Here is a 115,343-nt window from a genome sequence, read left to right on the forward strand (position 1 = left end):
GCAAACTGTCTAGCCAGCTCTGGTAAAACGGTCAAAATAATTGCAGCAAAAATAACCCCGATTTGAGAACCCATACCACCTAAAACCACGATAGCAAGAATCATAGCCGATTCCATAAATGTGAATGCTTCTGGATTCACTAAACCCTGACGAGCAGCAAAAAATGCACCCGCAAAACCTGCACACATCGCACCCAATGTGAATGCCGATAACTTAATTTTAGTAGGATTTAAACCTAATGATTTGCATGCAATTTCATCTTCTCGCAATGCTTCCCAAGCCCTACCAACAGGCATCCTAAGCAAGCGATTAGATAATAAAAGAGTAAGAATCGCTAATATCAAAGCTAGCAAATATAAATAAATTACAGAGTCCATAGAATCAAACTTCCACCCCATTAATTGATGGAATGTCTCTTGACCTTCAGGAGCTCTTCTTTGCATTGGATAGCCAAAAACTGTAGGCTTTGGAATGCTCGATATGCCGTCGGGACCCCTTGTGATACTCACTAAATTAATAAGCAGAAGACGAATAATTTCTCCAAAACCAAGAGTCACAATCGCAAGGTAATCACCCCTCAGACGCAACACAGGAAATCCTAACAGAAATCCAAATCCAGCTGCAAATAAGCCTGCAAGTGGCAATGCCTGCCAAAACGACCAATCAAAATAATAAAACAATAATGCGTAGGTATACGCTCCAACCGCATAAAATCCAACAAATCCTAAATCGAGTAAGCCAGCAAATCCAACAACAATATTTAGACCTAAACCAAGCATTACATAAATAAGCACTAAAGTGGCAATATCTACTGAAACTCGATTTCCGAAAAATGGCCAAACAAACAATGCTACTAAAATCAATAACAGTATGGTATTCATCTGAATTGCTTTTAGATTTAGGTTTATAGGCTTCCCATACTTCCCTTTGAGATTTACTTTTTTAAGCAATGGAGTCACAAATAGCTGCACTAAAAAGACGATTACGCAGCCCCACAAAGCGAGCTTGAAATCAGGATCAATAGCTATAACACCATTTTCTCGCGTAAGTTTAAGACCTAGAATAGGCACCGCAAGTAAAGCCGTTAATATCGCGGATAACACCGCATTTTTCAAAGCATGCGTCATACTTTTTCTACCTCCGGCTTACCTAATAAACCACTTGGTTTAAATAAAAGTATTAATACAAGCAGCCCGAAAGCAACAATATCTTTATATTCAGATGCTATATATGCCGCAGCCATAGTTTCTGTAACGCCAATAATAAGTCCGCCCAAAATAGCCCCAGGCACGCTTCCAATTCCCCCAAGAACAGCAGCTGTAAATGCTTTAATACCCGCAATAAATCCTATGAATGGATTAAGTTTACCTATTGTGATGGCAATGAGCACGCCTCCAACCGCAGCAAGTACCGCCCCCAAAATAAAGATTACAGATATCACTTTGTTTGTATCGATACCAAGCATATTAGCCATCTGTATATCTTGTGAACAAGCCCTAGATGCTCTCCCCATACGAGATTTTTTAATAAACAGTGTAAGGGCTACCATCAAAACAAATACAACCGCAATGATAAGAATTCTTGCGTAAGAGATGACAATCGTAAAATCATTTGAAAATGTGAACTCAAAAGCCCCTGGCAGTATATTTGGAACTGCAACGTCTTTTGCTCCCTGACCTAAGGCTACCCAGTTTTGCAAAAAGATAGACATAGCAATTGCTGAGATTAATGAAATTAGTCTAGGACTGTTTCTTAGAGGACGGTATGCCACCCTCTCCACAGCATAGCCGTAAACACCTGTCACAAGAACAGATACGACAAGCATACACGCAATTAAAACGGGAACAGGAATAGAACCATCTACCCCGAGCACAGCTAAAGTAATTAGACCAACATAAGCACCAATCATATAGATTTCGCCGTGTGCAAAGTTAATCATACCTATAATGCCATAGACCATCGTATATCCGATGGCAATAAGTGCGTAAATCGCCCCTAATGACAATCCATTAAAGAGTTGTTGAAAAAATTGAGGTAAAAAATCAGCCATTATTAATTATTTTCTTTTGATAATTGCTCAGATCTATTTCGAGCAGCTTTCATCGCTTCTTTTACGATTTCTTTAAAATTATGTTTTTCAAATACATCCAAGGCCGCCCTTGTTGTGCCTCCTTTAGATGTGACATTTTCTCTAAGCTTAGATACAGGAGTATCAGAATTAGATGCTAGTAAACCTGCACCTACAACAGTTTTTATGGCAAGTTCCTCAGAAGTATTTCTATCCAAACCTAGCTCAACACCACCTTCTACAAGAGCCTCAATAAAATAGAAAATGTAAGCTGGGCCACTTCCTGATAGGGCTCCTACAGAATCCATTAAAGACTCATCTTGTAATTCAATTGTTAAGCCAGTAGTCCTAAGAATAGACTTAATCATTGAATACTCTTGTTCTGACACACTCTTTGGTGCAAATATACCAGTCGCCCCCATACCTAAAGAAGTTGGCGTGTTCGGCATACATCTAACAATTTTTTTATGCCCTGAAAGCCAACTAGAAATTACTTCCGTTGATAACCCTGCTGCAACACTTAAAATAAGAGTATCCTCACGTATATATTTAGCAATGCTCTCGCATAACTCTCTCATATTCTGAGGCTTTACAGCCAAAATCCATAACTTAGTATTTGATAGATTTTCCTGTACATTTAATAAACCTGAAGCCCCAAGTGAGGCCCAAATTTCTAATTTATCTTTATTTTTATCGAAAACATCTACAATAAGCTGAGGCAAATCTCCAGATTTAATGCCTCTATTAATTCCGTTCATTATGGCAGAAGCCATATTTCCGCCACCTAGAAAAGCAATATCGCTCATAGACTTTCCAATAAAAAGCCCCCATTTTAATCAAATTCTTATCAAAATGTTTCTATTTTGAAAAAATTGGATTTATGGGGACCGAAGTAACTATTTAACTGAGGTTTTAGAGCCGTCTTTTTTCCATTGAACTACATCAAAATCAAAAGACTTAAGGTCTCCAGATTCCTGCCATGATAGATCACCAACTACAGTTTTAACAGAGTTTGCGTGCAACCAGTCTGCAACTTTTTCTGGATCCTCGCTCTTAGTAGCTTCAATAGCTGCAACTAAAGCTTGGGTTGCTGCATATGAAAGCAATTGGAATGCACCACCAGCGTCACGTTTTTTCTCATTGAAATATTTAACAATTTCTTCGTTACCTGGAAGAGTCGTATAGTTTGGCGGGAAAGTCATGTATAGACCGTCTACAGCATCTCCTGCGATAGCAACGATTTCAGGATTCCCTGAACCTTCAGGTCCCATAAATTGAGCGTCAAACCCTTGCTCTTTAGATTGTCTTAATAACAAACCTAACTCAGGATAATAACCACCAAAATAAACAAAATCTACACCTGCAGATTTGAATTTAGTGATCAAAGCTGAATAGTCAGTATCACCTGCGTTAATAGATTCATCAAAAGCAACTTGCATACCAAGTTTTTCTAATTCGTTTTTAACTGAAGTAGTAACACCTTTACCGTATGCTTGTTTATCATTAACTAAAGCAATTTTCTTAGGATTTTTAGATTTAATGAATTTTGCAGCTGGTGGACCTTGTTGATCGTCACGACCAATAGCTCTAAAGAAGAAATGATAGTCTTTTCCGTCTGTAATTGATGGAGAAGTACCAGATGGAGTAATTGCAACTACACCCTCTTCGTCTAGAATAGGAGCCGCACCATTAATAGGGCCTGAGCAAGTAGGACCAACTACAAATTTAATGTCTTGGTTAACAATAGAGTTTGCTGCGATTGGACCTTGTTTAGGTTCACAACCGTCATCTACTACTACAAACTCAATAGTTTTTCCGCCTAAAACACCACCTTTAGAATTAATGATTTCGGCAGCTGTAATAGCACCTTCCTTAACCATATCTCCATATTGAGTGTTAGGGCCTGTAGTAGGAGTAACAAGACCAAATTTAATAGAGTCAGCTAATGCAGTTGCTGATAATACTTGCAAACCTAATGCAAGTGCTAAAAGAGAACGTTTCATAAAAACTCCAATAATGGGTAATGGATTTAGGATAATCCAATAGTCTCTAGGATAAAAGAACTAATTTATAGGGGAAAATACTAAATTGTAAGCATAATTTGTAACTAGATGTTACCGATTTTCGTTTTTCCCTTTATTTTTGGGATTTTTAAGCAAATAAAATTGTAAATTTTTAGTAAAAGAGCGTTTTGAGTATGTTGTTTTTAGACAAATAAAACGCCCCAAACCACGTATAAATTGGTTTGGGGCATATGTAACAAAATATTTATTATTTGTTGAATCGAGTAGCAACAGCCTTCCAATCAACGATTTCCCAGAAACCTTTTAAGTAATTAGGACGAGAATTGCGATGATCGATATAGTATGCGTGCTCCCATACATCACAGGTTAGTAATGGAGTACCTGAATCCTCAGAAATTGGGTTTTTAGCATTGCTAGTATTAACGATATCTAGTGAACCATCCTTAGCTTTAACAAGCCAAGTCCATCCAGAACCGAAATTACCCGTAGCATTCTTATTGAATTCCTCTTTAAAGGATTCAAATGAACCCCATTTTTTGTTGATAGCTTCAGCCAATTCACCTTCAGGTTCTTTTTGACCGTCAGGAGAAAAGCCAAACCAATAGAAAGTATGATTCCACACTTGAGCAGCATTATTAAATACGCCACCTTCAGCCTTTTTTATGATTTCTTCTAAAGTTGAATCTGCAAATTCAGTACCTTCGATTTGTTTATTCAAATTGTCTACATAAGTTTTATGGTGTTTACCATAATGGTACTCAATAGTTTCAGCTGAAATATGTGGGCTAAGTGCATCTTTTGCATATGGCAATTCTGGTAGTTTATGTTCCATAATAATCTCCTTTTTGGAATACTCACTTCATTTTAATTCATATTCCCTTCAATTATTTTTCGAAATAGCTTCAGCTTGTAACTCAGAGTCCACAAATTCGATTTTTATTAAATCTCCTATCCCCACCTCATGGGCAGACTTTATTAATTTGCCTTCAGAATCATAGACAATTGAAAACCCTCTGCTGAGTACCCCTTTTGGATTGTATGCCTTTAAATTTGAAATTAATTGGGTGGCAATGTTCCTGCAAACCATCAATTTTTTTTCAAACTCAGAATTTAAATTTGTAAACACACTTTTTAATCTACTCATATGAATAGACCTATGTTTATCATGTAGTAACTGTAGCTGACTAACAAGGCCATTTAATTTATCATTGTTCTGTGCATAAATTGAAGATGGGAATATTAACCCTGAAACAGCTAAAGCCAATCTTTTTGAAAAATCTCTTGCTTTTGTTTGTATTTCAAAATTCAAATCTTTTTGCAGGTCCTTTAATTGCGTTCTTTTTTGACTTTCAATTTTAGAGACACGCTCTATAAGTGACTGTTTTAGAGACAGAAGATTGTGAGTTTGAATTTTTAGATAAATTTCTGGGGATACTAATTTTGCAGTAAGAATATCTAATTTTTGATACCGGTTATTAATTTGATTTTCCTTAAACTTATGTAAAGTATTAATTAAAGTACCAATATCATTAAGATATTGCATGGTCGACTGGCTAACAATTTCTGCAGCAGCCGTAGGGGTTGGTGCTCTATGATTAGCCACTAAATCTGAAATCGTGAAATCTACTTCGTGGCCAACGCCAGAGATAATAAATGTTTTTAATTCGGAAATAGTGCGTGCTAATTTTTCATCATTAAATGCCCATAAATCTTCAATACTTCCACCACCACGAACAAGCAAAATAGCTTCATGATTTTCTTGATCAGCCCTCAATAAAGCTGAAATCAATTTTTCTGGGGCCATCTCACCCTGCACTAAGCTTGGATAAATCGTTATATTTATATGGGGAGTTCTTCTCTTAAGAGTCGTTAATACATCGTGTAGGGCTGCTGCACCAAGAGATGATACAACTCCTACTGATCTAACAAATGGCAATGGCAGAGGTCTATCTTGTTTTTTATTAAAAACACCCTCAGAGTCAAGTTTTCTTTTTAAAGCCTCAAATTGTTCATACAACGAGCCCCTACCGTGTTCAGTTATTTTGCTAACTACAAGTTGCAAATCTCCCCTTGGGAAATAGATATTTGCCTCAGCATTGATTGAAACTTCAAGCCCATCTTTTGGGACAAAGTTAACGCCTCGTTTATGGAAATGGAACATTACGCATTTAACCAAAGCATCTGATTTATCCTTTAAGGAAAAATATGCATGGCCTGAAGAATAAACTTTAAATCCAGATAATTCTCCGACCACTAAAATATCCTTAAAATTATTTTTAAGAGATAAATTTAATTTATTAAGAAATTCGGATACCGTGATGGGCTCAAGCTGTTGGTTTTCAGGCATAATTGTTTCAAAATCCTCATTATATGGAGAAAAATACTGAAATTTACTATAGAAAATCTAAAAAATTTTAATATTTATCCCAAATCAAATTTTTCGTAAACTCTAAAGGAAACTTCTATAAGTTAGGTCAAATTTGTATAATATGACTTTAAGAAACACTCATAACATATTGATTTTTAATCAAAATTTTTATTACAAGCAAATTGCACACTTTTTAATCATGACCACCTAGAGACCTACAAATACGTCATTAAGATGAGTTATCCACAGGATTTTCCACAAAAATTTTGGATAACTACATTTAGTAACAATTTGTTCCTTCCTTGTTTCAATTTCTAGTCATTAATATAAAATATTTCCTAAAGTATATAAATTTTCTCTACGATATGGGTGCAAATTTTCGCCTTAAGGTTGAATCTTTTCTGTTAAAAAACTGGCAGGACAAAACATTTTTTTATTATGTTCTCCTTCCCTTTTCCTATGTTTATAAATTTATAGCTAAAAGTAAAAAGATTACCCAAACACCCCATCAAAGTAAGATTCCAGTTATTGTAGTAGGAAATATTTTTATTGGTGGAACAGGAAAAAGTCCGATAACAAAAAGCATTGCCACCTACTTAAAGAACAAAGGTTTAAAAGTAGGAATTATAAGTAGAGGTTATGGGATTGATATCGACCCAAAAATCCCAAGATATGCATCACCTGAGAGCGAAATCCAAAATCTTAATCTTTTTATTGGAGATGAGCCAAGTGAGCTCGCCTCGGTTGCTCCAATTGCCGTAGGTCCTGATCGCAATGCTGATATAGACAAATTACTAAATGAGAACCCAGATATCGACATAATAATTTCGGACGATGGGCTGCAAAACACTTCTCTATTTAGAGATTTAGAAATTATTGTTTTTGATGATCGGGGGGTGGGAAACGGTCAAGTACTTCCATCAGGTCCTCTTAGAGAACCAATAGAGAGAATTAAAAAAGCAGATTTTGTTGTTATAAATAGTGATAAACCTATTCAGATTCCTTATGCATTGCCATCTCAAATAGTTAACAGTAGGATGCTTATTTTGGATATAGAAAATTTGCGATATGGGGATACTTTTAATCCCGATATTGCTGATAGTCTTGAAAATCCAAAAATAGCTATGGCAGGTATAGGTAATCCTCAAAAATTCTTTAATACTCTAAAATACGCGGGGATAAAGATTGATAAATTTATTCCTCTAAATGATCATTTTTCTTATGATATAAACTATCTAGACGACTTAGAAAAAGCTGTTTATTTTGTTACTTCTAAAGACGCTTCCAAAATTAGGCCTTTAATTAAAGATAAAAATCTTAAGGCTATGATTTATTGCGTTCACGTGGAACCTGAATTTGAACCAGCTGATTTTTTAGAAAGACTCTATAGTAAAGTTATTGAACTTAAGGATAAGAAATGAAATTTGAAAATCTCGTTTGCCCAGTCACAAAAACTCCACTTAAATACGATGAAAAAAGACAGGTATTGATTTCAGAAGAAGCTAAATTAGAATACCCTATTCGCGATGGAATTCCAGTATTGCTTCAAAATGAAGCTACCCCTATTAAGGAAGCTCAAGAGTAATAATGTTTCATATAATCATTCCCGCAAGACTTCAGTCTACACGTCTTCCACGTAAAATGCTGCTAGACCTAGGCGGTATCCCTATGATTGTTCGAACTGCTCAAAGGGCTATGCTTTCAAATCCTAGCTCTCTCACAGTTGCGACCGATAGCGAAGAAATTTTTAATATTTGTCAGTCATACAAAATTAATTGCCTAATGACTAGAGAGAGCCATAGTTCTGGATCGGAGCGATTATCTGAGGCGGTAGAAAAATTAGGTTTTAGCGATTGTGAAGTTGTGGTGAATGTTCAAGGAGATGAACCTTTTATTGATCCTGAAATTATCTCTAGTCTTGCGGATATATTAACCGAAAGCACTCATTGCTCCATAGCAACTTGCGGTGCACCTTTTAGTGATGGTTATGATTTTATAGACCCAAATAACGTTAAAGTTATCTTCAATAAAAACTTTGAGGCACTATATTTTTCAAGAGCCCCTATTCCATGGAATCGCTCAAAATGGGTGGATGTAGCATCTGTCACACCAGATATATCTTCTTGTGCGTTACATCACATAGGCATATACGCCTATAAAGTAAGTTATCTGAAAGAATTTAAAACATTGGAGCCAAGCGAATTAGAAACTGTAGAATCGCTTGAACAATTGAGAGCTTTGTACCATGGGCATAAAATCAAAGTGCTTGAATGGCGGAAACATTGCCACAAAGGAATTGATACTCAAGAAGACCTTGAAAAGGCTCGACAAATAATTTGTAATTTATAATAATTCTCTTAAATTTAAATCAAGGTAGCATATGCGTCTAATACTTCTTGGACCGCCTGGAGCTGGAAAAGGCACTCAGGCCAACTTTATCAAAAATAAATACAATATCCCTCAAATCTCTACAGGAGATATGCTGAGAGCAGCCGTTAAAGCGGGTTCAGAGCTTGGTCTAAAAGTTAAATCTATTATGGAATCTGGTGGGCTTGTATCGGACGATATCATTATCAATCTAGTAAAAGAGCGTCTTACAGAAGATGATTGCAAAAAGGGTTATTTATTTGACGGCTTTCCACGCACTATTCCACAAGCCGAAGCTCTTAAAGAAGCTGGAGTTGACCTTGATTACATTATCGAGATTGATGTACCTCAAGATGAGATTATTGATCGCATGAGTGGTAGAAGAGTTCACCCAGCTAGTGGTCGTTCTTATCATATTAAATTTAATCCTCCAAAAGTTGCGGGAAAAGATGATGAAACTGGAGAGGATTTAATTCAACGGGACGACGATAAAGAAGAAACCGTGCGTAAAAGACTGCAAGTTTACGAAGATCAAACAAGACCACTTGTAGACTACTATTCAAAATGGGCTGAATCTGGTGATCCTAAAGCACCAAAATATATAAAAATCAATGGTGTCGGAGATGTTGACTCAATTTCACAATTGATCGTAGACTCTCTATGAGTTTGCTCAAATCCGCTGTCACAATCTCAGGATTAACTTTCTTATCTCGAATTACTGGTCTAATTAGAGATATTCTTATTGCACGAACCTTTGGTGCATCTGGTTTAACAGATGCCTTTTGGGTTGCTTTTCGCATACCTAACTTATTGAGGCGTTTATTTGCTGAAGGGGCGTTTTCTCAAGCTTTTGTACCAATCCTAGGTGAACAAAGGGCGAAATCTGATCATGGTACGGTTAAAGGGCTTATCGATAATGTAGCGATTATTTTGTTTTTAGCTCTTATCGTAACAAGCATTGTGGGCATAATAGGTGCACCCATAGTTGTCTATTTAATCGCAAGTGGATTTCACGATGACCCCGTATTAATGAATGATGCGGTTTGGATGACACGAATCATGTTTCCATACATTGTTTGCATGTCACTTATTGCCCTAGCCTCTGGTGTTCTTAATACATGGAAGAAATTCGCAATTCCAGCTTTCACACCCGTATTACTTAATTTAAGCATGATTTTCTCATGCTTTTTCTTAATTCAATATTTCACGCCTCCCATCTATGCTTTGGCTGTAGGTGTGATGATTGGCGGTGTTGCACAGCTTTCAGTTCAGATGCTTGCTCTTGCGAAAATTGGCCTTTTTCCCGATATTAGAAAAAGTGCACGCAAGGCATGGAAAGATCCAAACGTACGCAGAATAATTCGTCTAATGGGGCCTGCGATTTTGGGTGTGTCTGTTGCTCAGATATCAATATTAATAAACACGAATATTGCTTCTTGGCTAACCCCAGGGAGTGTCTCTTGGTTATCGTTTGCAGACCGAATTATGGAATTTCCGACAGCTTTGCTTGGCGTTGCTCTTGGAACAGTACTATTACCGAGCTTAAGCGAAAGCATTGCCAAAGACGATAAGGAAAATTATGTCAGGCTCCTTAACTGGGGGTTGAAACTTACATTCTTGTTAGGCATTCCATGCATTGTTGGCATGTTTCTTCTTGGTGAAGGTCTTATTTCTACTATGTTTAACTATGGGGCTTTCGGATTTGATGATGTCCGCATGACTAAATTTGCTGTTACTGCTTACGCCGTCGGTTTGCTAGGAATACTTTGCGTGAAAATATTAGCTCCTGGCTATTATGCTCAACAAAATATAAAAACGCCCGTAAAAGTGGCTGTAGTTGTGCTTATAGCTACGCAAATATTTAATTTGTTTTTCGTCCCTATTTTTGACCATGCTGGTTTAGCCCTCTCTATAGGTCTTGGTGCAATATGCAATTCAACTTTGCTATATATTGGACTACGTCGTCGGTTTCCTATTCATGTCAAGGGGATTTGGCCTAGATTTTTCTTGCGCGTCACACCTGCAGTTATTCTTTTATCCTTATGGCTTTGGTTTGCTGATACCAATGTTGACTGGACCATGCAATCTATTGAGGGATGGAATTACTATATAGCTCTAAAACTTAATACTCTATTTGGATTAGATCTGGATTTTAGAAGCAATGCTCACATATTAGGTAGAGCTATTGTTCTTGGATTTATCATACTAGTAAGTATGGTGATATATTTTGTAGCTCTCTACTCATGTGGGTTTAAAATCAAAAATCTTAATAAAAACAACGCTTAACTGTTGCTTATTGAGCAAATTTACTTGAATTGCTTTTTCAAACTTATTAAAATAATAGTCTTTTATTAGAAATTTTAAGATAAGGTTAAGGATAAATCTTTATATGGCAAATACAAGTCAAGCTCGTAAGCGCGCACGTCAAGCAGTTGCTTTAAATAAGCATAACTCTAGTCTTCGTTCATTACTTCGCACATCTATCAAACGAGTGCGTCAAGCTATCGAAGCGGGCGATAAGGAAAAAGCTAACGAGGCTTTAAGCAGTGCTACAAGCGTAATAGACCGTGTAGCGGATAAAAAAATCATTCATAAAAACAAAGCTGCTCGTCACAAAAGCCGCCTTTCAGCTGCTATTAAAGCTCTAAATTAATTCTTATCTTTTATAAGATTTTGATGCCATAAAAAAGCACTACTTAAAGTAGTGCTTTTTCTGTATATGTCTATTCAGTAGGTCTATCTTTTAAATCGCAGGAATTATCCATAAGTTCCGTCTGAAGATTATTATCTGCAGCAAAATCATTTACGAACTTCCACCCCTTAGGCTCAAGGGTTTTAAGTCTAGTATCTACAATAACGCACTTATTTCCGTTGATTATATTAGGCACAACATAAGGTGAATAACATAAGTGACCGCCTCTAAAACCTTTAGGCTTGAAATGAGCCATAACCCCTGCTAATCTTTCAGCCCAGTCACTTGGTCTGAACTTTTGACCACTCTTTGTTAAACCATAAATTATTAAATGTTGCATCTTAAAGTATAGTTGCGATGATGTAGCGAATATTTTAACTTATACTAAACAAAATAAAATCATTAGCTATAATTTAAAATTAGTTTCAAAAATTTACCCATGAACCAGATTAGCAAACCCATTGCCAAAAGGCATTTTCTTCAATTAAAAGATTTTACAACTGAAGAAATTTTATACATTTTAGACAGAGCCATAATTCTTAAAAAGAAATTCAAAAATTACGAACCTCACACTCCCTTACTTGATCGTACTCTTGCAATGGTGTTTGAAAAAGCTAGCACAAGAACGCGAGTTTCATTTGAAGCTGGTATGTATCAAATGGGTGGTTTTGTAATTAATCTTACCTCTAGTGACTCTCAACTTGGTCGCTCGGAACCTATTGAAGATACGGCTAGGGTTGTATCGCGAATGGTCGATATAGTTATGATTAGAACTTTCGAGCAGACTCGATTAGAAAATTTTGCTGAACATTCTCGTGTTCCTGTTATTAATGGCTTAACTAACGAATATCATCCATGTCAAATTCTCGCTGATTTACTTACTTTTATTGAGTATCGTGGCCCTATTCAAGGCAAAACAGTTACATGGATTGGGGACGAAAACAATATGTCCTACACATGGATTCAAGCCGCTGAATTACTTGATTTCACACTTCATTTCAGTGCTCCAAAGGATTACCAATTAAAACCTGAACGAATTGCAGGTGTTTCTGATAAACACCTAAAGGTTTTCGATGATCCTATGGAAGCTGCACATAACTCTGATTTAATTACTACCGATGTTTGGACTAGTATGGGTTATGAAGAGGAAAATGCTAAACGCAAAACTGCTTTTGAAAAATGGCAAGTCAACGAGGAAATGATGAAAGTAGCTAATAGTGATGCGTTGTTTATGCATTGCCTCCCAGCACATCGTGGAGAGGAAGTAACGGCTGGAGTTATCGATGGACCTCAAAGTGTAGTTTGGGATGAGGCTGAGAACCGCATGCACGTTCAAAAGGCGGTTATGGAATTTTTATTAACAGGTAAGCAATAAAAAATGAGTGATATTAAAAAAGTTGTACTCGCCTATTCAGGTGGCTTGGATACTTCAGTAATTTTGAAGTGGCTGCAGGATACATATAATTGTGAAGTTATCACCTTCACAGCCGATATAGGGCAAGGTGAAGAGCTTGAGCCAGCTAGAGCAAAAGCACTTAAATTTGGTATTAAACCAGAGCATATTTTTATCGATGATCTTAAAGAGGAATTCGTACGTGATTTCGTTTTTCCAATGTTTAGAGCGAATACTGTATATGAAGGGGAATATCTTTTAGGAACCTCGATTGCACGCCCTCTCATTGCCAAAAGGCAAATAGAAATCGCAAAAGAAGTTTCAGCTGATGCAGTATCTCACGGAGCTACAGGTAAAGGAAATGACCAAGTGCGATTTGAACTAGGGTATTACGCACTTAATCCAGAGATTAAGGTTATCGCTCCATGGCGTGAATGGGATTTGCTTTCACGCGAAAAATTACTAGCTTATGCGGAGAAAGCTGGTATTGAAATTGATATGAAGCACAAACAAGGTGGGGCACCATATTCTATGGACGCAAATCTACTTCATATAAGCTACGAGGGTCGTCATTTAGAGAATCCCGAAGCAGAAGCAGAGGCGTCTATGTGGCGTTGGACTGTGTCTCCAGAGGAAGCTCCTGATGAAGCTGAATACCTTGACTTAGAATATAAAAACGGTGATATCGTGGCTTTAAATGGTAAACAAATGTCTCCAGCTGCTGTACTAACAGAGCTTAATCGTCTAGGGTCTAAACATGGTATCGGTCGACTAGATTTAGTAGAAAATCGTTATGTAGGTATGAAATCTAGGGGTTGTTATGAAACCCCAGGCGGAACAATTATGCTAAAAGCTCATAGAGCAATTGAATCCATTACTTTAGATCGGGAAGTGGCACATCTTAAAGATGACCTAATGCCACGATATGCAAGCATGATATATAACGGTTACTGGTGGTCTCCTGAACGCAAAGCTCTTCAGGTATTAATAGACCATACACAGAAAAACGTAAATGGTGTAGTAAGGCTTAAGTTATATAAGGGAAATGTAATAGTAGTATCGCGTGATTCATCAACTGATAGCTTATTCGATAAAACAATTGCTACTTTCGATGATGACGGTGGAGCCTATAATCAAGCTGATGCTGAAGGATTTATTAAGCTTAATGCATTAAGAATGCGTATCGGAGCCAAAGTAAAAAGATAATCATTTGTCTAAATTAGCTAAAAAAGAAAAAGCCCACTATATAAGTGGGCTTTTTACTAATCATCTATAGGAGGTTATGAGTAGATGAAACTTTTAACTGTATCTTGGTGGGTGCTACAGGGGTCGAACCTGTGACCTACGCCTTGTAAGGGCGCCGCTCTACCAACTGAGCTAAGCACCCAAGATATCTAAAAGATAAGAAATTATTATATTTAGTTTTTATTTCAATCTCAAGATTTTCAATATAATTTTTTTTATTTCGTAGTGATTTTCAAACAACTACCAACCACCACCAAGTGCCTTATAGAGACGAAGCAAGTTTTCAGCCTCTGCTAAAGAGGATTGTAAAACCTTTTCTTTAAATTGATTGGCCTCAATTTTTGATTGCAATACAGCATCCAAAGTTTTATTTCCAAGCTTATACATTTGATTTAACTGATAAGTTTTCCTGTTTTGAGTGCCAACGGATGCCGCCAAGAAATTGTTTTGCTCTTTAAGTGCAAATTGTGCTTGATAAACTGAATCCACCTCATTAAGAGCCTCTAAGACTTTCTTGTCGTACTCAAGCACAGCTTGCTTAAGCTTGGCGTCCTTAGCTTCTATATTGCGTTCAATGCGGCCATTTGTAAATATAGGCAATGAAACACCAACACTAATCAATCCACCTAATGCCGAAGGATTAGCTAAATAATCTGAATTAATTTCAATCCTACCATTATGTCCCAGAAAGCGAATACTCACTCTAGGATATAAATCAGCTTTTGCACTAGCAACTTGTGCGGCCCTAGCTTTGATATTAAGCAATGCCGCCCTCAAATCTGGACGTCGCTCTAAAACATTCAAAGGGTACTGTCCAGATGGTGGTGTTGGAATATTATTAAATATATTGCGTTTAGAATCCGCAATTGCAAAACCTTGAGGTTTCTTTCCCAATAAAACAGCTATAGCCCTTAAATGCCTATCCCTTTGAGCTGGCAATGTTTTCGTTTGTCCTCTAAATGCTTGAATTTTAGAATCTAAATCAGTAAGTAACTCTATTCCTACATGACCAACATCGAATCTCCCTTTTAGATAGCGACGCATCTCCCTCATGCTCGCAAGAATTTGATTCGAAATCACAATTCTTCTTTGGTAGTATCTGTAGTAAATGTAATTAAGAGCAATATCACTACTGGTTAATAAATAGGCCCCATGCACTCCTTCTTCTTGAGCATATGCCCCATATTCAGCAGCTTGGGCATCACTCGCTTTAGCTCCAAAAAAGTCAGGCTCCCAAGATGCGGCAGCTCCCACAAAACCAATCGTGCCTGAAGTATCAAAATTTTCTGAAGCAGGTATATGATATTTTGTTAAAGTTGGCTCAAGAGGGTTTGCGAGAGTTGTTGATTGAATACCACCATTAGCCATTAATCCAAAAGTGGGTCCCCTATTTGCCTCAGCTAAATTTGCTGTCGCCCTTGATTCTAATAATTTCGCACGTGCGATGGCAATATCATAATTCGATCTCAATCCCTCTTCTATTAAACTTGTAAGAATAGGGTCATTCCACGATAACCACCACTTTTCTAAATCCACTATAGCAGTAGCTTTTTTTGTCTGCTCAAATTCATGGCCTATCAAATCCACATTCGATTCAGGTATATCAACCTTAATCGGTGCACATGCTGCTATAACGCACAAAAAGAGTATTGATAATTTTCTTGAAATTTTAAGCATATAGATTAACCCTGCCTAGCAAGCATAGAGCGAAATTTAGATAAAGCAAAAATAAAAAATGAAGTTCCCATAATTGTAAGAATAACAATCTGCGGCCACACAATATCAATTCCAGCATCTCTAAAAAGTACGGCTTGAGAAAAAATACTAAATTGCGTAACTGGAGATAAATGTGATACTTTTTGAATTATAGGCGACATACTCTCAAGAGGTGTCTCAAGACCTGATAACAATCTACTTACAATATAAATTGGTATACAAAGCAAACCAAATTGTGGCAATGTTGGAGCCAATGTCGATAGCCATAATGCTAGAGAGGCCATCGTATACACATATACAATAAGTCCAACAAAAAATAGTGGCACACTTCCATTAATAGGAACCTCCAGAAGTAAATGCACCACAAAAAACATAGATAACATAGCGGCAATCATAATCATACCGCCATTAGTGATAATCTTAGATAAAGCAATTTCACTAGCTTTTACAGGCATCACAAGCAAATGTTCTATTGTTCCGTGCTCCCTTTCCCTAATAATAGCCGCTCCCACCAGAATCATAACTAGTAAAGTAACATTACCTAAAACTTGTGTTACACCGATAAACCAAACTGTATCCTGATTCTGATTGAAAAGCGTGTGGATTACAGGTTCAAAAAACGGATTCATAACAGAGGTGTCTACGTTTAAAAAATCCAAAATTTCATTTGTAATAATTCTTTGAACATATACCCCACCTAAGCCTGCAACTGTAGCAGCCGTAGCATCAATCAAAACCTGGATTTGAGGTTTACTTCCAGCTAAAAGATCCTTTTGGAAATTAGGAGGAATATCAACTACGAATACAAACTTGCCTTGGTCCATAAGTGCATCCCTTTCGGAATATGATATGACCTTGGACTGCTTAAATTGCGGTGCTAAAAAGGCGTCTCGAATTTTAAAAGATAAACTAGAATGATCATTATCTATGATGGCAATGGATGCGTTTTTAACTTCTGTAGTTACTCCCTTAGATACAGAGTAAACCGCCACAGTAAACACTACTATAACCAGTCCAACTAGTGGTATGTCGCTAATAACACTCTTTATCTCTTTAAGTATTAAATACCATATATTTTTAAATGACATCTATTTCTCCTGCTTTTTGAGAAACAGACTAGCTACTGTTAAATAAACAGTGGTGAATCCCATCAGAGCTAGATACGGTAATATGAAATGGGAAAAACTTAATCCTTTTGTAAATGCACCAATACTGATAAGTTGATACCATGAGGTCGGGAATGCACGTGCCACTATAGCTGCTGCGCCCGTTAAATTAGAAACTGGAAATAAAAGTCCCGAATAGTTTAAAGATGGGATTAGACCTAATATCGCAGTAGCAAATATAGCTGCAACTTGAGATGACATAAAGCAAGATACCAAAAGACCAAATGAAGTAGAAGCAAAAATCATAAGTAGAGCACCCAATGCCATAGCAAATAGATTACCTCTAATTGGAACTCCTAAAACAAAATAAGCAAGTGCTACCATCACAAAAAAACTTACAAATGAAACGGTGACATAAGGCAATTGCTTTCCTATTAAGAATTCAAGTTTGCTTGCAGGCGATCCGTATAGATTCATGATTGAGCCAATTTCTTTCTCACGCACAACACCTAATGCTGTCATAACTGCAGGAACCATCATAAGGGCCATCATAATCATGCCAGGTGTAATGGAATAGATACTCTTAAAGTCCTGGTTGTAAACATATCGAGGCTCAATATTAAATGGCAATGAAAGATCAATGGGCAGGGTCGATAATCGCTCCTGTACATAATCATTGAGAATGCCTTCAATATATCCACGAATATTACTAGCAAAAAATGGAACGGCCCCGTCAATAACAAAGTTAATCTCTGGCCGCTCCCCTCTTAAGAGCTGCTGCCCAAATCCTTCTGATATATTAATAACCAGTCGTGCCTTCCCTGCCTTAATAACTTCCTGAACTTGCGATATATTGGAAATTTCAGGGATATTTATGAAATATGGTGAACCTTCAAAACGCTCCACTAATGCCCTACTCTCTGTAGTTCTATCCTGATCAAGAACAGAAAATTTAATATCATGAATATCAAAAGAGATACCAAGCGAAGCTCCTACCATCAAGAAAATCGGACCAAAGACCGCAAAGAATAGTCGAATCTTATCGCGTAATAACTCCTTTCCTTCGCGTATTGCAAATGTTTGGATTAATGAAAAGGCTCCATAAGGATTAAATGATTTTTTTGGCTTTTCGGGAGCGGCAATCATCTCAAAATCTTCTGAATGAGCAACTGAATCCTTTTCGTTTGAAGCCTGAGCCTCAATCAAATATTGAATAAATGCTTGCTCAAGATTCTCCGCACCCTTAGAATCAATAAGCTCTTGAGGAGTACCCATAGCAAGCACCTCGCCTTGATTCATAAGCGATATCCTGTCGCATCTTTCAGCTTCATTCATAAAATGGGTAGATACGAAAATAGTCATCTGCTTATCACGAGACAGATGTATAAGTTGCTCCCAAAACATATCTCTTGCGGCAGGATCCACTCCCGACGTAGGTTCATCCAATATAAGCACATCAGGTGAATGTAATATAGCGGCCGCCAATTGTAATCTCTGTCTAATACCTAAAGGCAAATCTGATGGTTTTGTATTAGCTACTTCACTAAGCTGATAGTCACGCAATGCCTGCTCGATGGCTTTTTTACCCTCTTTTGAACCCATCTCATATAATCTTGCATGTAAAAGTAAATTTTCGTGTACAGTTAACTCTTCATATAAAGAGAAGGATTGAGACATATATCCCACCCTTTTACGTGTAGAAATATCATTGGGATCAATTTCATGACCCAACAGATAAGCCGTACCGCTTGTAGGCTCCACTAATCCCGTGAGCATCTTCATCGTTGTGGATTTCCCGCATCCATTAGCCCCTAAGAAGCCAAATATCTCTCCCTTGTGAATTTCAAAATCTACATCATTTACAGCAGTGAAATTTCCAAATTTTTTGGTTAAATCCTTCGCCTCCATCACTAAAGGCTCTTTTAAATCAATCTGAAGAGGTGATTTTTGAATACGGTCTGGATTAGTTTGTTTTTCTGGTGGCAATAAACTTATATACTTCTCTTCTAAAGTACTGTAACCCCCATCAGCTAATACATCTGCAGTTTTTTCTGCTACAAGTACTTGTCCATCGTCCATGGCCACCAAATATTCAAATTGTTCTGCTTCATCAATGTAAGCCGTAGATACTAATACGGTCATATCTCCTGAGTTAGATCGAATATTCTCAACCAATTCCCAGAATTGCTGCCTCGATAGAGGATCAACTCCAGTAGTTGGCTCATCTAAAACAAGCAATTTTGGAGAATGCACAAGTGCACAACATAAACTTAACTTTTGCTTCATCCCACCAGATAGCTTACCTGCTGGTCTATCTGAAAAAGATGCAAGGTTAGTAGCCTGCATAAGTTGCACAATTCTTTGATGTTTGTATTTTCCTCGCAAGCCATACAATCTTGCATGAAAATCTATGTTTTCATAAATGGATAGGGTTGGATAAAGATTATGCCCAAGACCTTGTGGCATAAAAGCTATATCGTGTGAAAGCTCGTCTCGTACAGAACCTTTTGATATATCACGACCTAAAACTTGCACGCTTCCATTTTGGATTTTCTTAACGCCTACTATTAGACTCAGTAATGTAGATTTACCTACTCCATCAGGTCCAATCAAACCAATTGTGCAGTTTGATGGTAAATCAAGGTCTATGCCTCGCAGTGCCTTAGTTTTCCCGTAATTATGGACTAAGTTTCTAATCGAGACAGAAAATTCCATTAGTCTCGTCCTTAGTTATTTTGTAGAGGAGGATTTTTTAATTCTAGTTCTGCAGGCCAATTTGATGAGTCAACAAAGTTAAAGTAAGCAACACCAGTAAGACCGCCTTTTAAATATTTTTCCTGTTCTACTGCAAGCTCAGCAGGAATCTGAAGCTTAACTTTATACATTAATTTATCACGTTCACTTTTGGTCTCTACATACTTAGGAGTAAATTGAGCTTTTGGTGAAATATAAGTAATTGTTGCTGGAAACACAGCATCTACCCCATCTAAAACAATTCTTGCTTCTGAATTTAATTTTAAGTTGGCAACGTCTTGTGTAGGGAGAAATACATTCATATATATATCAGTCGGATCCAACAAAGATACCACTTTGCTACCAGCTCCAATAACATTTCCCTGTTGAACGATTACAAATTCAACTCTTCCATCAATAGGAGCACGCACTACCATATCATCGTCAGCTGATTTAACGGCATTAACTTGAGCTTGAGCTTGATCAACTCCAGCCTCAGCCTCTGCCAAACCTGCTGATGCTGCATCAACTGCAGCTTTTGCTGTTTCGTAATCTAATTTTCTACGGGATAGTTCAACTTGAGAAATAAGTCTTTGGTTATAGAGTTTTTGAGCATTTGAATACTCTAATTCTGCAACTTTTAATTGTTGAGTTCTGGCATCAATCTCCGATTTAACCCTCTCAGTAGCAACTTTCGCTCTATTTTGAGCGGCTTCAGTAGCCGCAAGTTGGGATTTAGATTGCTCAGAAGATAAAGAGACTAGAATTTGATTTTTCTTAACATCTTCGCCTTCAATAACATGAATCTGTTGAACTCTACCAGGATACAAACTAGCCAAATCCATACGATCCATTACTAGTCGACCATTGGTAGATACAATCCCCTCTGGCAATGATTTCTTTTCTTTAGTGAAATACCAATATGCACCGCCAGCTACAGCAGCCAGAACAATAATAACAACGATTATCTTTTTCATAGCCAAATATTATAAAAACAAAAAAGCCTGTTACAACAGGCTTTTTTACAAAATGAAACAAATGGAATTGAAATTAATTATTTTCCACCGTTAACGATTTCTTTAAGAGCTTTACCTGGAACAAATTTAGGTACTTTAGCTTTTTTGATTTGAATAACTTCTTTAGTGCGTGGATTGCGTCCTTTACGAGCGGCCCTAACATTAACGCGGAAAGTGCCAAAACCTACCAAAGTAACTGGTTGACCTTTCTTCAATGAAGCTTTGATAGCCTCGATAGTAGCATCAAGAGCACGACCAGCAGCCGCTTTAGATAAATCAGTCTTATCTGCAATTTTTTCGATTAATTCGGTTTTATTCATTTGGACCCCTATGTGTACTAAAGAAAAAATTATAAGTGTTTACTTACAAAACGAACCTAAATAATATTAGGATTAAAGTCAATGAGCTTCTACTGCTTGCTCTATGTCTTTTATTATATCCAATAATAACTCAATTCCAACTGAAAAGCGCAAAGTATTATGGCTTATATTCATGTTATTGAGGGTTTCTTGAGACATTTCATAGAAAATTGTCTGGGCTACGGGTATACAAAGGGTACGATTGTCCCCTAAATGCGATGCCAAAATAATGGTTTTAAAATTATTCAACACCGCTTTCATATCAAGATTTTCTGATAATTCAGCAGAAATGAGGAATCCGTAGGCATTGCCACCGGTAAGAGAGCTTGCAAGTTCATGCTGTGCATGAGATTTAAGCCCAGGGTATTTGACATTTTTAAAATATGGACTCTGCTCTAAATATTTAGCCAAACCCAATGCATTCTCGTAGGCACGCCTAACACGCAGCTCCACTGTCTCTAAGCCTACAGAAATTTTATGAGCTGAATCAGCAGAAAGGGTCGCCCCCATATCGCGCAAATACTTTTTCTTAATCTGCGTAATGGCCCATTTTTTACTATCGTCTTTACGATATCGCTCATGAATATTAGGGTAATTCGACCAATCATATAAACCTGTATCCGTAATTGATCCGCCTAAGGCATTTGCGTGACCGCCCATCGATTTTGACAATGAATGCATTACAAGGGAGGCTTTCACATCGCTCCCCTTTAACACAACAGGCGTTAGCATGGTGTTATCTAGAAAAAATATAAGCCCGTGCTTTTCGCAAAAATCGCCTATTCCTTTTAAATCGCTCACCTGCGTCATAGGGTTGGCAATGGATTCGGAAAAAACCAATTTTGTATTTGGCCTAAGTGCTGCCTCAAGATCATCAACTCTAGTAGTATCTACAAAAGTCACTTCCACACCAAAACGCATTAATGTGCTAAAGAAACTATTTGTATTTCCAAAGATATAATGCGAGCAAATAAAGTGGTCACCAGCTTTTAGCAAGGTTAGAAATACACCTGCAATAGCCGCCATGCCAGAAGAGCAACAAACTGTACCCACTCCCTCTTCCATTGCATTAATCTTTGTCTCTAAAGCCGTAGTTGTAGGGGTCCCTTGCCTAGAATAGGCATATCCTGGATTACTTTGAAATGTAGCGATTAAGTCCTCAACCTTATCAAAAGCATAATGAAGGGTCGCATGAATTGGATATTGAACAGGACGGGTATCGATTTCTAATTTTCTGTCCGAATGTAAAACATTGGTTATAAGAGAGTTTTCATTATTCATTTTATTGAGACCTTTGACGCAAAGTTTCATATAAACACACAGCACTCGCAACGCTTACATTTAGACTCTCTATTGAGCCCATCATTGGAATGCTTACAAGTTGATCGCATGTTTCTGAAGTTAGGCGACGCATACCATCGCCTTCAGCCCCCATAACCCAAGCAGTGGGTAATTTTGCATCTATGTCGTAAATACTTGAGTCAGCCGCATCAGATGTACCTATAAGCCATACTCCTCTCTCTTTTAATGATCGCATTGTTCTTGCTAAATTCGTAACCATGATATATGGCACCGTTTCCGCCGCGCCACATGCGACCCTTTGAACTGTAGCATTAAGACCTACCGACTTATCCTTAGGGGCAATAACCGCATGTACACCCACTGCATCGGCTGTTCTTAGGCATGCACCTAAATTGTGCGGATCCGTTACCCCATCCAAAATAAGCAAAAAAGCGGGTTCAGTGATTACATCCAAAACATCGTCCACGTTAACAGAAAGCTGTTGAGTAGTGGCAATTGCAACTACCCCTTGATGTCTGGTCCCTTTAGCCAAGGAGTCGAGCCTTTGAATATCCACGCCATAAATTTTTAGATTGCACTGCCTTGCTTTATCGAGCAAAGACTGCATGCGTGCATCCCTTCTGCTTGAATCAAAATATATTTCTTTTACCGAGTCGGGGGCATGTTTTATGCGGGCATTAACCGCATGGAAGCCCGCTAGTAATTGAGTATTTGACATTATTTCCTTCTTTTACGCGAGGATTTTTTTGTATTAGATTTTTTGAACTCATCTCTTTGTTCTCGTTTCTGCTTTGCACGTCTTTGATGAGCTGTCATGCCCTTTAATTCTTGAGGCTTAGTTTTTGCGGCCTTTTTTCTATAACTTTTTGAGGTGGCAATGGCCTCGTCCATCGCCGCTAATTCTTTTTGAACATTCGAATAAGTCATCCCTTTCACGGGTAGGAAATCAATTTTACGTGCTTCTAAATTAACGCTTGCAACCTGCACATGCAAAGAATCTCCAAGCTTATATCTTTTACCAGTCCTCTCACCGATTAATTCTTGAGTAGCCTCATTGTAGTGAAAGAAATCCGCCCCTAACTCTGAAATATGGATTAATCCATCTACATAGAGAGTATCGAGGGTTACGAATAATCCAAATGGTGTAACAGAGGAGACTTTTCCACTGAAAATTTCACCCGTACGTTCGCGTATAAACCAGCATTTAAGCCATGATTCAACATCTTTTGAGGCTTCATCAGCTCTGCGTTCCATAGCAGACATCTGAATTCCTAGTCTCTCCCATACACCATGTTCATAAACCTTTTGAGGCTCCCCCTTAACTCTCTCATATCCCTCAATACTCGGGCTATATTTTTTCCCCGATAAAATTCCCTTAATAACTCTATGCACAAGCAAATCTGGATAGCGTCTAATAGGAGAGGTAAAGTGTGTGTACGCCTCATATGCTAAGCCAAAGTGCCCTACATTATCTGGACTATATATAGCTTGTTGCATAGAACGTAAAGCTAGGGTTTGAATAATTTGAAAGTCTGGTCTCGCTTTCGCCGATTCAATCATCTTCGCATAATCTTTTGAATGAGGCTCTGCACCACCTTCTAGAGTCAATCCAATATTTCTTAAGTAGCTTCTTAGAGATTCTAATTTTTCGGTCGTAGGTCCTTCATGAATACGGAATAGACCTTGATTCTTTTTTGAGAGAATAAAATCAGCGGCACAAGTATTTGCTGCAAGCATACACTCTTCAATTAATTTATGAGCATTATTTCTAATAAACGGTACGATTTGCTCAATCTTACCCATATCATTACTAATTATCTTAGTTTCAACCGTATCAAAATCAATTGCTCCACGAGCTTGACGTTTAGAATGAAGCAATTGGAATAATTGATATAAATCCATCACATTTGGACGAATATCTTTAAATTTTTGAGATGATGGACCAGCCTCATTTTGAATCATATCCCAGACTTGAGTGTATGTCGTGCGAGCGTGCGAATGTATTACGGCACTATAAAATTGATATGCAGAGACTTCACCTGCCTTGACTCCTGTTTCGGGTATGACCATATCACAAACCAAAACTAAACGGTCGACTTCAGGATTTAACGAACAAAGACCATTAGAGAGCACCTCAGGGAGCATTGGAATCACACGTCGAGGAAAATATACTGAAGTGCCTCTTTCCTGAGCGTCCGAATCTAAAGCATCTTCAGGCTTCACGTAGTGTGAAACGTCTGCAATAGCAACAAGAAGACGCCAAGCCAATCTTTTGCGTTTTTCAGATCCTATATTTACTAATTCTGCATATACCGCATCGTCATAATCACGTGCATCCTCTCCATCGATTGTGATGAAAGGCACATCACGTAAATCAACTCTATTTTTATAATCAGATGCCCTTAATTCCTTTGGAAATGTTTTCGCTAATTTCTGCGTCGCTTCTGAGAATACCGCTGGAACATCAAATTTACGTATAGCAATCTCAATTTCCATGCCTGGGTCATCAATATCACCTAAAACCTCTATCACCTTTCCAATCGGTTGAGAGTATCTGGTTGGTTGTCGCACTATTTCAGTAACCACTACATTTCCGTGACGAGCTGACAATATATCTGCACTAGGAATAATAATGTCATGTTTAATTCTTTTATCTTCTGGAACAACAACCCACTGCCCTTGTTCTTTTAAAAGACGTCCAACTAATTTTTCCGTACCCCTTTCAAGAATCTCAAAAATAGCACCTTCAGGACGACCACGGTTATCTCCAACAACTCGAACAGTAACTTTATCGCCATGCAGAACCTTAAGCATCTCTCGCTCAGGAAGATAAATATCCTCGTTGCAGTCATCTGGAATCAGAAATCCATAACCATCTCTATGTCCTTGTACGGTTCCAGTAATAAGATCATCTAAATTATCGTTTATTTTGTAACCCTGTCTAACTGATACAAGTTGAGTATCTCTGAGCATAGCCGATAGACGCTTTGCTAAGCCTTGAATGGCAGAATCACGAGTTAGTTTAAAGTGACGTGAAAGAGCATCTAAGCCAATTTGTTTTTTATGCTCGCGCATAAATTTTAAGATTTCTTCGCGGCTAGGAACATCGGGGTCATATTCAATGCCAGTTTCTAGGGCGAGATTATTTGGAATGTCCAATGGGGCATTTTTTTTATTTTTGTTTGACACCATTTACGACTCCTAAATTTACAGTGAGTTTATTTTAACTAGAAAGTTTTTTAATTATTTTTCATATTAGAAAAATTGTTCATATAGATAACGTGCCACCATTAAAAAGCACATGACCACTACCATAGGCCTAATCCACGATGCACCTTTTTTAATAACCACAAGAGATCCTAAGTAAGCTCCGATAATTTGACCTATTGACATTACTATGGCAATGCTCCAGATAGCATATCCACCTAGGACAAATACCAACATCGAAGCTACATTACTAGCGAAATTTAAAGCCTTAGCCGAGCCAGTAGCTTGAATAATATTTTTTCCTCGCAACAAAATATAAGAAAGGGAGAAAAAAGAACCAGTCCCAGGGCCAAAAGCGCCATCGTAAAAACCGATACCAGGCACTACTGTGCTGTTAAATAAACCTTTAGACATACGCGGTTCAGAATCCACACTCCCTATAGAAGGAGTGAGCAAATAATAAAATCCTATTCCTAAGAGCACAATTGGAATTACTATACTTAGAGCCTTATCATTAAGAAATTGAATGGCAATGGCCCCGAGAACAGCCCCTGTCAATGACGCCATAAATGGTATCCGCATCTCTTTAAAATTAATTATCCCCTTTCTAAGCATCGTGAAAGTGGCTGTCGATGAACCTGCTACACCCTGAATTTTATTTACTGCAAATACTGAAAGCGGAGGAATATTTGAGAGCATAAGAACTGGAATTGTTATTAATCCACCTCCCCCAGCTATAGAATCAATAAAGCCAGCAACAAGCCCCACAGCCAACAGCAACAACAAGTGCAATAAACTAAAATCGAGTTCCATAATCCCTATAAATTAAAAGGTTAGCGTTATTATTCCTACAAAAAGGTATATGATATTTTATTTTTATACTTAGTATGCTTGAGTATTATCAAAACATAAAATTCATTCATGAACATGCAGCTTATCTTAGCATTTCACTGTTCATATTCAGAATAGTTATTTCCTATATAAAGCCTCATTTACTTCAACAAGCATGGGCTAAATATTTGCCGCACCTAATCGACTCGGTCCTATTTATCTGTGCCTTGATGTTAGTTTCAATTTATGGACTAAATCACTGGTTTATCATTTGTAAAATTCTTCTTTTAGTTCTCTATGTTTTGCTTGGACACAAAGCACTTAAAAAGTCTAGATCTTCAAAACAAAAAACAGCCTATTCAATAGCGGCTGTTTCTGTATTTGTATGGATAATTGGTATGGCTAAATACAAATCTCCGCTTGGATGGGCTTTAATCTTTTAAGTTAAATAAGCTTACACATCATCTTATGAGGAATATTTGCATCGTAAAAAATTTAAGCATTTTCTACTAATTCAAAACCTGATTTTTCATAGAAACCTATTGCTTGTAGTTGAGCCGCTAGGCAAACTTTTTTATATCCTGCATCTTTAGCGGCATCGGAAATAAAATTTAAAACCATTGCTCCCACGCCCTTTCCTCGATACTCTTTTAAAACAGCCATACGACCTATATGCCCATCAGGGGTTAGTCTTGCGGTTGCAACTGGTTGTTCATGGTCATTAAAAGCAACAATATGAATACAGTCTTTATCTAATTCATCGAGTTCTAATTCTTCAGGAACATTTTGTTCCTCGATAAAAACAATGCTTCTTACAGGTATGGCAAAGGATTTTAGTAAATCCCAGGGACCAATCTGAAGACTTAATCCATTTGATTCAATTCTTTTAAGTTCCAATACCCTTCTCCAAGAAGCTCAAGTAAATGTGTGTGATGCTGAACAAGTGTTGAACGGTGACCCACACTGATAATCTTAGAATCAGACATTTGTTCCCTCAGCATTTTATACATGTTAAATTCTAGGCCCTCATCCATTGCGGATGTAGCTTCATCTAAGAAAATAACTTTAGGTTGATTGATTAAAATTCTGGCTAAGGCAATGCGTTGTTGCTCTCCTAAAGATAATGTATGAGACCAATTCCCTTCTTCTTGTAGCCTTCCCCTTAAATGTGGCAATGCCACCATATCCAAAATCCTCTCTATTTCATCACTCTTATAATCACTTACAGGATTTGGATAATAAAGGGTATCAATCAAAGCACCCTCGGGCAAGTATGTTTTTTGAGATAAAAACATAACATTATCCTTAGGGACTGTAATCACACCGTTACTATATGGCCATAAGCCTGAGATGCATCTAAACAAAGTAGTTTTACCTGCGCCTGAAGCTCCCTGAATTAACAGAGCTTGACCATTTTGTAATTCAAAGTTTAGATCTTCAACTAATAATTTTTGGGAAGGCGTAAATATATCTACACCCTTTAATAGCAACTTTTCACCGTCATGATTTAGATTAGGTTGAGGTAATTTTTCTGCATTAAATATATTGTTATAAAACCCTGTGAGACGATCAAGAACTGCTTTAAATGCAGCAAAATTATCGTAGATTTCACGAAAGAATGATAATGAGCCACTTAGGGTTGAAAACGCCTGGGCTGTTTGAACCATATCACCTAATTGAATTTTTCCAGCAAAAAAACGCGGTGCTTGGATAATAAATGGAATAACCACCGAAGCTTGAGAAACTACTAAATTAAAACCTTGAAATTTAAGATTTCTAAAAATGATGTCCCAGAAATTCTTGATAACTTCCTTAAACCTTTTTTGTAATTTTTTAAGTTCAAGTTTCTCACCTGCGTAAAATGCAATGCTTTCTGCATATTCACGAATACGTACTAATGAATAACGATAGTTCGCATTTACTTTTTCACTAATAAAATTTAAGCGAATTAATGGATGTCCAATCTTAAATGCGACTACTGTGGTGATCAATATGTAGATATAAATAATAAACACCATAGCCCGAGGAATAGTGAAACTTGAGAATTCAATAGGTCCTGACAGATTCCACAAAATAACCGTATAGGCGATGATAGAAACTACAGAACTCAATAAACCTAATGTCAAATCAAGGGCATAAGTAACAAATGATTGTATGTCTAATTGAATCCTTTGATCGGGGTTGTCTATGGGTTCTGAAAGATAAAAACTTCTTAGATAGCTTCTATTTCCCAACCATTTAGAAAGTAAATCATCATTAAGGTTTTCTCTCCATCGAATTCTGAATTTATTTGATAAATAATAAGCTATTAAGGCTCTAATAACATGTATAGTTGCCAAGATTGAAAAAACCCCCCATCTGCAACCAGAAAGTAGTTTCGTCTACTTTTTGAAGGGCATCATACATGTTCTTATACCAATAGGAAAATAAAACTCCTAAACGGACTCCCAACATGTCCACAAATAAAATAATAGCGAACCCAATGAGGGGATAGTATTTATATTTATAGCTAGTTAGTCTTGGGTCAAGGAATTTTCTAGCTAAAAACCAGAACTGATTTCCCCAAATAGTAGTTTTAACTATAATGAACCCAACCAAAGCAAGAAAGATTAGGCAGAATAAATAATACCCTGCTACCCATTGCAGGCTATCTAATAGCTCTTTTGACCAATTCATCGTTTGAAATTAAGAGAAATAAGGCTCAATATTTGTTATTTGTTTTTTTGCGAATTAGTATTATATAAAGTATTAAGATTTATGAAACGTTTTTGAAGTCAAAACATAATAAAACTGTAAGGATATTTGATGCCCAATTTGCGCAATCTCGCCTTAGAAGCATTAGAAGAAAATAACATAGATCGTAAATGTGAGCTTACTCGGGCTATATGCGGGGACATTGCCACCTTAGATGTGCAAGAGGTTTTAACACCTTCTTCAAACCTTCCAGGTAGACCTGATAAGCCTGTGCTAATTGACCCTAAAGAAGTTGCTCATAGAACAGCGGGGTCATTGGCAGGACGAGCTAGCCTTCTTCACTCCATAGCACATATCGAGTTTAATGCAATTAATTTAGCCCTTGATATTGTATGGCGTTTTCCCGATATGCCAAAAGAGTTTTATTCTGACTGGCTTCAAGTGGCTCGAGAAGAGGTTTATCACTTTGGACTTGTTCGTGATCATTTGCGGACCTTAGATTGTGATTACGGAGATATTCCTGCTCATAGTGGCTTATGGGATATCTGTGAGAAAACTGCGGATAATTTAAAAGCAAGACTTGCTCTAGTTCCTGTGACTTTGGAGGCACGTGGACTAGATGTTAATCCAGCAATGCAGGATAAGTTGCGTCAAGCGGGAGATATGCGGGCCGTTGAGATTTTAGGAATTATTCTAAGAGATGAAATTGGTCACGTGAAGTTTGGTACTAAGTGGTTTAACTATGTTTGCGATTCTGAAGGAGTCGATCCGCTTAGAACATATCAAGAATTGCTAGAGAACTATGGAATGAAAAAACCTAAGGGACCATTTAATCTTGATGGTAGAAAAAATGCGGGTTTCTCTGATGAAGCCCTGAATTGGTTGAAAAATTTGGAGTAACTATGCTGCCTATATTTATTGGTGTAATTGTATTTTTAGCGGCCATTCTCGCCTTATATTTAGGTGAAGGGTTATTCTCAAGGATAGTCGATTTATTAGATTATCTCTTTGGTGGTTTGTACGATTTTATCGTGTACTACTACAGGGCTCTTTATAATTTTATTATTGATAATCCTTGGAAACTGGTCATTGCGGCTATTATTGCAGTGATAGCTACTATATGGATTGTCAAAAGACAGTCAACCGTCAATTCGAATGACCCTAGGTCTCAAGTAAGCAATGTAAACCGTAAGCGCATGGCCATCATTCTTGCGTTATTAATTGGTTGGCTTGGGGCTCACAGATTCTATCTTAGACAGGTAGGTTATGGGGTACTGTATTTAATTCTTTCCTTAATATTTGCACCTTTAGTAGTGCTTATCGGAATATTTGATGCTATTAGGTTTGCCTTTATGTCCGATACTGAATTTAATATTAAATACCCCAGTGCCTCTTAATATTGATTTTAGTTTTTAGCTTTCGAAACTGGTTTCGCATCCTCTTGTTGGGTGACGAAACCAACCTTAGCAATACCAGAATTCTTAGCCTTGCTTAGTGCTTTTGCTACGAATTCATATGGCACCGATTTATCAGCCGCAATAGCTAAAACCACATCAGAATTTTCCTTGTGAGCAGCAACTAATTTAGATTCTAAATCATCTTCAGAATCTAAAAGCTCTGATCCTAATGCATAATTCCCATCTTTGTCGATTGATAGCCTCAACGGCTCCTTAGGCTGCACATCAGAATTAGAGGATACTACTGGCAACTGAAGTGGAATTGAGTGCGTAAGCACTGGCATAGTTATCATAAATACAATAAGTAGAACAAGCATAACGTCCACTAGGGGCGTAACGTTTATGTCTGCTAATGGAGCTGAATCGTCCCCATCTCCTGAACCCATAGATCCGAATGCCATATTAAAGCTCCTGATTTATTACTTGTTGATTAGATGCATGCACATTATTTTGTTGGCAATAAATCTGTGCCCTAGAAATTATTTGCGGATAAAAATCATGAGCAAATGCGTCTAAGTCTTGGTGTAGTGTTTTATTTGAACGTACCAAAGCGTTGTAGACTAGTACCGCAGGTATTGCCACAAAAAGACCAGCAGCAGTCGCAACCAATGCTTCACCAATAGGGCCTGCAACCGCAGCAATACTCATCTGCCCTTCTTTACTTATATTTATAAGAGCGTGATAAATACCCCAAACTGTACCAAATAAGCCTATAAATGGAGCTGTTGCACCGATAGATGCCAAGGCTGTGAGACCACCTTCAAATCCGCGCATTGTTTGCTTAATACTATTGCGCAGACCACGTCCTACAAATTCATCTAATGAAATTTCACGGCCCAAGAAATTTCCATCTGAACTTGTATGTTTTTTCATGGCAATGATTCCATCCTCAGCAACCCTAGAAACTGAAGAGGAATCTTTATTCACGAATGATTCAACTTCATTCATATCCCGTGAAGACCAAATTTTAGAGAGAGCCTTTTTGTTTTTTCCTTTCACGACAAGTAGCTTTATAGCTCTCACTATGATCACTGTCCACGTGATTATGCTCATAAGAATCAAAATTAGGAAAACCGCTATCAGTACTGGGTCTCCTTGTTTGAAAACTAATGTTAAATCCATAATTTCTTCCTCTGATATTTATCTTTTATTTAGCTTAAAGTTAATTGAAAACGTGTATGTATACGGAATTGCCCTTCCGCCTTGTTTTGCAGGTGAGAATCTATATTTCTCAACCGCTTTCTTAGCAGAATTGTCTAGACGTGAGTAACCACTACTTTTAACGACCTGCACATTAGATGCACGGCCATCTGCAGTCACTTGTACCCTCAATCCGACGGAACCTTCTTCTCCTCGCATTTTTGATGCTTGAGGATAAGGAGGTTTTGGATTATTTAAATGCCCGCCAATATGAGTTGCAGGTGTAATAGACCCAGCAGTATTTCCGCCCTCTTTATTTGCATTACCTACTCCTGATCCCTTACCATTATCTGAAAGACCTTTGGCTTCAGAACCAGTGTTTTCAGATGGACCTGTAGTTTTTCTAAGGGTGCTTACGGGCTCCTTAGGATTTGGTTGTGGCTTAGGCTTTGGTTTTGGTTTTGGCTTAGGCTTTGGCTTCGGTTTCGGCTTAGGCTCTGGTTTTGGTTCAGGCTTAGGCTCAGGCTTAGGCTCAGGTTTTGGAGGGACCACTACATCTGGCTTAAGCTCTTCCTTAATAGGCTTTGGTTCAGGTTCTGGCAATGGAGGTATCTCCATTGGTTCAGGAATAGGTACTGGCTCAGGTTCAGGTTCAGGTTCTGGCTCAGGTTCAGGCAATGGCGGTATTTCTGCCGGTTCAGGTATAGGCTCAGGCTCAGGAGGCACCATACTTCCAGTAACTTCAGGTAATTCAGCAGGCTCACCACCTGCCGAAGTTCCTTCCATAGACAAACCTGATAAGTCTACATAGGCTAGACTATCTATACTTAATTCCAATTTAGGAGGGTTTACTTTCAAAAATCCTGAAAATCCAAGTATATGGGATACTGTAACAAAGGCAAATACAGCCCCTGTCAGAAAATTGTCTTTGTTCTGCTTTTTCATTAATATAATTATTCTAAATCGTTAATGATAATAATTCGCATTAACGTTTGAGATTCTATCAGAAAATTCTTAATGTGCAAATAAAATCTTTTTTATTGCCCAAATAATAGGCTTTTATTGTTAAATTTTTATCGTTTGAGTGTTTTTGAAAATGTAAAAAAAAGTAGGAATTTTGATGAATTCCTACTTAATTTTTAAGGTTTATTACTAAATTATTTAATCTCTTTAATAATATCTTGGATAGACCTTCTTGTTTTAGGTTTTTTAGAAAGCTGATTATAGTCATCATCACTTCTATATCCTAATGCAACTGCAACTACTGGTATATACTCACTTTCACCCTGATATTTGTATAGTACCTTAGCCCAATTTTCATGCTCAATTCCTTCCATAGGCGTAGAATCAATACCTAATGAGGCAATTGCTGGGAGAATATATCCAAGAGCAATATAAACCTGTGCCATCATCCAAATTTGAAGCATTTGATCACCCTTAGGCTTAGCCCTCTTTTCATAATACTCAATATGATTTGGTGCTAAGTAATTTGGCATGTTTTTCTCAAGCGACTCTACAGATTTATAAACTGACATTAAAAGGATATGACTGCAATCTGTAACCCTTGCATCATTGTGAAAAGAATAAGGTGCTAGCTCTTTTTTAAGTTCTTGATTAGAAATAAAAGTAAACTGCCACGGTTGACTATTAATAGATGACGGTGCGAGTCTCAATATCTCTTTAAGTGTATCGATATCAGTATCAGAAACCTTTTTAGTAGGGTCATAGACTTTTGTTGTGTATCTTGATTGAGCTAATTCTAAATAATTCATGTGAAACCTCTAAAACAAAATTTAATTATAGTAAACGTATATGAATTTAAAATTTTCTTTTTAGTTTTCTGTAATCGCTGGGATATATCGGGTCTTTTTCACTTCATATTCCAATCCCCTTTTCTTTGGCAATGCTCTCCGCCTCCACCAAATGTGGATCTTTATTAAATTTCCTAAATACCCAGGCATATCCAGATTGAACCATTACTAAATTAATATATTTCATATCGGAGTAAATATGTCCTAGAACTCTGCCAAACTTATCAAAATTTTCGTACTTAATTTGAACATCTTTTTTAAAGATCAGATCTGAGAGTTTCTCTTTTGATTTTGTCCCATATGGCTGACTTTTTTCAGGTGCATCTATGCCTTCTAATCTTACCTTATATCTATTTTTCTCTTTAGTAAGGCATGTAAATGTATCCCCATCGGCAACTCCAACAACTTTACAATTAATTAACTTTGCGTCGGCAATCTGTAAGCAAAAGAAATAAAGGAATATAAATAAAATATTTTTCATATGCGTCTCCATTGCCAAAGTTTCTATTAAAAAAACATCAAAATCAAGTTATGGTGGACAAAAATAGCATAAAAAAAAGGTGGGCCAAACCCACCTCTTAGCTAATTAGAAAAAATTTACCAAGTGTATCCAGCACCAACGCCTACACTGACATCTCCGCGACCATTGCCAGAGACATTTCCTTTCAGTACCCATTTTCCACTATCAGAAATAGTAGAAAATCCAAGCGCCACAGCTGAATGTCCCTTATGAGACCCCCCCCCAATAGCAACCATATTCTGGCCTGGAGCGTAAGCTTGAGGAAGACTTGCAACAGCTACTGCATTTGCTGTGCCCGCATTCATTTCACCTCTGATTTCGTCAATATCCTTTTTGAGATCTTGTATCTCTCTTGTATTAGAAGCAATTAGGCCACTAAAGCCATCGACTTTTTGATTTAGATTGCTAATTGCATCTGTATTAGTTTGGATATTTGCAGTGTTATTATCTATTTTTTGTGTTATGGCAGTAAGGTCAACTCCACCACCAGTTTTGATTGCAGCAATATCATCTATATTTTTTTGAATTGCAGCTTCTTGTGCTGTAATTTTGGTATTTACGTCAGCTATGTTCTGACCATGAATAGCGATTTGTTTACTGTTGTTAGTAATGCGAGTTTCATGGGCATCTAAGGCAACCTTATTTGCTTCAGCGGATTTTTTATTTTTTTCTATTTGTTCTTTATTGGAAGCAATGTTAGTTATATTTTGATCAACTTTAGTATTGGTATTTGCTATATCATCTTTGTTTTGTGTAATTTGATTTTGTAAATTCGTATTGCTCTCGGTTTGTTTATTCTTAAGTTCTTCAATCTCATTTTTGTTAGCCTGAATACCGCCTTCTGCTGTAGTCAAACGAGTATCCATACCTTCAACTTTATTAGTTAATGTGTTGACCTTACCGTCTAATTGGGTGACTTTATTATTAGTTTCAGTTATTTTTGTATTTACATCAGCTAATCCACTTGTAACAGTTTGATTAAGGTTTGTTAGGTTTGTTTCAGCAGCACCTACTCTATCAGTCAGATTTGCGATATCATTTTCGTTTTTATTTGCTTTAGTTTCAACGACACCAATCTTTTGAGTTAGCTCTGTTTTAGTGGATTCTATTTTTTCTGTGTTAGCCTCCACTTTTGGTTTAAGAGTGGCTAAATCAGTTTTATTTTGATTCACTGTATTTGTTAAATTTGTTATTGCTGATGTGTTTCCCTGAACCTTCGTAGTAAGATCTCCTATATTGGTCTCATTCGCCGTAACCCTATTTCCTATTGCAGTGATATTGTTAGCATTAGTTGCTATATTAGCTGCGTTTTGTGTAATGTTAGCTGTATTATTGTTTATAGCCTCAGTTTGAGCATTAACTACTGATACAACAGTTTTGAGCTGTGCTACGTTAACTGCGTCTGAATTCTCTTTACCAGCTGCTAAATTAGTTATTTGTCGAGTTCCATTTTGATTACCTATAGACAGTTCACCATATTGACCCTTAACTGTTTCTTGTACGTCTTTATAACTGCCCAAATAAACTGAGCTAGGTTCAACTTTTGCACGACTTGTAAGGGAGTAAGCACCCAGGGCAACAGCTGATGTTATATTAGCTTGGTGATTTGAAGCACTATACCCAATTGCAACAGATTTATCTCCCATTGTATAACCTTCATGGCCTATTTTTACATTGTACTGTCCTGACGCAACCGCAATAGTATCACCTATAAGTATGCTATTACTACTTAATATAGTATTAGAGCGGCCAATAACAAGATTTGAATCTCCATAATTGGTAATATTTGAACCGATTAAAAATGAATTGCCTCCGGAGTTTGTTATGTGTGAGCCAAATGATAAAGTGTTAGCTGCATTAATCGTATTATTCCTTCCTAGAACTACAGAATTCTCAGCAGCATTATTTAATGTATTTTTATAGCCATAGACATAAGATGAATTAGCAAAAATATTGTTTTCTCTTCCTGTAGCATAGGAGTAAGTTACAGAACCATCAATTTGGTTTAAAAAACCAAAAGCGTATGAATTACTACCAAAAATTATATTTTGCTCACCAAATGCACCTGTATTATTTGCTGTTACCTGGTTACCTAAACCAAAGACCGATAAATAATTTCCATTTAGCTGATTGTAAAACCCAAGACCATATGACAAATCACCATTTACTTTGTTTAAATGTCCAAGAGAAACACTGTGATTACCATTAGAAACATTTCCGTCTCCTATGGCTATAGTTCCTTCCCTAAGTGCTTCATTTTGAAAGCCAATAGCGATAGACTTATTTTCAGTTGATTTATTTAATGTACCAATAGCTAATGAATTATCCTTGGTTGCTTTATTTTTAGAACCAATTGCAACTGCAGCTGAACCCGAAGCATCATTATTTGCTCCATCAGAATCAATAGCCACACCTGCTGAAGCTGTATTAAAAGCTACTAACAAAGACAAATAAACTGCGGCAACCACACCTCGAACAATAAAACCATTGGACGAAAACACTTTTGAACTCCCAAACCAACCAATCAAAATTAACAATTTTATACAACGCTTTTAAAATTTATGACATCTAGTAACATCTAATTAGTTTTTGTAATTTAATTGTATCATTTGTTACTTTTAAGCAACAAAAAAGCCCTCTGAGGTGATACCTTAGAGGGCTTTGAGTATAAGGAGGGTTGTTATTATTTTTTTATAAGGGGTATATGAATAAAAGAGCCTGACAATGACCTACTTTCACAGGTGTCCACCCACTATCATCGGCGCTAAGGTGTTTCACTGTCCTGTTCGGGATGGGAAGGAGTGGGGCCACCTTGCTATTGTCGTCAAGCTACAAACTGGTTATGGCTTTTTTTATCTTTAGCCATTTGGAAGAAGCACTACAAGGTGGGGTTGAGAGTCTTAGATTGCTATTATGTTTTTCTCTCTATATATTCTAATTTAAGCGACCCATAACACTGATAAAGTTATAGGATCAAGCCTCTCGGGCAATTAGTACTGGTTAGCTACATGCATTACTGCACTTTCACACCCAGCCTATCAACGTTCTAGTCTCGAACGACCCTTAAAAGGAGCTTTACGCTCAGGGATACCTTATCTTCAGACGAGTTTCCCGCTTAGATGCCTTCAGCGGTTATCTCTTCCGTACGTAGCTACTCGGCAATGCCATTGGCATGACAACCGATACACCAGCGGTACGTCCACTCCGGTCCTCTCGTACTAGGAGCAGCCTCCGTCAAGTATCCAACGCCCACGGCAGATAGGGACCAAACTGTCTCACGACGTTTTAAACCCAGCTCACGTACCTCTTTAAATGGCGAACAGCCATACCCTTGGGACCGGCTACAGCCCCAGGATGAGATGAGCCGACATCGAGGTGCCAAACACCGCCGTCGATATGAACTCTTGGGCGGTATCAGCCTGTTATCCCCAGAGTACCTTTTATCCGTTGAGCGATGGCCCTTCCATTCAGAACCACCGGATCACTTTGTCCTGCTTTCGCACCTGTTCGACTTGTCTGTCTCACAGTCAAGCACGCTTTTGCCAATGCACTATCAGCACGATTTCCGACCGTACCTAGCGTACCTTCGAACTCCTCCGTTACACTTTGGGAGGAGACCGCCCCAGTCAAACTGCCCACCATACACTGTCCCCAACCCAGATCATGGGCCAAGGTTAGAACCACAAACAAACCAGGGTGGTATTTCAAGGACGGCTCCAAAAGTACTAGCGTACCTCCTTCTTCGCCTCCCACCTATCCTACACAGGCCGGTTCACGATCCAATGTAAAGCTACAGTAAAGGTTCATGGGGTCTTTCCGTCTAGCCGCGGGGAGATTGCATCATCACAAACACTTCAACTTCGCTGAGTCTCAGGAGGAGACAGTGTGGCCATCGTTACGCCATTCGTGCAGGTCGGAACTTACCCGACAAGGAATTTCGCTACCTTAGGACCGTTATAGTTACGGCCGCCGTTTACTGGGGCTTCGATCAATAGCTCTCACCACATCAATTAACCTTCCAGCACCGGGCAGGCGTCACACCCTATACTTCCACTTTCGTGTTTGCAGAGTGCTATGTTTTTAATAAACAGTCGCAGCCACCTATTCTCTGCGGCCTCTTCTGGCTACTCACCATACAAAGGCATACCTTCTCCCGAAGTTACGGTATCAATTTGCCGAGTTCCTTCTCCTGAGTTCTCTCAAGCGCCTTGGAATATTCATCCCGTCCACCTGTGTCGGTTTGCGGTACGGTCAACTTGTAATTTAACGCTTAGAGGCTTTTCCTGGAACCACTTCCTGTGACTTCAAAGACCTTAAGTCTTCTGCGAATCATAGCCTTGAATCCTTTGACCGGATTTGCCTAATCAACTTCTTGGCTACAATACCGAGCATATCCAACAGCCCGTACACATTCCGCAATCCGTCCCCCCTTCACATCACAAGCCGGTGTAGGAATATTAACCCACTTCCCATCAGCTACGCATCTCTGCCTCACCTTAGGGGCCGACTAACCCTGCGCCGATGAACGTTGCGCAGGAATCCTTGGACTTACGGCGAGGGAGCTTTTCACTCCCTTTATCGCTACTCATGTCAGCATTCGCACTTCTGATACCTCCAGCAAACCTCTCGATTCACCTTCTCTGGCTTACAGAACGCTCTCCTACCACGCATCCGCTCTTTCAAATCTTCTGAAAATTCAATTAAGGTTAATCTTACCTTTATTCCTTTTTTTCAAAAAACTTAAAAGAGCGGATGCATCCGCAGCTTCGGTAACTGGCTTAGCCCCGTTACATCTTCCGCGCAGGACGACTCGATCAGTGAGCTATTACGCTTTCTTTAAAGGGTGGCTGCTTCTAAGCCAACCTCCTGACTGTCTATGCCTTCCCACTTCGTTTCCCACTTAGCCAATTTTAGGGACCTTAGCTGGCGGTCTGGGTTGTTTCCCTCTTGAGTCTGGACGTTAGCACCCAGTGCTCTGTCTCCCATGATCGAACTTGTCAGTATTCGGAGTTTGCCATGGTTTGGTAAGTCGCCATGACCCCCTAGCCATAACAGTGCTCTACCCCCAACAGTTATTCATGAGGCACTACCTAAATAGTTTTCGGAGAGAACCAGCTATTTCCAGATTTGTTTAGCCTTTCACCCCTATCCACAGCTCATCCCCTAATTTTTCAACATTAGTGGGTTGGGTCCTCCAGTACCTGTTACGGCACCTTCAACCTGGCCATGGATAGATCATCTGGTTTCGGGTCTACACCCAGCGACTATAGACGCCCTATTCGGACTCGCTTTCGCTACGCCTACCCTATTCGGTTAAGCTTGCCACTGAATGTAAGTCGCTGACCCATTATACAAAAGGTACGCCGTCACCCCAGACTTAAAGACCCTACTAAATTTGTAAATTACATCGCTTGCTATTTACTTTGGAATATCTTTAGTGATGCCTTAAGGCATTCCTCACTTCTTTTAGTTTCCTTATCAAATATATCGATTCTATTTACTTTGGAATATCTTTAGTGATGCCTTAAGGCATCACAAAGAACCCCTAAATTGCAGGACCCTTAAGTCTAGGGCTCCGACTGTTTGTATGCACACGGTTTCAGGTTCTATTTCACTCCCCTCCCGGGGTTCTTTTCGCCTTTCCCTCACGGTACTGGTTCACTATCGGTCGATCACGAGTATTTAGCCTTGGAGGATGGTCCCCCCATCTTCGAACAGGATTACACGTGTCCCGCCCTACTTGTTGCAACGCCTAGTACCATAACTATAGTTTCGTCTACAGGACTATCACCCTCTACGGTCTCACTTCCCAGTAAGTTCGACTACTACAATTACTATCTCGTTGCGGCTCATCCAATTTCGTTCGCCACTACTTTCAGAATCTCGGTTGATTTCTTCTCCTCGAGTTACTTAGATGTTTCAGTTCACTCGGTTCGCCTCCTCACCCTATGTATTCAGATAAGGATACCTCCTAAAAAGAGGTGGGTTTCCCCATTCGGATATCTGCGGATCAATGCTCATTTGCCAACTCCCCGCAGCTTTTCGCAAGCTATTACGTCCTTCTTCGCCTGTGATCGCCAAGGCATCCACCATGTGCACTTAGTCACTTGATCCTATAACTTCATCAGTGTCTATCTCTCATCATATATCTCTATATGATAACTAACACTAACACTTCAGTCATAAGTCTCTTATAACCATATCACTTATTGAAAAAAAAGCCCTTTTAAAACTTTTTTTTCATTTTTTTTGAGTATCGCGTTAATTTTCTTTTCTAGCCGCTCATCTTAGAATATTCTTGATTTCTATTTTGAGAACTTATAAAAAAACTTACAGCTTTCGCATTCAAATTTCTTTTTGTGTGTTTTTTTAATTTTGCAATCACAACCCATAAAAAATTTAGACAGCTATGTAAGCACTACCTTATATCTGTGACTCCTTAAAATCACTCTCTATAGGCTTATACGTACTCACACAACCATTCTTTTGTTGTTTTACTTGTTGTGCTTCTTCCAAATTGTTAAAGAACAGCCTAAAGTAATCTCTCTTTCTTGTTATTTATTGCTTTTTAAAAAAAGATACTTTATTAATTCACTCTTTCTTTCTTTTTAAAAAAGAGCTATTAATAAAATACCCTAAAATCCATTCTCAGAGGCTTAGGCTTAAAAATTAAACCACTTAAAGAATACCGCTTCAAATCATGGGTGGTGGAGGATGACGGGATCGAACCGACGGCCTCCTGCGTGCAAAGCAGGCGCTCTCCCAACTGAGCTAATCCCCCACATTCTTTTTTTCATACTCTCTCTTTCTTTCTTTATAGAGCATCTCTATGGTGGGTCAAGCTGGAATCGAACCAGCGACCCCCGCCTTATCAAGACGGTGCTCTAACCGACTGAGCTACTGACCCATAAATGAACTGTTCAACAGCCGATAAGCGTGGATACTTAAAAATATGCCAAATTTTTGGTTCTCTTTTTCTCTTAAAGGAGGTGATCCAGCCACAGCTTCCGCTACGGCTACCTTGTTACGACTTCACCCCAGTCATGAATCCTACCGTGGTAATCGCCCCCCTTGCGGTTAGACTAACTACTTCTGGTAAAACCCACTCCCATGGTGTGACGGGCGGTGTGTACAAGACCCGGGAACGTATTCACCGCGACATGCTGATCCGCGATTACTAGCGATTCCGACTTCATGCAGGCGAGTTGCAGCCTGCAATCCGGACTACGACCAGGTTTGTGAGATTAGCTCCACCTCGCGGCTTCGCATCCCTCTGTCCTGACCATTGTATGACGTGTGAAGCCCTACCCATAAGGGCCATGAGGACTTGACGTCATCCCCACCTTCCTCCGGTTTATCACCGGCAGTCTCATTAGAGTGCCCTTTTACGTAGCAACTAATGACAAGGGTTGCGCTCGTTGCGGGACTTAACCCAACATCTCACGACACGAGCTGACGACAGCCATGCAGCACCTGTGTTTCGGTTCTCTTGCGAGCACTCCTAAATCTCTTCAGGATTCCAAACATGTCAAGGGTAGGTAAGGTTTTTCGCGTTGCATCGAATTAATCCACATCATCCACCGCTTGTGCGGGTCCCCGTCAATTCCTTTGAGTTTTAATCTTGCGACCGTACTCCCCAGGCGGTCAACTTCACGCGTTGGCTTCGCTACCAAAACCATTTAAGGTCCCAACAGCTAGTTGACATCGTTTAGGGCGTGGACTACCAGGGTATCTAATCCTGTTTGCTCCCCACGCTTTCGTGCATGAGCGTCAGTATTATCCCAGGGGGCTGCCTTCGCCATCGGTATTCCTCCACATCTCTACGCATTTCACTGCTACACGTGGAATTCTACCCCCCTCTAACATACTCTAGCTCGGCAGTTAAAAATGCAGTTCCAAGGTTGAGCCCTGGGATTTCACATCTCTCTTTCCGAACCGCCTGCGCACGCTTTACGCCCAGTAATTCCGATTAACGCTCGCACCCTACGTATTACCGCGGCTGCTGGCACGTAGTTTGCCGGTGCTTATTCTTCAGGTACCGTCAGCATCCTAGGGTATTATCCTAAAACTTTTCTTCCCTGACAAAAGTGCTTTACAACCCGAAGGCCTTCAATCGCACACGCGGAATGGCTGGATCAGGGTTGCCCCCATTGTCCAAAATTCCCCACTGCTGCCTCCCGTAGGAGTCTGGGCCGTGTCTCAGTCCCAGTGTGGCTGGTCGTCCTCTCAAACCAGCTACGGATCGATGCCTTGGTAGGCCTTTACCCCACCAACTAACTAATCCGATATCGGCCGCTCCAATAGTAAAAGGTCATCGCTGATCCCCCTCTTTCCCCCTCAGGGCGTATGCGGTATTAGCTACGCTTTCGCGTAGTTATCCCCCGCTACTGGGCACGTTCCGATACTTTACTCACCCGTTCGCCACTCGCCATCAGGAAAGCAAGCTTCCCTATGCTGCCGTTCGACTTGCATGTGTAAGGCATTCCGCTAGCGTTCAATCTGAGCCAGGATCAAACTCTTCAGTTCAATTCCTGCTATATTTATATCGCTTACTTTTATTGCTTAAAACTTCAAAAAAAAGAATTAACTTCTCAATTAAGACTTCACCTATAAACCACTCTCTTTTTATTATTGGTCATAAGAAAAAATCTCTCTTGCTCTTATCTACTCTCTTTTTCTCTTCACATTTATAAGCGTAAGACTTGATGTATTAAAACCTAACATTTAACAAAATCAAGTACCCACACTTATCGGCTGTATTAATTTTTAAAGAACATTTTTCCACTTACAGAATTAAAGATAAATAAATATCTCTCTCTGTAAAACTGAAAGATTGCCATTATTGCAAAAATCTTACTACCTTGTCAATAAAAAATTAAAAGCCAGATTTTTGCCCCTAAATAAAGCCCATTTTTGTAGCTTTTTTTATACGAAATTGTTTTAGGCTATTAAGGATAAAAATTCTTTTCGCAAATCAGAATTAGTCAAAAAACAACCACGCATCACACTATTAGTCATCTTGCTATCTGAATCCTTAACCCCACGCCATTTCATGCAATAGTGATCAGCCTTCATAATCACCGCAATCCCCTTCGGATTTAATTTCTGCTCTAGAATTGCGGCTAATTGCATGATAGCTTCTTCTTGTATTTGCGGTCTATGCATTACCCAATGAGCTATTCGTGCATATTTCGATAGCCCAATCAAATTTGAATCTTTATGCGGCATAACTCCAATCCAACATTGTCCCATGATTGGGCAAAAATGGTGTGAGCACGCACTCCTTATAGTGATTGGGCCAACCACAATTAGCTCATTTACACTTTCGATATTAGGAAACTCTGTCACAGCTGGCATTGGCTCATAGCGACCTGCAAATATCTCACGCACATACATTTTTGCGACGCGTTTTGCTGTCTCGTTAGTATTATGGTCAGATTCAGTATCTATAACAAGGCTCTCAAGTACTGCTTTGAATTTCGACTCTACTTCGTCTTGTAATTGAGCTATTTCGTCCTCGTTTATAAATTCAGAAATATTATCGTTAGCATGAAAACGCTTGCCCGCCGTTTGAATTCGCTCGCGTATAACATCTGATATGTATTTTGTGTTTTGGCTCATTGCATGCCCTTATGCGTATAATTGAATAATTGTACGATATGAATATTTATTCTCGAATGAGTGAGCAGATTTTTATAAATACTAGTGACTTTGAGACTCGCGTTGCCATTGTGGATCAAGGTGTGCTTCAAGAATTGCATATAGAGCGTGACAGTCAGAAAGGAGTAGTTGGCAATGTTTACGTAGGCAAAATCACTCGTATTCTCCCGAACCTTCAGAGTGCATTCGTTAATATTGGCTTAGACAGAAACGCATTTATGCATGTGGGCGATTTGCAGGAGACTAGGATTGCGCGGCAGAACTCGGAGGCATTGCCAAAGATAGAAAAGCTATTTTTCGAAGGGCAAACTCTATTAGTCCAAGTCATAAAGGACCCAATCAAAGACAAGGGTGCAAGGCTAAGTAATCAGATTAATATTGCGGGCCGTATTATGGTGTATATGCCTTATAACAAGCATATTGGCATATCGCAGCGAATTGAAGAAGAGTCTGAACGTGAGCGACTAAAAGAATGGGTACAAAATTTGCGACCGCCTGAAGATAAGGGCGGGTACATAATTCGAACATTTGCTGAAACGTGTACTGAAGCGGATCTCAAGCGAGACATGTATTATTTGCATCTGCAATGGGAAGCTATACAAAATCAAGCGAAAAACGCTAAAGCCCCAAAGCTTGTGTATGAAGAGTTAAGCCTTAAGCACCGCGTAATGAGAGATTTTGCGAACGATGATACTGAAAGCATAGAGATAGATTCAAAGACTCAATTCAATGAGCTAGTAGAATGGTGCTCTCTATATACACCAGCCGTTACAAACAAATTAAGTCCCTATACTGCAAGCCGCCCAATATTCGATTTAAATAACATTGAGGAAGATATCGAAATAGCCCTATCTCAAAGAGTCGAACTGCCCTCTGGCGGATATTTGATATTTGACTCTACCGAAGCACTTACATCAATAGATGTGAATACTGGCAGTTTCCTAGGGTCACGAAATTTCAACGACACTATCTTAAAAACCAATCTAGAAGCGTCTCTTGAGATTGCAAGACAGCTGCGCTTGAGAAACATTGGTGGCATTATCATAATAGACTTTATCGATATGTCGGACGAATCACATAAAGAGCAAGTGCTTTGCTCTTTAAAAAATGCATTGGCACGGGATCGTGTACGTACTACGGTAAATGATTTTTCTAGTTTCGGCTTAGTTGAGATGACGCGTAAGCGTGCTCACAGCTCACTCTCGTCCATGCTTATGGAACCTTGCCCTACATGCGAAGGTCGTGGATCTGTTAAGACCGCAAAAACTATTGTCTACCAAATTATGCGAGAGATTCAAAGAGAAGCTAAGCTTTTTGATCCAAAGGAATTTCGTCTCATTCTATCTCCATCGGTTTTGGACCTATTCTTAGATGAAGAATCGCATTATTTCACAGCCTTAAGCGATGCCATCGGCAAGCCGATTTCTCTTGAGGTCGATGATTTATACAATCAAGAGGATTACGATATTATTCTTTGCTAGTGAGTTTTGCGTGCGATGCAAGATTCGAGTACATACCGCCGCTTTGCATTAATTTTTCATGCGTTCCAGATTCTATAACACGCCCATTATCCATAACATAGATTACATCCGCATTTTTGATTGTCGATAATCGATGTGCGATAACAAATGTTGTGCGGCCCTGCATAAGCGAATCAAGCGATTCTTGAACAAGTTTTTCAGATTCATTATCTAGTGCGGAGGTTGCTTCATCAAGTAGAAGCAGTGGCACATTTTTAAGTAATGCTCTTGCGATGGCAATGCGCTGGCGTTGGCCCCCAGATATCCATGCACCATTCTCTCCTACCATAGTCTGTAAGCCCTCAGGCAGGCTTTTCACAAATCCATCTAAATTCGCTGCCTTCACAACTTTTTCGATTTCATCCGTGCTAGCCCCTGAATTACTTCCGTAGGCAATATTCTCTGCCAATGTTCCATCAAACAAAAACACATTCTGACCAACAAGAGCCATCTGATTACGCAGGCTAACTAAATCGTAATCTTGTAGTTCAACCCCATCTATAAGTACCGAACCCGATGTAGGTTCTATAAAACGAGGAATTAAATTCATAAGAGTAGTTTTACCCGCCCCAGAACGTCCTACAAAAGCCACCGTCTGACCTGCTTTCACTTTAAAGCTTATACCATCGAGTGCATTCGATTGCGTGTCTGGAAAACTAAAACAAACATTGCGAAATTCAATTTCAGAATTAGGCCCGAACTTAAGATCACGAAAACCCCGCGAGACTTCTTTTGGCGAATCTATAAGCTTAAATACGCTCTCAGTAGCCATCATCATGCGTTGAGCTTTTGCTGTGATATGAGTAAGTCTTTTTATAGGATCAAAAACTTGCGCTAGTGCAGTTATGTAGGCAATGAATGTGCCTACAGTCAGGCTGCCGTCTTTGCTCTGATTTAATGCAAGAGCAATAACAAAGGCTACCGATATCGATAAAATCCATTGAGTTAACGGAGACATTGCCACCTCGGCGGTAGCAATTTTCATAGCCTGATGCCTTAGGCTTGAATTAACACGATCAAATCGCTCATTCTCCGAGCGCACTCCATTAAAAAGCTTTATTACTCGCGAGCCATCAATTCCTTCGCGTATGATTTGCGTAAGCACGGCATTTACATCGATATTTTGTCGATTAATTTTGCGAAGTCGGCGGGCGAAAAAACGACCAACCAATATCGAAGGAGGAAATACCACAATAATAATAAGCGTCAACTGCCATGATAAAAACAAAAGCAAAAACAAGATTCCGACAATAACCGAAATCTCTTTTACGACTGTTGTAATGACTTCCGTAGCATTTTGCGTCACCTGCGTGGCATCGACCGTAAATCGATTTAAAAGACGGCCCGAGTCGCCTTTATTAAATTCTGTATCAGGCAACAAAACCAAGCTTGCAAACATATCCTTTCGCAAAGTAAACAATACTTTATTTGCGACATAGGCCATAAGGTAACCACCACCAAAATTAGCTACACCGCGGATTAGCATAAGAATTACGACAGCAACAGGAATCAGGATTATGTAATCATCTTCATGACCCAAGAACCCCTCATCTAAAAGCGGCTTCATAAGATATGCCATAACTGGCTGAGTGCCTGAGCCAATAAGCATCAGAATAAGCCCCGATATCCAATAACCCCAATATCTGCCGACTCTTTTATAAAGTCGCACCCATAGAGTTCTATCCACGGCTTGGGATCCATCTTTTATATCGTTTTTATTCTTAAAAAATGCCAAGAGCCTTCTCGCAAATATAAAATATCACCTTATTATATTCTTAGCTGTGGAAATATGAAGGCATTGCCACCTGAAGTGATTTATGTACGTCTACCGAATTGGGTAGGCGATGTTTGTATGTGTCTGCCTGGTCTTGATCTTGTATTAAAGACTGGCTGCGAAATAGTCGTATGTGCAAGACCGTGGGCACGAGACCTTCTTAAGGGATATGCACTTGCAGATTTTATCGAATACGATGGTAAATGGCAGTTCGAATCCAAAAAAATACACGAACATAAAAAACAGTTTAAGCATAAAGTAGTTTACGGCCTTATCTATCCGCGATCGATAAGCAGTGCATTGGCATTTACGCTTGCAGGGATTAAGAGTGCGGGCTACACAGGCGATGCACGCGGCCTTCTATTGAAATGGAAATTTCACCCTAATCCAAGCCATGTTCATTTTGTAGAAAAATGGTATTTCCTCACTCTTGAAACTCTAAAAAAATGGGGATTTTCAATAGAGTCAGAAACGCCGCCAAACCAGCTTCAATACACAATCCCAGCTGATTCACTCTCACGTGCTCTTAAAGTTTTGGGCTCACAACAATCGTCTCAAAAAACCATTCTTATCGCCCCGACCGCTGTCGGAAAAATCGATGGTGCATCTAAAGTTTGGCCGCACTACGACGCTCTCACAAAAGCATTGCAGAATCGTGGATTTAGAGTCGTGATGTGTCCTCCGATTTCCGAAAAAAATGAAGCCGAATCTAAGGCCCCCACTGCAGAAATCCTAGACCCACTCTCGCTTTCAGAATATGTAGCTCTCACATCGATTGTGGATGGCGTAATAGCAAACGACTCTGGAGCATCGCATCTTGCTAGTTTGGGTGCACGCAATCAAATCGCACTTTTTGGAGTGACCGACCCTGCTGTTGGAGGGCCTCGTAGCGCAAATGCTGTTAAATTGGGTTCCTTGGGGAAATGGCCATCGTTAGATGATGTGCTTTCTGCCGTTGATAAGTGGCAATAATCCCGCCCTCATCAAAATTAATAAACAACTCTGTGCTTGAGTTTTGCGTAATCCATTTTTTCAATTAGCTTTTCATCAAGACGCACATTCCAATCTGAACCCAACTTAAAGGCACATGAATACTCCTTTTCCTGGGTGTAGATCACATGAACACTTACCCCGGGTAGATTATTTTCAGGGGCTCCTCTAAACGGAGCCAATATTTTTTTAAATTCATCAAAAGCAAAACCGTTTTTCACTTCTATCTCTATTTGTCGAGCCCAATTTTCGCGTGCAGTTTGATAATCAAATATGGCTTCTGCCGTATATCTCATACGATTTACAAAAGAATTAAATTTTGCATTTGCCTGAATGACCAGAAGGGAATCCTTTTTGATTCGCGATTTGAAATTTTCATAGATATGAGGTGGGCACAAAATCTCTATGCTTCCAGATCCATCATCAATCGTTAGGAAAAACAGACGATTATCTCCCCTATCTGATTTTTTACTAATCGTAGATCTAATATCGGTAAGCACTCCTGCAATAGTTACTTGACCTTGGGTGTTTTCTAAATTCTTAATAGGGGTTTTGATAAATTTTCTAACCTCTGACTTCCAGATACCAAATAAATCACTACTAAAGTAAAAGCCTATGGATTCTTTCTCCGCTTCTAGCACTTCTGCTAGTGTCCATTCTTTTATGCCCTTTGGTTCAGGAACTTCAATGGCCGCATCATCACTGTCTCCAAATAAATTTCCTTGATTTTTGTTTTCCTCTTCCTGATTTGCTGCTTGAAAACAATTATCAATCATAGCTATGAGCAAAGCACGATTAGCATGTAGAACATCCATTGCCCCTGCCTTGATAAGAGCCTCTATAGCCCGTCTTGAGACAATATTTCTATCTACGCGACGTATTAAATCTGCGAAATCTTTAAAAGCCCCACCCTCTTCACGAGCTCTTACAATTTCTTCTACAACATTTTGACCGACCCCCTTAATCGCACCTAACCCATATCCAATTGTTTTTGGTGGCAATCCTTTCGCCGACTCTTCATCTCGCACTGGCTCAAATCTATAGTTTGATGTATTGATATTAGGTGCTAAAAGTTTTAGGCCATTTAATAAACAATCCTCCCAGAATATCTCTACCTTATCGGTATCGTTCATATCCGAGGTCATGGTTGCTGCCATAAATTCAGCAGGATGATAAGTTTTAAGCCATGCCGTCTGATAAGCAATTAAGGCATATGCTACCGAGTGCGATTTATTAAAACCGTAACTAGCAAACATCTCCATTAAATCAAATAGCCTTGTTGCAAGCTCAGCTTTGTAACCACGCTCTAATGCACCGTTTACGAAAATCTCTCTTTGTCTAGCCATCTCATCATGCTTTTTCTTACCCATGGCACGACGCAAAATATCCGCACCTCCAAGAGAATATCCACCAATTATTTGTGAAATCAGCATCACCTGTTCTTGATAGACAATTACTCCATATGTTGGTTTAAGAACAGACTCAAGATCCTTATGGAAATAATCAACTGTGGCCCTTCCATGCTTGCGGTCAACGAAATCATCGACCATACCAGAGTCAAGAGGCCCTGGCCTAAACAAAGCAAGAACCGCAACTATATCCTCAAATGTGCTCGGCTTAAGCTTCATAAGCAAATTTTTCATGCCATCCGACTCAAGCTGGAAGACGGCGGTTGTATTTCCATCGGAGAGAAGTTTATAAGTCGCTTTATCATCAAGCGGTAGTCGCTCAATATCAAAATCTTTCTGTGCCTCGTTATACTCCTTAACATATCGCACAGCCCAATCTAAAATCGTCAGATTTCGCAGCCCAAGAAAGTCAAACTTAACTAAACCAACATCTTCAATATCGCCCTTATCGTATTGAGAAACGGCCGATGAGCTGCCAGGTAATTTGTAAAGTGGCGTAAAATCCGTCAATTTACTGGGGGCAATGAGCACGCCTCCAGCATGGGTCCCTGTATTACGCGTCAATCCCTCTATTTTCAATGAGTGGTCGATAATCATTTTGATATCGCTTCCCGTTTTTTCAGAATCGTTATACATATTCTGAATTTCAGGAATCTCATCAAGAGCTCTTTGTAATGTGTATGGGTCGGCTGGCACATGTGGAATTAATTTTGAGAGCTGATCGCAAACCGCATATGGCACTTGTAAAACACGACCAACATCTCGAACAACGGCTTTAGCTCCTAATGTACCAAAAGTGACGATTTGACTTACGGCATCAAGACCATATTTCTCTTTAACGTAGTCAATGACTTTTTCTCGATTATCCTGACAGAAGTCAACATCAAAATCGGGCATGGACACCCTTTCAGGATTTAAAAACCGCTCGAAAAGTAAATCGTATTGCAAAGGGTCAAGTCCCGTAATTCCAAGCGAATATGCAACCAATGAGCCAGCACCAGAGCCCCTTCCAGGCCCAACGGGTACTCCATTATTTTTACCCCAGTTAATAAAATCTTGAACAATAAGGAAATATCCCTCAAAGCCCATAGAAATAATCACATCTATTTCTTTTGAAAGACGTTCTTGATAAATAGGTGCTTTTTCGCGTCGATCATTTTCATCTGGATATAGAAACTGAAGCCTCTTTGCAAGCCCTTCTTGAGCTAGGAGTACAAAATGCTCCTTAACCGTGACTTCAGGTGGAGTTGGAAAAATTGGAAGCTGAGGCTTTCCAAGCTGTAAAGTCACATTACATCGCTTTGCAATTTCAATAGTGTTGTGAATTGCAGAAGGCACATCCGCAAACAATTCACACATCTGTTGAGAAGTGTAAAAATACTGTTGAGGCGTAAAGCGATGCGGCCTTTTCGGGTCATTTAAAATCTCCCCTCTGGCAATGCACACGCGTACATCATGATCATCAAAATCCTCAGCCTCCAAAAATTGAATCGGGTGCGTAGCAACCACAGGAACACCATGTTTTGCGGCCAGCTGCAGGGCCAGCTCCGTATATTTTTCTTTGATTGCACCTCTTGATGAGAGCCGCCCCGAGGCTTCAGGGAATTCACGTTGAATTTCTATATAAAAGCCATCTGGAAAACGTGACACCCAATCTTCCAAAAGCTTAGGCGCCGTCTCAGGTTTATTTAGCAATGCCTGCCCTATATCCCCATCTACAGCACCAGACAATGCAATTAACCCTTCAGTATCAGTAAGCCATTCTTTTTTTAGCCTAGCAATGTCTTGCCCATCATTTTCTATCCACACCTTAGAGATAATCTCACATAGCCTTAAATATCCCTTGTTATTAGTGGCAATGATCACAAGTCTATGTGCCTCTCCTGCCCCCGTCGCAGTATCAAGCATAAAATCACATGCAACTATCGGCTTAATTCCCTTTTTGCGTGCACCCTTATAAAATTTTACAAACCCAAATAGGTTTGCTAAGTCCGATATTGCTATGGCTGCTTGTCCCAATGAAGCCACTTTTTCTAATAAGTCATTGATTCTTATTGTGCCATCAAATACAGAAAATTCTGTGTGACATCTAAGGTGTACAAATTTTGAAGGGTCAGGTGTATTCATCTTTAATTATTAATTTGTGTCCAAGCTTTTTCCAGTCTTTTAGCTGACACAGGATATGGCGTTTTGAGTTCTTGCGAAAATAAAGCCACACGTAATTCCTGCAACATCCAAATAAAATCATTTAATTTCGGGTCAGGTTGGCCCCTAAGCTCGGATAGCTTTTTATTAATTTTATTCTGAAAATTTCTTATTTCATTTAAGTTTTTAGAATCCCGATTAATATCACGAAGAAGCTTATCAGTTCTAGCTATCGCTGATTTCAAATATCGTGGAATCTGCTGAAGAGCTTTATAATGATGTCGCATCAAAAAATCATTGGACACTAAAAATTCCAAGTTTTGTTTTATGTCTATATAAGCTTCCTCGATTAGCTTCGCATCAGAATTTTTCGCCCCCTTTGCGACCAAGACTTTAAGCCCTTGCATCTTTTTTTCTAGCTGCTTGTAAAGATCTAAAATCTGCTCTAGCAAAATAGAAATTTCGTTAATAATAAGACCAAGCTTTTCTTTCGCTTGAATTTTGCGTGCCTCAAATTGCTCCTTATCTTGTGGCAATGCCTCCGCCATAGCACTCTGTCTTAAAGCCGCTTCAATAATTTGATCTATCAATTCCGCTTGAGTACCCAGATTCATAAACATAAGACCTAGTCTATCAATATTCGGTATATTCTTTTTCCAATACTTAACCTGCTCATTTAATCCTAGATAAAAAAGTCTAAGCACACCCTTGAAATGCACTTGCATTGCCATCTCAGGGGTATCATAAACGTCAATAGAACAATGCGTACCCTCATCAACTAAAGCTGGATAACCAACCAAAGACTCCCTATTTTTGCGAATCTCCATAATTTCAGGCAAAACTCCAAAGCTCCAGTCCACAATTTGTGAATCCGTATCCATATTCGTTTGCGACAGATTCTTCTGAGCCAGTTTCTGAAAGCTATGCAACGATTGATCCGCATGTTCAGCCTTAAGTTGAGCTAGATTGCGTCCTGCCGAAAGCATACGCCCATAAGAATCGACAACCTTAAATATCATATGCATATGAGCTGGAAGATTCTCTGACTTAAAATCCTCGCGGGCAATGCGAACCTTTCTGCTCTGCCATGCATGATCGATAATTGCGTCGATCAAATCCTTTTTAGGCTCCTTTAACTGTGCTTCGTGAGCAAGATAAAATTCCCTCGCATACTCTGGAATCGGTACAAGATGACGCCTTATTTTCTGTGGCAATGTCTTCGCTAATAACTGCACCTTCTCCTTCAACATGCCTGGTACAAGCCATTGCGTAGTCTCCTGATTAATTTGACTTAGTGCATAATCTGGCACCGTGACCGTCACCCCATCTTTTGGAGATCCAGGTTCAAAATGATAGCTGGCAGAAAGCTCGACACCTGAATACATTAGTTTTTTAGGGAAATATTCTGTGGAAACCCCCTCAGCACTATGTTGCATCAAGTCTTCTTTAATAAGAAATAGACTTTTTCTCTCAGCCTCATTAAGCTTTTTATGCCACGCCTCAAGACTTGCAGTTTGGCTAATATCCTGAGGAATTTTGCTTGCATAAAACTCATATATCAAAGCATCGTCGACAAGAATATCCTTTCTGCGCGACTTATGCTCCATATGCTCAATCTCTTTAATAAGATTTAAATTATGCTCCACAAACGGAATACGTGCTTGCATATCACCAGGGACTAAAGCCTCGCGAATAAATATCTCACGTGCATGCTCAGGATTGATGCGTCCGTAATGCACCTTACGCCCCTGATAGATTTGTAGCCCATATAGCGTTGCACGCTCATTTGCAACGACCTGCCCTCGCTTAAAATCCCATCTCGGATCGCTCCAGCTTTTTTGCAATATATGCGTGGCAATGCCCTCGACCCATCGAGGATCAATTTGTGCCACCACTCTCGCATAAATTTTGCTTGTCTCTACAAGTTCTGCCGCCATCACCCATCGACTTGCTTTTTTCTGCATACCTGACAATGGATGGATTAAGAATTTTACGTTCCTCGTTCCTTGATAAAAATTTGGGTCTGTCTCGCTTTTTGTACCTATGTTTCCTAACAATCCCGTAAGTAAGGATTTATGAATTTGCTCATAAGTCGCCTCAGATTCAAGCACCGTCCATTTTCGCTCTTTAACTATAGTAAGAAGTTGATTATGGATATCGATCCACTCACGCATGCGAAGAGGTGAAACCATATTTTTCTTAAGTTCGTCGTTAAACTTACGATTGGAAATTTTGTTTGCGTGAAGGTCCCAGTACCATTGCCACAATTTAAGGAAAGACATAAATTCTGATTTCTCGTCCTTAAATTTCGCATGCAATTGATCACTTTTATTTTTCTGATCGTAAGGTCTCTCGCGGGAATCGGCCACACTCAAAGCAGATGCAATAATCAATATTTCTTTTAAGCAATTGTTTTGCCGACCAGCTAATATTATGCGAGCAATTTTCGGGTCTAATGGCAATTGTGCAAGAGACATACCAACGCGCGTGAGATATGTTTTTTCATTCTGCTGACCAGAAATTGCACCTAACTCATGTAAGATCTGATATCCATCGGCGATGGCACGACTTGTCGGACTCTCAAGGAAAGGAAACGCAACCACATCCCCTATACGCAAAGATTTCATCTGCAAGATAACAGATGCAAGAGATGATCTTAATATTTCAGGGTCAGTAAATTCAGGACGACGCAAGAAATCTTCTTCATCATAAAGTCGTATACACACCCCTGAGGCTACACGACCGCAACGGCCCGCCCTTTGGTTAGCTGAAGCACGAGATATTTTCTCTATATGCAGTTGTTCGACTTTGTTTCGCCAAGAATATCGCTTCACACGTGCAAGACCAGAGTCGACTACAAACCGTATGCCTGGAACTGTAATGGATGTCTCAGCCACATTAGTGGCCAATATTACTCGTCTGGCTGATGTAGTTGGTTTAAAAATTCGCTCCTGATCATTTTGCGATAACCTAGAAAAAAGGGGCAAAACCTCTAATCTCTCAATCTGCCTTCTATTCACCGCATCAAACAATGCATCCGAAGCTTCCCGAATTTCTCTCTCGCCTGGAAGAAAGACGAGAATGTCTCCGCCCCCTTCTCTTGTGCATTCATCAACTGCACGAACTATGCCATCCTCTAGAGGCTCCTTATCCTTGTCGTTTGCGGGATCATTGCCATCTTCAAGTGGTCTTTCAGACTCAAGTGGTCTATAACGAATTTCAACTGGATAGAGCCTTCCAGACACTTCAATTACAGGGGCAGGAACTCCAGAGGAAGATTTAAAATGCTCAGAAAATTTAGCTGCATCAATTGTTGCGGATGTAATTATGACCTTAAGATTAGGACGTTTAGGAAGTATTGACTTTAATAAGCCAAGCAAAAAATCTATATTTAAACTTCTCTCATGAGCCTCATCAATGATTATTGTGTCGTATTTTTTAAGAAGCCTATCCGATTGCGTTTCAGCAAGCAAAATACCATCGGTCATCAACTTGACTTTGGTATCAGCGGAACTTTTAACCTGAAAACGAACCTGATAAGCCACCTCATTAATCCGCGAAGGTCCAAGTTCCTCGGAAATTCTTTTGGCTACAGAAATAGCTGCTATCCTTCTAGGTTGTGTGTGGCCGATTAAGCCTTTGGTACCACGTCCCATTGCCAAACACAATTTAGGAAGCTGCGTAGTTTTACCTGACCCAGTCTCGCCACTTACAATTACGACCTGATGTTTTTTTATTAATTCAGAGAGTTCTTTTAGCTTCTGATTTACAGGAAGAGAGGAATTAAATTTAATCCCATTAAGCACAATATCTTGAGGGGAATTAAGCATTAAAAATTATATGAATTAAAATGATTGTTTTAATAAACGATTATAGAGGTTTCAGTATGAGCAGAACCGTTTATTGCGTGAAATTGAAACAGGAACTACCTGGTTTAGATTATCCACCATACCCAGGCGAACTCGGAAAAAGAATTTATAAAGAAATTTCTCAGGATGCATGGAAATCTTGGATGGATGTTCAAACTCGTCTAGTTAACGAAAACAGACTGAATCTTGCAGATGCACGTGCTCGTAAATACTTGCAAGCTCAAATGGAGAGTTATTTATTTGAAGATGCGGACATAGAAGCACAAGGTTATGTCGCACCTAGAATTTAAAGTGGATAAATATAAAAGAGGCTCACAATTGCTATAAGAATTATGAGCCCTATATGCAAGAGCAAATACTTAAACAATTACTCTTCCTCTGAATCACCCTTAGCTATTTGCTCAGCATATTTAACGCCTTCGTGACGTACATCTTCGCCATGAACTAAGTAGATAATTCTCTCAGCTATATTTTTCATATGGTCGCCAATACGCTCGATTGAACGAGCAACGAAAATATGATCGATGAATTCTGTTGTACGGCGAGGATCCTCAATAAGAAAACTACTTAGAGTGCGAAGCATATTTTTCCACTCTTTGTCCACCATTTTGTCTGAACGTACAACCTCTGCCGCCTTAACTACATCACGACGTGAATAAGCCTCAAATACGTTATCTATCATTTGAAGGACTAGGATACCCATATGACGCATATCAACTAGAGGCTCATAACGCACACCTGATTCATGCAGTTTACGTGCTATCTTAACGATTTTTTCACTTTCGTCTCCTGCACGTTCCAAATCAGTAATCATTTTAAGATTTGAAACCATAAAGCGAAGGTCAATTGCTGTGGGTTGATGGATGGCAATGCTTTCTGCGATTTGTTTATCGAGTTGTTTTTCATGTGAATTTACTTCTTTTTCTGATTGCAAAACACGCTCAATAGTTTCGCCATCACCTGAATCAATTGCAGCTAATGCATCCTTAACCATAGATTCAACAATCCCGCCCATACGAATAATTCCAGAACGAATTGATTCGATATCTTGGTCAAATTTTTTGAGAGTATGCTCAGTCATTTATAACTCCTAAGTCACTTATTAAGTTTTAAAGTTTGGACACCATTTTGACTAGAAACAAGTGCCAATTCTGGTGGTCTTAGTGCAAAGAAACCGCAACAGACTACCCCGGGAATCTGATTAATGGTGGTCTCAAGCTCTCTTGCATCAGAGACTGAAAATCCTGATACATCAAGAATAAGATTCCCATTATCAGTTGTAAAACCTTCACGCAAATGAGCTTCACCTCCTAGGCTAGCTAGTTTACGTGAAACTACTGCTACAGCCATCGGAATTACTTCAATTGGAAGCTCAAAAGCACCCAATTTATCTACTAGTTTAGACTCATCAGCAATGCAAATGAAATACTCTGATGCCGATGCTACAATTTTTTCACGCAACAAAGCACCACCTCCGCCTTTTATTAGATGAAGGTTGGGATTAATTTCATCAGCCCCATCAACATACACCTTAATTGTTTCACGCATATTTAAGTCAACTACAGGAATACCGAATTTCTTCAGTAATTCTTCGCTTCTTAAAGAGCTAGCAACCGTATCGCGAAACTTATCTTTATGAGGTGCTAAAAGCTCTATAAACAAATTTGCGGTGGAACCTGTACCTACACCAACAGTATCTTGAGGGCTGACCATCTTAAGAACATGATCTACAGCTGCAGCTGCAACTTCACGTTTAAGTTCGTCTTGAGTCTTGGGCATTACAAACTACTCCGTAATCCGAGATTTTTTAATTTGAATTCTATTTGCAATTATAACTAGAGCACCTATTCCAACAACTAATATCGTAGCCAAAGCATTAACCTCTGGTTTCACACCAAGCCTTACCCTAGAGAAAATTTCAATTGGTAAAGTTGTATATCCAGGTCCATTTAAAAATGAAGCAATAACCACATCATCAAGAGATAATGTAAAAGCCAAAAGCCAAGCAGACACAACAGCTGGTGCAATCATAGGAAGAGTAATGGAGAAGAATACTTTAAGTGGTGTAGCACCCAAATCTAGTGCCGCATATTCAATAGAAGTATCCAATTCTCTAACACGAGTAGATACAACTACAGCCACATATGCAATACATAAAGTCACGTGTCCAAGCCAAATCGTAAATACCCCATTTGCCTCGGGAAATCCAGTTATAGTTCGTAATTCAATAACCATTAGTAGTACTGAAATACCCAAAATCACATCTGGAATAACAAGTGGTAGGTTTAACATACCGATAAATAAGGCAAATCCCTTAAATGGCCCTTTTCGCACCAAAACATATCCAGCCCATGTCCCAATTAACGTAGCCATAGTTGCTGATAAAACTGCAATTTTTATAGAAAGCCAAGCTGCTCTCAATAGTGCTTCATCTTGAAATAAATCTTTATACCAACGTAAGGAAAATCCAACCCATGAAGATGTCAATGCAGAATCATTAAATGAATATGCAATTAAGCTTATGATTGGAATATATAAAAAAGCAAACCCAACACCCAAAGCCAGCCATTTAAATAATCTATAAGGAAACATTAATTATTCTCCTTAAATAGTTTTGTCTGGTTCATTTGGTAAATTACTAGCGGAATTAATAGAATCAAAATCATCACTATAGCCACAGCGGCAGCAGCTGGCCAGTTTGCATCAGTAAAATACTGATCCCACATCACACGACCAATCATATATGTGTCAGTACCCCCTAAAAGCTCAGGAATTACATATTCACCTACAGTTGGGATAAACACAAGCATAGCCCCAGAGATAACACCCGGCATAGATAGTGGCAATGTCACGTTAAGAAATGCACTAAATGGCTTAGCCCCAAGGTCGTAAGCCGCATCTAAAAGCGTTTGATCAAGCTTTAGTAGATTGGTATAAAGTGGCAATATAAAGAATGGCAGATACGTATAAACAAGCCCGATATATACGGCAATATCAGTACGATAAATTTCAAGAGGACTATCTATAACACCTAACCAAAGCAAGAAATTATTTAACAAACCTTCATTTCGCAAAATACCAATCCATGCATATACACGAAGAAGCAAAGATGTCCAAAACGGCAAAATCACTAGCAACATTAGTATATTTCTTACACTCTCCTTAGAGCGAGCAATGTAATAAGCCATTGGATATCCAATCAACACACAAAGAATTGTGGTGATTGCAGCCATCTTTAATGAACTCAAATAAGCTCTAATAAATAGACTGTCTGTAAAGATAGTTACGTAGCTCTCAAAATGAAGAGTTAAATTCAAAATCCAATCTTGAAATTGAATCAAAGGTGAATACGGAGGCTGACCAAACAGTGACTCTGAAAATGAGATTTTTAGAACTATAAAAAAAGGCACCAGTAAGAATAAAACCAACCAAGCAAAAGGAGGAATTATTGCGATATAGTCCTTTTTAGGTTTGTTCAAAGAAAGTTTATTTTTCATTTTCATGATGGCAATACCGTACCACTATCAGGTCCCCAAGTAACATACACTTCATCGTCTATGCCAGGAGGCTCCTCAGTACCAATACGTGAATTAGACATATTAACGTCAATGATTTTTCCTGTATCAAGTCGTATTTGGTATCGCATATATGACCCCATCCACGCAACGTGATTTACTATGCCGTGACCGACATTAACTTCATCTTCGGGATGATCGACCAAAATGCGAATATTTTCTGGACGCACAGAAACATAAACTTCCATACCAAGTGGCTCAGAAATACCATGGCTTACATACATAGGTTTCATCAAATCCTCAGATTCGATAACTACGTGGTCTGGTTCATCTACAACAATGGTTCCAGTAAATATATTTGTTGAACCGATAAAGCCTGCAACAAACTGTGAGTTCGGGAAAGTATAAACATCATGAGGAGTTCCAGACTGCACGATATCGCCGTCAGTCATAACAGCAATTCTATGAGCCATAGTCATAGCTTCCTCTTGATCATGTGTGACCATAATACAAGTCACACCCACTTCCTCAAGAATTTTTACTAATTCGATTTGCGTTTTTTCACGGATTTTCTTATCTAGGGCCGACATAGGCTCATCAAGAAGGAGCAATTTTGGCCTTTTAACAAGACTTCTAGCTAGAGCTACGCGCTGTTGCTGACCGCCAGATAATTGAGCAGGTTTGCGGCGAGCAAAACCAGCCATTTGAACTAAATCAAGAACCTCAAAAACTCTATCATGAATTTCGCTTTTTGCGATACCTTCTTGCTTAAGACCAAAGGCAACATTTTGCTCAACCGTCATATGCGGAAATAATGCATATGATTGGAACATCATATTAACGGGACGTTTGTATGGTGGAACATTCGATATATCCACACCATCAACATAAATTTGACCAGAAGTAGGCTGCTCAAATCCAGCAAGCATCCTAAGAATCGTTGATTTACCGCTTCCCGAACTTCCGAGAAGTGCAAATATCTCATGACGCTTTATAGAGAGATTAACTGAATTAACCGCAACTGTCTCACCGAAAATTTTTACTACATCTACGAGTTTTACAAACTCATCCTGATCAACGGGTACAACACGCCCCTCTTCCATATGATATTCCTCTATCTAAACGCTTATTTACCAGCTTTAAGATCAGCCCACAATCTAGTCTCAAGACGCAAAATCTTAAGCGGTTGTGGTTTGATTACGAATAAAGTTTTGTTAACTTCTTCGTCAGGATAAAGTTGTTTGTTTTCTGCAATTTCTTTCTTAATGAATTGTCTTGCAGTTGCATTAGCGTTCGGATAGAACATCTTATTAGTAATCGCTGCGTGCACTTCAGGAGTTTCGATATAGTTGATAAAAGCATGAGCTTCATCTACGTTTTTCGCATCTGCAGGAATAGCCATAGTGTCAAACCAAACAGGTGCACCGCCTTTAGGAATAAAGTAATTTACTTCGAAAGATTTTTTTGCCTCTTTTGCACGATCCGCAGCAATCATCACATCACCGTTAAATCCATAAACCATGCATAAATCACCCGCAGCTAGCTCATTAATAAATCCAGATGAACTAAATTGACGAATATAAGGACGGATTTTTTTCAATACTTCGAATGCTTCACGAATATCTTTCTCGTTACTTGAGTTAGGATCTTTTCCGATATAGTGAAGTACTGCTGGCAATACCTGTGCAGGCTCATCTAGAAGTGAAATACCGCACTCTTTAAGTTTCGCTGCATTTTCAGGTTTAAACAACATATCCCAGTTTGCAAAATCAACATCATCTCCAAAAATAGCTTTAACTTTATTAATGTTATAACCAAGACCATTTGTACCAAATCCCCATGGAATCAAATAATTATTACCTGGGTCAACCTGTGCCACAACAGCCATAATTTGAGGATCTAAATGTTTGAAATTAGGAATTTTAGATTTATCTAAAGGTTGTAAAAACTTGCCCTCAATATAACGAGCGGCATAGTGAGTTGAAGGAGTAACAACGTCGTATCCTGAATTGCCTGCTAAAAGCTTAGCTTGAACAATATCGTTTGTATCGAAGGTATCATATCTAACTTTAATACCTGTTGTTCGCTCAAAACCTGGTAGAGTATCGTCTGCTAAATACTCAGCCCAGTTATATACGTTTACGACTTTATTTTGCGCAGCGACTGGTGCAAGTGCACCCACAACTAATGCCGCTGTTACCGCTATTTTGCCAAGGAAATTCTTTTTCATTGGGTGACCCCTCCAAAATAGTGATTGTTAAAAGAATCATAATAATAAGGCAATTAGATAAATTCATTACCCTTTTTTACAATTAATTGCCCTTTTTAGACTTTTTTACCACAAATGCGAATCCCTTTCTAATATGCATGCCTACATAATCTTGAGGGGATTGGGGGGTACAAATTTTGCCTAACGAATAAATTCTAAAACTTCTGATAGGCGTGACATTGGATACACTTTGATACCCTTAATTTCTTTTTTAGGTTCATTATGCTTAGGAACAAGGGCCATCTTAAACCCTAGTTTTGCCGCTTCCTTAAGTCGCTCCTGGCCACGTGGAGAAGGACGAATTTCTCCACCTAGACCAACCTCTCCAAAAGCTACTAGCCCCACTGGCAATGGCTTGTTTCGCATCGACGATATGATTGCTAGCACAACGGCAAGGTCCGAAGCCGTCTCCTTGATACGAACCCCACCCACAACATTTACAAAAACATCTTGATCATATGTTGGGATATTCGCATGACGTGACAAAATCGCTAATAACATGGCAATGCGATTGCTATCTAAGCCTATGGTCAATCTTCTAGGATTTGGAATATGTGCATTATTTACTAGAGATTGAATCTCAACCAGTAAAGGACGTGTGCCTTCCTGCGTAACCATTACACATGAGCCCGTAACATCAAATGAATGTTGAGATAAAAAAATAGCCGATGGGTTGGCAATGCCTCTGAGCCCTCTGTCCGTCATTGCGAAAACACCAAGCTCATTTACTGCACCAAAGCGATTTTTAAATGCACGAATTAATCTATGCGTTGAATCCGACTCACCTTCAAAATACAAAACGCAATCGACTATATGCTCAAGCACTCGTGGTCCCGCAAGAGTACCATCCTTAGTTACATGACCAATTAAAACCATCGCAATACCAGCCTGTTTGGCTACTCTTGTAAGTTGAGCTGCACACTCACGAACCTGTGAAACAGAACCTGGAGCCGAATTTAATTCAGCTGAAAAAATAGTTTGTATCGAATCAATAACAAGTACCGAAGGTTTAAAAGAATCAACTGATGAGAGAATTTTTTCTAATTGAATTTCAGGCAAAAGAGAAATTCTTTCTGTTGGTAATTCGAGCCTATGAGCACGCATAGCTACCTGTTCAGCAGACTCCTCACCGCTTACATATAAAACATTTTGATTTGAAGATAGATTTGCAATTGCTTGAATAAGTAAAGTGGATTTACCAATTCCAGGGTCACCGCCTAAAAGCACAACACCCCCGGGAACTAATCCGCCTCCAAGAACTCGATCAAATTCTGAAATTCCTGTACTAAATCTAGTTATTTCCGAAGTTGCAACTTCAGATAGATTTTGGATAATTGAGCCTGTGCCCTGAGCAGCCAAATGCGTAAATCTGTTTGATGAACTTGTAAGAGGAGTTTCTTTAAACTCAACCATAGAATTCCAAGTTTGGCAATGCGGACACTGCCCCTGCCATCTAATACTAGTTCCCCCACATTCCTGGCAGACGTACTGCGTCTTAGCTTTGGCCATTATCTAGAACCTTCGGAACCCGCGGAGTAATTCCACATATAAGCTCATAGCTTATTCTTCCACACATCTGAGCTGCCTCATCGATATTTGGACCTCCCTCACCCCACAATACCACAGGAGTACCGATATTTGCCTCAGGAATATGCGAAATATCGATAGCAATCATATCCATTGAAACTCTTCCAGCTAATTTAGCACGCTTTCCAAGCACTCCAACTTCAGTCTCATTAGTGGCACTTCTTGGATACCCATCCGCATAGCCACATGCAACAACCGCAATACGACAGTCTTTTGTGGCTGTAAATTTAGAACCATACCCCACAGAATCCCCTGCTTTTAAATTTTGTATAGCGATAATATCAGCAACTAAAGACATGGCTGGTTTGAAATTATGGACCACATTTTGCTCGTTTAAATTTGGAAAATATTGACTTCCATACAAAACTGACCCAGGACGAATCCAGTTTTCTGTGGCAATGCCTGCGAATCTAGGATATCTAACACAGGCAGCAGAATTGCATAAACTTACTGGAACCTCATGCCCCCCTAAATTCATACAATTTTTAACGAACTCCTCTTCGATTCGAACCACTTCGGCATCACGATTATCTGTATCCGCATTGGCGAAATGCATCATTGAACCAATAGATTTTATAAGCCCAGTCGATTTAAATTCAGCAAGCTGCTCATAAACCTTTTGAGCCTCAGAAGGTTTAAAACCTAATCGATTCATGCCCGTATTAAATTTAATAAAAAGATTCACAGGTTTAAAACCGCGGGAAACTAATCTAGGCAACTCTTCTTTTAAATAATTTATTTGATAGGGACTATGAATGGCAGTTGAAACACCTAAATTCAACATAGTCTTAATATCTGATTTATGAAAAAATCCTTCAAGCAAAAGGATATCTTGGGTCACACCATTTTTTCTAAGAACTGCCGCATCCTCTAGATCAATCATGCCAAAACCATCCGCATCCTTAAATCCTTCCATGGCGGCGGCCAATCCATGCCCATAAGCATTAGCCTTAATAACAGCTAAACGCTTAATAGTCTTATTTTGATTTTCAGGATGAGCTTTTACACTTGAAGTAATGATTTGTAAATTATGAGCCATATTATTAGTGTGTAAAATGGCTTTAATTGGACGTGACAAGATTTAATCCTTTAATATTATTTTCTAAATCGAATAATTATATATCTACGAAAATAGCTAAAAATGGCTGAAAACCCTAGTCTAACCCCGCAAGAACAAGTAATAAACGAGAAGACGTACAAATATCCAAGTGAGGAACACTTTGCTTTTCTTTACGTAGACGAAGAAAAGAAGAATGCTATCCGAACTATCTACGCCGTCTTTAACGATATTAAAAACATACTCTACACACAAACAGAAAGCAATGTTGCTAGAATGAAATTGTCCTGGTGGAAAGATGCAATTGGGAGACTATATGCATCTGAAGATAAATATCATAATCACCCCCTAAGTCAAGCACTATTGCCGCTCATAAGAAGATATGATTTAAAGCCACAGTTTTTCCTAAATATTATTGAGTCCGTAGAGATGGACCTAACACATCATCGATATTTAGATTTTCAAAGCCTTAATCGATTCTTCACATTGCAAAACGGCTCTATGTTTTGCCTAATCTCGCAAGTGCTAGGTCCTACGACACCAAACACAATTAAGTATGCACAAAAATTAGGAGAAGCTAAACAATATATCGATACCATAGCCTCAATGGGATTGGATGCATCACAAGGTCGCATATATGTACCCATGGACTATCTTCGTGAACATGGAGTGACAGCAAATCATTTCCTAAATGCCACACCAGAAGCAACGCAAGGCACACTTAAAGAAAAACTCATAAAAGATGCAACTAAAAAATTAAATGAAGCTAGTGAACAGCTAAAGGAGATGGACGGGAGCATTGCCACCCAAATAAAGAGCATGACAGCTTTAGGGCATATGGGGCGTGCAAAGCTTAAGAAAATAAAAAAAGGCGATCCATTTAAAAATGAAATCGCCCTCTCTGCTCTTCAAATGCTTATGATTTCAAGCAAAACATGGCTACGCATGTGAAGCGATATACTCCTTCACAGCATCGACAGAATTATCCATCACAATATCATGACGCTTTTTATCGAGCAGGTCAGCAAATCGCTCAGGAATCGCTGCAGGCTTACCTAAAGCCTCCGCTATGGTCGGTCCAAATTTAGCAGCCAATGCAGTTTCAGCAACAAACATAGGCGTATCCGTGTCCATAAATTCAGAAGCCACTTTAACGCCATCTGCTGTGTGTGGGTCAAGCGTATAAGCTGTTTGCTCGTAAAATCCCTTAATTGTGGCAATGCGATCCTGATGTGAACTCATACCTGCTTTAAACGCATATCTCAAAGCGATCTCATCCTTATATTCGGATAAATCGAAACTACCATCAGAACTAAGTTTTGCCCAATACTCATTTAATTTTTCCGAATTGCAATCGAGCAAGAAATAAACAAAGCGCTCGAAATTAGACGCTTTTGATATGTCCATGGATGGACTTGAAGTCGAATATGTCTGCTCAGGGCTGCGAGGCTTGTAAACACCTGATTTAAAGAAATCCTCAAGAACATTATTCTCGTTAGTAGCTACGATTAGGTTTCTTAGAGGTAGTCCCATCATCTTAGCGATTTGTGCTGCAAGAATATTTCCGAAATTCCCTGTTGGGACGGTTATATCAATTTGGTAGTTGGTTTTTTCATCATCTCTAGGTGCACTCGCACACCAAGCCCAGAAATAATACACAATCTGAGCTGCAATACGGGCAAAATTAATTGAATTCACTGCTGCGATATGGTGTTTTTTCTTAAAGTCTAAATCACCATTAATGGCTTTTACGATATCCTGACATTCATCAAAAACACCTTTTACAGATAAGTTATGAATATTCGGATCCTCAAGTGTATACATCTGTGATTTTTGAAATTCACTCATGCGACCATAAGGAGATAGCATAAATACTTGAACGCCTTTTTTTCCTTTAAATGCATATTCAGCCGCAGAGCCAGTGTCTCCAGATGTTGAGCCTAAAATATTGACGTGAGTATTTCGTTTAGAAAGAACATATTCGAAAAGATTTCCTAATAATTGCATTGGTAAATCTTTAAACGCAATGGTAGGCCCTTCCGATAAGCCTAAAAGATAAAAGTTCTCTTTTCCTTTAAAGGTGAATTTTTTAAGTGGAACGATATCTGCATTATTAAAAACACTTTGATTGTAAGTGTTATTTACTATTTTGGATAAATCCTCTTTTGGAATATCCGTTATATAAAGTGGCAATATTTCCATAGCCATCTCAGGATACGATAATCCCACCCAACTATTTAATGTAGTTATATCTATTTTTGGAATACTCTCAGGAACATAAAGCCCACCATCAGAAGCTAGACCCTCAATCAAAATATCGCAAAATTCTGCTGGCTGAGCACCACCTCGAGTAGATATATACTTCATAATGTCTTCCTATTCCAGTGTTTCTAAGCGAATCAATTTAACAGCATTTTGAACCGAATCTAATGCCTCGATTTGTTGTATGGCTCTTTGCATCGAAGCCTCAATAGTTTGATGAATCAAAAATACGAGGCTAGCTAAATTATTTCCCTTATTATCCTGAATCATCGAATTAATGGAAATTCCATGGTCCGCAAAAATTCTAGAAACATCAGCCAATACACCCTTTTGATCTTTCACGGTCATACGCAAGTAATATCCAGTTTGTGCTTCCTCAATCGGTAAGATCTTATAATCCTCAAGGGCATCAGGCTGAAATGCCAAATGCGGCACACGATGCTCAGGATCGGCCGTATGTAAGCGAGTCACATCCACAATATCCGCAACAACTGCAGAGGCCGTAGGCTCAGAACCCGCTCCAGGCCCATAAAACAGCGTCTCGCCCACTGCATCACCTCTGACCATAACAGCATTCATCGCACCATTTACATTTGCGAGCATTTTAGAGTTTGGTATTAGAGTAGGATGCACACGAAGCTCTATACCATTTTCCCTTCTGGTGGCAATGCCCAGTAATTTCAATCTATATCCTAATCTCTCCGCTTGAACGACATCCTCTTGTTCAATTTGAGTTATGCCCTCTGAGAACACGCGGTCAAATTGTATAGGCACACCAAATGCGATGGAAGCTAATATCGAAAGCTTATGTGCCACATCCACTCCTTCAATATCAAAGGTCGGGTCAGCTTCTGCATAACCTAGCCTTTGAGCCTCCTTCAAAACCTCCTCGAATGCAAGACCCTTTTCTCGCATCTCGGAGAGAATAAAATTACTGGTGCCGTTGATAATGCCAGCCACGCTTTGAATCCTATTTGCGGTCAAACCTTCGCGTACCGATTTAATAATCGGAATTCCGCCTGCCACGGCCGCTTCAAATGCGACCATAACCTTATTTTCGCTAGCAATTTTGAAAATTTCATTTCCGTGATGAGCAAGCAGAGCTTTATTGGCCGTCACTACATGTTTGCCGTTTTTTAAAGCCTCAATTACGATATCCTTTGCTAGATTAGTGCCGCCAATCAGCTCTACTACGATATCAATAGATGGATCACGAACAACTTCCATCAAATCAGATGTAACTGGAACTGAGTCACCCACTACATTAGTTGCTTTTGATATAGTACGGGTGGCAATGCGCACGATTTCAATCCGTCTACCTGCCCTTCTAGCAATCTCATTGGAATTTCTCCTCAGAACATTCCATGTGCCGCTACCAACCACACCAAAACCAAGCAATCCTACTCTTATAGCTTGTAAATGACTCATTTCTAACCTGTAAAATCTGAAATATATTATTTTTTGTGTTCACAATTTTACTTTTTTTTAATCATTAACTTGTAATATATTCGTCTTATGATAAACAAAGTTTGCGGAGTAAATGTGAAGTTACATCTACAAAATACCTCTACCCATAACACAGTTACAGCCTACGATGAAGAATTCATCGAGATAAATAAAGAGAGATATTTTCATTCCATTTACTTTACGCCTGAGAGTTCGGTGAATAGCTGGGACATTGCCACCTATAAGGATATAGATTTAGCCCAAATTGAACTCGTAGGTATGCTTCAGAAGTCTCAAAATTCTGCTATTGATTTTTTAAACGACAAGCCAAGCAATTATTTAAATCCCCCAGAACTTATAATCATAGGAACCGGTAAGGCTCAACATTTACCAAATCCATCTTTAGTTGCTCCTTTAACTAGGGCTGGTATTGGTATTGAGTTTATGAGCACTGATGCAGCCGCTAGAACCTATAACGTTCTTATGGCCGAGGGCCGTAAAGTTGCTTTAGGTTTAATATTAGAAAAAGGAGTATGAAATGTCCGAAGTAAAACTAAATAAAAAATGTCCAACATTTAAAGCCAATATAGTTCGTAAAGTAAATGATGAATTTGTAGAAGAAACAATCAAATTTCCTTCAGATTACAAGGGAAGCACTATAGTTTTATATTTTTATCCTCGCGATAACACTCCTGGATGTACAACTGAATCTCAAAACTTTAGAGATGCACTTGATAGGTTTGAATCTCAGGAGGCTGTGGTCGTGGGCATTTCCAGAGATAGTATTAATTCTCATAAAAAATTTATAGACAAACAGGAATTAAATTTCCCACTTATTGCTGACCCAGAAGAAGAAATCTGCAATATGTTTGGTGTTATGAAACAAAAAATGATGTACGGAAAACAAGTTCACGGCATCGAAAGATCGACTTTTATTTTCGACGAAAACGGCAAACTCATTAAAGAGTGGCGTGGCGTTAAGGTGCCTGAACACGTCGAAGAAGTCTTAAGTTTTATTGAATCTCAAAATTAATGTAACCCTAATCGGAGCCTTTATGCCTCTTCCTAAACTACCCACAAAACGTGCCAATATACTTGATATGGACTCTGCACCTAAACCGAGAGCCCCTAAGAAAATTCAATCTCAAGATGCAGGCATTGGGTCGGGGACACTGAAAGAGGAAGCCCTTGCGAAACAGGTTGAGATTGAGGATGTGTCATTAGAAAAAACAGTGGAAACTAAAACTAAAAGTCCTAAAAAGCCTAGCACTAAAAAATCTGTTGCCTCTTCTAAAAATAGCAAAAACTCTGGTTCTAGCAAATTATTCGTTCTCGATACGAATGTCTTGCTTCATGACCCAACATGTTTATTTAGGTTTGAAGAGCACGATATATTTCTTCCAATGATGACTTTGGAGGAACTTGACCACAATAAGAAAGGTCTTACTGAAGTGGCACGTCATGCCCGTCAAGTAAGCCGTACATTGGATGAGTTATGTGCTGAGTCGCCTGATCTTCTCCAAGGTATGCCTCTTAATAGTCTAGGAAATAAAGATGCAACTGGCATTCTTTATTTTCAAACAAAAGAGATGAATGCAGAATTAAATATTCAATTGCCATCTCTTAAAGCCGACAACAAAATTTTAAGTGTCGTTCAATCTCTAGTTACTCAGTATCCCGAAAGAGAAGTTGTTTTGGTATCTAAAGATATCAATATGCGCTTAAAAGCTAGAGCTCTAGGTCTTGCTGCAGAGGATTATTTAAACGACCATGCGGTTGAAGACTCCGATTTAATTTACGATGGAAACATTCAATTACCAGAAAACTTTTGGGACAGACACTCAAAGGATATGGAATCTTGGACTCAGGCGGGTACGACTTTCTATAAAATCCGTGGTCCACTTGTAAGTGAATTTTTAGTTAATGAATTCGTATATCTTGAAGGTGACAGTCCACTATATGCTCAAGTAAAAGAAGTGTCTGGAAAATACGCAGTATTAGCCACTATCCGTGATTACACGCATCCTAAAAATAATGTATGGGGTGTGACTGCTAGAAATCGCGAACAAAACTTTGCACTTAACTTACTTATGAATCCTGAGATTGATTTTGTATCGTTACTTGGTCAAGCTGGTACGGGTAAAACATTGCTGGCGTTGGCCTCTGGGCTAACTCAGGTGCTTGAGACTAAAAGATATACAGAAATTATTATGACTCGTGTAACTGTGCCAGTGGGAGAAGATATTGGTTTCTTACCTGGTACGGAAGAAGAAAAAATGCAACCTTGGATGGGTGCTTTAGAAGATAATCTTGAATTTTTAAATACTAAAGCTCGACAAGATAGTGGTGCCCAATGGGAGCGCAGTCTTAGTAAGGAGATAATTCAATCTCATATTAAGATAAAATCTCTAAACTTTATGCGCGGTCGCACCTTTTTAAATAAATTTATCATTATCGATGAAGCACAAAACCTTACTCCAAAACAAATGAAAACTTTAGTTACTCGTGCTGGTCCTGGTACGAAAATTGTTTGTTTGGGTAATATTGCACAAATCGATACTCCTTACTTAACTGAAGGTAGTTCGGGGCTAACTTATGTTGTGGATAGATTCAAGGGATGGGCACATTCTGGTCATATTACCCTTCAAAAAGGTGAACGCTCTAGACTATCAGATTATGCAAGTGACGCTTTATAAAAATAATTATGGAATTTCCAGGAAATGTTTTTTTAATTTCGGCTCCAACTGGAGCTGGTAAATCGAGTCTTGTAAAAGCACTAATCGAGAGAAACCCTTTTATAAATCTCTCAATTTCATATACCACTCGCACTCCTCGTGAAGGTGAAGTCGATGGACGAGAATATTTTTTCATCAGTAAAGAGCAGTTCAGTGATTGGCGTGAGCAGGGCAATATGCTAGAGTGGGCCGAAGTTTACGGAAACTTTTACGGTACAGCTAAATCCCAGGTGGAATCAGTAATCTCTACAGGACAGGACGTTTTGCTTGAGATTGACTACCAAGGAGCACGACAAATAAGAAAAAAATTTCCTGGAATTATTGATATATTTATTCTTCCTCCCTCCATTGATGAATTAGAAAAACGCCTTCTTAAAAGAGGGCTTGATTCTCCAGAGGTAATTCGCAAAAGAATGCTTACCGTTAGCAGTGAAATTGGACATGCTGACGAGTACTCCTATGTTATAATAAACGATTCTTTTGAGACTGCCTTAGATCAGCTAGATACCTTAGTTAAAGCAGCTAAACTAAAGTATGCAAGTCAAGCAAATAAACATCAAGCCTTGTTTGCTGATTTAGGAATTTCCTATCTGCCTAAGTAGTTTAAGTCTCCATAAAATATATAAAAATTATAGGTTTACATAGGTTTACATATGGCACGTATTACCGTTGATGATTGCTTAAAATATATTCCAAATCGTTTTGATTTAACTCTTGCCGCAACATACAGAGCTAGAGAAATCGCCACTGGTCATACTCCCAGGGTTGATATTCAAAATGATAAACCTACTGTTTTAGCCTTACGTGAAATTGCTGAGGGTAAAACTGGCATCGAGATGCTTAAAAAAATCCCCTTATAGCATTTCAACGACTATATGAGGTTTAGTAATCTATCCTCCCTCTTCTCGAATCTAAACCCCTTTCCCTCAAAAAAAAGGGGTACTGAATCTCATAACGTAGAAACTAGGGCATTGCCAGATATAAAGGCTTCGCCTCACCCCAAATACCTAGCACCGCTTTTAAGCAAACTCAAATATCTTTCAGCACCAGAATTACATATGGTGAAGGTGGCTTATTCTTTTGCGGATAATGCTCATTATGGTCAGATGCGTTCAAGTGGGGAGCCATATATTACGCATCCCGTGGAAGCGGCAATCATATGTGCAGATTGGAAGCTCGATTGCGATGCGATTATGGCTGCTCTACTTCACGATGTGATAGAAGACCAGCAAGTATCGAAAGAGAGCATTGCCACAGAAATAAATCCTACTGTGGCTGATCTAGTAGATGGACTCACAAAACTTGAGCGCATTCAATTTGCAAGCAAAGCTGAGCAACAAGCCGAGAGTTTTAGAAAGATGCTTTTAGCGACCACAAAAGATGTGCGTGTCATTCTTATAAAGCTTGCCGATAGGCTTCATAATATGCGAACTTTAAGCGGCCTTGAACCATCAAAAGCAAGACGCATCGCAAAAGAGACGCTTGAGATTTACGCAGCCATTGCCAACCGATTGGGTTTTACGAAACTTGTAGCAGAGTTTGAGGATTTAGCCTTTAGCATTAACTATCCGAAGCGATATAAAGTGCTTAAGAACTCTATTGAGGCTGAACGCAAATCAAATCGCAAAATCGAAAAGACAATTCATAATAATATCGTTAAAGCTATTCCGGCAGATGCGAAATTTGGATGGACATCATTTAGCACATATAAAGTGCACGAAATGATGAAATCTCAAAACAAAAGTTTTTCGAATTTAAACGATACGAAATTTATTGATATCACCGTCCCAAAACTTCAAGATGCATATGTTGTGTTAGGTGCGTTACATCAAATTTATAGGCCCGTACCGGGGACATTTGAGGATTACATTGCCATCCCAAAAGTAAATGGGTATAGAGCATTACATACGATTATGGTTGGACCTGTGGGCACTCATATCGACGTTGCAATTTATACAGAATCCATGAAAGCCTATAACGAATACGGGATTATCGCTCATTGGCTTAATCGCGACCAAGAACTTGGTGTCGTTAATGTAGACGATCAGTCGCATAATTGGCTTCAGTCGCTTGTTGAGATACAGTCTATAAATAAAAATTCTGAAGAATTTATAGACGATATTAAGATTGATCTTTTCCCAGACTCGGTATATGCACTCACACCTAAGGGTAAGATTATTTCACTACCAAGCAAGGCTACAGCACTGGATTTTGCATTTGCTATTCATACAGATATAGGGCTACATGCGGTAAGTGCCACAGTAAATGGAGAACATGTTCCAATTAATCATGTTCTTTCAAGCGGTGACACAGTTGATATTATTTCTAATCCCGCGACAGAGCCTAATGTTGGGTGGCTAAATTATGCAAAAACTGGCCGAGCACGCGCAGCTATTAGATATTTCCTTAAAAATACGCGAAGTAAGGAATCTACGGAACTTGGACGAAAACTTTTGCTACAGGCATTGGATGAGTTGAAGTTAACATTGCCAAATCCAACTGATACCAAGTGGCAGAAGATCCTACAAGAATCAGGTGCATCATCTATAGAGGAAATTCTTATGGATATCGGTATCGGAAATCGCATTGCATCAGTAGTTGCAAGAAGATTTATGGTTGATAATCCTATTATTCATACAAGCGTAAATGATTACGATTCTACTGAATCTGCTAGACGTACAGATCTTATTATTAAGGGAAATGAGGGACAGGCCATTCAATATGCAAAATGTTGCACTCCTCTTCACGGAGACCCGATTGTAGGCGTTCTTCACCCTGGCTCTGGTCTTATTGTGCATCACAAACATTGCACATCTGTAGACACTAAAAAAGCACTAGAACAAAACAAATTTGTAAATGTCGCATGGGATACAAAATCTGAAGCAAGCTTTAAATCTCGCATTCAAATTTCTGCGATGAATGGCAAAGGTGTTTTAGGGGCGATTGCACTTGAAGCATCTAAACACGATTCAAATATCTCAAATCTCTCTATGATAGATGAAGACAGCGATTCAGCAAGCATAAATATAACTCTTCAGCTTGAAAATCTTTCTCAACTGCGAAATATTATCTCGGATATAAGACGAATACCTGAAGTTATGTCCGTGGTGAGACCTAATCTTTCTAAAACTATCGATTAATCAATATATAAGCTACAAGTGCGACTACCATAAGCATCAAAAGAAAAGTGGTTACACTAAACCCTCTTCTTTCTGAACGCACCATTTTTTGCGGTTCTTGGGTATGTTCAAGAGCAAGAAGTCGCGACTCTCTATCAGCCAATTTTGTGGACAGCTCAGATATTTGACCATTTAGTTGATCAATAACTGCATCCTTATTAGATACTAATCTATTCGAGTAATCATTAAATTTTTGTTCAAACAATTCTGGTGTATCGTCGGGGCGAACTCCATATTCTTTCAAAAGATACTCATCAAGGGGGTGATTTGAGGAAGCAGGGGCGGCTGCGGGTGCGGGTGCCTCAATAATTTGAGGAATTGCATTTTGCTCTGAAGACTGTGGCATTTGATTTGAAACTGCTTCGAAATCAGCAGACATTTCAGGTGCTGCCCCTGTAGTTGAATCTTGAGGAGCTATAGTTGATTTCGATGCTTGCAAAGCCTCATCAAGAGAGGTTTCTAGAGATCGTATTTTTGTGTCATAACCAGAGGATAAATTTTTAATCTCAAGACTTTGATTATTTTTAAGCAACTGATAAGCTTCATCTTTTTGGCGAAGACGTTTGGAGAACATGTTGTATACATCTTCTACAGACCCCAAGCTATCAATATATATATTTTTAACCATCTTTAAGTCTTCAAAATCTAAAAGAGTCAGATTTGTAGCGGTTGTAGCTTCAAAATTCTTACTCTCAAGTGAAGTTTGAATTCTCTTAAATCTATTAAAAATTTGAGCACTAACAAAATATACTCTTTTATAAAGAGCAAGCATTTTGTAATCAATAACAGATTCTATAGCTTCAGGGATAAGCGATTGCTTAGAACAGCAAATTACACAGGTTCTATCGATATCCTTAGGTGATATACACTCAGTGAATTTAATCGCATGCAAAAATTTAGGATCGATATTTTTAAGTTCACTACCTATCTCATGAGGCACTTCTTTATAAAACGGCTTTTCCGAAAAGAAATTGGTGGTTCCATCAATATACTCAGAACGTATACGAGCAGCCATCTCTTTTAGAGATTCAATTACTATGGGTAGACGCCTTTGAGTAAAAAATTTCTCTTCCAATCCCTCCCAAAACGCCCCATAATACATACCACTTTTATTGCTATCTTTTTGGCGAGTTACATAATAAATAGCTAGACTAACTGAATATCTGGATTTGGTGTCACTTGCTGACTTGTATTTTTCTCTTGTAAGACATATGATTGGAGTTTCGTTTGATTCTGGTGAATCTGCAGGTGGCAATGCTGTCAGGAACTCTCTCGGTACTTCTAAATAATTCGCCCCGCTTGTAGCATTATCTTCTGGCGACCAAGTCACTGTTTTGAATGAATTCGTGGAAGCTAAGAGCCCTAAACGCATGTAATCCCCCTTATAAACAATCTTTCAATTTTACAATCTAAGTGAAAAATTAATATTACAAAGGGGTTACATTAGGAGTTATCTCAGTCTTTGCGTGGTATCACAGTCCCTTTATATTTATCTAAGATAAATTTCTTGGTTTCTTCACTTCCCCACTCAGCCATTAGAATCTTAAGAGCTTCGTTATCTTTGAATTCTGCAGGTGCAGCACAAACATTTGCGTATGGAGAATTTGAGTCTTCCAAAATTATTGAATCCGATTGTGGATTCAAACCTACTTCAAGTGCATAATTTGTGTTTATCACTGCAATATCCACATCTGGCAATGATCGTGGCACTCCAGCAGCTTCTAATTCAATAAATCTTAGTTTCTTAGGATTCTCAGCAATATCTTTTGCAGTGGAAAATAAGTTTTTCGGATCTTTAAGTTTAATTAAACCAGCTTGCTGAAGGATTAAAAGAGCACGAGTACTGTTAGTTGTATCGTTTGGAATTGATACACGTGCACCATCTTTTAATTCAGAAAGATTTTTAACTTTTTTAGAATAAGCAGCCATAGGAGGAAGATACATGCCACCTACAGGAACAAGGTTTGTATTTTTACGTTTATTAAAAGAATCAAGATGCGGTACATGTTGGAAACAATTCATATTTATGTCTCCGTCCGCTACTTGCTGATTAGGTTGAATATAATCAGTAAACACATGAACAGTAAGGTCTACACCTTTTTTAGCTAAAGCTGGTTTCATAAATTCCAAAACTTCAGCCGCAGGCACAGGAGTTGCGGCAACTGAAAGCTTAAGATTTTCAGCTGATGCAATACTTGATAAAGATGCTACAAGAGCAAACGCAGTGGTTTTAATAAATTTATTCATACAAACTCCCTTTTATTTTTAATTGTTTGTTGTAGATAATAGTATCAGAGCACTTTAGATTTGCATATACTGAAACAATACAAAATATTTATTTTCATATAACGTAAAGTAATATTCACCCGTGAAGATATATGGCTTTACTTAAATCCGTTAGTGTTATTTCTTTGCGAGCATTTATATCAGCCACTGTTCGGGCAAGTCTTTGAATGCGAATTAAAGATTTTTGAGAGATATTTCTACTGGACCTAAACTTTGAAATTAATTTTGAGCATTCAGAATTTAATGGTGCAAATTCTACAAGTTCTTTTTCTGTAAGATTTGCATTTAACCGCCCTTGTCGCTTTATTTGAATTTCTCTGGCTTTATTAACTCTGTCTCTAACAATATCAGATGCAACATTAGGACTACTTTTCTCTTCTAATCCCTTAGTTATCTTTATGTGAATATCAAATACATCTTTTAATAAAGCCGCATATTTCCTTTCGTACTTCATAAGCGTGGTCTTGGTGCATCTACATTTATTTTCATATAACTTCCCGCACTCACATGGCTGATAAGCCGCTAAGAATAAGAATCTTGCAGGATATTGAAGCTTATGCCTTGGTTTAAAATTTCTTATAAAGCCCTGTGACAATGTCAACCTTACTGCATCCACCATTTCCTGTGGAATTTCCTGCAAATCGTCATAAAACACCACTCCATGATTAGCTAGTGCAAATTCTCCCACATTATTTTGCTGACTACTTCCGTTCAAAACACCAATGCTCGCAGAATGCAAAGGCATACGGTATGGAATTTCTGTTGGCGGTTCTATCTGTGCAAGCTTATATATAGAGTAGACCTCAAGTTGCTGCTCCTTATCTAAAGGTGGCAATATCCCCGCAGCTCTCCTACAAAGCATAGTTTTACCAGATCCAGAAGAACCACCAATAACCATACTATGTCCGCCCGATGCAGCCACCTCCAATGCAAGACAAGCCTCATTCAACCCTTCAATTTCTGAGAGACACAGTGAACTATTATTAATTTTTGGATATGGGCACTTAGTTTTTTTAGCAATTTCAATTTGCCCTGACCCTAGATACTCACAAACTTGTTTTAGGTTCTCAAAAAAAATTATTTTTAAGTGAGGTAAAAAATCAGCAATCCATGATTCAGATGAAGGCACAATAAGTGTTGCTTCGGAATGCATGCGTGATAAGTTTAATGCGATTATCTCCGTATATTCGTTAGGCACTAAATCACCAGACAAAGATAAATCTGCAGCAAAATACAGATTTTCAAGTGATAGCCTCGGATGAATATTTATTTGTGCAGTAGATAATAAAACTCCAATAGCCATGCCTAATTCATAACTACCGATAAGTTTATTTTGCGATTGCGTACTCAAATTTATCGTATAACGGTTTGGAGAAAATTTGTATCCTTGATTAATTAATGCAGAGCGTACTCGCTCTCGGCTTTCCCGCCCCTGAACCTCTTGAATACCTACAATTTTAAAGGTCGGAAGCCCTCGACTTACATGAACTTCAATATTTACTTCTGGTGCCTCAAGACCAGCTACACCACATGATTTAGAAATAGTTATTGCCATACATAAACCCCATTTTTTTATTAGTATGGCAAATAAAATTTTCTCTATAAATGGGGGTGGACAAATTTATCCTACTTAAACCGTCACTGATTTTCTAGCTTTTTCGTTTTTATATTCAAGTGAGCGCATCTCAATCATACGTGATACGGTACGAGTAAATTCTTGAGCAAATACACCCTCAGTAAAAAGCTCCTCGGCTGGAACTTCAGCAGAAATAATAAGCTTTACCTTATGGTCATAAAGCACATCAATAAGCCACGTAAATCTACGTGCTGCTGATGCATCTTGTGGAGACAATTTAGGAATATCCGAAAGAATAATATTTTTGAATTTATTTGCTATTTCAAGATAATCTATTTGAGAGCGTGGCTTTATGCACATCTCAGAAAAAGTAACCCAAAGAGTATCATCTGATCGAGCCACAACATCTAATTCGCGATTTTGAATTTCTATTGAATTGCCACTTAAATCCCCGTTACATACAGTCTCAAAACAATGCCTTAATTCCCCTTCCGTTTGTGCATCAATTGGTGTGTAGTAAGTCTTTAATTGCTCCAACTCTCGCATTCTATAATCAACCCCAACATCGACATTTATCACATCCATCTTTTTCTTTATTAAATCTATGGCTGGCAATAGTCTGTCTCTATGCAATCCATCAGGATATAAAGTATCAGGTGCATAGTTTGAGGTCATAACAAAAACAACACCTTTCTCGAAAAATTTGCTTAAAAGACGATACAAAATCATGGCATCCGCAATGTCCGAGATATGAAATTCGTCAAAGCATATTAACGAATATTTTTCTGAAATTTGTGTGGCAATGATATCGAGTGGGTCGCTCTGTTGGCTAATTTCACGAAGTCGGTTATGAATACTTCTCATAAATTCGTGAAAATGAATTCGTGTTTTCTTCTCATATGCAACTGATGCGTAAAATGAATCCATAACAAAGCTTTTACCGCGACCAACACCGCCCCACATATAAACGCCGCTAGGAGCAACTACTTCTGTCTTAGATCCTCCAAAAAGTCCTGATAAAAAACCTTTGGATTCTTTGGAATTTAATGTGTAATTAGAAAGTTCATTAGATAAAGTCTGCAATCTCTCAACTGCCTGCTTTTGAGAAGCGTCTGCTTCGTATCCTTTTTGTGCTAGTGATTTTAAATAATGTTCTTTTACGTTCATATAAAAACGGGCGGACATAAGCCCGCCCCAAATCATGGAGATTTAAATTATAGGTTAAGAGTACGTTTATCTACAGCTAAAGCCGCTTCCTTAATAGCTTCTGATAGTGTAGGATGTGCATGGCAAATGCGTGCGATATCTTCCGCAGCACCTTTGAATTCCATAATAGTCACAAGTTCAGAAATTAATTCGGAAGCCATAGGGCCAATAATATGACCACCTAAAACTTCATCAGTTTCAGCATCGGCGATAATTTTTGCAAAACCAGTGATATCACCCATTGCACGTGCACGACCATTAGCCATAAATGGGAATTGACCAGATTTAACTTTACGACCTTCCTCTTTAAGCTGTTTTTCAGTTTTACCAACCCAAGCGATTTCAGGGCTAGTATAAATAACAGAAGGAATTGTTCCGAAATCAACATGAGCATGCATGCCAGCAATACGCTCAGCCACCGCAACCCCCTCTTCCTCAGCTTTATGAGCAAGCATAGGACCGCGAACAACATCACCGATAGCCCAGATATTTTGCACAGAAGTTCTGCAGTTCTCGTCTACTTCAATAAAACCGCGATCATCTAACTTAACGCCAACAGCTTCAAGATTCAATCCACTAGTAAACGGAATGCGTCCAATTGAAACTATAAGTTTATCTACAGTAAGCTCTTGCTTTTCGCCGCCTGCAGTGTCGTAGGCGATCTTAACTGATTTACCATCATTTTTAGCTTCAGTAATCTTCACGCCAACTTCAATTTTAAGACCTTGCTTATCGAAAGCTTTTTTCGCTTCTTTTGCAATAGCTTCATCTGCAGCAGTCAAGAATGCAGGTGCCGCTTCTAGTATAGTAACGTCCGCCCCTAAACGACGCCAAACACTGCCTAACTCAAGACCTATAACACCTGCACCGATAATTCCAAGTTTTTTAGGAACTTCAGGAATATCAAGTGCACCTGTGTTTGATAATATAGATTTCTCGTCAAAAGGCAAGTTTGGCAATGGTCTCGGATCCGACCCAGTCGCAACAATTACGATTTCAGCTGTAATCTCCGCTGCATCTTTACCTTCTACTTTTACCTTAAATCCTGCATCAGATTTTTCAGCAAATGAAGCTTTTCCTGAAAAGAAAGAAACTTTATTTTTCTTAAATAGGAAAAGAATCCCTTCGTTATTTTGTTTAACTACAGTCTCTTTACGAGAAATCATTTTAGTAACGTCCATCTTAACGTCAGACACGGAAATTCCATGTTCTGCAAAATGATGGTTAGCCTGTTCAAAATGCTCTGAAGATTGAAGTAAAGCTTTAGAAGGAATACAACCTACATTTGTGCAAGTGCCACCTGGTTTAGGTTTCCCTGCGTCGTCAGTCCACATATCAACGCATGCAACTTTTTTACCTAATTGAGCGGCACGAATAGCGGCTATATAGCCGCCAGGACCCGCACCAATTACTAATATGTCAAATTTATTTTCCATTTAGTTGACCACCTAAAATTATAGGTTCAACAATAAACGTTGAGGGTCTTCTAAAGCCTCTTTCATAGCAAATAAGCCAAGAACAGCTTCACGACCGTCAATGATTCTGTGGTCATAAGAAAGAGCAAAGTAATTAACTGGACGTACAACTACTTGACCATTTTCTACAACAGCACGTTCGCGAGTTGCGTGAATACCTAAAATTGCTGATTGTGGTGGGTTAATGATTGGAGTAGACATCATTGAACCGAACACGCCACCGTTTGAAACAGTGAATGTACCACCTGTTAAATCGTCCAGACCTAACTTACCTTCTTTTGCTTTTTGACCAAATTCAGCGATAGTTTTTTCAATATCAGCAAAGCTTAGTTGATCGGCATTACGGATAATAGGAACAACCAAACCACGAGGGCTAGATACTGCAACGCCGATATCAAAATAACCGTGGTATACGATATCATTGCCATCGACAGAAGCGTTAAGGATTGGATATTTTTTAAGGCCATGAACAGCTGCTTTCACAAAGAAAGACATAAAGCCAAGCTTAATACCATGCTCTTTTTCGAATGCTTCTTTATACTTCGCACGAAGGTCCATAACTGGTTTCATATTTACCTCATTAAAAGTAGTAAGAATTGCATTTTGTTGTTGAGATTGAATTAGGCGCTCAGCAACACGTGCACGCAAACGTGTCATAGGAATGCGCTCTTCGATGCGACCTTCCGTATTAGTAGACATAGGTGCAGATGATTTAGATTCGGCTTTAGATGCACCTTTAGAAGCACCCATTGCATCAGATTTAGTCACTCGACCATCGCGACCTGAACCTGCAACATCAGAAGCTTTCATATCTTTTTCAGCTAGGATATTGCGAGCTGCAGGGGAAGCGATATCTCCTTTTGAACCTGATTTTTGAGCTGCTGAATCGTCAGATTTTGCTGCTGCAGCAGGTTCTTTTGCTTGCTCTTTAGGAGCTGCTTCTTTTGGAGCTTCCTCTTTAGGAGCTGTCTTAGCTTCTGCTTTAGCTTCAGAATCGATTTTCGCTAAAACTTGGTCTGGTGTAACAGTTGCACCATCAGACTCAAGAATCTCAGTAATAACACCAGCTGACGGAGCAGGAACTTCAAGCACAACTTTATCTGTTTCAATTTCAACCAAAATATCATCTACAGATACTTGATCACCTACTTTATATTTCCATTCGATAAGAGTACCCTCCGAAACTGACTCAGACAGCTGTGGTACCACTACATTAACAATTGACATAAAAAACTCCTTAAAAATTAAAATTCTTAAAATACGGTATCAAGTTTTTCAGCAAAGGCTTGCTCTACAAGGGCTTTTTGCTGAGCTTTATGAACGCCTGCATAACCAGTTGCTGGAGATGATGAAGGCTCACGTCCTGCATATGACAATGTTTGATTTTCAGTCATATTATCAATTACGTGATGTAGTACGTAATTCCAAGCACCTTGGTTTTGATGTTCGTCTTGAACCCATACTACTTCAGGAGCTTTTGAATATTTATCCATCTCAGCTGCAAATGCATCTTTAGGGAATGGATACAATTGCTCTAAACGTAGAATAGCAACATCATTGCGTTTGAACTCTTTACGTCCATTTACCAAGTCATAATAAACTTTACCAGTACACACTAAAACGCGTTTAACGTTTTGTGGTTTGATCTCAGGATCCACTTCACCAATAACAGTTTTGAATGATCCTTCAGACAAATCTGTTAATGGGAATGAAGCATCTTTATTACGTAGCAATGATTTAGGAGTAAAGATAATTAGAGGCTTACGAATATTACGTAACATTTGACGACGTAATGCATGGAACATTTGACCACCATTTGAAGGTTGAATACATTCCATATTTTCGTCTGCACATAATTGTAAGAAGCGTTCGATACGAGCTGAGGAGTGTTCTGGACCTTGACCTTCATAACCATGAGGAAGCAACATAACTAGGCCACACTGAACTCCCCATTTAGCTTCACCAGATGCAATAAACTGGTCAATCATAACTTGTGCACCATTTACAAAGTCACCGAATTGACCTTCCCATAGAGTTAAACCTTCAGGTTCTGCAGTTGCATAACCATATTCAAAACCAAGGGCTGCTTCTTCAGATAAGACTGAGTTAAGTACTACAAACTCACCTTGTTTTTCAGAAATATGATTTAGAGGAATATAAGTGAAATCAGGTTTTTCAGGATTTTGATCATGTAAAACTGCATGTCTGTGAGTAAATGTACCACGACCTGCATCCTCACCAGCTAAACGGATTGGATATCCATCATTAACTAAGGTTGCATAAGCTAAGTGCTCACCCATACCCCAGTCAAGATTCATTTCACCTTTACCCATAGCCGCACGATCAGCTAATAATTTCTCAACGATTTTGTGTGGAACAAAACCTTCTGGAACTGTAGTGATTTTTTTAGATAAATCTTTAAGAACTTCAAGAGAAACTTTAGTGTCAGCTTTATCGGTATAAGGTTTACCTTTGTACTCATCCCATTTAGGAGCGTGGTCAACAACATGTGAATCGTTAACTTTTTCATTACCCACACCTTTGTCCATAAGAGTGCGGTAAGAAGAGACCATCTCTTCAGGTTTACTTTGCTCTAATGTACCTTCAGCAACTAATGCATCTGCATACACTTTACGAGAACCAGGATGTTTTGCAACTGCACGATACATTTCAGGTTGAGTGAGTGCTGGAGTATCTTGTTCGTTGTGACCTAATTTACGATAGCAAACGATATCGATAAATACATCGTTTTCGAATTTTTCACGATATTCAACAGCAAGTTCAGAAACAAATGCAACGCCTTCAGGATCATCTGCATTTACGTGGAATATAGGACAATCAACCATTTTCGCTATATCAGTACAAAATGCTGATGAACGTGACTCTTCGTGAAGTGATGTTGTAAAGCCGATTTGGTTATTAATTACGATATGAACAGTACCACCGCATCCGTAGAATTTAGTGAGCGATAGGTTTAATGTTTCCTGAACAACACCTTGACCGATAACAGCAGCATCACCATGCACTAAAACTGGAAGAATTTCTTTTTTAGATTGGTAACGATACTGACGAGAATGTGCAATACCAGATACAACAGGATTTACCACCTCTAGGTGCGATGGGTTATAAGCCAAATCGATAAACATAGGTCCATGTTCAGTATCGATTGTAGATGTAAAGCCATTATGGTATTTAACGTCACCTGCTTTGAGGTTAGTAGCATATTTACCTTCGAATTCATCAAATAAAACTGAAGGAGCTTTACCCATAATATTTACAAGCATATTTAGGCGACCACGGTGTGCCATACCAACTACCAACTCTTTCACACCTTTGCTTGCCGCATGCTGCACAACCGCATCCATACTTACTACAAAGCTCTCCCCGCCTTCGAGTGAGAAGCGTTTTTGGCCAACATATTTAGTGTGAAGATATTTTTCTAGCCCTTCTGCTTCAGTTAATTGTTGAAGAATATTTAGTTTTTGCTCTTTTGAGTAGCTAGGTTTAGATTTAACTGACTCTAACTTTTCTTGAAGCCATTTTTTCGCATCGTGGTTGGCAATGTACATGTATTCTACGCCAACTGTATTTGCGTATGTGTCTTGTAAAGATTTAAGCAAATCGCGAAGTTTCATTGATTTTTTACCGAAGAATGTGTCATCGGTAACGAATTCTTGATCCATATCCGCTTCAGTTAAGCCGTGATATTTTGGATCTAATTCAGGAACTTCAGGGTATTTTTGAAGTTTTAGTGGGTCAACTTTTGCTACTAATGCACCTAAACGACGATAAGCAGAAATTAATCTTTCTACTAAATGTTGTTTAGAATTTGAAGCACCGCCGCTTACCGCTGGTGTGTAAAGAGCGTTTTGTTTTGCTTTTTCTGCTAGATTTTCAATTACAGCAGTGTGATTTTTGTCTTTAGAGCTAGTAGAACCATCTACTGCAGGCTCCTTAGATAATTTATCAAAATATTGCTTCCAACTATCATCTACAGAGGAAGGGTCTTCGAGGTATAGCTCATATTGCTCTTCAACATAAGACATATTACCGCCGAATAAATACGAGTTTTCTCGTTTTTCATCCATCGTTTTCATATCACACCATCTAAGTTGTTACAAAGAAATAGGGTTACCTAAGGAAAACCCTAATAAGTTGAGATTAGTATACTACTCACATATTACTAATTACGTAACAAATCCTAATTTTAGAATTAAAATACATGAAATTTTAGACAAGCAACAATTTAAATAATTACACAGGAATTATTAATGTCCATTGACTCAAAAAAATCTGCACTACTCTACCACGAATTACCAATTCCAGGAAAAATTTCCGTTGTTCCTACTAAAAGTATGGCTAATCAAGATGATTTATCGCTTGCATATTCTCCAGGCGTTGCCCATGCTTGTATGGAAATTTATGAACAAGGCGAATCAGCCGCTGCTAAATATACTTCAAGAGCAAATTTAGTAGGAGTAATCTCTAACGGTACCGCTGTTCTAGGTTTAGGTAATATTGGACCACTAGCTTCTAAACCTGTAATGGAAGGAAAAGGCTGTCTATTCAAAAAGTTCGCTAATATCGATGTTTTCGATATTGAACTTGCCGAAAATGACCCAGACAAATTAGTGGATATTATTGCTGCACTCGAACCAACTTTAGGCGGAGTAAATCTTGAGGATATAAAAGCACCTGAATGTTTTTATATTGAGAAAAAACTTCGTGAACGAATGAATATCCCTGTATTTCATGATGATCAACATGGTACAGCAATTATTTCATCCGCAGCTTTAATAAATGGTCTTAAGCTAGTAAATAAAGACATTTCACAAATCAAAATGGTCGTATCTGGGGCTGGTGCTGCAGCTATTGCTTGTCTAGACTTAATGGTTAATTTAGGGTTAAATCGTTCAAACATATACGTTTGCGATTCTAAAGGAGTTATTTACGAAGGTCGTGACGAAAAAATGGATCCATCAAAAGCACGTTATGCACAAAAAACAGATGCAAGAACATTGGCAGATGTTATTGTTGGGGCCGATGCATTTTTAGGATGTTCTGCTAAAGGTGTATTAAAACCTGAGATGGTTAAAACAATGGCTGAGAACCCTTTAATTCTCGCACTAGCAAACCCTGACCCTGAAATTACGCCTGAAGAAGCTAAAGCAGCGCGTCCAGACGTAATCATTGCCACAGGAAGATCTGATTATCCTAATCAAGTAAATAATGTACTTTGCTTCCCATTTATTTTCCGTGGGGCTTTGGATGTAGGGGCAACTTCGATAAATGAAGAAATGAAGCAGGCTTGCGTATATGCGATTGCGGACCTTGCTCAGGCTGAGCTTAGCGATGAGGTTGCGACGGCATATGAGGGGCAAGATTTGAATTTTGGGCCTGAATATATTATTCCTAAGCCATTCGATCCGAGACTAATCGTAAAAGTGGCTCCAGCTGTGGCTAAGGCTGCGATGGAGTCTGGAGTTGCACGCAAGCCAATTGAGGATTTGGAAGAGTATCGCGATAAATTGCTCGAGCATGTATATCGCTCTGGTCATCTGATGCAACCCCTATTTAAACTTGCAAAAGATGAGCCGAAAAGAGTGATTTTTGCTGATGGAGAGGATCACCGTGTGATTAGAGCAGCTCAGACGATTGTGGACGAGGGCATTGCCATCCCATATATTGTGGGACGTCCGCATAAAATTCAAGAGCAAATCGAAAAACATGGATTGCGTCTTGAGGATGGTCAAAATTTCTTTATCATTAATCCTGATGATCACGATTATTATGAAGATGCGTGGAAGCGCTATTTGAGACTCAATAATCGCAAAGGTGTGACCCCTGCAATCGCAAAGGCTATTGTACGCAAGCATAATACGCTACTTGGCACGCTATTGCTTGATCTTGGGATTGTGGATGCGATGATATGCGGTATCTCTTCGCGTTGGGATAATCAACTTACATATGTTCGCGATATTATTGGATTGCGTGATGGATGCAAGCATTTTGCGACTATGAATGTAATTATTATGCCTAACGAAACTCTATTCCTTGCGGATACGCAGGTGAACGTAGATCCTGATGCGGATACAGTTGCGGAGATTACATTGATGGCGGCTGAGGAGATGCGACGCTTCGGTATTGTGCCTAAGGTGGCTCTACTGGCTACATCGAACTTTGGTAGCCGCACAAATGCAAATGCTCGCAAAATGGCTGAGGCTTTGGAGATTGTACGCACAAAAAATCCTGACCTTGAAATTGACGGCGAGATGCATGCTGATGCTGCTTTGAATCAGAGGATTCGGTTAGAGGCATGTCCGAACAGTACATTGACAGGGGCGGCGAATTTGTTGATTATGCCTAACTTAGAAGCGGGAAATATTTCTTATAATCTTTTAAAAATGACTAGTGGAAATGGTATTACGATGGGCCCTATTCTCTTAGGTGCACGTAAGCCAGTGCATATCATGACTACTAGCTCAACCACTCGCAGAATCGTGAATTTAACTGCTCTTGCAGTAATTGATGCCCAGAAAGCTAGTTAAATTTAACGCATAACAAGTGATAAAAACCCAGCTCTACGAAAGAACTGGGTTTTTAAAAAGGAATTATTTTATTCATTGTATCTAATTGGGTGGATGCTAGGGGTCACATTACTCTCTTCGATGGGGAGACATGTTATGACAAATGTTACTTTCATGACCCATTAAGCAATCGAATAGTTGATTATGTTTACTTTTGGGAACTTGAATGAAATCTATTCAATCTATAGTAACTCTATTTCTTTTTCAATTGACATTAATTCCTAATGGATTCTCACAGGAAACCCTTAAAACTGGACCAAAAGCTGGCAGTCGTACATATGCTCAAAATTTTAAAGATATGGTTTTAGCTGAATGTTTAGTAAAAGCATTTCCAAAAAATCCTATATATACAAGGGATATTGCTAGTAGTTATCATGCATTAATAGAATGGACTTATTTTGATCTAGAAAAAGCTCCCATCGAAACTACTAAGCTTGTTGAAAAATATCTTGCACTTGACTACTCAAATTTATTTGCAGATACTGAATCCCCAGGTATTGAGTGGAATTTTTTCAAATGTCTAGACCTTTATCATAGCAACGATTTAGAAGAAATGACTAAAAAATTTGTTATACATCCAAACAAAACATTTAGAGAGGAAAATACATTATTAGATGAAGCTAAAAAGCAAAACCCTTAAATTTAACGCCTAACATGTGATAAAAAACCCAGCTCTACGAACGAACTGGGTTTTTATTTTGGAACTTATTTTGATATCACTTTTACATCATGCCTTTAGCTACATTTAGGAAGAATGTTATCGCTATAGCATTTGTGATATTACTAATAAATCCGCCAATTAGTGGCACTATAAAAAAAGCGATTTTCGAGTTTCCGTATTTCGAGCAAACAGATGTCATAGTGGCCATGGATACTGGAACTGCCCCTAGACCAAAACCTGTATGCCCTACCGCAATTACAGCACTATCATAGTTTTTTCCGCACATACGATAAGTTATAAACATTACAAAGAAATAAATAAGCACTAATTGCAAAGCCAATATTGTAATTAAAGGAATTGCTAGATCGGCTAATTGCCAAAGTTTCATAGTAATTATCGATAATGAAACGAATACCGACAATGCAATAGCTCCAACTATATCAATGCTTTCATAAAGTGCTTGATGATCTCCCTTTCTTGCATCAAGTACAAAACGAACAATGATGCCACCAAACATACTCATTACGTGAATTGGAAGTTTTACATCAGGCATTAGTTCTTTAAATATAAAAAACAAAGTTTGACCAATACCGCAGGCAATTAATAGAGCAAAAAATGCTGTATGTGCACGTTTTTGACTAACCAAATTTTGAACAGCATCTGTGTGCGTCACAATCTCACTATCCGATGCTTTCAAACCATGTTTCTCAATCAGACGACGTCCGATAGGACCACCCATAATGCAACCTGCAACCAGGCCAAATGTAGCTGCAGCGACTGCAACCTCTACTGCCCCTACTCCGCCCATGCTTTCAGCAACAGGACCGAAACTCGCAGAATTACCGTGCCCACCTGTCAATGGTGTTGATCCTGCCATTAAAGCAACTAGAGGATTCATACCCATCGCATCACCTACAAATAGTGCAAGGACATTTTGAAGAACTGCCAATACAGCCGCTAATATTGAAAAAATTAAAACAAGTTTGCCACCCCGTTTTAAAAGATTTAAGCTAGCTGATAAACCCATAGCCGCAAAAAATACGTTGTAAAAAAATGTGTTCATCGCTTTATAGTCAAAGTTAAACGTAATTAAATCTAGACTATGTAGAATTGTAGTTATGATGGCTATAAGAGAGCCACCAACTACTGCTGCTGGAATACAGTATTTTCTAAAAATTGGAAATTTTTTGAGTAGATACTCACCAAGATAGATACTGATTACTGCTAGGGCTAAAGTTTGGAAAACTCCTACGTTTAATGTACTCATTTTGCTCGCTCTATTTATTAAATTACAGGAATGATATCAGAGCAAACTAATAAAAAAAGTTCGTGATTTCCCTAGATTATTAACTGGACAAATTTATCCCACCTCTTTTAGTTAAAATCAAAATGCGTTATGTTTTACATATGAAGGGAGAAAACAATGAACGAACCTAAAAGCTATCTATCAGCAGAACGCAAACATGAAATTCTTAATCCAAAACCTAATATGGAATTCCTTTATTTATGCGAGGCTTATGAAGCTATCAAGGCTAATGATAAGGAAAGTTTTTGGGGTTGGTTAAAAAAGGTCAAACTTACACCTGGAAATGTTAAATACATCAAAGATGTATATGGCGAAGAGTTTTTTGATAAACAGGGATTTAAGTATTAAGGATGAAGGACAGTATTCAATCATTAGTGTTAATTGAAAGCCAATATATCGACTTACTGCAAAACACAGAAACTTTTTTAATTTTAGACTTAGTTAGAGGTTCTATAAATAAAGTTTTGCATTTATCAATAGATGAAAAAGACATTAGTTTAATTCTAAATAATGAATATCAAATAATCAAAAACGATTTTGAAAAACATGCTAACACTAAAATCATGAAAAGTAGCTTAAAGGAGGCATTATTTGATTTGAAAATAATTAATGAAAATTTAAATTGTGTAAAAAATAAATCCGATTACAAAATTGTAAATGAAGCTTATCAAAAACCTAAAAATAGAAAAAACGGACTCCCATATGATGAAGCTAGGCAATCTATAGCCAGCCACAAAAGTAGACTAGAAAATCTTCTAAAGTCCAAATCTTCTAAAAGTGAAAAAATTATTCTTAAATCCCGTATTAATGGAATTGAGGTTATTCACGACATGTATAAAATTCTACAAAGCAAAGCCCTAGATTAAAAACCACCCCTCACTCAAAATTTGCTGAAACTCCCCCTATTCCATCTAAACTCACTGTAAATTTTTTACCTGCTTCAACCTTAACCGCAGGTCCTAATGCCCCAGTAATAATGAATTCCCCTGATTTAAGCGGATTTTCTCGCTCAACCATAAAATTTGCTAACCAGACAAGAGCATTTAGCGGATGACCTAAACAATCACGGCCAAATCCACTTGAAACGATATCGCCATCACACATCATATTCATTTTGCAATTTTCGAGGTCTGCGTCAAATAATCGCACGGGGCTTGCACCAAGTATTACGCCTGCGTTTGATGAATTATCTGTGATGATATCGTATATACCCTGAGCTCCACCTTCATACCGACTATCGACAATCTCTATAGCTGGTAGAACATAATCAATTGCGTTAATAATATCAACAATTGTGTTTCTCTCGTTATTTAAATCTCTCTTTAAAACAACCGCTATTTCACCTTCAATAGATGGATTTTCCCAATACCTAAGGTCAAATGTATTATTGGTTCCAAATACATCATTGTCAAAAATAAATCCTGAAATCGGAGAAGAGAAATTAAATTTTTTCTGAATCACCTTTGAAGTTAAGCCAATTTTTCTTCCAACAATTTTGAGACCATGTTGAAGATTCCTAGCAGCAACATACTCTTGAATTTTGTAGGCTGCGTCCTCGCTTTCAAATATATCTAAGTTATCCCAATCAATTCCAGATGTCTTCTCTATTGATCCTACCAGCTGACGAGAAAATTTAGCATCAAATAATTTACTTGAATATGACTTAAAAAATTCATCATTAAAGATCATAATATCTCCCACAATAATGCTTAGCGACTTGTACAAAAACACTTGCCGCTACTTCTATATTCTCGTCTCGAAAATCGTATTTTTCGTTGTGCAGATATTCGGAATAGAGACCATGGCCAACGAAAAAAAACTCCCAGGCATGGCCTGAAAAAAAAATGCAAAGTCCTCTGCCCCTAGGGTAGGCATGTTGTCCATTTTATGAGCTTTTTCCTGTAACAATGCCCCCGCAGCCGCCTCCATTACTAAAGCAGAGACTTCCTTCCCCTCTAACTATACACTATATTTTTAATCCATAAACAAATTGCCTGAATCAAAGCTGGCACCGCAAGAACATAAAAAATCTCGGCTACACTAAATCCCCTATCTACCAAAGCTGCGACCAAAAACGACCCAAAAATCCCACCAAATCTACCAATACCAAGCATCCATGAAACGCCTGTGGTACGTCCTTCTGTAGGAAAAAATCCTGCTGCCAAAGCTGGCAATGAAGACTGTGCCGTATTCATAATCACGCCTGAAATCAATATCACTGAGATTAGTATCACTAATGGTTGATGCACAACATATCCAATTAATGCGAATCCAACAAAAGATAAAAAGCACATTAATGCGAGAATTTTTCGCTGATTATATCTATCCATTAACCACCCGCTTCCGATGGCTCCTAGCCCACCGACAGCGAATAATCCCGTAACTGTGGATGCGGTTCCTTGAGACATATTGATTTCGCGGAATAAAGTAGGCATCCAATTGATAACCCCGTAAAATAAAACGAGTCCCATAAAATATGTTAAACATAGCAAAATAGAGCCTAGAAAATAGTGTTTGGATAATACGACCTTAACACCTCTTCCTTTGCTTGATGGCAATGCTCCCGCCTCTCCAACATATTCCGATTCTTCACTCAAATTTTTATCTATATTCTTAAGAATCACATGAATACGTGATTTCGGAGCACCCTTCACAATCAAGAAGTTTACTGACTCGGGAAGCAAAAACACCATAAGCAACACTAAAATCAAAGGAACAGCACCACCTAGAATCAATATAGACTGCCAGCCATAGTATGGAATAAGCCAAGATGCGATAAAACCACCTAAAGCAATACCCAATGGAAAGCCACAAAACATAGTGTTTACGATAAAGGCACTGCGTTGTGGCGGAGAATACTCGGATAGCAAAGTTACTGCATTAGGCATAGCCGCACCTAAGCCAATTCCTGTGATAAATCGAAGAATTTCAAGCTCATACAAAGAAGTTAAAAATGCCGATACAATTGCACCCGCAGCAAATATAAGCACAGCAACAATAAGAGTCCATCTGCGACCAACCCTATCTGCTATCGGCCCAAAAGAAACTGCACCTAATGCTAAGCCGAATAAAGCTGCACTTAATACTGGAGCAAGAGACGATTTTTCAATACCCCACTCAGTTATCAAACTTGGGGCAATGTACCCGATTGCAGCCGTATCATACCCATCAAAAAAGGCGATGAAAAATGTGAAAAGAAAAATTCGGATTTGAAAAGCTAATAGCTTATGTGAATTTAAAAATTGAGAGATCTTTACTGCCTGCATACTAAGGCCTAAAAATCATGCATTATACATAAAGAGAATTTCTTATTCCGCTTTAAATTAAATTACTTCAATATGTAAATTTCGCATAACATCAAAGCACTTACTTTGCATCTCTTTATCGTAAGAATCAGTTGCTCGACTATCAACATATATGCGGCTCTCAGGGCTAGCCGCCTTAGCGATAACAGCATTGGATATCACACAGATATTACTCACAAGCCCGCATAACTCAATTTCATCATAAAATTCGCGTTCACGAAGAATATCCATAAGCTTAGCCGAACCAAAAGTACCCTTCTCTATACAAGGATGACGATGAGAATATTCCTGAATACGGCCAAAGATTTCGTGACCTTCTGTGCCTTTGATCACGTGTGGAATGGGCAAATACTTGCCCTCCATTGTTTGTAAATAGTTGGGGCCATGAGTGTCTAAAGTAAACAGAATATCATAGCCATTTTTTTCGTAATCGAGAATCTTACTCTCAATAATTCCGACTAAATTTTCAGCTCCTTCAAAGCCTAGAGCACCGTCCACAAAGTCTTTTTGAAAATCTACTACGATTAAAAGTTTTCTCATGGCACTCCCCTATATAACGCCTATGACATAATTATATACGTGGCAATAATCCAGGGCCTAGCTGCCAACCTAAGGCCACCCAAATTAAAAGCAAAATTGTCCATGAAATTATGAATGCGGTTGCTATAGGGAACATAATAGACATAAGCGAACCAATTCCAAGATCCTTTTTATATTTCTGCATATACACAAGACACACGGAAAAATAAGGGCTCATAGGAGAAATAATATTCGTAGATGAGTCGCCTATTCTAAACATCGCAAGAGTGAAAGCAGGATGATAATCGACGAGCATCAACATAGGCACAAATATCGGTGCCATCAGAGACCACTGAGCAGAACCGCTAGTCATAAAGACATTCATCAAAGCACTCATGAATACAAACGCCACCATCATCGAATAGCCTGTAAATTCAGCTGTCTCCAAGAAAATCGATCCCTGAATTGCAATGTACTGCCCTAGATTTGACCACTTAAAATAAGCGATAAATTGAGAGATTACAAAGAACAAAACGAGAGTGACTGCGAGCTCTTTTACGGCATCGACCATAAGTGCAGGAATATCCGAATTTTTCTTGATACGCCCTACCGTCTTACCGTATGTAATACCGATAGTCATGAAAAATCCAAAAAGGATAGGCACAAACCCCTTCAAGAATGGCGATGGCACAAGCCCTCCATCTGGATTACGCAATGGTGAGCTAGGTGGCAATACCAACGCAAGCAGCAGCCCAATAAATATCAAGGCCGCCCACAAAGACCTCCGCATGCCCTTCTTCTCCAAATCACTCAACTCATGGGGAGGCTCTATCTGCACATCATCATCAATCTTTAGAGTCCTATTAAGCCTAGGCTCAATCACCTTATCGATAAGCAATGTCCCGATAATAGAAAGCATGATTACAGAAACCGCACTAAAGTAGTAGTTATCCAATGGGCTTACATAAAAATCGGGTTCAATCAAGCGAGCCGCATCTGTCGTAATTCCAGATAATAAAGCATCACTTGTGGTAATCAACAAACTAACATCAAACCCCGCACCAGCCGCACCATAAGCCGCTGCAGCACCCGCAAGTGGATGTCGTCCCAACGAATGATAAATCAAAGCCACTAGAGGAATCAGAATGATATAGTTCGCATCAGAGGCAATGCTTCCCGTTATCCCCACCATAAAAACAGTAAGAGTCAAAAACGGCTTAGGCACCTTACTCACACTACTTCTAATAAGCACAGGTAAGAGCCCAACCCGATCCGCTAAACCAATACCAAACATCGCAACAACAATAATCCCAAGAGGTGGAAACTTAACAAAGTTATCGACCATGCTTGTGAAAATAAATTGAATTCCTGAAGCTGACAATAAGCTCTTGATAGAAACCACCGCCTCAGTTTTTGGATTAACGGCCGTAACACCAAAGCTAGCCATTACAGCAGTCACGACAATGACGAGCAGAGATAAACAAACGAAAAGGAAAAACGGATGAGGAAGCTTATTCCCCGTTCTTTCAATAAAGTTGAGTAATTTATTCATTAGAACCCTAAGGCATGTAAAAACAAAAATGCCCTTCTATTTTCTGTTAGAAAACGATACAAATTGTTAGGGTTTACCCTAGAAAAATCAAATATACTTCGAAGAATTTATTTAACGAATAAGAAAAATGAAAAACATAGATAAATTCAATAGAAAGTGGAAAGCAGTTTTTGCTCTTGCATACATATTCATAATGCTTCCCTTCCCCTTCTTCTACAACACAAATTACATCCCTAGCTGGTTTGGTGTACCAACTTTCCTTTTCGCTTGGCTAATTTACGGCACATTCGTTATTTCCCTTATAGCCCTATATGCACTCACATTTCTAAAAAAATTCGGACCTGACGGAGAGGTAGATTCTAATGATTGAGTCCCTAATTAACCCAATTCCCTCTTCATTTTTGCTTATTATGATTGTCTATTTTTTGCTGCTGGCCTTCATAGGCTATGTGGCTGCAAGACAAACAAAAGACTTGAAAGATTTTCTTATTATGGGTGGCAATGCCAGTGCAATCGTCTCAGGTGTCGCTTATTTCGCGACTCAATATAGTGTCAGCACATTTATGGGAGTACCTGCAATCGCATATAAAGAAGGCTTCGCAGGCCTAAGCATATCCGTCCCTGGAATTGCATTTTCAATGATTATTCCAGCCTTAGTAGTCGGCTTAAAAATAATGAAGCTTTCAAAGAAAAACCAATTCCTCACGATGACCGATTACTTAGCCGACCGATATCAATCAAACATATTAAGAGTGTCACACGCACTTCTTATGGTTGTGTTTTTAGTTGCAGTTATGGGTGCCCAAATGGTTGGTGCTGGAATTATATTTAAAACATTCACAGGCTATCCCGAATGGTTAGGTGCATTAATAACTGGTGCAATAGTAACCCTTTACTGCATGTTTGGAGGAATGCGTGGTGCCATGCTTACAGACGTATTGCAAGGATTACTAATGCTTACAACCGCAGTAGTCACATTTATCATGTCCTTAAAAGCAGGTGGCGGCCTCGAAGCAATTACAAAAACTATGGCCGAAAACAGCACCTCACGCCTTTCCCACCCAGGAGCAAATGGCACATTTACGTATGGCGTTTACGTTTCGATGATTGTGCTTTGGTCATTTTTCAGCATCGCACAACCCACCCTTTTCACTAAATTTTTCACGATGAAAAATTACTCAGTTATGTTCCGTGCAGTCCTCTTAGGCACAATAGGAATGTTTATTTCAGCCACACTTATCGAATGGTCAGGCGTAAACGCCTTCGTCTCCAACGCTTCCCTCAGTGGCAATGACGCCGACTTCATTGTCCCAATCATTATTCAACAATACCTACCAAGCCTACTCTCATCCATACTTATCGCAGGAATAGTATCAGCAGGCATGTCGACCGTCTCAGCACTTATGGTAGTCGCAACAGGCGGCATAACACGAGATATCTACCAAAAACTCATCAACCCCAACGCCAAAAACGAAACAATTCTAAAGCTATCACGCATAGTCACAGTACTTATTGGAATTAGCGGAATAGCAATTGGGATTTACAAACCATCAGGAATATTCGAAATCGTTTGATTCGCATACGGAGGAATGGGCGTTTGGGCAATCGCCGTGGTATTAGGCATGTACTGGAAAAGATCCACCTCCATAGGCGTCTTAAGCGGAGTATTTATAGCAGAGAGATATTACCTATACCCCAAAATAAATAACCTCGACGGCACCCCCCTAGCCCTAGGCCTCGACTCCCTCCTAACCTCATGGATACTAGGAATGATAGTGGCAATAATAGTGAGCCTCTACACCAAACCCGTCAAAAGCGAAATCATCGAACGACACTTTGGATGATTGATGGGGGCGATTAAGAGGTCCCCAAGAGGGTTGATTACTCATCAATAATATATTTTGGCACTTTATTTTCCGCCACTTTAAGTGTTTCATAAACATCTTGACTTGTAGCTTTATATCTACCCAACCTAAACTTAAAGTAATTAGCAAGATTTTTATCTGTGCAGTAAACCCTACAGCCTTTCATACCCCTAGTCATAAGAGTTCTATATGTATTTCTAATAATTGAATCTATTTTTTTAGAAGCCTCACCAAATGTTGATTTTTTGATTTCTTCCCGAGCTTTAGTTTTTAAACCTCGAAGAGATTGGTCAGAATTAGCCCGCTTTTCAAAATCAGTTATGACAGTACTATTTTCGAATCTTAAATCATCTCCAATAATTACACCTACATAATCAAATTCCAAACCCTGTGAAGTATGTATACATCCAATTTGATCTATAGATTCAGGGTCTATAGCCCATGTATTAGTATTATTAAAATTCCACTGCATAGCGAAATCATCAAAAACAATATCACTAACTGAAGGATCAGATTTTGATTTCCAATTCCAGCAATATCCAGCCAGTAACCTTGAACGGTTTCTTATGGCGTTTTTTTGTTTAACCCAATTAAACAATTCATTTGGACTATCAACCACATCAAAATCATAGTTATAATCCGCTTCAAAAATTGGATTAGCTGTTTTCTTAATCTGCAACAAGTCATCCAGCCATGATAAATAGCCATCTGAGCCGTTACATCTAAATTGAGTTGGTAGTTCATCATAAAAAATTTCTGAATTTTCTCTTCGACATGAAGCTTCTATTTCTTTTATAGTCCCAACATCATTAGCATGTACAATTTGATTTTCGTCTATAAAAAACACACTAAATTTTGAAGCTCTAATAATTTCTTGAACTTGGTTCTCTCCCAAGTTTTGAAATATTCCTGACCTCAATACCAACCTATGCGATTCATCAACGATTGCAACATCTAAATAATCTTTAACTACATTATGAAATGAACCAGAAGAAACGAATAAATTTCCTACACCAATATTTCTTTTATTACCCATCAATATTGATTGGTACACATACCTAGTAGCAGAAGTCTTGGTAATGTATCTAGTATTTAGCCCTTTATTAATGAACTCTGCTAATAATCTGATAGCTACTACAGATTTCCCAGTGCCTGGACCTCCCTGAACAACTAAAGTCCTTTTTCTACCATCTTCAATACATTTTTCAGCTAGGTTTAATGCTCTTTCAAAAGCAACTTTTTGTTCATCAATTAGAACAAATTCTTCATTGCCTTCGAGCATACTCGAAATAGAATCTTGCAAGGATTTTGATGGACGTATTTTTCCAGAATCAATATCATGAATTATTTGTATATTATCCCCCTTTTTAATGCTATCTTTTATATAGTTTCTGAGATTTGTAGCATCTGTAGAACCGTATAACGGTGATGAATTAATTACATCAGAATATTCTGGATTAATAATGGGGTCATTTTCTTCTAGCAAATAATTATGCAAAAAAGCACAAGTTTTTATATTTACTGGTTTGGACCTAACAACTTCACAAAAATCGTAAAGCAATCTCCCATAACTGTATGCTTGATAGGAAGGATGAGCTACTTGTCTTTCTCCACCACCAACGTATGTAGTTACTACATCCTTTTTGTAGGGATCTACTTTTGCTTTTTCCCACTGCTTTAGCTCAATAATTACTAAGTTAGACTTATTATTTTGGTCATAACCAGAAATTAGAAAATCTAACCTTTTTGAATTACCAGGAATAACGTACTCGATTGCCACACCAGCATTATCTGGTATATCCTTATCTTCAATGACTCTATCCATATAACTTAAAGAAGAGTGCCATGAACTTATTTCAGATAAACCGTATCCTATCCTATTAGCCCTAAGTGCACTTTGTATACTTGAAATAAGCTTTCCATTTAAAAAATCATAACGAAATTGATTCTTATCAGCTGTATAAACAATCATAGTTGACTCTCATCTAATGGATATTTGATTGAATTTTTGTTTAATTTATCTAATATTATTTTTTCAGGATCAATATTTAAACTTAATGCCATGTCTAAACAATAGATAAGAACATCAGCTAGTTCTTCTTTTAAATGTTCTTCGTCGATAACTTTAGAATTCCATTGGAAGATCTCTAATAACTCAGCGGCTTCGATAGATATTGATTTAGCAAGATTTTCAGGAGAATGAAATTTTTTCCAATCCCTTTTAGAATTGAAATTGTCTATTGCTTTAAGTACATTTTCCATATTAAGCTCTCTGAAAAATTTAGATTCTTATTCTTTATTTGTAAAATCTAATTTATTTTTTAAAAATTTAAATTATTAGATCAGAACTATTTTGCAAAATTTTTATCACTCATTTATACAGAGAAAATTATACAGAGAAAATTTTTGTGAGTATCTCATGTCCCTGACCCAGTTGAACTATCTCCCTTTCCGGCAAAAAACACACCTTAACTCCTAGGCCCCCAGCGGAGGTGGACTTTACTTGCACCAGAAACAAATTCAGCAGCTTCTGAAGGTGTTTCGAATAATACATCTTGGGTTAAAACATAATTTGAATCAATAATATTTTTATAACTCTCTCTATTTCTTAGAACTTTTGTACCAGCGTAGGGTCTAACTATATGAGAATGTTTACTACTTCTTAAGTGCCTAAATTCATCATTTGAAACCAATCATTTGGCGTCGTAATTTTTAGATTGAAAATAAACATTAAATTTAGAATTTTTCTCTTTAGGTTCAAAATCAAGTACTTCTTGGATATGCTTTTTATTTTTCTTAAGAGATGCCTTTTTATTAAATATTGATCTAAGTTGTTTAGCAGTCGCTGGTTTTCTTTGTTTCTCTGTTGAAATGGGAACTATTTCTGAAGTTTTCTTATAAATTTATTTTCAAGGATTGAAAGTAATTCAATAAACCTATCTTTAGAATCATTTAAATAATCTATTTCGTCCATCACATAAATTAAGTTTGGAATATGTCTTCTTTTATTTTTCAAATCAAAATTTTCATTAATAGATAATTCCTCATAAAACAAAAATTCTAGATAAGCAGATTCAGTATGATTAATTGTAGAATTAATCATAGTTAAAAAATATACCTCGTGCCACCAGTCTCTATGTAAATGGTCACGCAGTCTACCTAATAATCTACTATTATTTTCGACGGCGTTAACCCTACCAACATAGGCAGGAATCACTCCATTTGCATTCAAATATCCAATTAAAATATAAAAACCAGAAAGGGAAAGATGTTTATGTTTTTGTAAATCGGCACCCAACCTACTTTTAGGAATTTTATATATTATATTTTCACTATTGGCACTGGAGAGGCTTATTAAACCGTCAGGTTTATTATCTAAAAAAGACAATTTAAAATTTTTAGGCATGATACAGTGTGTAAATTCTAACTTGTAAACAATAATTTGTTTAGTATAAAGTATTACAAAAGGTATTTTTAAATAATATAGTTCTTAATTACATTAGGTTTTAATATTGTTGTAGCTATATATGCAAATTTTCTTTTCTTACTTCTTATCTACTCTGTAAAAGAAAAGATAAATCAAATGAAGAGAATCAAAAAGAACTTGAAAGAAAATCAAGAGAAAATTTTTATCTAATTTCGTCATCGTATCTGATTACAGGGTTAGAGCAGAAAAATAGAGCCTATTAGGCTCCAAAAAAATCTTAACTCCCAACAAAAGTATCCACACCCGAAAAATCAACCCCAGACCTTGTCGCTCAATCAGCCGCACCTCTCGCATTAATTTCATCATAGTACCGCTTCGCTCCTGGATGCATAGGTGCTACGTGCCCTTTTTGAGCATCCTTTACATTTACATCCTTGACGGATTGATGAGATGCACGAAGCTTAGGTAAGCTATCAAAAAACGTTTTCGTAAGCTTATACACATCATCATCGCTTAAAGATTCTTGCACAATCATTGCATTTAAAATCGCAATCGTTGGCACATCTGGGATTGATCCATATGTGCCCGCAGGAATCGTATTTTTTGAAAGTAAGTCTCTTCCTTAACAATCTCATCCACCTTCTCTGGTGACAATGCTAATAATCTTATCGGCATCGTTTGATTCAAGTCCATCAACGATGAATTAGGAATCCCAGTAGTCAGGAAAGCCCCATCCACACGCCCTGCTCGCAATGCCTCTGCAGATTCAGCATATCCCAAATAATCTTCATATATATCATCATAAGTGATATTAAAAAAACTCAAAATTGCACGAGTATTCATTTCAGTTGCAGAATTCTGAGCACCCACAGACACACGTTTTCCCTTTAAGTCTGACACTTCTTTAATATCAGAATCAGCTCTCACAACAATATGCACAAAATTTGGATACAGTGTCGCAACTTGCCGTATTGATTTAATAGGCTCAGAAAAATTACGTTTCCCTACAACCGCCTCAATTAAAGTATCCGACATCAGAAACGCCATCTCAACCTTCTTTTGCTTAAATAGGTTGAGATTCTCAATAGATGCACCCGTAGTCTGAGTTTTAGAATTTACCCCATACACACGTGCATATTCATTTGCCAATGTCGTTGCATATATGTTTGTTGGCCCCGAAGCCCCACCTGTGGCAATGGTCACAAATTTAGTCTGCAATTTATTTTCAACTGACGTAGAAAATTCAATGGTATTAGTATTAGATTTTGATCTATTAATTTTCTCTGCTGTAGAAGATTTTTCGTTTGAGCAAGCAGAAGTTAGTACAATAATTGAAAGAAATAATGCTTTAGTAATTATATTCATAGAAATAGGGTATAAATACTTATTCGATTTTGTGAATTTCTTCCTCCAATTGAGAAATTGAATCCATTAATTCCTCAAAAGTAGGATAAGTTCCGAAAAACATCTCCGTCATATTTTTATAATCATATTCAATTTCTTTTAAACGAAATTCATCAGGTAAAAGTCTAATATTTTTTGAAGTAGCCTCTTCATACTTGGCCCATTTTCTGGGATAAAACTTCTGTTTAAACTGAACAACTTTATCAAGCAGCCCAATATCCTTTATCGCTTTATCTTTATACTCTGACCTACCAATACAATATACATCATAATAGTGTCTAGCATATCTTTTTGGCATCTCAATCTCTTTAGGTCTGTTGGCTTCTTGATGAAGAATAGTCACTTTCTCCCAAAAAGTTCTTTCTGGTAAAACAGTTTTAACGTCGATCGATTTACCTTCAAAAAGCATAGGATATATTTTATATAAATCTGGAACAATTGTTACTACTTTAGATGGTGACCAAGCAGCAAGAGTACCTATTTCGAGCCTTACTGACCGTGTTACGTATGATGAATTAAATAACTTTGGATACTCAAACAAGACTGTTTGAGTATCAAATTCATCCACTATTAAGTGAAAATCCTCATCCAGCCTATTTTTTAATTCGCTCTCTAACTTAATAAGGAAATCCGATTTGAGAAATTCCTCTGTTCTTTTTATCGAATCTTTATTAAATTTATCTTGCTTAGAATTAGTGCGTTTTTCCCATGGTTCATCAAGACCATAACCTATAACTCTCCAATCAAGGATTAGATCGATATCTTCTGAGAATCTATGAATTAAATTAAAACATTTTGAAAGACTTGTCCCGCCCTTAAATGTCAAGGAATATTTCCATCTAGATTCCGAGAAAATATAGTTAAGAAGAAAACATACCCAATAATCTTTTTCTAGAACCGCCTCATTAACTCCTATCTTTAGTGAAGCATTTCGAATAACCTGCTCTAATTCCCTTTTAGAAATTCTCTTAAATTCAAACATATTTAAGCCACACAAATTTTCTTTATATTCCCATAAACCCAAGCACTAGTGGTTTTACATTCAGATAGCAAATTAGACTTTTCCTTATAAGATAATTTTTTCTTTAAAAAATCAATATGCTCGGAAGATATCTTATTTTTCCCAATTGCTTTAATGGACTGTATAACCATAGCAGACATGGATGACATATTAGAAATGTCCCCATTATTACTATGTTTAAATTCGATAATTACATTTCCAAGGCTAAATTTAATATACCGTCCATCCGAAATAAAAGTCCATTTAGCAGGTACCTGCGTAGATAAGCCTAGTAAATTTAAAGCTATATTTCCTGATGGAGTAATCGTCCAATTATATTTTCTCGCAATAGCATTAGCTATTTCAACGATAGACGGTGCTTCATATTCATTAATAAGCCTAATAAATCTAGGTTTATAGTAAATCCCCTTCATGATACGAACTATCTCGTTATCTTTAGCGAGACGATTTAATGTACTACGAATCGTTTCATATCCTGCAATATCAAAAAAATCTTCTGCTATAAAAACTTTCTTTGAGTCAAAACTATTTATACGTCCTATTATCTCTTTCTTATAACTCATACAATTTATCCTCCATTTGCACCAAATATTATATAATATTTGGTGCAAAATAGTCCGATTTTTTCTTAAATTATTTGCTCTAGAATTTTTTCTGCTACTGTAGTCTTGTAAGAACTTTGGGAATTATTTTCAGTTTTAGCTTTGCAGATGAGTTATCATCATTTTTTATAGTAACGGACGCCTCTGCCTCTTCAAACTCTAGCTACTAGATCATCTTCAATTAATCGCTCCATTCCTATAAGAACTATGCTTTTATCAAATCCAGTTAGCTTTTCAATATCATCCCTACTTAACACTACCGACCACGGCATAATCAGATAAATATATGATGAGTTCTTGTTTAAATTGTCCATATCATCGATCAAAATAGGCAGCCGCACAAAAATCGAATTTGGATCAACTTTAAATATAAGTTTTTTTAATCTTTTCTGTTACGTATTTTCTAATTTACGTAGAATTTATAAATTAAATTGCAGCAAATAAGACGAAAAAGTGCAACGCAAATCATTGCGTATCAGTTTTGTGTTTTATATTTACGTAAAAAGAACATTTAAAACTAAAATTTGAATTTCATTAACTCGTCTAATACTCCAGATCTAATCTTCATTACAAAGACATCCCTTAAACCATTATCCACATATATCTAGATTACCATTTAATAATTTCGCCCCCCACTAAGAACATACTTCCACCATTAAACCACCCACACAGTCCCCCGCAGAACTCACCCCACCCCTTAAAATTCCACACCCTTGACCTCCCCAGTTGAACTTTAGCCAATATCCATTAAAACCCCACCCCGTAACCACTTGGTACCCTAGCGGAGGTGGACGAAGGGACATTGTCAGTCCCGAAGAACACCGAAGCCCCCCTGATGAACATACCCCTACCCTTTAATTCACCAAACCCGCCCCCTAACGAATTTCACCCCCACCCCTTAAAATTCCACACCCTTGACCCCCCCTGTTGAACTTTAGCCGACATCCATTAAAAACACACCCCGTAACCACTTGGTACCCTAGCGGAGGTGGACGAAGGGACATTGTCAGTCCCGAAGAACACCGAAGCCCCCCTGATGAACATGCCCCTACCCTTTAATTCACCAAATCGCCACACCGCTGAACTCACCCCACCCCTTAAAATTCCACACCCTTGACCTCCCCAGTTGAACTATCTCCCTCTCCTGTATAATAAACATACCTTGTAACCACTTGGTACTGTAGCGGAGGTGGACGAAGGGACATTGTCAGTCCCGTAGGACACCGAAGCCCTTGGAGCTCACTATGAACCCTCTCCTTACTTCTATTTTCACTCTTACTTGTGCTTTTCTAGCCCTACCTTCTTTGGCTCAGACCAACCCAGCTTCAGCACAAAACAACAACGCAAGTAGCCTACAAAACGGCTTTTCAAATCAAAGCAACACCCCTGCAGCAAGTACAAATACGAATCCGAGCACAATTCAGAATTCGACAGCAAGCCAAGGGGGAGAGAAAGCGAGTGCATTGCCACTAGGGCCAATTGAAGAGAGAGCGAATAAGGGAGATGCTCATTATCAGTTTGAGCTGGGTTATATGTATTTTAAGGGTGAAGGTGTTACTAAAAATTATACCCAATCCGTGCAATGGTACGAGAAATCGGCCGCTCAGGGTTTTGTTCATGCTTTGAATAATTTGGGGTATATGTATTTGATGGGCCTAGGCGTTGATAAGGATTATAAAAAGGCTTTCGAGAATTTCGAGAAGGCCTCTACAAAAGGCTTTCCTGAGGCTATTTATAATTTGGGGTACATGTATCAGAAAGGCTGGGGCGTGGAGCCTAATGCCACTAAAGCACGCGATTTATTTGAAACCGCTGCTACCGCTGGCAATGTTTCCGCTATGTTCAATTTAGGCTTATGTTACCAGTTTGGTCGAGGTACGGATAAGGATGCGAAAAAAGCTAAACAATGGTATGAGAAAGCTGCAAATGCTGGACATGTTCTGGCTCAGAGGAATTTAGGGTATTTGTATGAGAAAGGTGATGGAATTGATCACGACTATGATGAGGCCATGGAATGGTACAAAAAAGCAGCTCAGAAAAATGAACCTATTGCTCAATATAATGTAGGTGCTTTATATGAGAATGGTAAAGGCACTACTAAGAATTTCAAAAACGCAACTACTTGGTATCAACTCGCTTGTGACAATAAATTTGAATCTGCTTGCAAAGGACTAGATAGGGTCAAAGAGAAGATTCAAAAGGAATCTGAGGCTAAGAAAAAAGCAGAAGAAGAGAAAAAAGCTAAAGAGGCAAACAAAGCTACAGCATCATAAATTGTAACTTTCAAGATTTAATATTAAGAATCCACTAACAGGAGAGAAAGTGATGATTAAAAAGATAGTAATTAGTGTAGCAATGGCTTTGGCTGTATCTAATGTAAGCTGGGCTGAAGACGTGGACATTGCCACATTAGAGCAGAAGGCAGCTGAGGGGGATGCACGCTCTCAATTTAAGTTGGGCGAAGCATATGAGTTCGGTAAGGGAGTAGAAAAAAATCCAGAAAAGGCTTTTGAATTGTATACAAAAGCTGCTCATCAAGGCGATAGATCCGCTCAAACAAATTTAGGATTTCTATATGACACAGGGACTGGAACTAAGCAAGACTATGCGGCTGCTATGACTTGGTATAAGGCAGCGGCAAATCAAGGCGAACTTGCAGCTATGTACAATATCGCTCTTCTTTATGAAGAAGGCCGTGGTGTTAAGAAAGATGTAGATACCGCTAAAATTTGGTATAAAAAGGCTTGCGATTTAGGAGATAAAGAAAGTTGCGTTAAGTTAGATAAGCTTCAATAATTTATTATTTAAATTAAGATTTGATGTAAGGCCATGTACGAAGTACGTATATGGCCTTTTCTTTTGTTAGATGAAATTGAGCGGGAGTTAGCTGCCCATATGGCAATGATTTTGCATTTATATTAAAGGTAACATACTGAATATTCTGAAAATTAAATTATCTTTAATAAGAGTGTAACGTTATAACAATACAATTTGTATTATCTTGTGGAGGGATTTATGGCTATCGAAAACAGCATTCAATTTAAACGTAAATGTGCAGAGCATTTAAACAAAACTTACGGAAAATTCTTTGACCTTTTAGGTGGAGGATGTTCTTCTGTAAGCGATATCAAATTTGTTAACGGCAAAAGTTCATATGTAGAGTGCAAACTACCGCATACTCAATCGGGTAAATTTGAACTTGTACCAAACTCAACTAACACTAGTTTTGAACTTTCTAAATCGCTAGAGCCAGCTCAAGCAAAATGGTTTGAGGGTCTTATCAATTATCTTTCTAAACCAGAAGTATTTCGCAATTTAGCGTCAGGGAATGTAGGCGGGAGCATTGCCATCAATAAATTCCAATTATTTCAGTGGTTTAAAAAAGCGATGGCACGCAAAAATATTCGCTATGTTGTATCTACTCAAAAATCTGATACAGAATCAGCTCAAAAATTCTTTATTTTCCCTGTAGGACAAATTCAAGACTATTTTGATATTCGCGTAAAAATTACTCCTTCAGTTAATGCAACTGGTGCGGTTTCTGGACTTGCTGTGACTTATAGCGTTACACAAAAACCGAATATTTCTGATGTGGATGCCGCTCAAAGTAGTGCCTTATTCGCTACTCAAAACGGCTTGAGTGCAAGATCAGATGCGACGAAAGCAGAATCAAATTCAAGCGAAAATGTTGAAGTGAAAGAGCCTAAGAAAGTTGCTAGCAACCTACAACCAAAAGAGACAGAAGCTTCTAAAAAAATGAACTCTATCCTTAAGGCATTCAACAAAGCATAAGAATTTACCACACGAGATTCGCAAAGAGGCGATGGACTTTGCGGATTTCGACGATGGTTTGTGTGGATGATAGGTGCGATGCGGATGCGAGCTGCGATGCATTTTCAATGAGCGACGCAAATTCGAAGAGTGTTGCGGATGCGAAGGCCTTAAACATTAACTTTACTTGATCAATTAAATACAGAATTTACCCATAAATCAAATTTGTACCCTTCCCCTCAGAGACGAGTTCCTGAGGGGCTTTTTTTGCGTGCTTACGTGGGTGGGGCAATAAATGCATGAGTGAATTTTTTCACAAATAAAATTTTGCTGAGACCCTTCTGTCTCCCCTACTACCCCAACACAACCTCAAATGCCTCCATCAAAGGATGTTCTGCATACATGTGTTTATTTAAAGGTATTGATTTGTGCATCTCTTTATAGTTTTCAGAAATTTTCCAAGCTTCAAACGCCTCTTTACTCTCCCAAACACTGCACGAGGCGAAGACCACTATATCTCCGTCCAATTCCTTATCTAGTTTTAATAATTTAAAATCTACCAAGCCTTGCACCGAATCAATGTTTTTATAAGATTCGTCCCAAATTCCTGGATATTCATTTTCATATTTAGAATGTATTTTAAAACGATTCATAGTCATGTATTTCATGATTTCTCCTTAATTAAATTCATAAATATTTGAGCAGACTTTTTAATTTTCTCTATCTCAATTCCTCTGCAAATAAATAATAGTCTTGATTTTCCGTCATCCCAAAGAGGATGCTCTAAATGCTCAGGCGGATAGAGGCAATGTTGAACACCATGTAAAAACACAGGTTTCTCTTGCCCTGTTAGATACAACATTCCCTTAATTCTAAGTATAGATTCACCATATTGCTTTAACAAAATATTGAGCCACAAACCAAACAAAGTCCAATCTACGGAGTCATTAAAAACAATCACTCCCGTTTGTGTATCCTTGTGAGTTTTAAATCCTTCAGTGCTAAAGGGCAAATTAAAAAACTCAGTTCTCATATATTCAAGAGCAAACAAATTTGAAGTATCAACAAGTATCTCAGGTTCTATCCATGCACCTGTCGAGCCAACTGATTCAACAAAATTTCTAACATTCAATTCTTCTTCAGATCCAATCAAATCACGCTTAGACAAAACCCACTTATTGCTGGCAATGACCTGTGGAAGCCACTCTGGGTGGATGGAATGCTGGGACATTGCCAAAGTGCTATCGATAACACATGTCATACCATGGACCGCAAATCGACTCTTAAGATGCGTATCAAAACTAAGTGTATTAAGCATTGATGCGGGGTTTGCGAGACCCGTTGTTTCGATAATGATATTTTTAAAAGGAGCAATCTTACCCGCTTTTTTATCGGCCAAGACCTTAAGCAAGGTGTCCTTTACATCCGTCAGTACTGTACAGCACACGCAGCCAGATGCTAGCAAATAAGTGTTATCGCATACCTGTTCGACGAGCAAATTATCGAGCCCGATCTCGCCCAACTCATTGACCAACACAAGCGTTTCGCTGTTTTTATCGTGCTCGAGAATTTTTCGAATAAATGTCGTCTTCCCGCTTCCCAGAAAGCCCGTAATGACATGAATCGGTATTCGTTCTGAGGAATTAGTATGCATCGAGTTTTCTAAGATACGACTCGTCGAGAATCTCAAAATTTGGGTTTATGGATGCGACCTTGTCCCACAGCTCCTGCAATCCATTTGCGATTTCGCGTTTGCCCGTGAGGCTCTCTACAAGATAATTTACGCCCTGCGAATCTGAAACTTGCACATGGCATGGTTTTAAAATCTTATTTATGATGGCAATGCGCTTGTACCTCTCCTGCCTACGTGGAAGCTCATTAGGCAAAGAGTCTGTCCAATCTGTAATCTCAGCTATAAGGCCACAAAGTCCGCACATAAAGTCTGATTGTGCGAGGATAAATATCCCCGCACGTAGATCTAATTATTTCTTACGAGGACATCTTTTAGCGAAATCGTCTGCGATTTCATTCATCGTAACGAACTTAACGCCATCGTGTGATTTCATATGCTTGATGAGGCGATCTAGCATTAAAAGCACTTGTGGACGACCTGATACGTCTGGGTGGATTGTGATTGGAAATACTGCATAATCCATATTTTCGTATACCCAGTCGAACTGGTCACGCCACATGTCCTCGATATCACGTGGATTTACAAAACCATGGCTATTTGGAGATTTTTTAATGAACATCATAGGTGGAAGATCATCAAGATACCAGCTAGCAGGAATTTCAATTAAATCTGATTCAGTGCCACGTACTAGAGGTTTCATCCATGATTCTGCATCTTGGCTATAGTCGATTTTCGTCCATTTATCCCCTACGCGAACATAGTATGGAGTAAAGTCGTTATGCATCAAACTATGGTCGTATTTAATGCCTTTTTCAAGTAAAAGCTCGTTTGTGACATTACTAAACTCCCACCATGGAGCGACATAGCCAGTAGGTGCTTTACCCGATAACTCTTTGATTAAATCAAAGCATTTATCTAAAACTGCCTGCTCTTGCTCACGTGTCATGGCAATAGGATTCTCATGACTATATCCATGCATACCGACCTCATGCCCAGCTTTCACAACCTCAGCCATCTGATTAGGAAAAGTCTCGACAGAGTGACCTGGAATAAACCACGTAGATGTTAGACCGTGTTTTGCGAAAAGGTCAAGCAATCTTAATGAACCAACCTCACCAGCAAACAGACCGCGTGAGATATCATCAGGAGAATCCTCTCCACCATAAGAGCCGAGCCAACCTGCAACGGCATCTACGTCAATACCAAATGATACGAAAATTTCTTTACTCATAATGTTCTCCTTGTAAAGATATATTTTTATGATACCACCAAGATATGACGTCAAGACTATTTATAGAGGTTCGGAATATTTCTCAATCTCTAATCTGACGCTTGCCCCTATATCAATTAAATTTTCTGCGTAAAACAGTAATTCCTGCCCATCTTCTAGCTCTGCATGATATGCATAATGGGCTCCTTTAAATATACGTTCTTTAATGACTGCTTGTAAATCCGCATGTTCACTTATGCGCACATGTTGAGGGCGGACGAGGACATTGCCACCTTGATGGCAATGAAGCCGCGATAAATCCAACATTGTCCCACTCCCAATAAACCGAGCGACCCACTCTGTACGCGGGCGATTATAGATATTTTCGGGAGTGTCGAACTGCTCAACGCAGCCAGCATTCATAACTGCAACCTTATCCGCAAGGGCCATCGCCTCCGCTTGGTCGTGCGTTACATAAATAAATGTTGCATTCGTGCGGCGCTGAAACTCGCGGAAAGTGCGCTCCATTGAACCTCGCAAATGCTGATCAAGATTAGCAAGCGGCTCATCCAAGAGTACGATTTTAGGGGACGACACGAGGCACCGAGCCAAAGCAACGCGCTGTCTTTGGCCGCCACTAAGCTCATTGGGATAGCGGTTTGCAAAATTCTCAAGATCGACTGTCTTAAGGGCTTCAATAACGCGAGACTTGTACTCTTGACCCTTTATTCCCTTAAGTTTAAGGGCATAACCTACGTTATCTCGCACTTTCATATGTGGCCACAGTGCGTAGGATTGGAACACCATACTTATCTCTCGTTTTTCTGGAGGGACATGAATGACATTAGAAGATTGGGCGCTAGAGAGGACTTTTGAACCAAAGCGAATCTCACCCTCAGAGACGGGCTCAAAGCCAGCAATCATTCGAAGCAAGGTGGTTTTGCCGCACCCAGATGGACCAAGTAAAGCAATAAATTCACCCTCTTCGAATTCAAGTGAGACATTTTTAACGACCTGATTTTGGTCGTAAAACTTAGAGATATTCTGAAGAATGAGTCTAGACATAGGTTTCGGGCAACTGTACGATATTATCGTACAGTTGAAATTAAGTTAATCATCTGATTTATTTTCAAGAACATTTGCTAATATCCTCCCCAAATCTAGTGCGTTCTTGCTTGCAGACACCCCATGGTCGTTCCACACATCAGTCAATTCCTTGCGAACCTGAATTGCCTGCAGTCTTTGATTAATCCACTCTCTTGTATAACCCTTTGAGAGATAAGTCTGTAGGGCTCTATCGATAATCAACTCTGGATCAGCGATTTCATCAAATCTCTCCTTACCCATCTCTGAAAGCCATAATTTAAATGGCTCAGCCTTAGGGGAAGGAATTGACTGTATAATCCGGAAAATTCCTTTTAAATCAGAGGCATCCGTTGTTCTGTATTTTCCATCTGGGGTCTTCATTTTTAACTGTACGATATTATCGTACAGTTGATTTCCCCCTTCAATATCACGAATTTTTACTTTTAGATCACTCCAGTAGCGTCGAGCATTACTACTTTCCGTAAGCACTCTAACAACATCTATGATGCTGAAATACCATTCTTCTTTTTCTTGAACCCAGGTGGATCTGATCATATAACCTTCATACTTTTTAATATTCATAATTTCTCCTTGAAAGTATTCCATAAAATAACAATCAAAAAGAAAAAATAAACCCAAGGTGGATAAAATAGTCCTGCAATTTCAACTGTACGATATTATCGTACAGTTGAAATTATCCATTAAAATCAATTACTTAATATAAGCCTATTTTAAATCTTAGTTTTTCCACGGAATTACGCCCCGCGGAATTCTCTTTGAAAACAGATTCAAAACAAGCATCAGCAAAATCACAATAAAGACGACCACCACTGACATAGCCGCAGCCATGATGCCATCACCGCTTTCTTCCATATTGAAAATGAGGACACCTACGGTTTCATTGCCAGAGCTCCAAAGAAGTGCTGACACAGTCAACTCATTAAAAGCGAGCAAAAACACAAGAATAACGCCCGCAAAAGCAGAAGGAGCAAGCAGTGGAAACACTATATCAAGCAAACGCCGCATCTGCCCTGCTCCGCAAAGCTGAGCCGCCTCCTCAAAAGAATTATCCATCTGCATCACTGTGCTTTGAATTGGCTTAAAACCGACCGTAAAAAAGCGCGATAAATATGCAAAAAATATAGTCCAAATCGTGCCATATAAAACAATATCCACAAGTGGCAATGGTCTCGCAAATATCAAAATCACGGCAATCGACAGCACCACCCCTGGCAATGCATACGGCACATCCATCCCAATCTGCAACCATTTTTTAAAACGATTATCCGACTTGCTAAACCACATCGCAAGAGGCATTCCGATAAGCACAATAGCACTAGCTGCCCCTAACGATAAAAAGAAGCTATTTTTAAAAGCACGCCAGGTAACGCTTTGCGGCATAAATAGATTCTCGTACCCTTTAAAACTTAGTGTGTCCCACGTTAAGACTACGCCCTGAGCTGGAACAAGAGAACTAACGATAAGGGCTATAAGTGGGATAACAAGTATAGCTATTAAAAATAAAGCTAGTGCAAGCTCCCAAAATATGCGACTGAGTCCGAGCCTGAAGGATAGCGGCTTTCCAGGCAGGCCCATAATCTGCATCTTCCGCTGATAATGATTCTGCATCCACACCACCAACAACGAGAGCACTGCAATAAGCACTGACAATGCAGCCACTTGATCAATCATAGTCGGCCCGAAATCAGCCATCTTTTGATACACGAGTGTTGGGAGCACATAATATGACGCAGGAATGCCCAACATAGCAGGAATGCCAAAATTTCCAAGCGACGATATAAATGCGATAGCAGCAGCTGCAGCGATGGAATTCTTACATAGTGGCAATACCATATCTACTAAAACTTCCCTCATAGAAGCCCCATTAAGGCGGGCAGCTTCTATCAATTCTTTAGGAATATTAAGGATATTCGTGCGAATGGTTAAAAATACAAGCGGTGCACTCTGTATTCCAAGAAGCAGGATAATGCCCCAATCCGAATATAGAGGCTGCGGCGATCCTAGCGGTGGGGCAAGTCCTATCATCTTGAGAAGGGCACTGTTTGGCCCCATTAACTGAAGCCAGCTTAAAGCCATTACTTGCGGCGGTATCATCATCGGTAGCATAAAAAGCATGACAAATACACTTTTCGCACGGATATTTGTAAGTGTAATAAGCAATGCGAGTGAGCCGCCAATGATAAGCGACAACAGCATAGACACAAAGGACGTATAAAGACTATTAAAGGTCGCAGTCCATGTAGAACTCTGAGCAAGAACCTTTGAGAGCGAGGATTTTTCGGACTCTGTTATATCGAACACTACTTGTAGCACAAGACGTGCAGTTGGCAGAATCGAGATAATGAGAATAATAAAAACCAACCCCCATATAACGGGAGTTGGCAATGTTTTTCGATTCAATCTAAATCTAATCTATTAATTAGTTGAAAATTTTAGAGAAACCTTCTTTATCTTTTTCTGTGTTTTCTAAAGCTTTAGCTGAGTCAAATGGCAATAATTTAATATCTTTTCGATCAGGGAAGCCCGCAGGTGGAGTTACACCGTTACGTGCAGGAAGATAGCCTTGTTTAACAACAAGCTCTTGTCCCTCAGCTGAAAGTAAGAAATCAACAAATTTCTTAGCCAATTCTTGATTTTTAGAGCTTTTAAGAATCGCAACTGGCTCAGTAACCATAGATACACCTTCTGCAGGGAACACAAACTCTACAGGTGACCCTTTAGCTTTTTCGCGTATAGCCATGTAATCAACAAGCACACCGTAAGGCTTTTCACCTGTAGCAATTGCTTTAAGAACACTGCCATTACCCTTGATTGGGCTCATACCATTTTCTTTAAGAGCTTTATAGTAATCCCATCCGAAATCAGGATTTGTAGTTAATGCAGATAGATGAATTAATGCCGCACCCGAATACAGAGGACTAGGCATAGCTGCTTGGCCTTTAAGTTCAGGTTTTACAAGGTCTTTCCATGAAGTAGGTTTTACTTTTGCATCTTTGTGATATGCAATACCAGTTGTGATTAGCTTAGTACCATAGTAGTAACCTTCTTTATCATATAAAGCCTCATCATAGTTTGACTTCTCTTTAGAATCATGGGCCGCCAACAGACCCTCTTTTTTCAACTGTTCAAGAGTCACACTATCAGCAATTAATAGAAGATCTGGCTTAGTAACCCCAGCTTCAAGTTCAGCACGGAATTTTGTCATAAGCTTAGTAGTACCATCGCGAACCCATTCAACTTTAACGCCTGGATTAGCTTTTTCAAATGCCTCAACAGTCATTTGAGCATCTGCTACAGGCTGAGAAGTATAAAGAGTAAGATTTTGAGCTTGAGCAGCAGCAACTGCAAAAAGACTAGAAACCACTAGTGGAAGTAATTTTTTAATCATAAATATCTCCATAAAATTTCTGTCATTTTATGTGTGTAATGTGTAACTATGATTTCAAATAACCTTGAGGACAGTGATGTTTGTGCGTTGTTCCATAATTCTTTCTTGCCTTTTTTGGGGGGTGGCAATGTCCCAGCCATCCTCCACAGATAATTTATCTCTAAGCCTTCTTCTATTCTTATGGGATGATATGTCAGAAGATGTAGATGAAATTCGCAACTTTATAAAATAAAGGCCGCCCAATAGCGACCTGATTAATTAGCTTTGGGTACATTCAAACAAAAATTTAATCATGTCTGTTGCATTTTTAGAATCATAAAAATCAACCATATTTCTATTGAATTCTGTAGCTTTAGAAGCAGGAATAGTGACTGCCTCATATCCATTAGACATTAAAATCCCATTCATCATAAGGCGTGAGGTGCGTTTATTTCCGTCAAAAAAAAATTGATTTAATGCACCAAAAAGAAAGAATGCAAAAGCTAGTTCGTAGGTAGAGATTGCATGCTCTTTAAAAGAAGATTCTAGAGCTAGTACTCCATCATTAAATCTAAGAATCAATTCTTTCGCACCTGCAACTGTGGGCAATGGCTTATAAACGCCCCTTTCACCAAGTGCTACATTTGGAGTGTAATTAATTTCTGAACCCTCGCCTCTAAATACACCCCACTCTAAAGATTCATTTCTAGAAATAATTGAATTAAATTTGCAGAAAGTATCTCGATCCAACTTGAAAAAATCGTTTTTTAGAGTCTTAATTAAGTATTCTAGACTGTCAGCAAGATTTGTAACTTGTTCTACATCAGACAATTTATGACCACCAATTGTTATTCCATCAAGTAGAGTTTTAATCTCAGGAAATGTAATCGGATTGTTTTCTAATTGTGATGCATCCCAAACGAATTCAGGAAATCTCTTTTTTAGTTTGAAAATTAGAGTGCTAAGTGGTTCTTTTTCTGATGGAATAACAATATCAGAATTTTTTTCCCAACTAAACCCTATCCTATCGTATAGTGTCATAATCAAATAAGGGCCGCCCAAAAGCGACCCTCAAAATTATAATTTTTTACTTGCGATTGGCTATATCTGGAACAGATCTTTTAGTTTCTCCAACGTACAATTGACGAGGTCTACCAATTCTGTAGTCTGGATCAGAGATCATCTCACTCCATTGAGATATCCAACCTACAACACGTGCTAATGCAAATACCGCAGTAAACAATTGGGTTGGAATACCGATTGCACTTTGCACGATACCAGAGTAGAAATCAACATTAGGATAAAGCTTGCGCTCTACAAAATAATCATCTTCTAGAGCAATGCGCTCAAGTTCCATCGCAAGTTTAAATAGTGGGTCATTTTCAAGTCCAAGCTCTGCAAGCACTTCCTTGCAAGTTTCTTGCATAAGTTTAGCTCTAGGATCATAGTTTTTATAAACACGATGTCCAAAGCCCATTAAACGAACTCCAGATTCTTTGTCTTTAACTTTCTCCATAAATTCGCCAACTTTTGCAACACCACCGTCTGCTTGAATTTGCTCAAGCATTCTTAAGCATGCTTCGTTCGCACCACCATGTGCTGGACCCCATAGGCAAGAAATACCAGAAGAAATCGCTGCATAAGGGTTAGTACCTGAAGAGCCGCATAAACGAACTGTTGACGTAGAAGCATTTTGCTCATGATCTGCGTGCAAAATAAGAATACGGTCAATGGCTTTTTCAATAACAGGGTTAACTACATATTCTTCGCATGGGTTTGCGAACATCTGACGTAAAAAATTACCAGAATAAGAAAGTTTATTATTAGGGTGTACATACGGTTCACCGATAGAGTATTTATGAGCCATAGCAACTAATGTAGGCATCTTCGCAATCAACCGGATAGATGCAATTTCACGATGCTCTGGATTTTTGATATCTAATCCATTATCGTAGAATGCAGCCATAGCACCTGTTAGGCCAACTAAAATAGCCATC

Annotated in this window: 98 protein-coding genes, 3 tRNA genes, 3 rRNA genes and 1 pseudogene (2 of these 105 running past the window's edge); 32 read left to right on the forward strand and 73 right to left on the reverse strand. The window is 38.6% G+C overall.

What is annotated here, in order from left to right; genetic code table 11:
- The 6 genes from livM to xseA form a co-directional block, all read right to left on the reverse strand.
- A protein-coding gene (gene livM, locus TASI_RS04465) for a high-affinity branched-chain amino acid ABC transporter permease LivM (RefSeq protein WP_014111576.1) crosses the window boundary here: on the reverse strand, positions 1–1,127 show its 5' portion. The gene continues 106 nt to the left of window position 1, outside the view; only the first 1,127 of its 1,233 coding nucleotides appear in the window; it begins with the start codon at positions 1,125–1,127; its stop codon lies off the left edge, out of view.
- On the reverse strand, positions 1,124–2,050 hold the full coding sequence (livH, locus tag TASI_RS04470; RefSeq protein WP_014111577.1) for a high-affinity branched-chain amino acid ABC transporter permease LivH: 927 nt from the start codon (positions 2,048–2,050) through the stop codon (positions 1,124–1,126). Before livH ends, livM begins: the two co-directional genes overlap by 4 nt.
- Positions 2,051–2,052: 2 nt before the next feature.
- Positions 2,053–2,874, reverse strand: a complete 822-nt coding sequence (gene proC, locus TASI_RS04475; protein WP_014111578.1) for a pyrroline-5-carboxylate reductase — start codon at positions 2,872–2,874, stop codon at positions 2,053–2,055.
- A 90-nt stretch (positions 2,875–2,964) separates the two neighbouring features.
- The gene (locus TASI_RS04480; protein WP_014111579.1) at positions 2,965–4,071 is read right to left on the reverse strand and encodes a high-affinity branched-chain amino acid ABC transporter substrate-binding protein; all 1,107 of its coding nucleotides are present in this window, start codon (positions 4,069–4,071) and stop codon (positions 2,965–2,967) included.
- Positions 4,072–4,339: 268 nt separating this feature from the next.
- Positions 4,340–4,924, reverse strand: coding sequence for a superoxide dismutase (locus TASI_RS04485; protein WP_014111580.1), 585 nt, complete (start codon positions 4,922–4,924; stop codon positions 4,340–4,342).
- Positions 4,925–4,972: 48 nt separating this feature from the next.
- Positions 4,973–6,439: an exodeoxyribonuclease VII large subunit gene (gene xseA / locus TASI_RS04490; RefSeq protein WP_014111581.1), complete on the reverse strand. Its 1,467-nt coding sequence runs from the start codon at positions 6,437–6,439 to the stop codon at positions 4,973–4,975.
- A 386-nt stretch (positions 6,440–6,825) separates the two neighbouring features.
- Here xseA and lpxK point away from each other — a divergent pair, with 386 nt between their 5' ends.
- The 6 genes from lpxK (at position 6,826) to rpsT (ending at position 11,480) form a co-directional block, all read left to right on the forward strand.
- Entirely contained in the window at positions 6,826–7,881 is a 1,056-nt protein-coding gene (lpxK, locus tag TASI_RS04495; protein ID WP_014111582.1) for a tetraacyldisaccharide 4'-kinase, read from the forward strand.
- Positions 7,878–8,045 carry a Trm112 family protein gene (locus TASI_RS07800; protein WP_014111583.1) on the forward strand — a complete coding sequence of 56 codons (168 nt, stop codon included), beginning with the start codon at positions 7,878–7,880 and terminating at the stop codon, positions 8,043–8,045. The genes lpxK and TASI_RS07800 overlap by 4 nt, the downstream gene beginning before the upstream one ends.
- Before the next feature lie 2 nt (positions 8,046–8,047).
- Positions 8,048–8,809, forward strand: coding sequence for a 3-deoxy-manno-octulosonate cytidylyltransferase (gene kdsB / locus TASI_RS04500; protein WP_014111584.1), 762 nt, complete (start codon positions 8,048–8,050; stop codon positions 8,807–8,809).
- Between the two features lie 31 nt (positions 8,810–8,840).
- Positions 8,841–9,491, forward strand: a complete 651-nt coding sequence (gene adk, locus TASI_RS04505; RefSeq protein WP_014111585.1) for an adenylate kinase — start codon at positions 8,841–8,843, stop codon at positions 9,489–9,491.
- Positions 9,488–11,113: a murein biosynthesis integral membrane protein MurJ gene (gene murJ / locus TASI_RS04510; protein WP_014111586.1), complete on the forward strand. Its 1,626-nt coding sequence runs from the start codon at positions 9,488–9,490 to the stop codon at positions 11,111–11,113. Before adk ends, murJ begins: the two co-directional genes overlap by 4 nt.
- 103 nt (positions 11,114–11,216) lie before the next feature.
- A complete protein-coding gene (gene rpsT, locus TASI_RS04515) occupies positions 11,217–11,480 on the forward strand; it encodes a 30S ribosomal protein S20 (protein WP_014111587.1) in 264 nt (87 codons plus the stop codon).
- 70 nt (positions 11,481–11,550) lie between these two features.
- Here the strand turns inward: rpsT and TASI_RS04520 are convergent, their stop codons facing one another.
- The gene (locus TASI_RS04520) at positions 11,551–11,859 is read right to left on the reverse strand and encodes a DUF3579 domain-containing protein (RefSeq protein ID WP_015551126.1); all 309 of its coding nucleotides are present in this window, start codon (positions 11,857–11,859) and stop codon (positions 11,551–11,553) included.
- Between the two features lie 99 nt (positions 11,860–11,958).
- On the opposite strand from TASI_RS04520, the gene argF reads away from it, so the two are divergent.
- Together argF and TASI_RS04530 are read left to right on the forward strand one after the other, a co-directional pair.
- On the forward strand, positions 11,959–12,894 hold the full coding sequence (argF, locus tag TASI_RS04525; protein ID WP_014111589.1) for an ornithine carbamoyltransferase: 936 nt from the start codon (positions 11,959–11,961) through the stop codon (positions 12,892–12,894).
- Between the two features lie 3 nt (positions 12,895–12,897).
- Complete coding sequence (locus TASI_RS04530) at positions 12,898–14,118, forward strand: argininosuccinate synthase (RefSeq protein ID WP_014111590.1); 1,221 nt, start codon at positions 12,898–12,900, stop codon at positions 14,116–14,118.
- Between the two features lie 105 nt (positions 14,119–14,223).
- Here TASI_RS04530 and TASI_RS04535 read toward each other — a convergent pair.
- The 10 genes from TASI_RS04535 to TASI_RS04580 all read right to left on the reverse strand — a co-directional run bounded on the left by TASI_RS04535 (position 14,224) and on the right by TASI_RS04580 (position 26,409).
- Positions 14,224–14,299: transfer RNA gene (locus tag TASI_RS04535), tRNA-Val, on the reverse strand.
- A gap of 98 nt (positions 14,300–14,397) precedes the next feature.
- A complete protein-coding gene (locus TASI_RS04540) occupies positions 14,398–15,834 on the reverse strand; it encodes an efflux transporter outer membrane subunit (protein WP_014111591.1) in 1,437 nt (478 codons plus the stop codon).
- A 5-nt stretch (positions 15,835–15,839) separates the two neighbouring features.
- A complete protein-coding gene (locus TASI_RS04545; RefSeq protein ID WP_014111592.1) occupies positions 15,840–16,961 on the reverse strand; it encodes an ABC transporter permease in 1,122 nt (373 codons plus the stop codon).
- The gene (gene rbbA / locus TASI_RS04550) at positions 16,962–19,694 is read right to left on the reverse strand and encodes a ribosome-associated ATPase/putative transporter RbbA (protein ID WP_014111593.1); all 2,733 of its coding nucleotides are present in this window, start codon (positions 19,692–19,694) and stop codon (positions 16,962–16,964) included.
- Positions 19,695–19,705: 11 nt separating this feature from the next.
- Entirely contained in the window at positions 19,706–20,689 is a 984-nt protein-coding gene (locus TASI_RS04555) for an HlyD family secretion protein (protein ID WP_014111594.1), read from the reverse strand.
- 77 nt (positions 20,690–20,766) lie between these two features.
- Positions 20,767–21,048, reverse strand: a complete 282-nt coding sequence (locus tag TASI_RS04560; RefSeq protein ID WP_014111595.1) for an HU family DNA-binding protein — start codon at positions 21,046–21,048, stop codon at positions 20,767–20,769.
- A gap of 78 nt (positions 21,049–21,126) precedes the next feature.
- Positions 21,127–22,368: a cystathionine gamma-synthase family protein gene (locus TASI_RS04565; protein WP_014111596.1), complete on the reverse strand. Its 1,242-nt coding sequence runs from the start codon at positions 22,366–22,368 to the stop codon at positions 21,127–21,129.
- A 1-nt stretch (position 22,369) separates the two neighbouring features.
- Positions 22,370–23,107: a 23S rRNA (guanosine(2251)-2'-O)-methyltransferase RlmB gene (rlmB, locus tag TASI_RS04570; protein ID WP_014111597.1), complete on the reverse strand. Its 738-nt coding sequence runs from the start codon at positions 23,105–23,107 to the stop codon at positions 22,370–22,372.
- Positions 23,107–25,581: a ribonuclease R gene (rnr, locus tag TASI_RS04575; RefSeq protein WP_014111598.1), complete on the reverse strand. Its 2,475-nt coding sequence runs from the start codon at positions 25,579–25,581 to the stop codon at positions 23,107–23,109. The genes rlmB and rnr overlap by 1 nt, the downstream gene beginning before the upstream one ends.
- Positions 25,582–25,644: 63 nt before the next feature.
- Entirely contained in the window at positions 25,645–26,409 is a 765-nt protein-coding gene (locus TASI_RS04580; protein ID WP_014111599.1) for a TSUP family transporter, read from the reverse strand.
- Between the two features lie 74 nt (positions 26,410–26,483).
- Here TASI_RS04580 and TASI_RS04585 point away from each other — a divergent pair, with 74 nt between their 5' ends.
- A complete protein-coding gene (locus TASI_RS04585; RefSeq protein ID WP_028883658.1) occupies positions 26,484–26,870 on the forward strand; it encodes a SirB2 family protein in 387 nt (128 codons plus the stop codon).
- Between the two features lie 52 nt (positions 26,871–26,922).
- Here TASI_RS04585 and TASI_RS04590 read toward each other — a convergent pair whose 3' ends face one another.
- Positions 26,923–27,324, reverse strand: a complete 402-nt coding sequence (locus tag TASI_RS04590) for a GNAT family N-acetyltransferase (RefSeq protein WP_014111601.1) — start codon at positions 27,322–27,324, stop codon at positions 26,923–26,925.
- The gene (locus TASI_RS04595) at positions 27,291–28,766 is read right to left on the reverse strand and encodes an ABC transporter ATP-binding protein/permease (RefSeq protein WP_228359730.1); all 1,476 of its coding nucleotides are present in this window, start codon (positions 28,764–28,766) and stop codon (positions 27,291–27,293) included. Before TASI_RS04595 ends, TASI_RS04590 begins: the two co-directional genes overlap by 34 nt.
- A 466-nt stretch (positions 28,767–29,232) precedes the next feature.
- Here TASI_RS04595 and TASI_RS04600 point away from each other — a divergent pair, with 466 nt between their 5' ends.
- Both TASI_RS04600 and TASI_RS04605 read left to right on the forward strand, forming a co-directional pair.
- A complete protein-coding gene (locus TASI_RS04600) occupies positions 29,233–30,021 on the forward strand; it encodes a ferritin-like domain-containing protein (protein WP_014111602.1) in 789 nt (262 codons plus the stop codon).
- 2 nt (positions 30,022–30,023) lie between these two features.
- Positions 30,024–30,518, forward strand: coding sequence for a TM2 domain-containing protein (locus TASI_RS04605; RefSeq protein WP_014111603.1), 495 nt, complete (start codon positions 30,024–30,026; stop codon positions 30,516–30,518).
- Between the two features lie 8 nt (positions 30,519–30,526).
- Here the strand turns inward: TASI_RS04605 and TASI_RS04610 are convergent, their stop codons facing one another.
- The 12 genes from TASI_RS04610 to folE form a co-directional block, all read right to left on the reverse strand.
- Positions 30,527–30,979: an ExbD/TolR family protein gene (locus TASI_RS04610; RefSeq protein ID WP_014111604.1), complete on the reverse strand. Its 453-nt coding sequence runs from the start codon at positions 30,977–30,979 to the stop codon at positions 30,527–30,529.
- Between the two features lies 1 nt (position 30,980).
- The gene (locus TASI_RS04615; RefSeq protein ID WP_028883653.1) at positions 30,981–31,700 is read right to left on the reverse strand and encodes a MotA/TolQ/ExbB proton channel family protein; all 720 of its coding nucleotides are present in this window, start codon (positions 31,698–31,700) and stop codon (positions 30,981–30,983) included.
- 18 nt (positions 31,701–31,718) lie between these two features.
- Entirely contained in the window at positions 31,719–32,663 is a 945-nt protein-coding gene (locus TASI_RS04620) for an energy transducer TonB (RefSeq protein ID WP_044978061.1), read from the reverse strand.
- A gap of 212 nt (positions 32,664–32,875) precedes the next feature.
- On the reverse strand, positions 32,876–33,490 hold the full coding sequence (locus TASI_RS04625) for a nitroreductase family protein (protein WP_014111607.1): 615 nt from the start codon (positions 33,488–33,490) through the stop codon (positions 32,876–32,878).
- A 103-nt stretch (positions 33,491–33,593) separates the two neighbouring features.
- A complete protein-coding gene (locus TASI_RS04630; protein WP_014111608.1) occupies positions 33,594–34,010 on the reverse strand; it encodes a thermonuclease family protein in 417 nt (138 codons plus the stop codon).
- A gap of 116 nt (positions 34,011–34,126) precedes the next feature.
- The gene (locus tag TASI_RS04635) at positions 34,127–36,550 is read right to left on the reverse strand and encodes a YadA-like family protein (RefSeq protein WP_014111609.1); all 2,424 of its coding nucleotides are present in this window, start codon (positions 36,548–36,550) and stop codon (positions 34,127–34,129) included.
- 215 nt (positions 36,551–36,765) lie between these two features.
- Positions 36,766–36,878 (reverse strand): 5S ribosomal RNA (gene rrf, locus TASI_RS04640).
- 140 nt (positions 36,879–37,018) lie between these two features.
- Positions 37,019–40,162: ribosomal RNA gene (locus tag TASI_RS04645) — 23S ribosomal RNA — on the reverse strand.
- Between the two features lie 592 nt (positions 40,163–40,754).
- A tRNA-Ala gene (locus TASI_RS04650) sits at positions 40,755–40,830 on the reverse strand.
- A 49-nt stretch (positions 40,831–40,879) separates the two neighbouring features.
- Positions 40,880–40,956, reverse strand: a tRNA-Ile gene (locus TASI_RS04655).
- A 75-nt stretch (positions 40,957–41,031) separates the two neighbouring features.
- Positions 41,032–42,575: ribosomal RNA gene (locus TASI_RS04660) — 16S ribosomal RNA — on the reverse strand.
- The 16S, 23S and 5S rRNA genes sit together here with 2 tRNA genes alongside, the layout of an rRNA operon.
- Positions 42,576–42,989: 414 nt before the next feature.
- Complete coding sequence (gene folE / locus TASI_RS04665; RefSeq protein ID WP_014111610.1) at positions 42,990–43,670, reverse strand: GTP cyclohydrolase I; 681 nt, start codon at positions 43,668–43,670, stop codon at positions 42,990–42,992.
- A gap of 56 nt (positions 43,671–43,726) precedes the next feature.
- Here folE and TASI_RS04670 point away from each other — a divergent pair, with 56 nt between their 5' ends.
- Positions 43,727–45,190, forward strand: a complete 1,464-nt coding sequence (locus TASI_RS04670; protein ID WP_044978273.1) for an Rne/Rng family ribonuclease — start codon at positions 43,727–43,729, stop codon at positions 45,188–45,190.
- On the opposite strand, the gene msbA is transcribed toward TASI_RS04670, so the two are convergent.
- Positions 45,177–46,964, reverse strand: a complete 1,788-nt coding sequence (gene msbA / locus TASI_RS04675; protein WP_014111612.1) for a lipid A export permease/ATP-binding protein MsbA — start codon at positions 46,962–46,964, stop codon at positions 45,177–45,179. The two genes, TASI_RS04670 and msbA, sit on opposite strands and share 14 nt — an antisense overlap.
- Before the next feature lie 54 nt (positions 46,965–47,018).
- Between msbA and TASI_RS04680 the strand changes: the two genes are divergently transcribed.
- Positions 47,019–47,975, forward strand: a complete 957-nt coding sequence (locus tag TASI_RS04680; protein WP_014111613.1) for a glycosyltransferase family 9 protein — start codon at positions 47,019–47,021, stop codon at positions 47,973–47,975.
- Between the two features lie 17 nt (positions 47,976–47,992).
- On the opposite strand, the gene dnaE is transcribed toward TASI_RS04680, so the two are convergent.
- Together dnaE and hrpA are read right to left on the reverse strand one after the other, a co-directional pair.
- Positions 47,993–51,529, reverse strand: a complete 3,537-nt coding sequence (dnaE, locus tag TASI_RS04685; protein WP_014111614.1) for a DNA polymerase III subunit alpha — start codon at positions 51,527–51,529, stop codon at positions 47,993–47,995.
- A gap of 2 nt (positions 51,530–51,531) precedes the next feature.
- Positions 51,532–55,377, reverse strand: a complete 3,846-nt coding sequence (gene hrpA, locus TASI_RS04690) for an ATP-dependent RNA helicase HrpA (RefSeq protein WP_014111615.1) — start codon at positions 55,375–55,377, stop codon at positions 51,532–51,534.
- 56 nt (positions 55,378–55,433) lie between these two features.
- Between hrpA and TASI_RS04695 the strand changes: the two genes are divergently transcribed.
- On the forward strand, positions 55,434–55,706 hold the full coding sequence (locus TASI_RS04695) for an oxidative damage protection protein (RefSeq protein WP_014111616.1): 273 nt from the start codon (positions 55,434–55,436) through the stop codon (positions 55,704–55,706).
- A 77-nt stretch (positions 55,707–55,783) separates the two neighbouring features.
- Here the strand turns inward: TASI_RS04695 and phoU are convergent, their stop codons facing one another.
- The 8 genes from phoU to alr all read right to left on the reverse strand — a co-directional run bounded on the left by phoU (position 55,784) and on the right by alr (position 63,826).
- A complete protein-coding gene (phoU, locus tag TASI_RS04700; protein ID WP_014111617.1) occupies positions 55,784–56,497 on the reverse strand; it encodes a phosphate signaling complex protein PhoU in 714 nt (237 codons plus the stop codon).
- Positions 56,498–56,511: 14 nt separating this feature from the next.
- Positions 56,512–57,195, reverse strand: a complete 684-nt coding sequence (gene rpiA, locus TASI_RS04705; RefSeq protein ID WP_014111618.1) for a ribose-5-phosphate isomerase RpiA — start codon at positions 57,193–57,195, stop codon at positions 56,512–56,514.
- Between the two features lie 6 nt (positions 57,196–57,201).
- Positions 57,202–58,008, reverse strand: coding sequence for an ABC transporter permease subunit (locus TASI_RS04710; RefSeq protein WP_014111619.1), 807 nt, complete (start codon positions 58,006–58,008; stop codon positions 57,202–57,204).
- On the reverse strand, positions 58,008–58,919 hold the full coding sequence (locus TASI_RS04715; protein ID WP_014111620.1) for an ABC transporter permease subunit: 912 nt from the start codon (positions 58,917–58,919) through the stop codon (positions 58,008–58,010). Before TASI_RS04715 ends, TASI_RS04710 begins: the two co-directional genes overlap by 1 nt.
- The gene (locus TASI_RS04720) at positions 58,916–60,034 is read right to left on the reverse strand and encodes an ABC transporter ATP-binding protein (protein ID WP_014111621.1); all 1,119 of its coding nucleotides are present in this window, start codon (positions 60,032–60,034) and stop codon (positions 58,916–58,918) included. Before TASI_RS04720 ends, TASI_RS04715 begins: the two co-directional genes overlap by 4 nt.
- A 23-nt stretch (positions 60,035–60,057) precedes the next feature.
- Positions 60,058–61,161 carry a polyamine ABC transporter substrate-binding protein gene (locus tag TASI_RS04725; protein WP_014111622.1) on the reverse strand — a complete coding sequence of 368 codons (1,104 nt, stop codon included), beginning with the start codon at positions 61,159–61,161 and terminating at the stop codon, positions 60,058–60,060.
- A 180-nt stretch (positions 61,162–61,341) separates the two neighbouring features.
- Positions 61,342–62,709, reverse strand: coding sequence for a DNA repair protein RadA (radA, locus tag TASI_RS04730; RefSeq protein ID WP_044978064.1), 1,368 nt, complete (start codon positions 62,707–62,709; stop codon positions 61,342–61,344).
- On the reverse strand, positions 62,696–63,826 hold the full coding sequence (alr, locus tag TASI_RS04735) for an alanine racemase (protein ID WP_266105235.1): 1,131 nt from the start codon (positions 63,824–63,826) through the stop codon (positions 62,696–62,698). Before alr ends, radA begins: the two co-directional genes overlap by 14 nt.
- A gap of 102 nt (positions 63,827–63,928) precedes the next feature.
- On the opposite strand from alr, the gene TASI_RS04740 reads away from it, so the two are divergent.
- Positions 63,929–64,795 (forward strand): phytoene/squalene synthase family protein, encoded by an 867-nt coding sequence (locus TASI_RS04740; RefSeq protein WP_044978066.1) that lies wholly within the window; start codon positions 63,929–63,931, stop codon positions 64,793–64,795.
- On the opposite strand, the gene thrC is transcribed toward TASI_RS04740, so the two are convergent.
- Together thrC and TASI_RS04750 are read right to left on the reverse strand one after the other, a co-directional pair.
- Positions 64,784–66,211, reverse strand: a complete 1,428-nt coding sequence (gene thrC, locus TASI_RS04745) for a threonine synthase (RefSeq protein WP_014111626.1) — start codon at positions 66,209–66,211, stop codon at positions 64,784–64,786. The genes TASI_RS04740 and thrC overlap by 12 nt on opposite strands.
- A 9-nt stretch (positions 66,212–66,220) precedes the next feature.
- Positions 66,221–67,534, reverse strand: a complete 1,314-nt coding sequence (locus tag TASI_RS04750) for a homoserine dehydrogenase (RefSeq protein WP_014111627.1) — start codon at positions 67,532–67,534, stop codon at positions 66,221–66,223.
- A 114-nt stretch (positions 67,535–67,648) separates the two neighbouring features.
- On the opposite strand from TASI_RS04750, the gene TASI_RS04755 reads away from it, so the two are divergent.
- Genes TASI_RS04755 through TASI_RS04780 form a run of 6 tightly spaced genes read left to right on the forward strand, consistent with a single transcriptional unit; the run spans position 67,649 to position 73,427 of the window.
- Entirely contained in the window at positions 67,649–68,089 is a 441-nt protein-coding gene (locus TASI_RS04755; protein ID WP_044978067.1) for an Mth938-like domain-containing protein, read from the forward strand.
- Position 68,090: 1 nt separating this feature from the next.
- The gene (locus TASI_RS04760; protein ID WP_014111629.1) at positions 68,091–68,585 is read left to right on the forward strand and encodes a peroxiredoxin; all 495 of its coding nucleotides are present in this window, start codon (positions 68,091–68,093) and stop codon (positions 68,583–68,585) included.
- 22 nt (positions 68,586–68,607) lie between these two features.
- Positions 68,608–70,248, forward strand: a complete 1,641-nt coding sequence (locus tag TASI_RS04765) for a PhoH family protein (RefSeq protein ID WP_014111630.1) — start codon at positions 68,608–68,610, stop codon at positions 70,246–70,248.
- Positions 70,249–70,256: 8 nt separating this feature from the next.
- The gene (gmk, locus tag TASI_RS04770; protein ID WP_014111631.1) at positions 70,257–70,889 is read left to right on the forward strand and encodes a guanylate kinase; all 633 of its coding nucleotides are present in this window, start codon (positions 70,257–70,259) and stop codon (positions 70,887–70,889) included.
- 51 nt (positions 70,890–70,940) lie between these two features.
- Positions 70,941–71,147 carry a DNA-directed RNA polymerase subunit omega gene (gene rpoZ / locus TASI_RS04775; RefSeq protein WP_014111632.1) on the forward strand — a complete coding sequence of 69 codons (207 nt, stop codon included), beginning with the start codon at positions 70,941–70,943 and terminating at the stop codon, positions 71,145–71,147.
- Between the two features lie 15 nt (positions 71,148–71,162).
- Positions 71,163–73,427, forward strand: coding sequence for a RelA/SpoT family protein (locus TASI_RS04780; protein ID WP_014111633.1), 2,265 nt, complete (start codon positions 71,163–71,165; stop codon positions 73,425–73,427).
- Here TASI_RS04780 and TASI_RS04785 read toward each other — a convergent pair.
- The 7 genes from TASI_RS04785 to TASI_RS04815 all read right to left on the reverse strand — a co-directional run bounded on the left by TASI_RS04785 (position 73,417) and on the right by TASI_RS04815 (position 84,106).
- Positions 73,417–74,838 carry a hypothetical protein gene (locus TASI_RS04785; RefSeq protein ID WP_014111634.1) on the reverse strand — a complete coding sequence of 474 codons (1,422 nt, stop codon included), beginning with the start codon at positions 74,836–74,838 and terminating at the stop codon, positions 73,417–73,419. The genes TASI_RS04780 and TASI_RS04785 overlap by 11 nt on opposite strands.
- Before the next feature lie 83 nt (positions 74,839–74,921).
- The gene (locus TASI_RS04790; protein ID WP_014111635.1) at positions 74,922–75,713 is read right to left on the reverse strand and encodes a MetQ/NlpA family ABC transporter substrate-binding protein; all 792 of its coding nucleotides are present in this window, start codon (positions 75,711–75,713) and stop codon (positions 74,922–74,924) included.
- Positions 75,714–75,828: 115 nt separating this feature from the next.
- Positions 75,829–77,307: an ATP-binding protein gene (locus TASI_RS04795; protein WP_014111636.1), complete on the reverse strand. Its 1,479-nt coding sequence runs from the start codon at positions 77,305–77,307 to the stop codon at positions 75,829–75,831.
- Between the two features lie 75 nt (positions 77,308–77,382).
- Entirely contained in the window at positions 77,383–78,495 is a 1,113-nt protein-coding gene (zapE, locus tag TASI_RS04800; protein ID WP_044978070.1) for a cell division protein ZapE, read from the reverse strand.
- 47 nt (positions 78,496–78,542) lie between these two features.
- Positions 78,543–79,970 (reverse strand): dihydrolipoyl dehydrogenase, encoded by a 1,428-nt coding sequence (gene lpdA / locus TASI_RS04805; protein WP_014111638.1) that lies wholly within the window; start codon positions 79,968–79,970, stop codon positions 78,543–78,545.
- Positions 79,971–79,988: 18 nt separating this feature from the next.
- Complete coding sequence (gene odhB, locus TASI_RS04810) at positions 79,989–81,236, reverse strand: 2-oxoglutarate dehydrogenase complex dihydrolipoyllysine-residue succinyltransferase (protein ID WP_014111639.1); 1,248 nt, start codon at positions 81,234–81,236, stop codon at positions 79,989–79,991.
- Positions 81,237–81,262: 26 nt separating this feature from the next.
- Complete coding sequence (locus TASI_RS04815; protein WP_014111640.1) at positions 81,263–84,106, reverse strand: 2-oxoglutarate dehydrogenase E1 component; 2,844 nt, start codon at positions 84,104–84,106, stop codon at positions 81,263–81,265.
- A 174-nt stretch (positions 84,107–84,280) separates the two neighbouring features.
- Between TASI_RS04815 and TASI_RS04820 the strand changes: the two genes are divergently transcribed.
- The gene (locus TASI_RS04820; protein ID WP_014111641.1) at positions 84,281–86,557 is read left to right on the forward strand and encodes an NADP-dependent malic enzyme; all 2,277 of its coding nucleotides are present in this window, start codon (positions 84,281–84,283) and stop codon (positions 86,555–86,557) included.
- Between the two features lie 205 nt (positions 86,558–86,762).
- Positions 86,763–87,236 carry a type VI secretion system amidase immunity protein Tai4 gene (locus tag TASI_RS04825; protein WP_013522461.1) on the forward strand — a complete coding sequence of 158 codons (474 nt, stop codon included), beginning with the start codon at positions 86,763–86,765 and terminating at the stop codon, positions 87,234–87,236.
- Positions 87,237–87,318: 82 nt separating this feature from the next.
- Here the strand turns inward: TASI_RS04825 and TASI_RS04830 are convergent, their stop codons facing one another.
- A complete protein-coding gene (locus TASI_RS04830; RefSeq protein ID WP_014111642.1) occupies positions 87,319–88,524 on the reverse strand; it encodes a sodium/glutamate symporter in 1,206 nt (401 codons plus the stop codon).
- A 156-nt stretch (positions 88,525–88,680) separates the two neighbouring features.
- Here TASI_RS04830 and TASI_RS04835 point away from each other — a divergent pair, with 156 nt between their 5' ends.
- Complete coding sequence (locus TASI_RS04835) at positions 88,681–88,911, forward strand: hypothetical protein (RefSeq protein ID WP_014111643.1); 231 nt, start codon at positions 88,681–88,683, stop codon at positions 88,909–88,911.
- 2 nt (positions 88,912–88,913) lie between these two features.
- On the forward strand, positions 88,914–89,429 hold the full coding sequence (locus tag TASI_RS04840) for a hypothetical protein (RefSeq protein ID WP_014111644.1): 516 nt from the start codon (positions 88,914–88,916) through the stop codon (positions 89,427–89,429).
- A gap of 10 nt (positions 89,430–89,439) precedes the next feature.
- On the opposite strand, the gene TASI_RS04845 is transcribed toward TASI_RS04840, so the two are convergent.
- The 4 genes from TASI_RS04845 to TASI_RS04865 all read right to left on the reverse strand — a co-directional run bounded on the left by TASI_RS04845 (position 89,440) and on the right by TASI_RS04865 (position 93,939).
- On the reverse strand, positions 89,440–90,252 hold the full coding sequence (locus TASI_RS04845; RefSeq protein ID WP_014111645.1) for a 2-keto-4-pentenoate hydratase: 813 nt from the start codon (positions 90,250–90,252) through the stop codon (positions 89,440–89,442).
- 266 nt (positions 90,253–90,518) lie between these two features.
- The gene (locus tag TASI_RS04855; RefSeq protein WP_014111647.1) at positions 90,519–91,829 is read right to left on the reverse strand and encodes an MFS transporter; all 1,311 of its coding nucleotides are present in this window, start codon (positions 91,827–91,829) and stop codon (positions 90,519–90,521) included.
- A 57-nt stretch (positions 91,830–91,886) separates the two neighbouring features.
- Positions 91,887–92,408 carry a cysteine hydrolase family protein gene (locus TASI_RS04860; RefSeq protein WP_014111648.1) on the reverse strand — a complete coding sequence of 174 codons (522 nt, stop codon included), beginning with the start codon at positions 92,406–92,408 and terminating at the stop codon, positions 91,887–91,889.
- A gap of 31 nt (positions 92,409–92,439) precedes the next feature.
- Positions 92,440–93,939, reverse strand: coding sequence for an AbgT family transporter (locus TASI_RS04865; protein ID WP_044978073.1), 1,500 nt, complete (start codon positions 93,937–93,939; stop codon positions 92,440–92,442).
- A gap of 127 nt (positions 93,940–94,066) precedes the next feature.
- On the opposite strand from TASI_RS04865, the gene TASI_RS04870 reads away from it, so the two are divergent.
- The 3 genes from TASI_RS04870 to TASI_RS07995 are packed head-to-tail and all read left to right on the forward strand — an operon-like array spanning position 94,067 to position 95,783.
- Entirely contained in the window at positions 94,067–94,309 is a 243-nt protein-coding gene (locus TASI_RS04870) for a hypothetical protein (protein WP_044978075.1), read from the forward strand.
- The gene (locus TASI_RS04875) at positions 94,302–95,513 is read left to right on the forward strand and encodes a sodium:solute symporter family protein (protein ID WP_014111650.1); all 1,212 of its coding nucleotides are present in this window, start codon (positions 94,302–94,304) and stop codon (positions 95,511–95,513) included. Before TASI_RS04870 ends, TASI_RS04875 begins: the two co-directional genes overlap by 8 nt.
- A gap of 48 nt (positions 95,514–95,561) precedes the next feature.
- On the forward strand, positions 95,562–95,783 hold the full coding sequence (locus tag TASI_RS07995) for a hypothetical protein (RefSeq protein ID WP_228359731.1): 222 nt from the start codon (positions 95,562–95,564) through the stop codon (positions 95,781–95,783).
- A gap of 37 nt (positions 95,784–95,820) precedes the next feature.
- Here the strand turns inward: TASI_RS07995 and TASI_RS04880 are convergent, their stop codons facing one another.
- The 7 genes and pseudogenes from TASI_RS04880 to TASI_RS07940 form a co-directional block, all read right to left on the reverse strand.
- Positions 95,821–97,776, reverse strand: a complete 1,956-nt coding sequence (locus TASI_RS04880) for a DUF2075 domain-containing protein (RefSeq protein ID WP_014111651.1) — start codon at positions 97,774–97,776, stop codon at positions 95,821–95,823.
- Positions 97,773–98,066, reverse strand: coding sequence for a nucleotide pyrophosphohydrolase (locus TASI_RS04885; RefSeq protein ID WP_014111652.1), 294 nt, complete (start codon positions 98,064–98,066; stop codon positions 97,773–97,775). The genes TASI_RS04880 and TASI_RS04885 overlap by 4 nt, the downstream gene beginning before the upstream one ends.
- A 616-nt stretch (positions 98,067–98,682) precedes the next feature.
- Positions 98,683–99,210, reverse strand: coding sequence for a GIY-YIG nuclease family protein (locus tag TASI_RS04890; RefSeq protein WP_014111654.1), 528 nt, complete (start codon positions 99,208–99,210; stop codon positions 98,683–98,685).
- A gap of 352 nt (positions 99,211–99,562) precedes the next feature.
- Positions 99,563–100,596 (reverse strand): annotated as a pseudogene (locus tag TASI_RS04895) (TAXI family TRAP transporter solute-binding subunit).
- A 19-nt stretch (positions 100,597–100,615) separates the two neighbouring features.
- A complete protein-coding gene (locus tag TASI_RS04900; protein WP_014111655.1) occupies positions 100,616–101,617 on the reverse strand; it encodes a nucleotidyl transferase AbiEii/AbiGii toxin family protein in 1,002 nt (333 codons plus the stop codon).
- A gap of 2 nt (positions 101,618–101,619) precedes the next feature.
- Positions 101,620–102,219, reverse strand: coding sequence for a DUF6088 family protein (locus TASI_RS04905; RefSeq protein WP_014111656.1), 600 nt, complete (start codon positions 102,217–102,219; stop codon positions 101,620–101,622).
- A 191-nt stretch (positions 102,220–102,410) separates the two neighbouring features.
- Positions 102,411–102,572, reverse strand: a complete 162-nt coding sequence (locus TASI_RS07940; RefSeq protein ID WP_187286157.1) for a hypothetical protein — start codon at positions 102,570–102,572, stop codon at positions 102,411–102,413.
- Positions 102,573–103,502: 930 nt separating this feature from the next.
- Here TASI_RS07940 and TASI_RS04910 point away from each other — a divergent pair.
- The 4 genes from TASI_RS04910 (at position 103,503) to TASI_RS08065 (ending at position 106,220) form a co-directional block, all read left to right on the forward strand.
- Positions 103,503–104,531: a tetratricopeptide repeat protein gene (locus tag TASI_RS04910; protein WP_014111658.1), complete on the forward strand. Its 1,029-nt coding sequence runs from the start codon at positions 103,503–103,505 to the stop codon at positions 104,529–104,531.
- 52 nt (positions 104,532–104,583) lie between these two features.
- Positions 104,584–105,054 carry a tetratricopeptide repeat protein gene (locus TASI_RS04915; RefSeq protein WP_014111659.1) on the forward strand — a complete coding sequence of 157 codons (471 nt, stop codon included), beginning with the start codon at positions 104,584–104,586 and terminating at the stop codon, positions 105,052–105,054.
- A 219-nt stretch (positions 105,055–105,273) separates the two neighbouring features.
- Positions 105,274–106,050, forward strand: coding sequence for a PDDEXK family nuclease (locus TASI_RS04920; RefSeq protein ID WP_014111660.1), 777 nt, complete (start codon positions 105,274–105,276; stop codon positions 106,048–106,050).
- A 38-nt stretch (positions 106,051–106,088) separates the two neighbouring features.
- Positions 106,089–106,220 carry a hypothetical protein gene (locus tag TASI_RS08065; protein ID WP_266105238.1) on the forward strand — a complete coding sequence of 44 codons (132 nt, stop codon included), beginning with the start codon at positions 106,089–106,091 and terminating at the stop codon, positions 106,218–106,220.
- Positions 106,221–106,382: 162 nt separating this feature from the next.
- Here TASI_RS08065 and TASI_RS04925 read toward each other — a convergent pair whose 3' ends face one another.
- The 10 genes from TASI_RS04925 to gltA all read right to left on the reverse strand — a co-directional run.
- Positions 106,383–106,697, reverse strand: a complete 315-nt coding sequence (locus TASI_RS04925; RefSeq protein WP_014111662.1) for an antibiotic biosynthesis monooxygenase family protein — start codon at positions 106,695–106,697, stop codon at positions 106,383–106,385.
- Positions 106,694–107,683 carry a CobW family GTP-binding protein gene (locus tag TASI_RS04930; protein WP_014111663.1) on the reverse strand — a complete coding sequence of 330 codons (990 nt, stop codon included), beginning with the start codon at positions 107,681–107,683 and terminating at the stop codon, positions 106,694–106,696. Before TASI_RS04930 ends, TASI_RS04925 begins: the two co-directional genes overlap by 4 nt.
- Positions 107,673–107,966 carry a hypothetical protein gene (locus TASI_RS04935; protein WP_044978077.1) on the reverse strand — a complete coding sequence of 98 codons (294 nt, stop codon included), beginning with the start codon at positions 107,964–107,966 and terminating at the stop codon, positions 107,673–107,675. The genes TASI_RS04930 and TASI_RS04935 overlap by 11 nt, the downstream gene beginning before the upstream one ends.
- Positions 107,967–108,011: 45 nt before the next feature.
- Complete coding sequence (locus tag TASI_RS04940; protein ID WP_014111665.1) at positions 108,012–108,893, reverse strand: polysaccharide deacetylase family protein; 882 nt, start codon at positions 108,891–108,893, stop codon at positions 108,012–108,014.
- A 60-nt stretch (positions 108,894–108,953) separates the two neighbouring features.
- Positions 108,954–109,937, reverse strand: coding sequence for an ABC transporter ATP-binding protein (locus tag TASI_RS04945; protein ID WP_014111666.1), 984 nt, complete (start codon positions 109,935–109,937; stop codon positions 108,954–108,956).
- 45 nt (positions 109,938–109,982) lie between these two features.
- Positions 109,983–110,540, reverse strand: a complete 558-nt coding sequence (locus tag TASI_RS04950; protein WP_014111667.1) for a BRO-N domain-containing protein — start codon at positions 110,538–110,540, stop codon at positions 109,983–109,985.
- 156 nt (positions 110,541–110,696) lie between these two features.
- Positions 110,697–112,379, reverse strand: coding sequence for an ABC transporter permease (locus tag TASI_RS04955; protein ID WP_014111668.1), 1,683 nt, complete (start codon positions 112,377–112,379; stop codon positions 110,697–110,699).
- Between the two features lie 19 nt (positions 112,380–112,398).
- Positions 112,399–113,367 (reverse strand): ABC transporter substrate-binding protein, encoded by a 969-nt coding sequence (locus TASI_RS04960; protein WP_014111669.1) that lies wholly within the window; start codon positions 113,365–113,367, stop codon positions 112,399–112,401.
- A 258-nt stretch (positions 113,368–113,625) separates the two neighbouring features.
- Positions 113,626–114,387, reverse strand: a complete 762-nt coding sequence (locus TASI_RS04965) for a Fic family protein (protein WP_044978275.1) — start codon at positions 114,385–114,387, stop codon at positions 113,626–113,628.
- A gap of 46 nt (positions 114,388–114,433) precedes the next feature.
- Positions 114,434–115,343 carry the 3' portion of a citrate synthase gene (gene gltA / locus TASI_RS04970; RefSeq protein ID WP_014111672.1) on the reverse strand. Its footprint extends 401 nt past the window's final position, so 910 of the gene's 1,311 nt are visible here — the last part of the coding sequence; its start codon lies beyond the right edge, outside the window; the stop codon is at positions 114,434–114,436.

This window comes from Taylorella asinigenitalis MCE3 (assembly GCF_000226625.1).
GTDB lineage: Bacteria > Pseudomonadota > Gammaproteobacteria > Burkholderiales > Burkholderiaceae_B > Taylorella > Taylorella asinigenitalis.

Bases quoted from the DNA above. Each gene is read 5' to 3' on its own strand.
- livH (WP_014111577.1), bottom strand. From the start codon at position 2,050: ATGGCTGATTTTTTACCTCAATTTTTTCAACAACTCTTTAATGGATTG.
- proC (WP_014111578.1), bottom strand. From the start codon at position 2,874: ATGAGCGATATTGCTTTTCTAGGTGGCGGAAATATGGCTTCTGCCATA.
- TASI_RS04480 (WP_014111579.1), bottom strand. From the start codon at position 4,071: ATGAAACGTTCTCTTTTAGCACTTGCATTAGGTTTGCAAGTATTATCA.
- TASI_RS04485 (WP_014111580.1), bottom strand. From the start codon at position 4,924: ATGGAACATAAACTACCAGAATTGCCATATGCAAAAGATGCACTTAGC.
- xseA (WP_014111581.1), bottom strand. From the start codon at position 6,439: ATGCCTGAAAACCAACAGCTTGAGCCCATCACGGTATCCGAATTTCTT.
- lpxK (WP_014111582.1), top strand. From the start codon at position 6,826: ATGGGTGCAAATTTTCGCCTTAAGGTTGAATCTTTTCTGTTAAAAAAC.
- TASI_RS07800 (WP_014111583.1), top strand. From the start codon at position 7,878: ATGAAATTTGAAAATCTCGTTTGCCCAGTCACAAAAACTCCACTTAAA.
- kdsB (WP_014111584.1), top strand. From the start codon at position 8,048: ATGTTTCATATAATCATTCCCGCAAGACTTCAGTCTACACGTCTTCCA.
- adk (WP_014111585.1), top strand. From the start codon at position 8,841: ATGCGTCTAATACTTCTTGGACCGCCTGGAGCTGGAAAAGGCACTCAG.
- murJ (WP_014111586.1), top strand. From the start codon at position 9,488: ATGAGTTTGCTCAAATCCGCTGTCACAATCTCAGGATTAACTTTCTTA.
- rpsT (WP_014111587.1), top strand. From the start codon at position 11,217: ATGGCAAATACAAGTCAAGCTCGTAAGCGCGCACGTCAAGCAGTTGCT.
- TASI_RS04520 (WP_015551126.1), bottom strand. From the start codon at position 11,859: ATGCAACATTTAATAATTTATGGTTTAACAAAGAGTGGTCAAAAGTTC.
- argF (WP_014111589.1), top strand. From the start codon at position 11,959: ATGAACCAGATTAGCAAACCCATTGCCAAAAGGCATTTTCTTCAATTA.
- TASI_RS04530 (WP_014111590.1), top strand. From the start codon at position 12,898: ATGAGTGATATTAAAAAAGTTGTACTCGCCTATTCAGGTGGCTTGGAT.
- TASI_RS04540 (WP_014111591.1), bottom strand. From the start codon at position 15,834: ATGCTTAAAATTTCAAGAAAATTATCAATACTCTTTTTGTGCGTTATA.
- TASI_RS04545 (WP_014111592.1), bottom strand. From the start codon at position 16,961: ATGTCATTTAAAAATATATGGTATTTAATACTTAAAGAGATAAAGAGT.
- rbbA (WP_014111593.1), bottom strand. From the start codon at position 19,694: ATGGAATTTTCTGTCTCGATTAGAAACTTAGTCCATAATTACGGGAAA.
- TASI_RS04555 (WP_014111594.1), bottom strand. From the start codon at position 20,689: ATGAAAAAGATAATCGTTGTTATTATTGTTCTGGCTGCTGTAGCTGGC.
- TASI_RS04560 (WP_014111595.1), bottom strand. From the start codon at position 21,048: ATGAATAAAACCGAATTAATCGAAAAAATTGCAGATAAGACTGATTTA.
- TASI_RS04565 (WP_014111596.1), bottom strand. From the start codon at position 22,368: ATGAATAATGAAAACTCTCTTATAACCAATGTTTTACATTCGGACAGA.
- rlmB (WP_014111597.1), bottom strand. From the start codon at position 23,107: ATGTCAAATACTCAATTACTAGCGGGCTTCCATGCGGTTAATGCCCGC.
- rnr (WP_014111598.1), bottom strand. From the start codon at position 25,581: ATGGTGTCAAACAAAAATAAAAAAAATGCCCCATTGGACATTCCAAAT.
- TASI_RS04580 (WP_014111599.1), bottom strand. From the start codon at position 26,409: ATGGAACTCGATTTTAGTTTATTGCACTTGTTGTTGCTGTTGGCTGTG.
- TASI_RS04585 (WP_028883658.1), top strand. From the start codon at position 26,484: ATGCTTGAGTATTATCAAAACATAAAATTCATTCATGAACATGCAGCT.
- TASI_RS04600 (WP_014111602.1), top strand. From the start codon at position 29,233: ATGCCCAATTTGCGCAATCTCGCCTTAGAAGCATTAGAAGAAAATAAC.
- TASI_RS04605 (WP_014111603.1), top strand. From the start codon at position 30,024: ATGCTGCCTATATTTATTGGTGTAATTGTATTTTTAGCGGCCATTCTC.
- TASI_RS04610 (WP_014111604.1), bottom strand. From the start codon at position 30,979: ATGGCATTCGGATCTATGGGTTCAGGAGATGGGGACGATTCAGCTCCA.
- TASI_RS04615 (WP_028883653.1), bottom strand. From the start codon at position 31,700: ATGGATTTAACATTAGTTTTCAAACAAGGAGACCCAGTACTGATAGCG.
- TASI_RS04620 (WP_044978061.1), bottom strand. From the start codon at position 32,663: ATGAAAAAGCAGAACAAAGACAATTTTCTGACAGGGGCTGTATTTGCC.
- TASI_RS04625 (WP_014111607.1), bottom strand. From the start codon at position 33,490: ATGAATTATTTAGAATTAGCTCAATCAAGATACACAACAAAAGTCTAT.
- TASI_RS04630 (WP_014111608.1), bottom strand. From the start codon at position 34,010: ATGAAAAATATTTTATTTATATTCCTTTATTTCTTTTGCTTACAGATT.
- folE (WP_014111610.1), bottom strand. From the start codon at position 43,670: ATGAGCCAAAACACAAAATACATATCAGATGTTATACGCGAGCGAATT.
- TASI_RS04670 (WP_044978273.1), top strand. From the start codon at position 43,727: ATGAGTGAGCAGATTTTTATAAATACTAGTGACTTTGAGACTCGCGTT.
- TASI_RS04680 (WP_014111613.1), top strand. From the start codon at position 47,019: ATGAAGGCATTGCCACCTGAAGTGATTTATGTACGTCTACCGAATTGG.
- dnaE (WP_014111614.1), bottom strand. From the start codon at position 51,529: ATGAATACACCTGACCCTTCAAAATTTGTACACCTTAGATGTCACACA.
- hrpA (WP_014111615.1), bottom strand. From the start codon at position 55,377: ATGCTTAATTCCCCTCAAGATATTGTGCTTAATGGGATTAAATTTAAT.
- TASI_RS04695 (WP_014111616.1), top strand. From the start codon at position 55,434: ATGAGCAGAACCGTTTATTGCGTGAAATTGAAACAGGAACTACCTGGT.
- phoU (WP_014111617.1), bottom strand. From the start codon at position 56,497: ATGACTGAGCATACTCTCAAAAAATTTGACCAAGATATCGAATCAATT.
- rpiA (WP_014111618.1), bottom strand. From the start codon at position 57,195: ATGCCCAAGACTCAAGACGAACTTAAACGTGAAGTTGCAGCTGCAGCT.
- TASI_RS04710 (WP_014111619.1), bottom strand. From the start codon at position 58,008: ATGTTTCCTTATAGATTATTTAAATGGCTGGCTTTGGGTGTTGGGTTT.
- TASI_RS04715 (WP_014111620.1), bottom strand. From the start codon at position 58,919: ATGAAAATGAAAAATAAACTTTCTTTGAACAAACCTAAAAAGGACTAT.
- TASI_RS04720 (WP_014111621.1), bottom strand. From the start codon at position 60,034: ATGGAAGAGGGGCGTGTTGTACCCGTTGATCAGGATGAGTTTGTAAAA.
- TASI_RS04725 (WP_014111622.1), bottom strand. From the start codon at position 61,161: ATGAAAAAGAATTTCCTTGGCAAAATAGCGGTAACAGCGGCATTAGTT.
- radA (WP_044978064.1), bottom strand. From the start codon at position 62,709: ATGGCCAAAGCTAAGACGCAGTACGTCTGCCAGGAATGTGGGGGAACT.
- alr (WP_266105235.1), bottom strand. From the start codon at position 63,826: ATGGCTCATAATTTACAAATCATTACTTCAAGTGTAAAAGCTCATCCT.
- TASI_RS04740 (WP_044978066.1), top strand. From the start codon at position 63,929: ATGGCTGAAAACCCTAGTCTAACCCCGCAAGAACAAGTAATAAACGAG.
- thrC (WP_014111626.1), bottom strand. From the start codon at position 66,211: ATGAAGTATATATCTACTCGAGGTGGTGCTCAGCCAGCAGAATTTTGC.
- TASI_RS04750 (WP_014111627.1), bottom strand. From the start codon at position 67,534: ATGAGTCATTTACAAGCTATAAGAGTAGGATTGCTTGGTTTTGGTGTG.
- TASI_RS04760 (WP_014111629.1), top strand. From the start codon at position 68,091: ATGTCCGAAGTAAAACTAAATAAAAAATGTCCAACATTTAAAGCCAAT.
- TASI_RS04765 (WP_014111630.1), top strand. From the start codon at position 68,608: ATGCCTCTTCCTAAACTACCCACAAAACGTGCCAATATACTTGATATG.
- gmk (WP_014111631.1), top strand. From the start codon at position 70,257: ATGGAATTTCCAGGAAATGTTTTTTTAATTTCGGCTCCAACTGGAGCT.
- rpoZ (WP_014111632.1), top strand. From the start codon at position 70,941: ATGGCACGTATTACCGTTGATGATTGCTTAAAATATATTCCAAATCGT.
- TASI_RS04780 (WP_014111633.1), top strand. From the start codon at position 71,163: ATGAGGTTTAGTAATCTATCCTCCCTCTTCTCGAATCTAAACCCCTTT.
- TASI_RS04785 (WP_014111634.1), bottom strand. From the start codon at position 74,838: ATGCGTTTAGGGCTCTTAGCTTCCACGAATTCATTCAAAACAGTGACT.
- TASI_RS04790 (WP_014111635.1), bottom strand. From the start codon at position 75,713: ATGAATAAATTTATTAAAACCACTGCGTTTGCTCTTGTAGCATCTTTA.
- TASI_RS04795 (WP_014111636.1), bottom strand. From the start codon at position 77,307: ATGGCAATAACTATTTCTAAATCATGTGGTGTAGCTGGTCTTGAGGCA.
- zapE (WP_044978070.1), bottom strand. From the start codon at position 78,495: ATGAACGTAAAAGAACATTATTTAAAATCACTAGCACAAAAAGGATAC.
- lpdA (WP_014111638.1), bottom strand. From the start codon at position 79,970: ATGGAAAATAAATTTGACATATTAGTAATTGGTGCGGGTCCTGGCGGC.
- odhB (WP_014111639.1), bottom strand. From the start codon at position 81,236: ATGTCAATTGTTAATGTAGTGGTACCACAGCTGTCTGAGTCAGTTTCG.
- TASI_RS04815 (WP_014111640.1), bottom strand. From the start codon at position 84,106: ATGAAAACGATGGATGAAAAACGAGAAAACTCGTATTTATTCGGCGGT.
- TASI_RS04820 (WP_014111641.1), top strand. From the start codon at position 84,281: ATGTCCATTGACTCAAAAAAATCTGCACTACTCTACCACGAATTACCA.
- TASI_RS04825 (WP_013522461.1), top strand. From the start codon at position 86,763: ATGAAATCTATTCAATCTATAGTAACTCTATTTCTTTTTCAATTGACA.
- TASI_RS04830 (WP_014111642.1), bottom strand. From the start codon at position 88,524: ATGAGTACATTAAACGTAGGAGTTTTCCAAACTTTAGCCCTAGCAGTA.
- TASI_RS04835 (WP_014111643.1), top strand. From the start codon at position 88,681: ATGAACGAACCTAAAAGCTATCTATCAGCAGAACGCAAACATGAAATT.
- TASI_RS04840 (WP_014111644.1), top strand. From the start codon at position 88,914: ATGAAGGACAGTATTCAATCATTAGTGTTAATTGAAAGCCAATATATC.
- TASI_RS04845 (WP_014111645.1), bottom strand. From the start codon at position 90,252: ATGATCTTTAATGATGAATTTTTTAAGTCATATTCAAGTAAATTATTT.
- TASI_RS04855 (WP_014111647.1), bottom strand. From the start codon at position 91,829: ATGCAGGCAGTAAAGATCTCTCAATTTTTAAATTCACATAAGCTATTA.
- TASI_RS04860 (WP_014111648.1), bottom strand. From the start codon at position 92,408: ATGAGAAAACTTTTAATCGTAGTAGATTTTCAAAAAGACTTTGTGGAC.
- TASI_RS04865 (WP_044978073.1), bottom strand. From the start codon at position 93,939: ATGAATAAATTACTCAACTTTATTGAAAGAACGGGGAATAAGCTTCCT.
- TASI_RS04870 (WP_044978075.1), top strand. From the start codon at position 94,067: ATGAAAAACATAGATAAATTCAATAGAAAGTGGAAAGCAGTTTTTGCT.
- TASI_RS04875 (WP_014111650.1), top strand. From the start codon at position 94,302: ATGATTGAGTCCCTAATTAACCCAATTCCCTCTTCATTTTTGCTTATT.
- TASI_RS07995 (WP_228359731.1), top strand. From the start codon at position 95,562: ATGTACTGGAAAAGATCCACCTCCATAGGCGTCTTAAGCGGAGTATTT.
- TASI_RS04880 (WP_014111651.1), bottom strand. From the start codon at position 97,776: ATGATTGTTTATACAGCTGATAAGAATCAATTTCGTTATGATTTTTTA.
- TASI_RS04885 (WP_014111652.1), bottom strand. From the start codon at position 98,066: ATGGAAAATGTACTTAAAGCAATAGACAATTTCAATTCTAAAAGGGAT.
- TASI_RS04890 (WP_014111654.1), bottom strand. From the start codon at position 99,210: ATGCCTAAAAATTTTAAATTGTCTTTTTTAGATAATAAACCTGACGGT.
- TASI_RS04900 (WP_014111655.1), bottom strand. From the start codon at position 101,617: ATGTTTGAATTTAAGAGAATTTCTAAAAGGGAATTAGAGCAGGTTATT.
- TASI_RS04905 (WP_014111656.1), bottom strand. From the start codon at position 102,219: ATGAGTTATAAGAAAGAGATAATAGGACGTATAAATAGTTTTGACTCA.
- TASI_RS07940 (WP_187286157.1), bottom strand. From the start codon at position 102,572: ATGGACAATTTAAACAAGAACTCATCATATATTTATCTGATTATGCCG.
- TASI_RS04910 (WP_014111658.1), top strand. From the start codon at position 103,503: ATGAACCCTCTCCTTACTTCTATTTTCACTCTTACTTGTGCTTTTCTA.
- TASI_RS04915 (WP_014111659.1), top strand. From the start codon at position 104,584: ATGATTAAAAAGATAGTAATTAGTGTAGCAATGGCTTTGGCTGTATCT.
- TASI_RS04920 (WP_014111660.1), top strand. From the start codon at position 105,274: ATGGCTATCGAAAACAGCATTCAATTTAAACGTAAATGTGCAGAGCAT.
- TASI_RS04925 (WP_014111662.1), bottom strand. From the start codon at position 106,697: ATGAAATACATGACTATGAATCGTTTTAAAATACATTCTAAATATGAA.
- TASI_RS04930 (WP_014111663.1), bottom strand. From the start codon at position 107,683: ATGCATACTAATTCCTCAGAACGAATACCGATTCATGTCATTACGGGC.
- TASI_RS04935 (WP_044978077.1), bottom strand. From the start codon at position 107,966: ATGTGCGGACTTTGTGGCCTTATAGCTGAGATTACAGATTGGACAGAC.
- TASI_RS04940 (WP_014111665.1), bottom strand. From the start codon at position 108,893: ATGAGTAAAGAAATTTTCGTATCATTTGGTATTGACGTAGATGCCGTT.
- TASI_RS04945 (WP_014111666.1), bottom strand. From the start codon at position 109,937: ATGTCTAGACTCATTCTTCAGAATATCTCTAAGTTTTACGACCAAAAT.
- TASI_RS04950 (WP_014111667.1), bottom strand. From the start codon at position 110,540: ATGAATATTAAAAAGTATGAAGGTTATATGATCAGATCCACCTGGGTT.
- TASI_RS04960 (WP_014111669.1), bottom strand. From the start codon at position 113,367: ATGATTAAAAAATTACTTCCACTAGTGGTTTCTAGTCTTTTTGCAGTT.
- TASI_RS04965 (WP_044978275.1), bottom strand. From the start codon at position 114,387: ATGACACTATACGATAGGATAGGGTTTAGTTGGGAAAAAAATTCTGAT.